Origin of the sequence: Paraburkholderia bengalensis (assembly GCF_037126505.1) — a bacterium.
Classification (GTDB): domain Bacteria; phylum Pseudomonadota; class Gammaproteobacteria; order Burkholderiales; family Burkholderiaceae; genus Paraburkholderia; species Paraburkholderia bengalensis.
Genome location: NZ_JACFYJ010000004.1, coordinates 1 through 115,343 on the forward strand (window position 1 = coordinate 1; position 115,343 = coordinate 115,343).

Annotated in this window: 97 protein-coding genes, 6 pseudogenes and 1 riboswitch (1 of these 104 running past the window's edge); of the genes and pseudogenes, 44 read left to right on the forward strand and 59 right to left on the reverse strand. The window is 62.1% G+C overall.

Annotation, left to right across the window (positions count from 1 at the left end):
• Positions 1 to 401, reverse strand: a pseudogene (locus H3V53_RS03670) (hypothetical protein); the annotation flags it as partial.
• Positions 402 to 1,661: 1,260 nt separating this feature from the next.
• On the opposite strand from H3V53_RS03670, the gene H3V53_RS03675 reads away from it, so the two are divergent.
• Positions 1,662 to 2,108, forward strand: a complete 447-nt coding sequence (locus tag H3V53_RS03675; protein WP_336596769.1) for a cupin domain-containing protein — start codon at positions 1,662 to 1,664, stop codon at positions 2,106 to 2,108.
• Between the two features lie 130 nt (positions 2,109 to 2,238).
• Here H3V53_RS03675 and H3V53_RS03680 read toward each other — a convergent pair whose 3' ends face one another.
• Together H3V53_RS03680 and H3V53_RS03685 are read right to left on the reverse strand one after the other, a co-directional pair.
• Positions 2,239 to 3,393 carry a sensor histidine kinase gene (locus H3V53_RS03680; RefSeq protein WP_336596770.1) on the reverse strand — a complete coding sequence of 385 codons (1,155 nt, stop codon included), beginning with the start codon at positions 3,391 to 3,393 and terminating at the stop codon, positions 2,239 to 2,241.
• A 237-nt stretch (positions 3,394 to 3,630) separates the two neighbouring features.
• A complete protein-coding gene (locus tag H3V53_RS03685) occupies positions 3,631 to 4,014 on the reverse strand; it encodes a potassium channel family protein (RefSeq protein ID WP_336596771.1) in 384 nt (127 codons plus the stop codon).
• Positions 4,015 to 4,431: 417 nt separating this feature from the next.
• On the opposite strand from H3V53_RS03685, the gene H3V53_RS03690 reads away from it, so the two are divergent.
• Positions 4,432 to 5,784, forward strand: a complete 1,353-nt coding sequence (locus tag H3V53_RS03690) for an epoxide hydrolase family protein (protein ID WP_336596772.1) — start codon at positions 4,432 to 4,434, stop codon at positions 5,782 to 5,784.
• A 212-nt stretch (positions 5,785 to 5,996) separates the two neighbouring features.
• Positions 5,997 to 6,245 carry a hypothetical protein gene (locus H3V53_RS03695; RefSeq protein WP_336596773.1) on the forward strand — a complete coding sequence of 83 codons (249 nt, stop codon included), beginning with the start codon at positions 5,997 to 5,999 and terminating at the stop codon, positions 6,243 to 6,245.
• Positions 6,246 to 6,343: 98 nt separating this feature from the next.
• On the opposite strand, the gene H3V53_RS03700 is transcribed toward H3V53_RS03695, so the two are convergent.
• The 4 genes from H3V53_RS03700 to H3V53_RS03715 all read right to left on the reverse strand — a co-directional run bounded on the left by H3V53_RS03700 (position 6,344) and on the right by H3V53_RS03715 (position 9,527).
• Positions 6,344 to 7,090, reverse strand: coding sequence for an SDR family NAD(P)-dependent oxidoreductase (locus H3V53_RS03700; protein ID WP_336596774.1), 747 nt, complete (start codon positions 7,088 to 7,090; stop codon positions 6,344 to 6,346).
• Between the two features lie 4 nt (positions 7,091 to 7,094).
• Complete coding sequence (locus H3V53_RS03705) at positions 7,095 to 7,457, reverse strand: cupin domain-containing protein (protein ID WP_336596775.1); 363 nt, start codon at positions 7,455 to 7,457, stop codon at positions 7,095 to 7,097.
• 191 nt (positions 7,458 to 7,648) lie between these two features.
• Positions 7,649 to 8,755 (reverse strand): sugar-transfer associated ATP-grasp domain-containing protein, encoded by a 1,107-nt coding sequence (locus H3V53_RS03710; RefSeq protein ID WP_336596776.1) that lies wholly within the window; start codon positions 8,753 to 8,755, stop codon positions 7,649 to 7,651.
• A 469-nt stretch (positions 8,756 to 9,224) separates the two neighbouring features.
• Positions 9,225 to 9,527: a hypothetical protein gene (locus tag H3V53_RS03715; RefSeq protein ID WP_336596777.1), complete on the reverse strand. Its 303-nt coding sequence runs from the start codon at positions 9,525 to 9,527 to the stop codon at positions 9,225 to 9,227.
• Positions 9,528 to 9,927: 400 nt separating this feature from the next.
• Between H3V53_RS03715 and H3V53_RS03720 the strand changes: the two genes are divergently transcribed.
• Positions 9,928 to 10,296 carry a hypothetical protein gene (locus H3V53_RS03720; RefSeq protein ID WP_336596778.1) on the forward strand — a complete coding sequence of 123 codons (369 nt, stop codon included), beginning with the start codon at positions 9,928 to 9,930 and terminating at the stop codon, positions 10,294 to 10,296.
• 112 nt (positions 10,297 to 10,408) lie between these two features.
• Here H3V53_RS03720 and H3V53_RS03725 read toward each other — a convergent pair whose 3' ends face one another.
• Positions 10,409 to 10,942: a tautomerase family protein gene (locus H3V53_RS03725; protein ID WP_336596779.1), complete on the reverse strand. Its 534-nt coding sequence runs from the start codon at positions 10,940 to 10,942 to the stop codon at positions 10,409 to 10,411.
• Positions 10,943 to 11,051: 109 nt separating this feature from the next.
• On the opposite strand from H3V53_RS03725, the gene H3V53_RS03730 reads away from it, so the two are divergent.
• Positions 11,052 to 12,068, forward strand: coding sequence for a GlxA family transcriptional regulator (locus H3V53_RS03730; RefSeq protein ID WP_336596780.1), 1,017 nt, complete (start codon positions 11,052 to 11,054; stop codon positions 12,066 to 12,068).
• Positions 12,069 to 12,091: 23 nt separating this feature from the next.
• Here H3V53_RS03730 and H3V53_RS03735 read toward each other — a convergent pair whose 3' ends face one another.
• Entirely contained in the window at positions 12,092 to 13,144 is a 1,053-nt protein-coding gene (locus H3V53_RS03735) for an AraC family transcriptional regulator (RefSeq protein WP_336596781.1), read from the reverse strand.
• Positions 13,145 to 13,340: 196 nt separating this feature from the next.
• Here H3V53_RS03735 and H3V53_RS03740 point away from each other — a divergent pair, with 196 nt between their 5' ends.
• From H3V53_RS03740 to H3V53_RS03750, 3 genes and pseudogenes are all read left to right on the forward strand, one after another.
• Positions 13,341 to 14,174, forward strand: coding sequence for a class I SAM-dependent methyltransferase (locus tag H3V53_RS03740; RefSeq protein WP_336596782.1), 834 nt, complete (start codon positions 13,341 to 13,343; stop codon positions 14,172 to 14,174).
• A gap of 210 nt (positions 14,175 to 14,384) precedes the next feature.
• Positions 14,385 to 14,522, forward strand: a complete 138-nt coding sequence (locus H3V53_RS03745) for a DUF3563 family protein (protein ID WP_336596783.1) — start codon at positions 14,385 to 14,387, stop codon at positions 14,520 to 14,522.
• A gap of 40 nt (positions 14,523 to 14,562) precedes the next feature.
• Positions 14,563 to 15,391, forward strand: a pseudogene (locus H3V53_RS03750) (alpha/beta fold hydrolase).
• A gap of 108 nt (positions 15,392 to 15,499) precedes the next feature.
• Here H3V53_RS03750 and H3V53_RS03755 read toward each other — a convergent pair.
• Both H3V53_RS03755 and H3V53_RS03760 read right to left on the reverse strand, forming a co-directional pair.
• The gene (locus H3V53_RS03755) at positions 15,500 to 15,790 is read right to left on the reverse strand and encodes a hypothetical protein (protein WP_336596784.1); all 291 of its coding nucleotides are present in this window, start codon (positions 15,788 to 15,790) and stop codon (positions 15,500 to 15,502) included.
• 181 nt (positions 15,791 to 15,971) lie between these two features.
• Positions 15,972 to 17,684, reverse strand: coding sequence for a SulP family inorganic anion transporter (locus H3V53_RS03760; protein ID WP_336596785.1), 1,713 nt, complete (start codon positions 17,682 to 17,684; stop codon positions 15,972 to 15,974).
• Between the two features lie 497 nt (positions 17,685 to 18,181).
• Here H3V53_RS03760 and H3V53_RS03765 point away from each other — a divergent pair, with 497 nt between their 5' ends.
• A complete protein-coding gene (locus H3V53_RS03765; protein ID WP_336596931.1) occupies positions 18,182 to 19,612 on the forward strand; it encodes a DUF3300 domain-containing protein in 1,431 nt (476 codons plus the stop codon).
• A 104-nt stretch (positions 19,613 to 19,716) separates the two neighbouring features.
• On the opposite strand, the gene H3V53_RS03770 is transcribed toward H3V53_RS03765, so the two are convergent.
• From H3V53_RS03770 to H3V53_RS03780, 3 genes are all read right to left on the reverse strand, one after another.
• Positions 19,717 to 20,103 (reverse strand): hypothetical protein, encoded by a 387-nt coding sequence (locus H3V53_RS03770; protein ID WP_336596786.1) that lies wholly within the window; start codon positions 20,101 to 20,103, stop codon positions 19,717 to 19,719.
• Positions 20,104 to 20,181: 78 nt separating this feature from the next.
• Positions 20,182 to 20,439 (reverse strand): hypothetical protein, encoded by a 258-nt coding sequence (locus H3V53_RS03775; RefSeq protein ID WP_336596932.1) that lies wholly within the window; start codon positions 20,437 to 20,439, stop codon positions 20,182 to 20,184.
• A gap of 117 nt (positions 20,440 to 20,556) precedes the next feature.
• Positions 20,557 to 21,141 (reverse strand): BPSL1445 family SYLF domain-containing lipoprotein, encoded by a 585-nt coding sequence (locus tag H3V53_RS03780; protein ID WP_336596787.1) that lies wholly within the window; start codon positions 21,139 to 21,141, stop codon positions 20,557 to 20,559.
• Positions 21,142 to 21,390: 249 nt separating this feature from the next.
• Between H3V53_RS03780 and H3V53_RS03785 the strand changes: the two genes are divergently transcribed.
• Positions 21,391 to 21,654, forward strand: coding sequence for a hypothetical protein (locus H3V53_RS03785; RefSeq protein WP_336596788.1), 264 nt, complete (start codon positions 21,391 to 21,393; stop codon positions 21,652 to 21,654).
• 71 nt (positions 21,655 to 21,725) lie between these two features.
• Here the strand turns inward: H3V53_RS03785 and H3V53_RS03790 are convergent, their stop codons facing one another.
• From H3V53_RS03790 to H3V53_RS03845, 12 genes are all read right to left on the reverse strand, one after another.
• The gene (locus tag H3V53_RS03790) at positions 21,726 to 23,726 is read right to left on the reverse strand and encodes a glycogen debranching protein (protein WP_419539413.1); all 2,001 of its coding nucleotides are present in this window, start codon (positions 23,724 to 23,726) and stop codon (positions 21,726 to 21,728) included.
• Between the two features lie 76 nt (positions 23,727 to 23,802).
• Entirely contained in the window at positions 23,803 to 26,244 is a 2,442-nt protein-coding gene (locus tag H3V53_RS03795) for a glycogen/starch/alpha-glucan phosphorylase (RefSeq protein ID WP_336596934.1), read from the reverse strand.
• 99 nt (positions 26,245 to 26,343) lie between these two features.
• Positions 26,344 to 26,502 (reverse strand): hypothetical protein, encoded by a 159-nt coding sequence (locus H3V53_RS03800; RefSeq protein WP_336596789.1) that lies wholly within the window; start codon positions 26,500 to 26,502, stop codon positions 26,344 to 26,346.
• Between the two features lie 206 nt (positions 26,503 to 26,708).
• Positions 26,709 to 28,535 (reverse strand): allophanate hydrolase, encoded by a 1,827-nt coding sequence (gene atzF / locus H3V53_RS03805; protein ID WP_336596790.1) that lies wholly within the window; start codon positions 28,533 to 28,535, stop codon positions 26,709 to 26,711.
• Positions 28,536 to 28,574: 39 nt separating this feature from the next.
• On the reverse strand, positions 28,575 to 32,186 hold the full coding sequence (uca, locus tag H3V53_RS03810; protein WP_336596791.1) for an urea carboxylase: 3,612 nt from the start codon (positions 32,184 to 32,186) through the stop codon (positions 28,575 to 28,577).
• A gap of 93 nt (positions 32,187 to 32,279) precedes the next feature.
• The gene (locus H3V53_RS03815) at positions 32,280 to 32,405 is read right to left on the reverse strand and encodes a hypothetical protein (protein WP_336596792.1); all 126 of its coding nucleotides are present in this window, start codon (positions 32,403 to 32,405) and stop codon (positions 32,280 to 32,282) included.
• Positions 32,396 to 33,040 (reverse strand): urea amidolyase associated protein UAAP2, encoded by a 645-nt coding sequence (locus H3V53_RS03820; RefSeq protein ID WP_336596793.1) that lies wholly within the window; start codon positions 33,038 to 33,040, stop codon positions 32,396 to 32,398. Before H3V53_RS03820 ends, H3V53_RS03815 begins: the two co-directional genes overlap by 10 nt.
• A gap of 16 nt (positions 33,041 to 33,056) precedes the next feature.
• Positions 33,057 to 33,764, reverse strand: coding sequence for an urea amidolyase associated protein UAAP1 (locus tag H3V53_RS03825; protein WP_336596794.1), 708 nt, complete (start codon positions 33,762 to 33,764; stop codon positions 33,057 to 33,059).
• 36 nt (positions 33,765 to 33,800) lie between these two features.
• Complete coding sequence (locus tag H3V53_RS03830) at positions 33,801 to 34,574, reverse strand: ABC transporter ATP-binding protein (RefSeq protein WP_336596795.1); 774 nt, start codon at positions 34,572 to 34,574, stop codon at positions 33,801 to 33,803.
• Positions 34,571 to 35,386 carry an ABC transporter permease gene (locus tag H3V53_RS03835; RefSeq protein WP_336596796.1) on the reverse strand — a complete coding sequence of 272 codons (816 nt, stop codon included), beginning with the start codon at positions 35,384 to 35,386 and terminating at the stop codon, positions 34,571 to 34,573. The genes H3V53_RS03830 and H3V53_RS03835 overlap by 4 nt, the downstream gene beginning before the upstream one ends.
• 30 nt (positions 35,387 to 35,416) lie before the next feature.
• Complete coding sequence (locus tag H3V53_RS03840; RefSeq protein WP_054920283.1) at positions 35,417 to 36,484, reverse strand: putative urea ABC transporter substrate-binding protein; 1,068 nt, start codon at positions 36,482 to 36,484, stop codon at positions 35,417 to 35,419.
• A gap of 57 nt (positions 36,485 to 36,541) precedes the next feature.
• Positions 36,542 to 36,661, reverse strand: a riboswitch (guanidine-I (ykkC/yxkD leader).
• Between the two features lie 290 nt (positions 36,662 to 36,951).
• Entirely contained in the window at positions 36,952 to 37,785 is an 834-nt protein-coding gene (locus tag H3V53_RS03845) for an oxidoreductase (protein WP_336596797.1), read from the reverse strand.
• A gap of 95 nt (positions 37,786 to 37,880) precedes the next feature.
• Here H3V53_RS03845 and H3V53_RS03850 point away from each other — a divergent pair, with 95 nt between their 5' ends.
• Entirely contained in the window at positions 37,881 to 38,849 is a 969-nt protein-coding gene (locus tag H3V53_RS03850) for an AraC family transcriptional regulator (protein WP_336596798.1), read from the forward strand.
• Positions 38,850 to 38,868: 19 nt separating this feature from the next.
• Here H3V53_RS03850 and H3V53_RS03855 read toward each other — a convergent pair whose 3' ends face one another.
• The gene (locus H3V53_RS03855) at positions 38,869 to 40,044 is read right to left on the reverse strand and encodes an alpha/beta fold hydrolase (protein WP_336596799.1); all 1,176 of its coding nucleotides are present in this window, start codon (positions 40,042 to 40,044) and stop codon (positions 38,869 to 38,871) included.
• Between the two features lie 119 nt (positions 40,045 to 40,163).
• Between H3V53_RS03855 and H3V53_RS03860 the strand changes: the two genes are divergently transcribed.
• Both H3V53_RS03860 and H3V53_RS03865 read left to right on the forward strand, forming a co-directional pair.
• Positions 40,164 to 40,628, forward strand: a complete 465-nt coding sequence (locus tag H3V53_RS03860; RefSeq protein WP_336596800.1) for a YsnF/AvaK domain-containing protein — start codon at positions 40,164 to 40,166, stop codon at positions 40,626 to 40,628.
• Between the two features lie 88 nt (positions 40,629 to 40,716).
• Complete coding sequence (locus H3V53_RS03865) at positions 40,717 to 41,598, forward strand: YsnF/AvaK domain-containing protein (RefSeq protein WP_336596801.1); 882 nt, start codon at positions 40,717 to 40,719, stop codon at positions 41,596 to 41,598.
• Here H3V53_RS03865 and H3V53_RS03870 read toward each other — a convergent pair.
• From H3V53_RS03870 to H3V53_RS03895, 6 genes are all read right to left on the reverse strand, one after another.
• Positions 41,595 to 41,936: a hypothetical protein gene (locus tag H3V53_RS03870; RefSeq protein WP_336596802.1), complete on the reverse strand. Its 342-nt coding sequence runs from the start codon at positions 41,934 to 41,936 to the stop codon at positions 41,595 to 41,597. The genes H3V53_RS03865 and H3V53_RS03870 overlap by 4 nt on opposite strands.
• Positions 41,937 to 42,058: 122 nt before the next feature.
• Positions 42,059 to 42,550 (reverse strand): NUDIX hydrolase, encoded by a 492-nt coding sequence (locus tag H3V53_RS03875; RefSeq protein ID WP_336596803.1) that lies wholly within the window; start codon positions 42,548 to 42,550, stop codon positions 42,059 to 42,061.
• A 102-nt stretch (positions 42,551 to 42,652) separates the two neighbouring features.
• Positions 42,653 to 44,269 (reverse strand): methyl-accepting chemotaxis protein, encoded by a 1,617-nt coding sequence (locus tag H3V53_RS03880; protein WP_336596804.1) that lies wholly within the window; start codon positions 44,267 to 44,269, stop codon positions 42,653 to 42,655.
• Between the two features lie 23 nt (positions 44,270 to 44,292).
• A complete protein-coding gene (locus H3V53_RS03885; RefSeq protein ID WP_336596805.1) occupies positions 44,293 to 45,642 on the reverse strand; it encodes an MFS transporter in 1,350 nt (449 codons plus the stop codon).
• Positions 45,643 to 45,787: 145 nt separating this feature from the next.
• Complete coding sequence (locus H3V53_RS03890; RefSeq protein WP_336596806.1) at positions 45,788 to 47,170, reverse strand: MFS transporter; 1,383 nt, start codon at positions 47,168 to 47,170, stop codon at positions 45,788 to 45,790.
• A gap of 248 nt (positions 47,171 to 47,418) precedes the next feature.
• Positions 47,419 to 48,510, reverse strand: coding sequence for a porin (locus tag H3V53_RS03895; protein WP_336596807.1), 1,092 nt, complete (start codon positions 48,508 to 48,510; stop codon positions 47,419 to 47,421).
• 12 nt (positions 48,511 to 48,522) lie between these two features.
• On the opposite strand from H3V53_RS03895, the gene H3V53_RS03900 reads away from it, so the two are divergent.
• The 13 genes from H3V53_RS03900 (at position 48,523) to H3V53_RS03960 (ending at position 61,193) form a co-directional block, all read left to right on the forward strand.
• The gene (locus H3V53_RS03900) at positions 48,523 to 48,774 is read left to right on the forward strand and encodes a hypothetical protein (protein WP_336596808.1); all 252 of its coding nucleotides are present in this window, start codon (positions 48,523 to 48,525) and stop codon (positions 48,772 to 48,774) included.
• Between the two features lie 46 nt (positions 48,775 to 48,820).
• Entirely contained in the window at positions 48,821 to 49,399 is a 579-nt protein-coding gene (locus tag H3V53_RS03905; RefSeq protein ID WP_336596809.1) for a UbiX family flavin prenyltransferase, read from the forward strand.
• A 226-nt stretch (positions 49,400 to 49,625) separates the two neighbouring features.
• The gene (locus tag H3V53_RS03910; protein WP_336596810.1) at positions 49,626 to 50,813 is read left to right on the forward strand and encodes an FAD-dependent monooxygenase; all 1,188 of its coding nucleotides are present in this window, start codon (positions 49,626 to 49,628) and stop codon (positions 50,811 to 50,813) included.
• A gap of 43 nt (positions 50,814 to 50,856) precedes the next feature.
• Complete coding sequence (locus H3V53_RS03915) at positions 50,857 to 51,393, forward strand: VOC family protein (RefSeq protein ID WP_336596811.1); 537 nt, start codon at positions 50,857 to 50,859, stop codon at positions 51,391 to 51,393.
• Positions 51,390 to 52,730, forward strand: coding sequence for a fumarylacetoacetase (gene fahA / locus H3V53_RS03920; protein WP_336596812.1), 1,341 nt, complete (start codon positions 51,390 to 51,392; stop codon positions 52,728 to 52,730). Before H3V53_RS03915 ends, fahA begins: the two co-directional genes overlap by 4 nt.
• A gap of 3 nt (positions 52,731 to 52,733) precedes the next feature.
• Positions 52,734 to 53,519 (forward strand): alpha/beta fold hydrolase, encoded by a 786-nt coding sequence (locus H3V53_RS03925; protein ID WP_336596813.1) that lies wholly within the window; start codon positions 52,734 to 52,736, stop codon positions 53,517 to 53,519.
• Between the two features lie 49 nt (positions 53,520 to 53,568).
• Positions 53,569 to 54,372, forward strand: a complete 804-nt coding sequence (locus tag H3V53_RS03930) for an FAD binding domain-containing protein (protein ID WP_336596814.1) — start codon at positions 53,569 to 53,571, stop codon at positions 54,370 to 54,372.
• A 27-nt stretch (positions 54,373 to 54,399) separates the two neighbouring features.
• The gene (locus tag H3V53_RS03935) at positions 54,400 to 54,861 is read left to right on the forward strand and encodes an SRPBCC domain-containing protein (protein ID WP_054920251.1); all 462 of its coding nucleotides are present in this window, start codon (positions 54,400 to 54,402) and stop codon (positions 54,859 to 54,861) included.
• 33 nt (positions 54,862 to 54,894) lie between these two features.
• Positions 54,895 to 55,404: a (2Fe-2S)-binding protein gene (locus H3V53_RS03940; protein WP_336596815.1), complete on the forward strand. Its 510-nt coding sequence runs from the start codon at positions 54,895 to 54,897 to the stop codon at positions 55,402 to 55,404.
• The gene (locus H3V53_RS03945) at positions 55,401 to 57,752 is read left to right on the forward strand and encodes a xanthine dehydrogenase family protein molybdopterin-binding subunit (RefSeq protein WP_336596816.1); all 2,352 of its coding nucleotides are present in this window, start codon (positions 55,401 to 55,403) and stop codon (positions 57,750 to 57,752) included. The genes H3V53_RS03940 and H3V53_RS03945 overlap by 4 nt, the downstream gene beginning before the upstream one ends.
• The gene (locus H3V53_RS03950; RefSeq protein WP_336596817.1) at positions 57,742 to 58,467 is read left to right on the forward strand and encodes an enoyl-CoA hydratase/isomerase family protein; all 726 of its coding nucleotides are present in this window, start codon (positions 57,742 to 57,744) and stop codon (positions 58,465 to 58,467) included. Before H3V53_RS03945 ends, H3V53_RS03950 begins: the two co-directional genes overlap by 11 nt.
• 41 nt (positions 58,468 to 58,508) lie before the next feature.
• Entirely contained in the window at positions 58,509 to 60,074 is a 1,566-nt protein-coding gene (locus tag H3V53_RS03955; RefSeq protein WP_336596818.1) for a UbiD family decarboxylase, read from the forward strand.
• A 186-nt stretch (positions 60,075 to 60,260) separates the two neighbouring features.
• Positions 60,261 to 61,193 carry a LysR family transcriptional regulator gene (locus tag H3V53_RS03960; RefSeq protein WP_336596819.1) on the forward strand — a complete coding sequence of 311 codons (933 nt, stop codon included), beginning with the start codon at positions 60,261 to 60,263 and terminating at the stop codon, positions 61,191 to 61,193.
• Positions 61,194 to 61,199: 6 nt separating this feature from the next.
• On the opposite strand, the gene H3V53_RS03965 is transcribed toward H3V53_RS03960, so the two are convergent.
• Both H3V53_RS03965 and H3V53_RS03970 read right to left on the reverse strand, forming a co-directional pair.
• Complete coding sequence (locus H3V53_RS03965) at positions 61,200 to 62,231, reverse strand: XdhC family protein (RefSeq protein WP_336596935.1); 1,032 nt, start codon at positions 62,229 to 62,231, stop codon at positions 61,200 to 61,202.
• Between the two features lie 152 nt (positions 62,232 to 62,383).
• Entirely contained in the window at positions 62,384 to 68,350 is a 5,967-nt protein-coding gene (locus tag H3V53_RS03970) for an ATP-binding sensor histidine kinase (protein WP_336596820.1), read from the reverse strand.
• 238 nt (positions 68,351 to 68,588) lie between these two features.
• Between H3V53_RS03970 and H3V53_RS03975 the strand changes: the two genes are divergently transcribed.
• From H3V53_RS03975 to H3V53_RS03995, 5 genes are all read left to right on the forward strand, one after another.
• Complete coding sequence (locus tag H3V53_RS03975) at positions 68,589 to 69,935, forward strand: PQQ-dependent sugar dehydrogenase (RefSeq protein WP_336596821.1); 1,347 nt, start codon at positions 68,589 to 68,591, stop codon at positions 69,933 to 69,935.
• A gap of 549 nt (positions 69,936 to 70,484) precedes the next feature.
• Positions 70,485 to 70,727 carry a hypothetical protein gene (locus H3V53_RS03980; RefSeq protein WP_336596822.1) on the forward strand — a complete coding sequence of 81 codons (243 nt, stop codon included), beginning with the start codon at positions 70,485 to 70,487 and terminating at the stop codon, positions 70,725 to 70,727.
• Positions 70,728 to 70,754: 27 nt separating this feature from the next.
• Entirely contained in the window at positions 70,755 to 70,994 is a 240-nt protein-coding gene (locus tag H3V53_RS03985) for a DUF6566 family protein (protein WP_054920233.1), read from the forward strand.
• 174 nt (positions 70,995 to 71,168) lie between these two features.
• The gene (locus tag H3V53_RS03990) at positions 71,169 to 72,404 is read left to right on the forward strand and encodes an NAD(P)/FAD-dependent oxidoreductase (protein ID WP_336596823.1); all 1,236 of its coding nucleotides are present in this window, start codon (positions 71,169 to 71,171) and stop codon (positions 72,402 to 72,404) included.
• Between the two features lie 57 nt (positions 72,405 to 72,461).
• Positions 72,462 to 72,734, forward strand: coding sequence for a UBP-type zinc finger domain-containing protein (locus H3V53_RS03995; protein ID WP_336596824.1), 273 nt, complete (start codon positions 72,462 to 72,464; stop codon positions 72,732 to 72,734).
• A 51-nt stretch (positions 72,735 to 72,785) separates the two neighbouring features.
• Here the strand turns inward: H3V53_RS03995 and H3V53_RS04000 are convergent, their stop codons facing one another.
• From H3V53_RS04000 to H3V53_RS04010, 3 genes are all read right to left on the reverse strand, one after another.
• A complete protein-coding gene (locus H3V53_RS04000; RefSeq protein WP_336596825.1) occupies positions 72,786 to 75,620 on the reverse strand; it encodes an ATP-dependent Clp protease ATP-binding subunit in 2,835 nt (944 codons plus the stop codon).
• Between the two features lie 357 nt (positions 75,621 to 75,977).
• Complete coding sequence (locus tag H3V53_RS04005) at positions 75,978 to 76,607, reverse strand: Hsp20/alpha crystallin family protein (protein ID WP_336596826.1); 630 nt, start codon at positions 76,605 to 76,607, stop codon at positions 75,978 to 75,980.
• Between the two features lie 159 nt (positions 76,608 to 76,766).
• Positions 76,767 to 77,342 (reverse strand): HdeD family acid-resistance protein, encoded by a 576-nt coding sequence (locus tag H3V53_RS04010; protein ID WP_336596827.1) that lies wholly within the window; start codon positions 77,340 to 77,342, stop codon positions 76,767 to 76,769.
• A gap of 410 nt (positions 77,343 to 77,752) precedes the next feature.
• Here H3V53_RS04010 and H3V53_RS04015 point away from each other — a divergent pair, with 410 nt between their 5' ends.
• Positions 77,753 to 78,583: an AraC family transcriptional regulator gene (locus H3V53_RS04015; RefSeq protein ID WP_336596828.1), complete on the forward strand. Its 831-nt coding sequence runs from the start codon at positions 77,753 to 77,755 to the stop codon at positions 78,581 to 78,583.
• A 388-nt stretch (positions 78,584 to 78,971) separates the two neighbouring features.
• Complete coding sequence (locus tag H3V53_RS04020) at positions 78,972 to 79,496, forward strand: DUF1269 domain-containing protein (RefSeq protein WP_054920221.1); 525 nt, start codon at positions 78,972 to 78,974, stop codon at positions 79,494 to 79,496.
• Between the two features lie 124 nt (positions 79,497 to 79,620).
• Here the strand turns inward: H3V53_RS04020 and H3V53_RS04025 are convergent, their stop codons facing one another.
• The 6 genes and pseudogenes from H3V53_RS04025 to H3V53_RS04050 form a co-directional block, all read right to left on the reverse strand.
• Complete coding sequence (locus H3V53_RS04025; RefSeq protein WP_336596829.1) at positions 79,621 to 80,046, reverse strand: EAL domain-containing protein; 426 nt, start codon at positions 80,044 to 80,046, stop codon at positions 79,621 to 79,623.
• Positions 80,047 to 80,200: 154 nt separating this feature from the next.
• A pseudogene (locus H3V53_RS04030) lies at positions 80,201 to 80,554 on the reverse strand (cache domain-containing protein); the annotation flags it as partial.
• Positions 80,555 to 81,216: 662 nt separating this feature from the next.
• The gene (locus tag H3V53_RS04035; RefSeq protein ID WP_336596830.1) at positions 81,217 to 81,672 is read right to left on the reverse strand and encodes a RidA family protein; all 456 of its coding nucleotides are present in this window, start codon (positions 81,670 to 81,672) and stop codon (positions 81,217 to 81,219) included.
• Between the two features lie 79 nt (positions 81,673 to 81,751).
• On the reverse strand, positions 81,752 to 82,330 hold the full coding sequence (locus H3V53_RS04040) for a carboxymuconolactone decarboxylase family protein (protein ID WP_336596831.1): 579 nt from the start codon (positions 82,328 to 82,330) through the stop codon (positions 81,752 to 81,754).
• Positions 82,331 to 82,591: 261 nt separating this feature from the next.
• A complete protein-coding gene (locus H3V53_RS04045) occupies positions 82,592 to 83,563 on the reverse strand; it encodes an AraC family transcriptional regulator (RefSeq protein WP_336596832.1) in 972 nt (323 codons plus the stop codon).
• 75 nt (positions 83,564 to 83,638) lie between these two features.
• Positions 83,639 to 83,718: pseudogene (locus H3V53_RS04050) on the reverse strand (LysR family transcriptional regulator); the annotation flags it as partial.
• Positions 83,719 to 84,555: 837 nt separating this feature from the next.
• Here H3V53_RS04050 and H3V53_RS43555 point away from each other — a divergent pair.
• Positions 84,556 to 84,738: pseudogene (locus H3V53_RS43555) on the forward strand (ATP-binding protein); the annotation flags it as partial.
• Positions 84,739 to 84,909: 171 nt separating this feature from the next.
• Here H3V53_RS43555 and H3V53_RS04060 read toward each other — a convergent pair.
• The 4 genes from H3V53_RS04060 to H3V53_RS04075 form a co-directional block, all read right to left on the reverse strand.
• Positions 84,910 to 86,877, reverse strand: coding sequence for an alkyl/aryl-sulfatase (locus tag H3V53_RS04060; protein WP_336596834.1), 1,968 nt, complete (start codon positions 86,875 to 86,877; stop codon positions 84,910 to 84,912).
• A gap of 274 nt (positions 86,878 to 87,151) precedes the next feature.
• Complete coding sequence (locus tag H3V53_RS04065) at positions 87,152 to 88,696, reverse strand: GGDEF domain-containing protein (protein WP_336596835.1); 1,545 nt, start codon at positions 88,694 to 88,696, stop codon at positions 87,152 to 87,154.
• A gap of 534 nt (positions 88,697 to 89,230) precedes the next feature.
• The gene (locus tag H3V53_RS04070; protein WP_336596836.1) at positions 89,231 to 89,461 is read right to left on the reverse strand and encodes a DUF2798 domain-containing protein; all 231 of its coding nucleotides are present in this window, start codon (positions 89,459 to 89,461) and stop codon (positions 89,231 to 89,233) included.
• A gap of 152 nt (positions 89,462 to 89,613) precedes the next feature.
• The gene (locus tag H3V53_RS04075; protein WP_336596837.1) at positions 89,614 to 90,345 is read right to left on the reverse strand and encodes a cysteine hydrolase family protein; all 732 of its coding nucleotides are present in this window, start codon (positions 90,343 to 90,345) and stop codon (positions 89,614 to 89,616) included.
• A 508-nt stretch (positions 90,346 to 90,853) separates the two neighbouring features.
• Here H3V53_RS04075 and H3V53_RS04080 point away from each other — a divergent pair.
• Together H3V53_RS04080 and H3V53_RS04085 are read left to right on the forward strand one after the other, a co-directional pair.
• The gene (locus tag H3V53_RS04080) at positions 90,854 to 91,411 is read left to right on the forward strand and encodes a hypothetical protein (RefSeq protein ID WP_336596838.1); all 558 of its coding nucleotides are present in this window, start codon (positions 90,854 to 90,856) and stop codon (positions 91,409 to 91,411) included.
• 249 nt (positions 91,412 to 91,660) lie between these two features.
• The gene (locus H3V53_RS04085; protein WP_336596839.1) at positions 91,661 to 91,975 is read left to right on the forward strand and encodes a DUF4148 domain-containing protein; all 315 of its coding nucleotides are present in this window, start codon (positions 91,661 to 91,663) and stop codon (positions 91,973 to 91,975) included.
• Between the two features lie 67 nt (positions 91,976 to 92,042).
• Here H3V53_RS04085 and H3V53_RS04090 read toward each other — a convergent pair whose 3' ends face one another.
• On the reverse strand, positions 92,043 to 92,246 hold the full coding sequence (locus H3V53_RS04090; RefSeq protein ID WP_336596840.1) for a cold-shock protein: 204 nt from the start codon (positions 92,244 to 92,246) through the stop codon (positions 92,043 to 92,045).
• A gap of 1,085 nt (positions 92,247 to 93,331) precedes the next feature.
• On the opposite strand from H3V53_RS04090, the gene H3V53_RS04095 reads away from it, so the two are divergent.
• From H3V53_RS04095 to H3V53_RS04110, 4 genes are all read left to right on the forward strand, one after another.
• On the forward strand, positions 93,332 to 94,630 hold the full coding sequence (locus H3V53_RS04095) for an ATP citrate lyase citrate-binding domain-containing protein (RefSeq protein ID WP_054920208.1): 1,299 nt from the start codon (positions 93,332 to 93,334) through the stop codon (positions 94,628 to 94,630).
• A 10-nt stretch (positions 94,631 to 94,640) separates the two neighbouring features.
• Positions 94,641 to 97,340, forward strand: coding sequence for a CoA-binding protein (locus tag H3V53_RS04100; RefSeq protein WP_336596841.1), 2,700 nt, complete (start codon positions 94,641 to 94,643; stop codon positions 97,338 to 97,340).
• A 196-nt stretch (positions 97,341 to 97,536) separates the two neighbouring features.
• The gene (gene tcuC / locus H3V53_RS04105) at positions 97,537 to 98,835 is read left to right on the forward strand and encodes an MFS transporter (RefSeq protein ID WP_336596842.1); all 1,299 of its coding nucleotides are present in this window, start codon (positions 97,537 to 97,539) and stop codon (positions 98,833 to 98,835) included.
• 55 nt (positions 98,836 to 98,890) lie between these two features.
• The gene (locus tag H3V53_RS04110; RefSeq protein WP_054920204.1) at positions 98,891 to 99,673 is read left to right on the forward strand and encodes a substrate-binding domain-containing protein; all 783 of its coding nucleotides are present in this window, start codon (positions 98,891 to 98,893) and stop codon (positions 99,671 to 99,673) included.
• Between the two features lie 24 nt (positions 99,674 to 99,697).
• On the opposite strand, the gene dctA is transcribed toward H3V53_RS04110, so the two are convergent.
• Together dctA and H3V53_RS43560 are read right to left on the reverse strand one after the other, a co-directional pair.
• Entirely contained in the window at positions 99,698 to 100,999 is a 1,302-nt protein-coding gene (gene dctA, locus H3V53_RS04115) for a C4-dicarboxylate transporter DctA (RefSeq protein WP_336596843.1), read from the reverse strand.
• Positions 100,996 to 101,964, reverse strand: a pseudogene (locus H3V53_RS43560) (LysR family transcriptional regulator). Before H3V53_RS43560 ends, dctA begins: the two are co-directional and overlap by 4 nt.
• 254 nt (positions 101,965 to 102,218) lie before the next feature.
• Between H3V53_RS43560 and H3V53_RS04130 the strand changes: the two are divergent.
• From H3V53_RS04130 to H3V53_RS04145, 4 genes are all read left to right on the forward strand, one after another.
• Positions 102,219 to 103,034, forward strand: coding sequence for a DsbA family oxidoreductase (locus H3V53_RS04130; RefSeq protein ID WP_336596845.1), 816 nt, complete (start codon positions 102,219 to 102,221; stop codon positions 103,032 to 103,034).
• Positions 103,028 to 103,591: a helix-turn-helix domain-containing protein gene (locus tag H3V53_RS04135; RefSeq protein WP_336596846.1), complete on the forward strand. Its 564-nt coding sequence runs from the start codon at positions 103,028 to 103,030 to the stop codon at positions 103,589 to 103,591. The genes H3V53_RS04130 and H3V53_RS04135 overlap by 7 nt, the downstream gene beginning before the upstream one ends.
• 413 nt (positions 103,592 to 104,004) lie before the next feature.
• Complete coding sequence (locus tag H3V53_RS04140) at positions 104,005 to 104,532, forward strand: hypothetical protein (RefSeq protein ID WP_336596847.1); 528 nt, start codon at positions 104,005 to 104,007, stop codon at positions 104,530 to 104,532.
• A gap of 251 nt (positions 104,533 to 104,783) precedes the next feature.
• Positions 104,784 to 105,563: an alpha/beta fold hydrolase gene (locus H3V53_RS04145; RefSeq protein WP_336596936.1), complete on the forward strand. Its 780-nt coding sequence runs from the start codon at positions 104,784 to 104,786 to the stop codon at positions 105,561 to 105,563.
• Positions 105,564 to 105,908: 345 nt separating this feature from the next.
• Here the strand turns inward: H3V53_RS04145 and H3V53_RS04150 are convergent, their stop codons facing one another.
• The 8 genes from H3V53_RS04150 to H3V53_RS04185 all read right to left on the reverse strand — a co-directional run.
• Positions 105,909 to 107,141, reverse strand: a complete 1,233-nt coding sequence (locus H3V53_RS04150; protein WP_336596848.1) for an ABC transporter substrate-binding protein — start codon at positions 107,139 to 107,141, stop codon at positions 105,909 to 105,911.
• A gap of 189 nt (positions 107,142 to 107,330) precedes the next feature.
• A complete protein-coding gene (locus H3V53_RS04155; RefSeq protein WP_336596849.1) occupies positions 107,331 to 108,317 on the reverse strand; it encodes an NAD(P)H-dependent flavin oxidoreductase in 987 nt (328 codons plus the stop codon).
• A 35-nt stretch (positions 108,318 to 108,352) separates the two neighbouring features.
• The gene (locus H3V53_RS04160; protein ID WP_054930679.1) at positions 108,353 to 109,561 is read right to left on the reverse strand and encodes a CaiB/BaiF CoA transferase family protein; all 1,209 of its coding nucleotides are present in this window, start codon (positions 109,559 to 109,561) and stop codon (positions 108,353 to 108,355) included.
• 40 nt (positions 109,562 to 109,601) lie between these two features.
• Entirely contained in the window at positions 109,602 to 110,414 is an 813-nt protein-coding gene (locus tag H3V53_RS04165) for an oxepin-CoA hydrolase, alternative type (protein ID WP_336596850.1), read from the reverse strand.
• 4 nt (positions 110,415 to 110,418) lie between these two features.
• Entirely contained in the window at positions 110,419 to 111,549 is a 1,131-nt protein-coding gene (locus H3V53_RS04170) for an acyl-CoA dehydrogenase family protein (RefSeq protein WP_336596851.1), read from the reverse strand.
• 10 nt (positions 111,550 to 111,559) lie between these two features.
• The gene (locus tag H3V53_RS04175; RefSeq protein WP_336596852.1) at positions 111,560 to 112,768 is read right to left on the reverse strand and encodes an acyl-CoA dehydrogenase family protein; all 1,209 of its coding nucleotides are present in this window, start codon (positions 112,766 to 112,768) and stop codon (positions 111,560 to 111,562) included.
• Between the two features lie 13 nt (positions 112,769 to 112,781).
• Positions 112,782 to 113,963: an acetyl-CoA C-acyltransferase gene (locus H3V53_RS04180; RefSeq protein WP_336596853.1), complete on the reverse strand. Its 1,182-nt coding sequence runs from the start codon at positions 113,961 to 113,963 to the stop codon at positions 112,782 to 112,784.
• A 46-nt stretch (positions 113,964 to 114,009) separates the two neighbouring features.
• Positions 114,010 to 115,343, reverse strand: partial view of a 3-hydroxyacyl-CoA dehydrogenase NAD-binding domain-containing protein gene (locus H3V53_RS04185; protein ID WP_336596854.1) — the 3' portion only. Its footprint extends 787 nt past the window's final position; only the last 1,334 of its 2,121 coding nucleotides appear in the window; its start codon lies beyond the right edge, outside the window; it ends in the stop codon at positions 114,010 to 114,012.

Sequence of the window (115,343 nt, forward strand, 5' to 3'; positions counted from 1 at the left end):
GGCGCGGGTGCCGGCGTCGGCGTGGGAGCCGGGCTCGGAGCAGGCGCGGGAGCCGGTGCCGGAGCAGGCGCCGGCGCCGGGGTAGCCGCTACGGCGCGTACCCAGCACGCCTTGTCATAACCGTACGCGGGGTCCGACTGCGCGACCGCGCCGACATAGCAGCCGACGCCATTGGTAAACGTGGCCGGTGCGCTGAGCATCACCGACGGCGCCGTCGGCGGCACGGCGCCGAACACGACGGAGGCCGTTCCAAGGAACGAGCAGTTGCTGTTTTCCGTGCCGCACAGCGTGTATTGCTGGCCTGCCACGGTGATCGTCTTTGACTGCGCATGCGCGTGCTGCGCACCGAACGAAGCCAACACAGTTGCCGATGCAACCCCCAGTAATTTGAAATATCTCATCTCTGTCCGTATGTTTTCGCTGAAAGCGGTTGTCCCCGAGGGTCCAGCAAGATCGATCGGAGTCGTCCCGCTTTGGCGTTATCGAATTGAAGGAGAAGTGCGCGGCAGAACGCACCGAATGCGCCCTGCTCCTGAGCCGCTGCGTCGGCTGCATCGCCATGCATTCGCATGAGGACGCAGCGCGTCCCAACCCGCAGACCGGCGCCAGTTACCGCATTTATTACGTATTCCTTACTGTTTAGCTGATTCGGATGCAAACGACGAAAGCGTCTCGTGACGAGCGAACGCTCGCCTTACGCACACCTGATGCATGAACTTCGGCGGACAGGTCGACACCTGCCATCGATCCGTCTCATGCGCAATGAACCTTCGCTGAAACGGGGTGATGACAACCCGGACGACCCGATTGGTGACGCGAGTGTGATAACGGTGATGGCATCGCGCGCAAAGGTCCATTAGGACGACTTACTGTAAGCCGTGATCAAGGACGTCTGCTTTGACGACACGATGCTGTCGACGAACCGACACGGCCCGACGACGTTCAACGCCATCCTGCTATCGAACAACCGGAATCCGCGCGCCGGTTCCTGCAATGCAGAGCCCGCGCGCGAATTGACAGCTAAACCGCCAGACGGGACTCATGCGCACCCTTTCCCGGGCGGAATCCTGTCTGGCTACACGCAAATGCCCGCTTCGGTAGTTGTTACGCACAGATAACAGAACTTCTGCTGCTGCGGTATTAATTACGGAAGTTTTTTAGGGCAGACGAATTATAAACGTTTCATCCGTGTAACGTTATTGGCGTGAATGCAGAAAAGGATTGATCGCGATAATGCGGGGTGAAATCGGCCCCATGTTTTCCAAATTGGCCGGTAATGGGGGCGATCTGCCTCGAAGGCCGGGATAAAAGGCATATCCATGATTGTTCTGGATATTTTTTCGGCTGTCGACGTTACTTTTATAATATTAATACGAATAATTTCGACCGATCCCTTTATATTGCCATAATTGCGCGACGAAGATAAGGGTTAACTCTGTACGGCGCAAGAATTGCCTTTTCGAATCGCTTTACACGCTACGGCTTCGCAAATCCATTTCGATTTCCGAAGCACGCCGTTATCGTGAAAATAGTTCGGAATGCAAACGGGATCGAACTGGCGCTGATATGCCGCGCGCGACGGCTGCCAACACGGCACGGGTGTATTCTGCGTCTCATTCCCGCTATTTCGCCGAGGTCGGCGCTCATTGTCTGGAGAAGCGATGAACACTAGCGCACGCAAGCCTGACACCTGCCAGCTCGTGCAAGCTGGCTCGCAGTTCGAGGGAAAGCAAGGACTCACCTACGCTGTCGGTATCTCAGCGGAAAGTGTGGGAGCGAAGCATATGCACCTTCAGCTTGCGACCATTCCGCCCGGAGCCCGCGCCAAGGCGCACCTGCATGCGGAACATGAGACCGCCATCTATCAGCTGAGCGGCGTGTCCGGCTGCTGGTATGGCGAACGCATGGAGCACCATGTGGTGGTTCGGGCAGGCGACTTTTTCTACATCCCCGCAGGGGTGCCGCACATTCCGTACAACACGAGCGCGAGCGAGGCCTGCGTCGCCGTGATCGCAAGAACGGACCCCAACGAACAGGAAAGCGTGACGATGCGGCCGGATCTCGATGCCTTGCCTGACTGGTCGAGCGTGATGCCGACATCGCTGTGATGCCAGACTTGCTCATGAGCGCCCGACACGTCAGTGACGTGGTGTCGAAGCGCGCGTGCGCCGTCGAGATCAACAGACCAAGCCCCTGCTTGCGCGCTGAGCATGTCTCGCGGTGCACAACACGGCCTGGCTAGCGATTCGGGGCACCAGCGGGACTCGCTGGACTCGCCGGAAAGCGCGGCATCCGCACGGTGAAGACCGTCGCCTCATCCGTCGATTCGACCTGGATGATGCCGTGATGTGCCTGCGCAATGCACCGGCAGATGTAGAGACCCAGGCCCATGCCGGGCGCCGTTCCGCGGCGCACAGGCAGCACGCTGGCGCGCGTCAACGGATCGAACAGTGTCGGCAGCGCGCGGGCGGGGATCGGCGCGCCCGAGTTCGATACGGCGAGCACCACGTCTTCGCCTTCCCGGGTAGCGCGCACAGCTATATCGCCCGCTCCGTGCTGGACCGCGTTCGCGAGCAGATTCACGAGCATCTGGCCGACGCGCGCGCCGTCCCAAGCGCCCGTGAGTTCGCCCGTCAGGCCCACGTCGATGTGCACGTCGGGGTAAGTGGCGCGCACTTCGTCGGCTGCGTCTTCGGCGATGCGCCTCATGTCCTGCGGCGTGAAATCGACAGGCAGCGTGTCGCCCAGCCGGGTGCGCGTGAAAATGAACAGATCGTCGATCATGCGCTTCATGCGAACCGCCCCGCGCTGCGCGTTCGCAGCCGCTTTCACGCTCGTCGCCGACAGCGCGCCGTCGCGCAGCAGCACATCCGCCGAATTGATGATCGCCCCGAGAGGAGAACGCAGGTCGTGCGCCAGCACGCCCGCAAACAGATCCCTGATGCGTTCGGTCCGTTGCGCGTATTGCCGCACGGATTCGGCGAGCATCTGATCGATCGCCTCGTTGAAGCGGATCATCTCCTGAAATGCCGTGACGTTGTCCCGCGCTGTCTGCAGCCATGTGCGCAGAACGCTGGCGCGTAGCGCGCGATATTCCGCCACTACCTCGTTGATGCCATAGCCTTGAGAAAGACGATCGTCTGCATGCTGATGAGCGACGACATTGAAATCACTTTGACGATTGGGCCGGTTGCCTCGAGACTTGGCCTTTTGCTGTGCAGCCGTCTGAGGCTCCCGCATGTCGGCTGCGATCCGGGTCAGGATGTCGCGGCCTGCATTGCGCAACTGGTTTTCATCGAGCTTGATGTCGGCCAGGTCGATGGTGCGCGCGTAATCGACCCATTCGTTGACCAGTTGCGCCAGGTTGGCTTCGATAAAGTCCGATAAAGTCATGCGTTCCCTCGGTATCCGCCGATGCTATAACCGCATGCAAGTTTTTCGCCATCTGCCCGGTCGCCGCCCGCCGCTACACTGAGGACGCGGAAACCGATCATATCCGTCGCAGCCGAAAGATCGGCGCTGCAAACGCCCGATCATAGGGCCACGGCCCCTTACGTGGCCCCATGCACGCCAATGGACGCTGCAGATTGCCAACCGGTTTTGTAGGTTTTACCGCCGTGCACACATGCCTTAACGCGACACCAGCCCGGATCGACGCGCAGCCGCCTGGATTCCATACACCGCTGAAGCCGTCATGACACCCGTTCCCAACAGGCCGATCAATCCGAGGAATACAGCGACGAGGTGCCCAAGCGTCGTCGTCGCAACCATGTCGCCGTAGCCGATCGTCAATGCCGTAATCGCACAAAAATAAAGCGTGTCGCCCATTGTTGACGGTCCCCGGGTGACGAGGTTCACGGTGCCGCCCCAGTAATACATGACTGTCGCCAGGATCAGGAAAAGCAGCAACAAAATTACCACAATGCCGCGCAGATGCCAGAGAACCTTGGCGGTCTCGGCGACCGCAATGCGCGGTGAGATACGGAGTTGAGCGTCCTGATCGCCGTTATTCATGTTTCAGCCTCGCAAAGGTTTTCATCGTGTTCTGAAAAAGCCAGTCGCCGTTTAGACGCGACAGCACTTGATGATAGACGTCGCGTTGCACCATTTGCCTGTCCGGCACTGGCATTCTTTGCTTCCGATCATCCGCTTGTATCGCCATGTATCCGCGTGGTCGGGCAATACAAACGCATACATTCGCGCCGCTTGACGACACGTGCCGGATACACGCGCGCCTTCTAATACGTCCAACGGGGAAACAGCGCAACATGGTTTCCTCAAGCAACTTGACGTGCAGAACGAGGTTGGGCATCGCAGTTGGCAGAACGCATGACGGCGATCACACGGCATTTCACTCAGTCGATCGTGAAACTGCATGCCGCCGACTTCGCACGCAAGGCAACACATTGATCCGCACCGGAGACCGATTCAATGTCAAACGACACGCCCCAATCCCAATCGCGCCGGCACTTTGTCGGTGTCGCTGCCGCGGCTCTCGCCGCAGGTTCCCTGAGCCGCCTCGCGTTCGCGGACACAGCGCCCGCCGCCGGCAAGATCACGGAGCCGGCGAACGGCGACAAGACGGCCATCCGTCCGTTCCGCGTGCACGTTCCCGAAGCGCAACTCGTCGATATGCGGCGACGCATCAAGGCCACGCGTTGGCCCGACCGCGAGACGGTACCCGATGAATCGCAGGGCATTCAACTCGCGACCATCCAGGGACTCGCGCAATACTGGGCGACGGGCTACGACTGGCGCAAATGCGAAGCGCGGCTCAATTCGTATCCGCAGTTCATCACCGAGATCGACGGACTCGATATCCACTTCATCCATGTGCGCTCGAAGCACGACAACGCGATGCCGTTGATCGTGACGCACGGCTGGCCCGGCTCGGTGATCGAACAGTTCAAGATCATCGATCCGCTCGTCAATCCGACTGCGCATGGCGCACCTGCTTCGGATGCATTTCACCTTGTGATTCCGTCGCTGCCAGGCTACGGCTTTTCGGCCCGGCCGACCACGACGGGCTGGGGACCCGAACGCACGGCGCGCGCGTGGGTCACGTTGATGAAGCGCCTCGGCTATGAGCGCTTTGCTTCGCAAGGCGGCGATCTCGGCGGGATTGTCACGAACATCATGGCCAAGCAGGCGCCGCCCGAACTGATCGGCATTCATGTGAACTTCCCGGCCTCCGTGCCGGCGGACATTCTGAAGTCGCTGGCGGCAGGCGATCCGATGCCTGCCGGCCTGTCGGACGAAGAGAAGCACGCGTACGAGCAATTGAGCGCGAACTTCAAGAAGAAGCGCGGCTACGCGGTCGAAATGGGTACGCGGCCGCAAACGCTGTATGGACTCGCCGATTCGCCCGTCGCGTTAGCGTCCTGGCTGCTCGATCACGGCGACGGTTACGGCCAACCCGCTGCGGCGCTGAGCGCAGCGGTGCTCGGCCATCCCGTCAACGGACATTCGGCGGGCGCGCTGACGCGCGACGATGTGCTCGACGACATCACGCTCTACTGGGTGACCAACACGGGTATTTCGGCGGCGCGTTTCTACTGGGAATCGCACGCGAATTTCTTTCTTGCCGCCGACGTCAACGTGCCTGCCGCTGTCAGCGCGTTTCCGGGCGAGAACTATCAGGCGCCGAAGAGCTGGACCGAAAAGGCCTATCACAATCTGATCTACTTCAACAAACCGGAGACAGGCGGCCACTTCGCGGCATGGGAAGAACCGATGATTTTCGCCAATGAAGTGCGCAACGGACTGCGATCCTTGCGCACGTAAAGCGCGAAGCGCTCCGACGCGAAGGTGTCGGAGCGCTTGCCGCGACGGCCGCAACGCGCCCCAGGAGAGACGCCACTGCTTCGTCAGATTGCCAGTTGCGCTTCAGAATGCGGACTACGCGTGAGGCCCGCACCTGCATCAAAACGTATATTGAGTTGACGATCGAAATTCGAACGATTAAGTTTTTGCTTTGAATAATTCGAATATCCGAAATGGCCTCAGCTCATTACGAAGAAAAGCGGCCCGTTTTCGTCACGCTTGCCGGCATGACGTACGAGGGCTCATATCGGGTGATCGAAGGCACGGTCATCGTCTACGCAGCCGAGGATATCCGTTGCGCCCAGTACGGAATGGATCGTCCGGATACGGTCGCGCGTTGGGTATTGCTCGATATGTGCCGCAAAGCCGAAGCAAAGAAGAATAAAAGCGCGCGCGCAAGCGGCGAGATTCGCCCGGTCTGATTGCAGCCTTTCGGCCTTATGAACCTTCGCAAATGCAAACCTGGAACCCGGGTGCCGTTCTCAAATGTTGAGAAACAATCGCCAGTCATTGGCGAGCTTCAAAATGGGCTAATACCCGACATGCCTCCGTCGACAGCGAGATCGGCGCCCGTCATGTAACGCGATGAATCGGTTGCGAGAAAGAGGATAGCCGAAGCGATCTCGGCCGGGCTGGCGGGCCGTTTCATCGGTATGACTTTCGCCCACTCCAGCAATTGCGCTTCCGACATGTCCAACGTTTCGAAGATCGGCGTATTCGCGACCCCCGGCGAAATGCTGTTCACCCGGATACCGAACTCGACAAGTTCAGCGGCAAAGCTCTTTGCCAGCGAAACGACAGCCGCTTTCGACGCACAATATGCAGAGAAATTCTTGGTGCCCTGATTGGCAGCAAGCGATGCAACCAGCACGATCGACGCTGGCCGGCACAAAAACGGCAGCGCTTCGCGTACCGTCGAGTACACACCGCCGACATTGACCGCCATCACCTCGGAGAATTGTTCCAGCGATGTTTCGCGCACTGGCGTTTGCCGGGAAATGCCGGCGTTCGCGACGACCACGTTGACGTCGCAATGGAAGTGGTCGACTGCCGTCTTGTAGAGGCGTTGCATGTCATCCGGACGGGCGGCGTCCGCAACGATCGGCAGCGCGTTCTCGCCGAGCTTCTGCGCAGCACGTTGCAGCTTTTCCGCATGACGTCCACTGATTACCACGCGAGCGCCTTCAGCCACGAATCGTTCTGCGGTGGCAAACCCGATGCCGCTGCTGCCCCCCGTCACCACTGTCAGTTGATGTTCGAGCAGCATGGCTTCATCCCCGTACGTTGACGACTAAAGCGCGGCCTGATCGAATTGCGCGCGTCGAATGTCCCGATCCCTGCAGATCGCCCGCGACGAACACCGATCCCTCCGCAAAACGCTGGGCAAGCTCTCCGCCTCGCACGGCAATTTCAAGCTCCCCTTCGAGAACGACGACGTATTGCTTTGACGGCGGGTTATGCCGATCAAGGAAATAGCCCGCATCGAACTCATGCACGAGCATGCTCTCGCACGGCTGCGGCGGCGATAGTGACAAGGTCTTGCCATTGAACAACACCTCACTCACGTCGAACGCGCGAATGGTCCTGAACGCCGAATGTCCGTCGGGATCGGCGTATATTTCGGTGCATTCCATGAATCCCTCCAGCTGCTTTCCATCGGCGGATGGCGCGCCGCTGTCATTGCGCAGACGAATCTCTACGAACGCGGCGCCCGTGCATCACCTACTTTAGACGACAAAGGGATGGACGCAACATGGGCGCAGCTTGACAACGCTGAGTGCGCTAAAAGCGAATTGGCGGGCGAGACCATTCACACGGAATGCAACTATCGCGGATTGCCAGCGACGCGCGCAAGCGACAGCGGCATCGCAACATGCTCCCGCGACAGAAGATGCTGCCAGCCGAGATCCGAAAAACACGGTCCTTGCGTGGCTTCCGCGAACTTGATGTCATTATGTCCGGCATTCCATTCCAGCACGTTGACGCTTTCGTCGGCATCGATCGCAAGATCCCAGCCGACACAACAGGCAAACGGTACCTGGCGATGAAGTTGCTTCACTTTCATCACGCATGCTGCAAACGCGGGTACTTTTATTCCGTCAAACGGAAGATTCGAGTCCGGATGTCCTTGCACGTCTATCCAGTCGTTCAGATAGCCGTGCTGCGCCAGCTCGCCCGTCGAGACCTCGACGGGAACGCAGACTTCTCGCGCCGGCGTGATGTGCGTGTCGCCCACTCTGCCGAGCCGCAGAAAGCAGGATCGCAACGAGATCTCACCCGAGCGCTCGACGACCGTCGTAAGACGCACTGTCGCGACGGCACCGGGCGCAAAACCCTCGAATACTTCGTGCTGCCTGACGAATCTCTGGAAGACACCGTTGCCGAGTTTTCGAACGGTTGCATGCTCGAACGAGTCGCGATCCAGAAACAGGATGCCTTTGCCTTGCGAGGAATGATCGGGCTTATATACGACGCGATCCGTCTCGCTGAAAAGGATGTCGCGCACTTCGTCATCGGGGATGGCCGCGTTACCGGATGAGAACAATGCACCGTTGGCCAGATACGCGAGGTCTGGTAGCGCAGGGTCGCGAAACAGTTGTGCCGATATCGACTTGAGCTTTGACAACTCGCCATACCAGCCTTTGGTTCGCGGCACCACGACAGCACCGTAGTAATTGTCGGGAATCCAGCCTTCCTTGAATCTGCCGTTGAATGCCGCATAGACACGCAGCCACGGTGCGTAGGCAACGCTGCCGAACACGTCGCGCGCGTACGTGTCTGCCTGTCTTATCAAGGCCGGGTCGGTCTTGCCGCGCCGTTTCTCGATACTTTCAAGCGCGGCGCTCGCCTGAATGGCGTGGTGCCGATGAAACCGGATACGTGCCAGCTTCCTGGCCGTTGTAATGGCAAAGCGTTTAAACCGGACTCGCATCTTGCATGATCCCGCTCAGCGGATTATGGCGAAAGCGAATGCTTTCGCCCGCACGACAGCACGGCGCCGTCATGCTCGTGCGAGCTTAGCAGGGAAGACATGACACAACTGTATCGTGACGTAACGCTTCATCGTTTCGCGTGCAAATACTTTCCGTTCGCTTTCGAAACGAGGTCTGCGGCATGACGTTATCAGCAAAAATTGCCGCGCAGTTCTACGCTTGTTCCCGTTCCACGCGCTGTGACGACATTGCGTCTACGTCACGCTCAAACGGAAAATCCTTCCCATTGCATGGGAAAACGGACTCATCGAGACGCACGCAAAACACCTTGTTAACGGCGCGAACAGCGATTTCTGAAGCTGAGGGAAATACCAAGGATGTCCGTCGGACGAGTCAATCAGTTAGCCACACCGAGCATGCGCAAGCGCGCGTCTACTTCGAATGATGTCGCTCGATGCGGCGTAACTTTCAGTGCACTGTGTGGACGATGCCGATGGACTCTTCGTCGGCATCGTCGTCGGCTGAGGCTTGATCGAGGATTGCACAGCGGAAGTCCAACTTGACCCGAAGGATGGCCGACTCGATGCGCGCATCCCCGCGGTGACCGCTCAGGCGAGCATTGATCGCCTCCTCGACGGCGAGAATTGCCCGCTCGATGCTCTCGGGATCGTCGCTATCGAAGCCGATCTCCACCTCGATGCTCTCCAGCAGGTTCAACGCTGTTGCAATGTCCTCGGAAGCGACGAATAGCGTCTTGGCGTTTTCTCTCATCTATCCTCCCCGTTGGTTTGTCTGCGTGTTCAGACACATGCGCGTTGCACGACTATCGTTGCACATCCCGAGCAAACCTGCCAGGCGACAAAGGCACGTTGGGTCCGAAACAACGGAAAAGCCGCTTAGGCAGTAAAGCGGATAGAATCGATAGTTCCAGCCTGGTCCGCGAGCGTTGCGTCAGAAAGAAATTTTCTGTCGAGGAAGCTTTTAATCGACACAGCAAATAGCTGCTGTCGTGCTTTCATTCTCCTTCACGCCCCCTTCATTTTCGTTCACGCTGCTTCCCGAACGCTTATCGGAAGATCAAACGCCATGTTCGAAACCGAACTCTTCGCCGGCTGGGGCGATATAACCTTCAACTCGCCTATGCGCAACACCGCCTATCTCGACAAGGCCGTTGATGCACGAATGCTGTACTTCGCAAAAAACGTTTCGCGATGTCGGAGTTCATGAAGTTGCGCATAGAGCCCGTCGTCATGAAAAACGAGATCGAGTATTTCTTGAAATCCATTTGCTCGACCGGCTCACGGTGAGCTTCGTGCGCGCCAGTCTATCCGCAGATGGCAGCCGTATGCTGTTGCGCAATGTGTTTTTTGCGCGATGGCAAGACGGTCGCCCGCGTGACGTCAGCAGGCGGTTGGCTCGACCTGGAAAAGCGCAAGCTCACCTGCGCGCCGCCGCGCTGCTCGATGCAATGAATGCATTGGAGAAGACACAGGGTTTCGTCGGATTGCCGAGCAGCGTAAGTCAGGTTCAATCGAATTGAGGCACCTTCGATCGATTGAACCGATCGATAACCCACGCGCTTTGGCGCATCGCACGATGCCTTCGCACGCGGACCGTATCGCAAGCGGCCCGCCTGGCATCGTGCTGCGCGATTACGACCGCGTCGTTCGCGCCTGCGTGGCGTCGAGCGCCGCAGCGAGCGTAAGACGCGCCTTTTCACGGCGCCGCCGCGCAAGCCGCGCTTCGCCCGCCGCGAACTCGGATTCGCCTGCCAGCAGCGCGTGAATCTCCGGCAGCGTGTAAATGGCCCCGCGACTTCCCCAGGTTCCGTCCGGAATCTCCGTCGGGAATACCCAGACGCGCGGCGCTACCTCTTCGAACGAGCGACTCTCGGCGCGAGCCACGGCTTCCGTCACGGCCTTGACGAGTGCTCTACGCGATTCGTCGGTGTATTGCCCCTCAGGCGCCGACGGAATGATCCGGTAGCGGATCGCCTCCGAACGCTCTCCACCCACGAACACGGCCGCCGGACGGTGTAGATGAAGCACGGTGACGCGCCGCGCCACCGGACTGGACGGGTCATATCCTTCCGCCTTGATGAGGATGTCGGTCAATTCCTTGACCAGATGTGCTTCCGCTTCGGGCGTCAAGGCATTTTCCGGCCACAGCGCGTCGATCATTGGCATGGTGTCGCTCCTTCCTAAGTTGTCTCGATTGGCCGATCATCAGCCTTTACGGAAGAATCCGGAAGTGGCAGTATTGCCATCATGCGAGGCATTTCAGACACACACGCAAATGATCACGATCCGCATCTGGGTCTACGACGGAATTCTGGCATCCGGCGTCGCGGGCCCCATCGACGTCCTCAACGCGGCCAATCAGCTGAGTGCGCGGGAAGCCGCACGTCGTCGCCAGCCTGTTCCGAGGTTCGCGTGGCGCGTGGAATCACTGGACGGCGAACCCGTGAAGGCTGCATCGGGCCAGAGCATTTCCGTGGACGGCAAGATCGATCCACGTAAGCGCGCGGACGCCATTCTCGTCACGGCCCCTTTCTTCTCCAACATGGACGAATTCGTCGGCCAAAAGAAGCTGGTGAACGCGCTGGCCGCCGCGCTACGGCGCCAACACCAGGCGGGCGCCGTGCTGGCCGCGTACTGCACCGGCAACTATCTGCTTGCCGAGGCGGGCTTGCTGGACGGCCGGGTCGCCACGACACACTGGGCCACTGCGTCGGACTTCGCGCGGCGCTATCCGCGCGTCGAGCTTCGGGCATCGGAGATCCTGACCGCGCAAGACCATATCGTCTCGGGCGGCTCTGTGACGTCGTACCTCAACCTTGCCGTGCGGCTAGTCGAAATGTTCGCGGGCGAGAAGCTTGCCGCGATGACAGCGAAGTCGCTATTGATCGACATGAACCGCACGTCCCAGGCATCTTACGCAAAGCTTCTCGACCAACAGGGACATGCCGATCCTCTTGTCGCACGCGCTCAGCAGCGCATGGAGGCCACGCTAGAGCAGGGGTTTCGGCTGAGCGATCTCGCCGCCTGGCTCGCTGTCAGCGAGCGGACGCTCAACCGGCGTTTCAAGCTCGCCGTCGGTCTCGCGCCATTGACCTATCTGCAGAACCTGCGCATCGAAGTCGCCAAACAGTTGCTGGAATCAAGGCCTATTGCGCTCGAGACGGTCAGCCAACGCGTGGGCTATGGCGATCTCAGTACGTTCCGACAACTGTTCAAGCGCAAGACCGGTCTGTCGCCGAGCGACTATCAAAGGAAATTCGCGCGCGCGTCGGGACCGGACATTCGCGGGTAGGTGCAGCGTGGCTGCAAAGCGGCTCAACTCGTCAAGGAAGACTCTTCAGCAGACACGCCCGATGTTCGAGCATACGCATCGCCGATCGAGGCACGGTTGACCGCCACGCTCTTGCTGCGTCGCCAACTGGCTGGCGGCATTCCGAATTCGCGTTTGAAGGCGCGATTGAATGCGGCCTCGGATTCATATCCGACCTGCTCTGCGACAACCGCGAGCGTCTGATTGCCCTCGCGCAACGCCTGAGCCGCGATCTGCAGGCGCCAGCGAGCGAGGTACTGCATAGGCGGCTGGCCGAGCAGTTCCGTGAAACGCTGCGCAAGCGCCGAACGCGAGAGGCCCACCTTGCGCGCGAGTTCGTCGACGGTCCAGCCGTATGCGGGTTGCGCATGCAGCATGGCGAGTGCGCGGCCGACAAAGCGATCGCCCACGCCTGCGAGCCAACCCTTGCGGTCGGCCGGCAGCGTTTCAATGCAACGCTGCACCGCCTTCACGAACAACAACTCCGAAAGCCGCGCCAGCACAGTCGCACTGCCCACGCGCCACTCGGCCGCTTCGAGCGCCGCCAGTTTCAATGATGATTCGAGCCACGCAGATTGCGGATCGTTGCGCATGTCGATCTTGAAGATTCGAGGCAACGCGGAAAGGACGGGGTTGGTCAACGAATCGTCGCTGGCGAGAAAGCCGCAAATGAGCCGTGTGTGTTCGCCACCGCCGCCGTAATTCAGCATCATCACTTCGCCCGGTGAAGTATTCAGATACTTCGACACCAGTTCGTCGGAAGGCGCAGGTTGGAGATCGAGCGAACTGCCCATCAGATGCGCTTCGCCTTGCGGCACCACGAGAAGCTCGCCGGCGTCGACACGGATCGCAGACGTCGGGTCGTCGACGAGTGCTGCCCAGCAGCTTCCCTCTGTGATGAGGTGATAGGACACGACGCGTTCGGTGCGCGGCAAAAAGGCGCCGCACAGATCGGGCGTGACGTGTCCCACGACGCACCACGGCGCAGTTAAGTCGGCGTTTAGATATACCGCCCCGCCGAGACGCACGACGCGAAGAACATCTGAAAAAGCATCCATGAAAGTGCCCATCAGTTTCGGCGTCCTGCGCAAAACATCTGGACGCCTGGTCATTCATCGTTACGACTTGCTTGCAGATACTAGCACTCACGCAATTCGGCAACAAAGAGACGCTTATACGCACACACGCCTGTACGCCTATACGTCGCTTGCATGTCCATAGGCATCGCTGCCTCGATCCCTCAGGAGTTTTCATATGTCCGCTGTTGATTCCGCTCCCGCACCCGTCGCCGACTTCGCCGCCATCAAGGTGCGCCAACAGGCGGCCTGGTCGACGGGCAACTACGCCGTCGTCGGCACGACACTGCAAATCGTCGGCGAGAACCTCTGTGAAGCGCTCGATGTGCGCGCGGGCAGCCGCGTGCTGGACGTTGCCGCAGGCAATGGCAATGCGACGCTGGCCGCGGCACGCCGCTGGTGCGATGTCACGTCGACAGACTACGTCGCCGCACTGCTCGATTCAGGCCGTGCGCGCGCGCAAGCCGAAGGACTGTCGGTGCAATTCGAGCAAGCCGATGCGGAAGCGTTGCCCTACGCGGATGCCTCATTCGACATCGTGATGTCCACCTTTGGCGTGATGTTCACGCCTGACCAGACGAAGGCGGCGGCTGAACTCGCGCGCGTTTGCAAGCCGGGCGGGCGGATCGGTCTCGCCAACTGGACGCCGGAGAGTTTCATCGGGCAGTTGTTCAAGACGATCGGCAAGTACATCGCGCCACCAGCGGGCGTGAAGTCGCCTGCGCTGTGGGGCACGAATGCGCGCCTCGAAGAACTGTTCGACGGCAGCGCCAGGCAGATCACCGCGACCACGCGCGATTTCACATTCCGCTATCGCTCACCGGCACATTTCGTCGAGGTGTTCCGCGCGTTTTATGGGCCGATGAACAAGGCATTTGGGGCGCTCGAAGGTGAACGGCAGATGGCATTCCATACGGATCTGATGGCATTGATCGAGAGTCGCAACCGGTCAAACGACGCAACACTGGTTCTCCCGAGCGAGTATCTCGAAGTCGTGGTGGAACGTTGGTGAAAGCATTTGGGCGCAGCGCGTGTGTTTGCGAAAGCCCAACTTTCATCACGCGCTCTGTTGGTCTCACAACGGCGATTCGCGGTCCAAAAGGCCGCGCAAACCGCCGTGAGGTCCACACGGCAAGCCTCGCCGCGACATGGCACGGACTCTGCGCGTACACGCTGCTCATGCCGAAACGCGATGGAACACATGACCCGCCCGGAGGACACCATGCTCGCCTACCTCTTCCTGTTGCTGAGAAAAGCGCTGGAGCGCGCCGAAAACAGTCGACGCGATGCGTATCTCGCGTCCGCAGTCGACATGGGCGAACTCGAACGCCGCATGCATTCGCTCGAGATCGACGCGTAACGCAGTCTGGCCCAGCATCCGTTCACACTATGCGAACCCCATGAACGACATGAACAGCACAGCTTTAAAGCAGGTCTTGTCACCTGCGACGCCCGTGATCGCATTGCATTGCTCAGGCTCGGGCGCAGCGCAATGGCGAAAGCTCGGCGAGGCGCTTGACGCACGTCACGCGCTCGTCGCACCCGAGCACTACGGCTGCGACAGCGCGGGGCCGTGGAGCGGCGAGCGCGCGTTCTCGCTGGCCGACGAAGCCGCGAGGACCATCGGCATCATCGACGCGTCGCACGGCAAAGTGCATCTCGTAGGCCACTCGTATGGCGGCGGCGTGGCACTGCGTGTGGCACTCGAGCGGCCCGACCGTCTCGCCAGCCTGACGCTCTACGAGCCCTCGGCGTTTCATCTGCTCAAGACGATGGGCGCGTACGGAGCGAACGCGCTCGCGGAAATCGTCGCGATTTCGAAGCGCACCGCCGATGGCGTGAACTGCGGCGACTATCGCGGCGCAGCCGCTTCGTTCGTCGACTACTGGGGCGGCCGGGGGGGCATGGGAAGCACTGCGGCCATCGGTGCAGGCCGCGCTCACGCGCTGGGCGCCGAAGGCACCACTCGACTTCCGCGCACTGCTCGACGAACGCACGCCCGCCAGCGCATATGCAACGCTTCGCATCCCGACACTCGTCATGCGCGGCCAGCATGCGCCCGTCCCAACGCGCGCGATCGCCGAGCGCCTGCCGATGCTACTGCCCGCGGCGCGCCTTGCCGTGGTAGCGGGCGCGGGACACATGGGGCCCGTCACGCACGCCGATGCCGTCAATGCCGCGATTGTGCGGCACATCGCCGACTCGGACGCGATGATCTGCGCCATCTGACCGTCAGCTGCGGATGCATGCACAGCCAGGGCATTGCACTGCAATATCGTCGCAGTTGACTGAAACAACCGCGACGACTCCAAGAAGCCAAGCCATGCGGCTTGGCGGTTATTTGACAGGCGACGCGGTACTGGGCGTCGCCAGCGTATTGTTGACACCGAAAGCGGTGGTTGCCGGCGTCGGGCTGCCGTTCGCGCCCTTCTGCGCATTCGAATTGGGCGACCCGGCACTCATGCCGCTGTCCGAGTTGCTCGCGGCAGGCGTGCCGTAACCGCTCGCCGCATTCACGACCGGCGACCGCGTGCTCGGCGTGGCCAGCGTGTTATTGGCCTGTGCAAAAGCGCCGCCTGACAACGCGAGCGCGGCGGCGGCCGCGACTAATGTGCTGCTTGCCTTCATGACCTGCTCCCTCCTCGATTGGACTCGAATTGCGGCGCAGACGGTCCATTGCGATGCATCAACGCAAACCGTCGCGCGAACTTGTCTCCGTGGCGGCAGTGGCACGCCACGCGTCGAGTGTAGAAAGGTCGTCGCGGATAATTAAGCGCATCGTACGCAAGGGTGAATTTCGCTTTTTGAATTAGCTTGTTGATGAATTGCGTCCGCAGCGCGTCTGCCATGCGGCAAGCGCCTCTTCCAGGTTCAGGAACATGCGCCCACTTGCAAGCGCTTTTCCAAGCGGTGCGTTTTCGACGACGGCAGCGACTTGCGGATTGAGACCGACGAGCCACACGTCGACGCCGCTTTCGCGATATTTCTTCTCGGCGTCGGTCAACATCTTCAGGGCCGTGTACTCCAGATCGAAGACAGCTCGCATATCGAGCGCCACCACGTCGGGGTGCGCCTGCTCGATGACCGGCGCAATCTTGTTGCCGACGTTGGAAGCATTCAGAAAAAAGATCCGTCCCTCCGGCCGCAGAAGCAGCAGCCCGGGAAACGCTTCATCGTCGGGATGCTCACGCGATACCGGCCGAAACACGTTCGTACCGCGCATACGGCGCAACACGTGGACAGGCGGGTCGGACGTCTGGTACGCAAGTGCGACGAGCGAAGCGACGATCGCAATGAGAATGCCGTTCAGCGTGCCGACCAGCACGACGCCCACGAGCGCAACCAGCGCCCAGATGAACTCCATGCGCCTGACTTCGAGAATCGCGCGGAAATCGGCTGGCTTGAAAAGGCCAATTGAATAGACGATGACCACTGCCGCAAGCGTTGCATGCGGCATGAGTCCGATCAGCGGCGCGAGCAGAACCATCGTGGCAAGCGAGACGCCCGCCGTCACCAGTTCCGCCAGTTGCGTACGCGCGCCCGCCAGCCGGTTGACGGCCGTTTGCGTGGTCCCGCCGCCCGCCGGCATCGAACCGAACAACGCACCGGCTGCATTGCCCAGGCCGGTTGCCAGCAATTCACGGTTGGCCAGTGGACGAGGCTCCCCGCTTCGAGCGAACGCGCGCCCCGAGGCGATCGTTTCGGTGAAGCTCATCAATGCGATGCCCGCTGCTGCCGGCCAGAGCGTCTCGGCCAGCGCAAAGTCCGGCATCGTCAGCGACGCCAGGCCCGTCGGAATGTGACCGACAATCTCCAGGCCGCGCGCCTGCAGGCCCAGCAGAGCAACGGCGCCGATCCCGCATGCGATCGCGATCAGCGGAGCCGGCGACTTCGGGTAGTAGTGCTCCAGCGCAACCAGCAGCGCAATCGTGGCGAGGCCCACGGCGAGAGCTGTCATCGAAGCATGCGGCAGCCCCACGATCAGAGCCCACACGTTGTGAAAAAAAGACCCTTTCGCCACATGAATGCCGACGAGCTTGGGCAGCTGATCCAGCACGATAACGATCGCGATGCCGCCTTTGAAGCCTGTCAGTACCGGGTCTGAAATGAAGTTCGCGACGAAGCCCAGTCGCAAGAGAGCCGCGAGCACCAGGATAGCGCCCACCAGAAGCGACAGCGTTGCCGTCGCAGACATCAGTGCAGTCGTGCCGCCCCCATGAACAACCTCGTTGGCGGCGGCAGCCGTCAAAATCGCCAGCGTTGCGCTGGTGCTGACACTGAGCGGCCGCGAAGTACCGAAGCATGCGTAAATCACCATCGGCACAAAGGCGGTGTAAAGCCCGACTTGCACGGGAAGTCCCGCAACCGTGGCGTAAGCCATCGCCTTCGGCAATACGACGGCAGCGGCCGTCACACCGGCGATAACATCCGGCTTGATCCACGCCTTCTGATAGTCGTGAGCCCACTCGAGCACCGGAATGCGAAACCCTGAACGCCGGTGCACAGGTGAATCGGTTGACATGATCGCGTACCCTCCGCGGAACAGCTCAGTTCACGAATCACTCATTGCCGTTGCTGCTACAGTTCAGTCCAAACCTGTTCTAAGGGAAAGCCTCTTGAGCGCTCCCAGTATAAAGTTCAAGAGAAGCCTTTTTGTTCTTCGTTCGCGCTTGTGCGGAAATCGGTTTCCGACACAGTCGCGCGATTATTCAATCTTTCGACGCATCAGTCTCAACGGTCAAATTTGTATCGACACGACGACGAGTACTAGTCTGATATAGATGACCTTCGTTCGCGTCCGGCAAAGTAACAGAGAACCTGACCAGGGTTCAGCAATCGCCGCGGTCGTCCTATCGCAACCGGGGAATGACAATGTCGAACTGGATCGCACGACTCTTGAGCACTTGCTTCGTCGTCCTGTTGGCCGCCTGTCCGGCGAAGGAACAGGATCAGCAGTCCCAGACCAAGGCTGCTTCCGCTTCTGCACCTGCTTCCGCTCCTGCCGCAGCGTCCGTCGAGATGGCGGCATCGGCCCCCATCCCGGCGTCGGAACCCCTGCCTGCGGCGAGCCAGATGCCGCCGCAGGAGATCGAGGCGCTGGTCGCCCCAATTGCGCTCTACCCCGATTCGCTACTGTCGCAGGTCCTGATGGCGTCGACGTATCCGCTCGAAATCGTGCATGCCGCGCGCTGGGTCAAGGAGCACCGGAACCTGAAAGGCGAGGCGGCCGTGAAAGCGGTGCAGGACCAGTCGTGGGACGTCAGCGTCAAGTCGTTGGTCGCCTTTCCGCAGGTGCTCGAACCCATGAACGACAAGCTCGACTGGACCCAGCGGCTTGGCGATGCGTTCCTCGCCAATCAGAAGGATGTGCTTGACGCCATCCAGCGACTGCGCGTGCGAGCGCAACAAGCAGGCAACCTGACGTCGAACGCGCAGCAGAAGGTGATCGTCGAAGCGCCTTCGACGCAAGGCGCCCCGCCGCCCCAGGGAAGCGCAGCGGCCCCGGCGCCGCAAACCATCGTGCGTATCGAGCCGACCAATCCGCAGGTCGTCTATGTACCCTCCTACAATCCCACCGTGGTGTACGGCGGCTGGAGCGCGCCCGCCTATCCGCCGACCTATTGGCCGCCCTATCCGGCCTACTATCCCGGTGCCGCGCTCGCGACCGGGTTCGCATGGGGACTCGGGATCGCAGCCGCAGGCGCGATCTTCGGCAATTGCAACTGGAATAGTCACGACGTCAACATCAACGTCAACAAGGCTACGAATATCGACCGGAATTTCGACCGTACCAAGGTCGAGGGCGGCAGATGGCAACACGATGCGGGACATCGTCAGGGCGTCGCGTATCGTGACAACGCAACGCGCGAGAAATACGCCCGAGGCGCGCAAGGCGCCGACGCCCGGCGCGACTACCGCGGACGTGCGGGCACGCCAGCCGATCGCGCGAACGTGGCCAATCGGCCGCAAGCAGGCAACCAGCCAGCCGCTAACCGCACCGGACGCGCCAACAACGTGGCTGCCGCCGACCGCGCAGGCCGGCCGAATAGCGCGGGTGCGGGCAATCGGGGAGGCGCGAATCGTGAGGGTGCGGCGGGCAATCGCGCGCAGACGGCCAACAGTAGCGCAGCCAACGGCAATCGCGCCACCACGGGGCGGCGCAATGCGGAATCGGGCAATCGCGCGCAGATGTCCAATCAGGCCGCGGCGGCAGGCAACCGCGCGCAATCGCCCAATCGTGCCGGTGCAGCAGGCGCGCAAACAAGCTATCGCAGCAACGGCTACCAGGGCGGTGGACGCGACACGGCATTTCAGGGCGTCGGTGCAGGCAGCGCTACCCAGCGCGACTACAATCGCGGTCGGTCGAGCGTCCAGTCCTCGAACTTCAACCGTGCATCAGGTGCAGCCCGGGGTGGCGGAGGCGGCGGAGCACGCGGCGGCCGGCGCTAAAGCGAATCAGCGCGAATGAGCATGCGATGAAAATCGCAAAGTACTCGCCGCCCGAACGAACGCCAACAGGACCTCGCCATCATGATCGTTCGAGGCGACATCCGCTACTTTGCGGCTTTGGTCATCTCGCAGTCGCCGGCGGGAACGCCGCTGCCGCCTTTATTCTTCAGCGTTAGCGCCAAGCGGCTTCCTCTGTTGGCCGTGATGATCTGCCCGTAGCTGACCGTGGGGATGAACTGGATATCCGGTGCGACTGCCACGGGCGGATTCCTCGCGCCGTCGACAGTCAGATCGAGTTCGACGGTGATCGAGTCAATCGCGACACCCGCGTCTTGCCCGCGCGCCGCCTGTTCTTTCTTGAAGCTGCACAGGCTCTGCATGACCTGTTCCAATGCAGTGGGTATGTCGAGAGGTTTGCCTGGCGGTATCGGTGGCGTGTTGCAGCCAGTGAGAGACACCGCACAGACAATCAGCGCGAGACGGGCACGCATCGGATTCCCCTGTTTCATGCTGCAAACGGTACATTGATTTATCACAACGCTGCCAGGACGGCATTCCTGACGCTGCGCTCAATACTTGATGTCGCGGGCCGCCTGTCGCCCGTGCTGCTTCGTCTGCCGCTTGTCCTGACGACATTGCGAATTGCTTTTTTGATCCGCAGCGCGACAGTCCTGCTTGGTGTGTCGTGAACCCTGGCGGGTATCCTGCCGGACGTCGCGTCCGGCGCGGCGTTGCTGGGCCTGCTCCGTCGCCCATGAACCATCGGAAGTACTGGCTAGAAGGATCGCTAGAACAAAGGCCGTCAAGAGGCATCGACGCTCCGCCATGACATCATCTCCCATCGAAAAGAGCCGTCGTACGAAGGGAACCCGATCCTGACGGACCGGGGTTTGATATGGCCATCGATTCGCCAGGACCCGCAAGCAAACGCGATTGCTTCGCGATCAGATTTTCAGTCGCGAAACCTTGGTCCCTGAAAGCGACACGTCGCCCATCAGCCCAGCGTTGGTCATCACGATCGCTTCGACGGGTGCAGTGGCCGTTGTCGTGTCGATCTCTCCATTCGCTCCGACCTTTAGCAACGCGACTGATCCCTCGCCTCCGACCGACCAGCCTTTGGAATTGCGAAATTTGCTTAGCGCGTCATGCGTCATGAACAGGAAGATGACCGCTTTCGATTGTGCCCCTGCCTGCAGGCCAAACGATCCCGCGACCGTGCTGTAGTAGCCAACCGATTTCCCGCCGACATGCAATGCGCCTTCGCCGTACTCGCCTCCCGCAATGAAACCAACCTTGATGACCGAGGGAAACACGAGAACGCCATTCGCCTTGGAAACCAGTTCTCTTGATCCTTTGACCGTCTCATACAGCTTCGACAGCGTTCCGTTGACCTTGGCATCGATCTCATGACGTTTCGCCGTATTGGACTCGCTTGCGACGGCATCGCGTATCGCAGGCGAGCCGACGAGCGAAGTGCCCGTGACGGCAAGCGTCGCGCCGACGGCGCCTAAAAAGTTTCTTCTACGCATAATTACCTCCGTCGTTGGTCGCCGTCGCATCGTAACGCTGACCCTGCTGCTGATCGGCGTCGCGTCCCTGTCGCTGAAGATTTCACCTGATTCGAGCCTATACGGATCAAAAACGATGTTGTATTGGACTTTGGTCCAATGCGTGTTCGCGAATAGCGCACTGAAATGGATGCTTCAGGATGTCGAATGGCGTTTTGGTTTAACCTGACATGCGCCGTGTTCGCGTTTTGCTGCGTTGGGAGTGAGTCAATGGATAAAATGTACTCGTACAAAGACTTTGAGGTCACGGTGAAGATCGAGTCGGTGCGGGCTCTGTCGAGCGAATTCACCTATGGCCCCCCAGTCGGATATATCGCGGTGGTAAGCATTTGCACACCCGACCCGCGAAGACCCATAGGCGTACCGATCCGGCTCGTCAATGAAGGAAACCGCCTCTTCGATACCGAGAACGACGCGATCACAGCGGGATCGAACGCGGCACAGCGCGTGATAGACGACCGACTATCCCCTTGAATCCGCGACCGGGCGAGTGATGCCGAAAAGCCGTCGCTGGCTCTCTCGCTGCGCCTTTCGACTTTGTACGCTCAGCCCTCCAGCACGACGACGCTGCGCGCCTGTACCTGACAATGGTCCGTCTCCACGGTCCCCTCGTCTGGCGGCGCCACGATATCGTCTGGACTATTGCGCGCGGTATCGACGATACGGTGCCATTGCCGGCCGCCAGGCGCAGGCAACGCGACGCGATGCACCGCGTCGTCCATGTTCAGAATCACATGAAGCGGCGCCTCGTCTTGCACTTCGCCGCCGAGCGTGAACGCAAGCAAGCGTGCGCCCGGATCGTGCCACTGCGGCGCGTACAGTCGCTCGCCATGCCACGAGACGTCCGCCATCGATTGGCCGTGGGCAGGCTGTCCTGTCAGGAAGCGCCGCCGACGCAGGCTGGGGTGGCGCTTGCGCAGTGCGATCAGTTCGCGCACGAAGCGCAGCATGGTCGAAGCGTGCGCGGCGCAATCCCAATCGAACCATGAAAGCGCGTTGTCCTGGCAATAGCAGTTGTTGTTGCCGCCCTGGCTGCGAAGTACTTCGTCGCCAGCCAGCAACATCGGCACGCCCTGACTCAGAAACAGAATGGCCATCAGGTTGCGGGCCTGCTGGCCACGCAACCGGACAATATCGGCATTGTCCGCAGCGCCTTCCGCCCCGCAATTCCACGACAGATTGTCATTGCTGCCATCACGGTTCTCCTCGCCATTCGCCTCGTTATGCTTGCCGTTGTAGCTCACCAGGTCGTGCAGCGTGAATCCGTCGTGACAGGTGACGAAATTGATGCTGTTGGCCGGCAACCTGCCATCGTCGCCGTAAAGATCGGCGCTGCCGGCGATGCAGGTGGCAACCTCGCCGATCATCCCGGGATCGCCGCGCACGAAGCGTCGAATCGCATCACGGTAACGCCCGTTCCACTCCGCCCACGCCATACCCGGAAATGCGCCGACATGATAGAGACCGCCCGCATCCCACGCTTCCGCAATCAGAGGAACCCGCGAAAGGATGCGCGACGACTCGATCGCCCACGGCAATGGCGGATCGACCATCAATGCGCCATGTCGGTCACGGGCAAACACGCTGGCCAGATCGAACCTGAAACCGTCGACGCCCAGTTCTTCGACCCAGTATTCGAGGCAATGAACGATATAGGCGGTGACGAGCGGATGGTTGCAGCTCACCGTATTTCCACAGCCCGTGTAGTCCAGGTAGCGGTATTCGTCGTGCGGATCATGCTGATAGAAGATGTCGTTGACCAGTCCCTTGAAATTGATCACGGGCCCCGCCTCGCCAGCTTCCGCGGTGTGATTGAAGACCACGTCGATCAACACCTTGATGCCTGCTGCGTGCAGCGCATCCGTCAGCGCGCGAAACTCGTCGGGCGCGCGAGCAGGGTCGACACAATACCGCGGATGCGGACTGTAGAAGCTATGCGTGCTGTAACCCCAATAGTTCGACAGACCGCGTGCTGCCACCGCGGGCGGCACATCCTGCTCGTCGAATGCCATGACGGGCAGTAGTTCGACATGCGTGATGCCCAGTTCTCGCAGATAGGGAATCTTCTCGATCAGTCCGGAGAACGTGCCCGGGTGTTGCACACCGCTAGACGGGTGTCGCGTCAGGCCACCGACATGAAGCTCATAGATGACGGCACCATCGAGGCTGTGCGCGCCCTGCGGCTCGCATACACTCATACGGTCGACGACGATCGCGCGCGGCACGCGCTGCTGCATGTCGCTCGGCGCTTCGATCGCGATGCGCCGGTCCCACAGCACATCGCTGACAGCGCGGGCAAACGGATCGAGAAGTTCGCGACGGTCGTTGCATGCGTGACGGGGGCATCGCATGTCGCCGGATCGATTCACCCGCCATGTGTAGCAGACGCGCGCGGGAAGCCCTTCGACGAACACGTGCCAGTAGAAGAACGTTCGATTGTACTCAGGCGTGAGCGTAATGGTTTGAAACGGCGTCGCGCTATCAGGCTTTGCATAAAGAAGCAGTTCGACGCTTGATGCGTCGCGGCAAAAAACGCAGAAGTTCACGCCGCCGTCGACAACGGTCGCGCCGGGCGGAAAACGTGAACCGGCGCCGACGCGGTAGCGCGGAACCGTCCCGTCGTCAGCCTTGATCGAGGGCAATTCGCACGGGCGAGATTTTCCAGATTCGCTCACAGTATTCGCCAATCGCGCGATCCGACGAGAACTTCCCCGAGCGCGCCGTATTCAGGATCGACATCCGCGTCCAGCGCGCAGGATCTTGCCACGCGGCACTCACGCGCTGCTGGCAAGCCACGTAGTCCGCGTAATCGGCGAGCACGAGGAACGGATCGACGCCGAGCAGGTTATCGATGAGCGGACGGAACACCTGCCGGTCACCGCGCGAAAAATATCCGTCCGCGATCAGATTGAGCGTCTCGCGCAATTCGGCGTTGCCCTCGACAATCTGCGCGGGCCGATAGCCTTCACGCTTCACACGTTCCACCTGTTCGGCCGTCAGACCGAAGAGAAAGAAGTTATCGCTCCCTGCTTCGTCGCGGATTTCGATATTCGCCCCGTCCAACGTTCCGATCGTGACTGCACCGTTCATCATGAACTTCATGTTGCCCGTGCCCGACGCTTCCTTGCCTGCCGTCGAAATCTGCTCGGACAGATCAGCGGCGGGATAAATGAAATGCGCATTCTTCACGTTGAAGTCGGGATAGAACACGACTTTAAGTCGGCCCTCCATCGCCGCGTCGTTGTTGACGACCTCCGCGATGCCCGTGATCAGCCGGATCATCAGCTTCGCCATCGCGTAGCCCGGCGCCGCTTTCCCACCAAATACAAAGCAGCGCGGAACGACATCTTGTTCGATGTTGCGGCGCAACCGCTGGTAAAGCGTAATGATGTACAGCGCGTTGAGATGCTGCCGCTTGTACTCGTGAATGCGCTTGACCTGAATATCGAATAGCGCGTTCGGGTCCACGGAAATATTCGTGACGTTAGCGATCCGCTCCGCGAGAACCTTCTTGTTCGACAATTTCACGTCGCGCCACTTCTGCTGGAACGCCGGGTCGTCCGCATGGGCTTGCAGCGCGCTCAGCCGTGTGAGATCGGTCATCCATCCTTGTCCAACCGTGCCGTCGAGCAGACGCGCGAGCCCTGGATTGCTCAGCAGCATGAAACGGCGCGGCGTGACGCCGTTGGTCACGTTCTGAAAGCGCTCCGGCCACAACTCGGCGAAGTCGCGCAGCACGGTTTGCCGCAGCAACGTCGAATGCAGTTCGGCGACGCCGTTGACGGCATGACTGCCGACCGTCGACAGATGGGCCATGCGGACTCTTTTGGCACCGCTCTCATCGATCAACGACATGCGCGCGACGCGCGCCTCGTCGCCTGGATATTTGCGCCGCACCATGTCGAGAAAGCGGCGGTTGATTTCGTAGATGATCTCCAGGGGACGCGGCAGCAACTGGCTGAAAAGCGGCAGCCCCCAGGTTTCGAGCGCCTCGGGCAAGAGCGTGTGGTTGGTATAGGACAGCGTGCGACAGGTGATCTCCCATGCGTCGTCCCACGGAACGCGCCGCACGTCCACCAGCAGACGCATCAGCTCGGCAACCGCGATGGAAGGATGGGTGTCGTTCAGTTGCACCGTGAACATATCGGCGAAACGCGCGACCGGCTCGCCCTTCAGATCGAGCAGGCGCATCATGTCCTGCAACGAGCAGGACACGAAGAAGTACTGCTGCGCGAGGCGCAGCCGCTTGCCGGCCTCGGGTTCGTCGTTGGGATACAGCACCTTCGACAGCGTTTCCGAAATCACTTTTTCCTGCACGGCCTGGTAGTAATCGCCGGCGTTGAAATCCTGCAGGTCGAATGACTCGACGGCTTCGCTCTTCCACAAACGAAGCGTGTTGCAGGTATTGACGTGAAAGCCCAGCATCGGCGTATCGCAGGCGACGCCCTTGACCATGCGCGCCGGCACCCAGCGCACAGAGTAATGGCCTTGTTCATCGTTACCGCTTTCGGTATGGCCGCCAAATGCCACGTAATACGCGACGTTCGGGCGCACGATTTCCCACGGATTGCCTTTCTGCAACCATTTGTCCGTCACCTCGACCTGGCAGCCGTCGCGAATCTCCTGGTCGAAGATGCCGAATTCATAGCGGATGCCATAGCCGACGGACGGAATCTGGAGCGTCGCGAGCGAATCCAGATAACACGCCGCCAGCCGCCCGAGCCCGCCGTTTCCCAGACCCGGCTCTTCTTCCAGCGCCAGCAGGCTGTCGAGATCCTGGCCCAGTGAGCGCATGGCCGCGCGCGCGTTGTCCTCGATGCCGAGATTGACGAGGTTGTTGCCGAGCTGCGGTCCGATCAGAAATTCAGCGGAGAGGTAGCACGCCACGCGCAATTCCTGCGCGGCGTAGGTCTCGAAGGTCGCGGCCCAGCGCGCCAGCATGCGGTCACGCACGCTGTAGGCGAGCGCCATGTACCAGTCGTGCGGCGTCGCGATAGCGGGCGGGCGAGCCTGCAGGCAAACGAGGTTATCGAGCACGCCGCGGCGTAGCGCGTCCACGCTCATGCCGATACGCGCGGAGTCCGTGGCCGATGTTTCCGGTGCAATCGCTAAGGTAGCCACAATGCTCTCCCTCTGTGCGTCGGCTTTCAGGCGTGATTCAGGTCACACCCAGCCAGCCATCGCCGCGCGAGCGGCGCCGTGTGTGCGCGCCTGTTCCAGATTGCTGATGATGGCGTTCTTCATGTCGAGGGGCGTGTCGATGCTGCCCTTCGATTGCCCGCGTTTGTAAAGCCAGAATACGTTACCGGGACTGTATTTCAAGTGCGACCCGATCGCACGTGACGGGCGAATGGCGGGTGGTTTGCGCGCGGCGTCGGCGCTGCGAATAGCGCAACAACGGGAGATGTCGTTGCGATTTTGTATGAACGGGAGGATTGATACGACTGTAGCGTCTTCTTAACGATATCGACGAATGCTCCAGGTCACGAAGGCGCCGCCACGGATGGCGGCGCCCGCCCGTGCCGCGCTCACGCAGTGGTCGCTTTCATGCGCTCGTGCTCGAGATGTTGGAGCCAGGCACGCCATCCGCCGTACCCGGTGATGTCCGTTGCGCCTTTCAGGCCATACGCTTCGCACACGAAGCCGGTCTCCCAGCGTCCGTCCGCGAGTTCAACCTTCCCGAGTGCGAGCGGCGCGTCGATGCCCGCGAGAAACGAACCCAGTTCGGCGCTCGGCAATTCCCACACTTCGACGGCAATCGCTGCGCCATTCGCCGCATCGCGCATCATGCCAGGGCGCTGCGTGGGCCCTGCCGCCAGCGCATACAGGCGATAGCGCGGCGCGCTCGTCGTTGCTTCGACGAGCCGGGCACCGCGCGCCCTCAGTTGGCCGTTCAACGCCAGCCCGTCGAGATGCGCGCCGCACACGACCAGCTTCATCCCGTCGTGGCGGGCTTTTCGAGCGCGCGCGCTGCCATCGTCATGTGCGCCGCCGATCAACGGCACAGCGAGCTTGCGATGCAACGCATCGGCCACGCTCAGCAGATACTGGTCGGTAAAAGCGCGGCCGAACAGCGTCACGCCCCACGGCAGACCGTTGCGCATGAATCCGGCGGGTGTCGCGACGGCGGCGTAGTCGAGCAGGTTCATGAAGTTCGTGTAATGCCCGAGCAGCGAGTTCGCGCCGATGGGGTCGCGCTCCAGTTCGGCGAGCGTGACGGGGCGCGGAATGGAAGGCGTGAGCACGCAATCCAGTTGCGCGAGCGCGGCATCGCAACGTTGCTTCAGCGCCTGAAGCCGATACTGCGAGCGAAATGCATCGACGGCCGTCGCGCCGGGCGCCTTGGCCAGCACGTCGCGGATCACGGGCAGCACGGCGTCGGGTTGCGATTCCACCAATGCGCCCGCCACGCTGTAGCGCTCCGCGACCCACGGTCCATCGTAGAGCAGCCGCGCCGCTTCCACGAACGGCGCGAAATCGATTTCCACCGCCTCGCCGCCGATCGCTTCGAGCGCCGCGCGCGCCTGCGCAAATAACGCGGGGCTTTCGTCGCAGCCGGCAAATTCGAGTTGTGCCGGCACGCCAAAGCGAAAGCGCTGCACTGCACCGAATGCCGACGCATCGTTCCACTGCGGATTGGCACGACTGTAGGCGTCCGCGGGATCATGGCGCGCCGTGAGCGCGAGCAGTTCGCTCGCCTCGCTCGCGGTCGCGGTGAAATACGTCACGCAATCGAGCGTGCGGCACGCAGGCACCACGCCCGCCGTCGACAGCAGTCCCTTCGTCCCCTTCGTTCCGACGAGATTGTTCAGCGCGGCGGGCACGCGGCCCGATCCCGCCGTGTCGGTGCCGAGCGCGAAACTCGCGACACCGAGCGCGACGGCCAGCGACGAGCCCGCGCTCGATCCGCCCGAAGGATAGTCGGGATGCACGCTGTTGCGGCATTTGCCGTACGGCGAACGCGTGCCGTTCAGGCCCGTGGCGAACTGGTCGAGATTGGTCTTGCCGATGGGCACGGCGCCAAGCGCGATCAGTTGTGCTGCGAGTGTCGCGGATTCGCGCGGCGTGTAGGCGAATGCCGGGCAGGCGGCTGTCGTCGGCACGCCGGCCAGATCGATGTTGTCCTTCAATGCGAACGGCACGCCGTAGAGCGGCAGCGAATCGATGTCGGCCGAATCCAGCGCCGCGAGATAGGGCTCGATCTCAGCGTCGGACAGCAGATGAATGAAAAGCCGGTACTCCGGGTTCAGCGTCGCAGCGCGTTCGCGCAACGCGGCAATCAGCGCGCGCGGCGTGGTGCGGCCCGCGCGATACGCGGCGCGCAGCGCGGGAAGGCGCAGATCGAATGAATCCATTGTCGAGGGTTCCTTGAATGCGTTGAATGGCGGTGCGGTTCAGGCGTGCTGTTCGATCACGACGACGCGTTGCCCCGCGCGCACAGGCGAGCCCGGCGCCACGTGAATCTCGCCGACTGTGCCCGCACATGGCGCGATCACCGATATCTCCATCTTCATCGATTCGATCACGAGCAGCACGTCGCCCGCTTCGACGGTCGCGCCCGTCTCGACGCGCACTTGCCACAAGTTGCCCGCGATTTCGCTATCGACGGCAATCTGGCCGTCCGTGAGCGGCGCGATCTCGGCATCGGCGGGAGCGGGCGGTTCGAACGCGTCTTCGTTGCTGCCCGCTTCGTGCCAGCGCTGCCGTTCGGCCTGAAACGCGCGTTGCTGACGCGCGCGGAACTGCGCGATATCGTCCGCGTCGCGTTCGAGAAACGCCTGATAGTCGGCCAGCGACAGTTCCGTCTCTTCGATCCGCAGCGGATAGCGCCCGAGCGGAAACGACTCGCGGATGCGCAGCAATTCGTCGGCGGATACTTCGTAGAAGCGGATCTGGTCGAAAAAGCGCAACAGGTACGGACGCCCCGCGAAATCCGCGACGTCGCGATAGCGATTCCACATTTGCAGCGTGCGGCCGACGAACTGATAACCGCCCGGCCCTTCCATGCCGTACACGCACAGATACGCGCCGCCAATGCCGACCGAGTTCTCCGCCGTCCACGTGCGAGCCGGGTTGTACTTCGTCGTCACGAGACGATGACGCGGATCGAGCGGCGTCGCGACGGGCGCGCCCAGGTACACGTCGCCGAGGCCCATCACGAGATAGCTCGCATCGAACACGATGCGCTTTACGGCATCGATCGATTCGAGGTCGTTGATGCGGCGGATGAACTCGAGATTGCTCGGACACCACGGCGCATCCTTGCGCACGGTGGTCATGTACTTGTCGATCGCCAGCTGGCACGCCGGGTCATCCCACGACAACGGCAGATGCACGATGCGCGACGGCGCGCGCAGATCCTGTTGCAGCAGCACGCGCTGCCATGTCGACGCGACATGTTCGAGCAGCGCGTCAAGCGGCAGTTGCTCCGGCTGATAGTGCACTTGCAGCGAGCGGATGCCGGGCGTGAGATCGATCACGCCGGGCAATTGCAGCGCTTCGAGCGATTGCATCAGCGCGTGGCCGCGAAAGCGCAGCACGAGATCGAGTTCGGGCGGTCCGATTTCGAGCAGCAGATGCGTATCGCCGGAAAGGCGCGCAACGAGCCGCTCATCGCCTTCGCCGACGTTCAGCACGACAGGCGATGACAGCGTCGCGCCATCGTCAGCGAGAGGCCGCTGCGCCTGTTCGTCGAGCGTTGCCACTTCTTTGCCGCGTGCGAGGGCCGCCGCACGCGCGGTCGCGATATCGACGGGAACGAAGCGCACCTTGTCGCCCGCCTTCAACTGGCCGATCTGCCACAGGTCGGCTTCGATGATCGTGACAGGGCACACGAAGCCGCCGAGGCTCGGTCCATCGGGGCCGAGAATCACGGGCATATCGCCCGTGAAATCGATTGCGCCCACTGCGTAGGGGTTGTCGTGAATGTTCGACGGATGCAACCCTGCTTCGCCGCCATCGGCGCGGGTCCATTCTGGCTTCGGACCGATCAGGCGCACGCCTGTGCGGCTCGAATTGAAGTGGATCTCCCAGTCTGTCGCCAGAAACTGTTCGATATAGCGCGCGCTGAAGTACTCGGGCGCGCCATGCGGACCGTAGATCACGCGCAGTACGCGCACGTCATCCAGGCGATGCACGAGCGCTGCGGGCAACGTCGCGCCCGCTTCGCGGTCCGCGAGCGGATGCAGATGCAGCACGTCGCCTGCTCGCAGCGCGCGTCCGCCGTGACCGCCGAACTGGCCGAGCGTGAACGTGCTGCGGCTGCCGAGATACTGCGCGACATCGAGACCGCCGCGCACGCACAAGTAGGCGCGCGCGCCCGCGCCACGTATCGTGCCGAGCGCGAGCGTCGCGCCTGCCGCGACGTAGAGCGTCGTGTTCATCGGCTGCGGCACGTCGTCGAGCAAGACAGGCAGCGTGGCGCCCGTGACGATCACGACAGCGTCGGTGTTGAAGCGCAGCGTCGGTCCGCTCATCGTGATTTCGAGCGCGGCCGCTTGCGCATCGTTGCCGAGCAGCCGGTTGCCCAGGCGCAACGCGCGGTCGTCCATCGGACCGGAAGGCGGCACGCCCACGGCCCAATAGCCCGGACGTCCCGGGTAGTCCTGCACGGTGGTCTGCGTGCCGCCGCCCAGCACTTCGAATGTGGACGCGCGGTAGCGCAGATGTTCGAGACAGCGCGTCCACGGCTGCCCGCTTGCGAACGGCGCGTCGGCCAGTATCTGGCGCAGATAGTCGCGGTTGGTCTCGACGCCGTAGATGCGTGAGGCTTCGAGCGCGGCGTCGAGCGCGTGGCGCGCTGCATCGCGAGTCGGCTGCCACGCGATCAGCTTGGCGAGCATGGGATCGAACCAGGGCGGCACTTCGCAACCCGCTTCGATCCATGTGTCGATGCGCAGAGCGCGGCCATCGGCGCGAGGAAACGACACGTCCGTGAGCAGGCCCGGACAGGGCTTGAAATCGCGGCCGGGATCTTCCGCGTAGAGACGCGCCTGGATCGCGTGGCCTTGCGGCTTCAGATCGCGCGACAGCACGTCGAGCGGCGCGAGCGTGCCCGCAGCGAGCTCAATCATCCAGCGCACCAGATCGACGCCCCACACCTGTTCGGTGACACCGTGCTCGACCTGGAGGCGCGTGTTCACTTCGAGAAAATAGAAGCGCGCGGCGTCGCTGTCGTAGACGAATTCGACCGTGCCCGCCGAGCGGTACGCGACGGCTTGCGCCAGCCGGATGGCGGCATCGCATAGCGCGGCTTCGACGCCTTCAGGCAGATTGGGCGCAGGCGTCTCTTCGAGCACCTTCTGGTTGCGCCGCTGCACCGAGCAATCGCGCACGCCGAGCGCGATCGCCCCGCCCTTGCCGTCGCCGAATACCTGCACTTCGAGATGCCGCGCTTTTTCGATGTACTTTTCGAGGAACACGCCCGCATCGGAGAAGTTGTTCTGGCCGAGCCGCTTGACGTTGTCGAACTGCGCGGCCAGTTCGTCGGCGGCACGGCACACGCGCATGCCGATGCCGCCGCCGCCCGCCGTGCTCTTGAGCATGACCGGGTAGCCGATGCGCCCGGCCGCTTCGAGCGCGGCATCGAGATCGTCCAGCAGGCCCGTGCCTTCGAGCATCGGCACGCCCTGTTCGGCGGCGATCGCACGGGCCGTGTGCTTCAGGCCGAACGCGCGCAATTGCGCGGGCGTCGGGCCGATGAACGCGATGCCTGCCGCTTCGCAGGCTTCGGCGAAGGCCGCGTTTTCCGACAGAAAGCCATAGCCGGGATGGATCGCCTGCACGCCTTCTACGCGCGCGATGTCGAGCAGCTTGCCGATGTCGAGATAGGTGACGCTCGCCGCGCCGTCGCCGAGGCTGCGCGCCGTGTCCGCGAGACTGACATGGCGGCTCGCGCGATCCGCCTCGCTATAGACGGCCACGCCTTCGACGTGCAGGTCGCGCAGCGTGCGCAGAATGCGGCAGGCAATCGCGCCGCGATTCGCAATGAGGACTTTATCGAACATGAGTGGATGTTCAATGCGTGGGCGGGTCGTCCCGCCACGTGGGCATGCATGCCGAGGTCGTCCACGGCAGGTCGCGTCGGTTGCTCGCGATGTTCAGTGTTTCGTGTGCTGTTCCGCGGGTTTCGCCGGCAGCCTGGTCTGCGGCTTGTTCGGCACCAGGCGCTCCGCGCGCACTTTCATCATCGTGTAGAACCATAGCCGCAGCGTGCTCAGTTCCATATCGTCATCTCCGCCGGAGTGGGGTTGTACGCGTTGCACGGATTGTTCAGTTGCGGGCAGTTCGAGATCAGCACGATCACATCCATTTCCGCGCGCAATTCGACGTATTTGCCCGGCGCGGAGATGCCGTCTTCGAAGGTCAGGCCGCCCTCGGACGTCACGGGGACGTTCATGAAGAAGTTGATGTTGGCGGCGATGTCATGCTTCGACAGGCGGCCGTCGTGCGCGCAGGCGCGCAGGAAATTGTCGCGGCAGCTGTGCATGTAGCGCTTTTCGAGCGCATAGCGCACGGTGTTGCTTTCCTGCGCGCAGGCGCCGCCGAGCGTGTCGTGACGTCCGCACGTATCGGCGACGATGGTCAGCATCGGATTGCCGAGGTTCGAATAGAGCACGGTGCCCGTCGTCAGATAGAGGCTCTGCTGGCGGCGCAGCGTGCGTTGCGCGTCGTAGCGCTCGCGTGGATTCGCAAGGCTGTAGAAGAGCGTATCGATGGCCTGATTGCCCTCGACGTCACGGATACGCAGCGTCTGCCCCGCCTTCAGTTCCTTGAGCCACGGTTCGCCTGCGGGCAACGTTTCACGGAAGATGGCATCGGCGGGGTCTCGCGTGCTGGCTGTGAGAGTGGTTGTCGTCATGGCGCGCATCGCTCGCTCAGAGAAAGAATCGTTCGGTATTGATGAAGCCGCGCGCGTTCTCGTCGCACGACGTGCGGCAGATTTCGGCCACTTGCGGATCGGCGGCGCGCAGCGCGAGCTTCACGGGTTTTGGCGCGTATTCCGGGTTCGGGTCGAGCGGATGCTGGATCGCCGTCAGCACGACGAGCGTGTTCATCGGTGCGTATAACTCGATGTAATCGCCTGCCTTCGAATTGCCCTCGACCAGTTTCATCGCGCCCGTATCGGTCACATCGACGCGGCTGAACAGATTCAGCGTCATCAGCAGATCGGCGATGCCGAGCCCCCATTTGCCGAGTTCGACGAGCAGGTTGTCGGTACCGTTGCGATAGAACGCGTTGCGCAATTCCTGATAGCGGCCCTGGCCGTATTTCTCGCGCACTTCGGCGGCGTCGGACACACCTGCGAGACTGTCGTGCCACCCGCACGTATCCGCGACGATCGCGGCGAGCACGCGGCCCATGTCGGAATAGAGGCAATGGCCTGTCGTCAGCTTTGCGGTGTGCTGGCACTTCAGCGTGTCGGGCAGATTGAGCCGTTCGCTTTTCTCGGCGGCGTTGAAGAGCAGCATGCTGACGTTCGCGCCGCCGCGCACGTCGGTGACGCGCAGCAACTGGCCGCGCTTGACGATCAACGACGCGTGGCCGCCACCGGGCACGGTTTCGTCGAGCAGTGTTTCGTTCATGTCGTGTCCTTGATTCGTTTGCATCGGTTGCACGGTTCACGCGGGCACGGCAAGCAGCGGCGGAATCGCCGTGACCGCCTGCGGCTCGCGCACGCCGTTGCGTTCGAGCGGAATGTCGTAGGTGATGCGCGCGCCGTAAGCCTGCGGCGCTTGCGGATCGATGCGCACCTTGTCGAACACCAGCACGCGGCTGCCGAGCGTGAAGCCTTCTTTCAGGTCGTGCGTGACCATGAAGACGGTGAGCCGCGCCTCGCGCCACAGCGCGGTCAGCAGATCGTGCATGTCGCGGCGGATGCCGGGGTCGAGCGCGCCGAAGGGTTCGTCGAGCAGCAGCACGCGCGGCTTCATCACGAGCGCCTGCGCGAGCGCGAGCCGCTGCTGCATGCCGCCCGACAACCGATGCGGGTACTTGTCGAGCGAATCGGCCAGGCCGACACGCGCGAGCATCGCCACGGCTTCATCGCGCGCGCGGCGGCGGCGCGCGCCGAACAGCCGCCCCGTGATGGGTGCGTGCGGCAGTTCGAGTCCAAGCATCACGTTGCGCAGCACGGTGAGATGCGGAAATACCGAATAACGCTGAAACACCACGCCGCGATGCGGGTCCGGCTCCGCCGGCAGCGGTTCGCCGTCAAGCAGGATCTGGCCGCGTGTCGGACGTTCCTGGCCGAGCAGCAGCCGCAGAAACGTCGACTTGCCGCAGCCCGACGCGCCGACCATCGAACAGAACTCGCCTTCCGCAATGCGCAGATTGAGCCGCTCCAGCACGACCTGATCGCCGTACTGCTTCCACAGGTTGCGGATTTCGATCATGCGCGGCCTCCGTTGTACCAGGGGAACGCCCATTGCGTAAGACGGCGCAGCGCTTCGTCGATGAACCACGCGAGCAGCGTGATCCACGCGACGTAAGGCAGGATCACATCCATCGCGAGATAACGGCGCACGAGAAAGATGCGATAGCCGAGGCCGTCGGTCGAAGCAATCGCTTCCGCCGCGATCAGGAACAGCCACGCCGAAGTCAGCGCGAGACGCAATGCGATCAGAAGACGCGGCAGCAGTTGCGGCACGATCACCCGCAAGATGAGTGTCCAGCTCGACGCACCGAGCGTTTGCGCCTTGATCCACAGCTCCTCCGGAATCTCGCGCGTGCGCTGCTGCAGATCGCGGATCATCATCGGCGTGATGCCGATCACGATCAGCACGACCTTCGACAACTCGTCCAGGCCGAACACGATGAAGAGAATCGGCAATACGGCAAGCGGGGGAATCATCGATATCACCGTGATGAACGGCGACAGCGTGGCGCGCGCGAGCGGAATGCTGCCCGTCGCGATGCCGAACACGAGCGCGATTGCAGCGCTGGCAACCAGCCCGATGCCGAGCCGCTTCATGCTCGACACCGTGTCGTCCCACATCATGTATTCGCCCGTGCGCTTGTCCTGCGTCAACGCGTATTCGCGCAGCGCGTCCGTCATCTGCGTGGCGCCCGGCAGCAGCTTGTCGTCGGGGTTCGCTTGCAGCCGCAGCGACGAGCCCGTGAAATACACCGCGACCAGCACGATGAAGGGCAGCAGCAACAGCATCAGACTGCCGGTGCGGCCGGGATGTCGGTTGATGAGCCGCATGGGCCTCTCCTGCTCAGATTGACGCGGCGTTCACAGCTTGCCTTGTGCGGCAAGGCGCACATAGGTCGGATCGAAACGCAGCTTCAGGTTGCTCTTGCTGCCGACGACCACGTTGTTGTCGAACGCCATGCCGACCGCGCCCGCATTCGGCGCGCCCTTGCCGAGCAGGCCGTGATCGAACGAGAACTGCGCGACGCGCGTCATGATCTTCGGCATGTTCGGGCTGGTCGCGAAGTCGAGCGCCTGTTGCGGCGTGTAGAAGAGCGCGGTGGTCGACAGTTGCGCCTTGTAGCCGGCGAGGTCCGTGCCCGAGGCCTTGGCCATCGACGTGAGCGCGGCCTGGCTGTCGGGCGACGTGCCGTGCATCGTCTGCATGATTTCGAACCATGCGCCCGTGAGCGCCTTGCCGAGCGCGGGGTTGTCCTGAAGCGTCTTCGTGTTGACAACCATCATGTCCATGATCTCGCCGGGAATCTTGCTCGAGTCGAACACTTCGCTGACGTTGGGCTTTGCCTTCAGGTCGGCGAGCATCGGGTTCCACGTGACGGCGTTGTGGACGGCGGGCGTGGCGAACGCGCCGGAAATGTCGGCGTCGGACGTGTTGACGGTCTTGATGTCGCGCTCGCTCATGCCCGCGGATTCGAGCGCGCGAGCCAGCAGATAATGCGAGACGGAGAGTTCGACGAGATTGACGGACTGGCCCTTGAGATCGGCGACCTTCTTGCCCGCGCCCTTGATGAGCACGCCGTCGTTGCCATTCGAATAGTCGCTGACGATCAGCGCCGTGCTATCCACGCCTCCCGTTGCGGGAATGGTGAGCGCGTCCATGTTGGTCATCGCGCAGCCATCGAACTTGCCGGCCGTGTACTGGTTGATCGATTCGATGTAGTCGTTCAGTTGCACGACATCGACATTGATGCCGTACTTCTTCGCCCATTTGGACATGATGCCCTGGGTCTTCGCGTAGCCCCACGGCATCCAGCCAGCGTAGATGGTCCAGCAGACCTTGAAGTCCTTTTTGGCTTGAGCGAATGAGGGTGTGGAAATGCACAGGGAGAGAGCGACGGCGGCAGCGGCGAAAAGACGGAGCTTGCGCATGAGGTTGACCTCGCAGGGACGGTTATCGACGGCAGGAGCGGCGCGACGCATCGCGTTCTCTCCCGGGCTTTTGTCCCGCCGTGTAACCTCGTTGAGGTCGACAACTCTCGGACCAGCGTCGCGTGTCGAATGCTGTTGCGGCATCGAGACGGGACCGGAACCCTAGTCGTCCATTTCCAGATTGTGACTGCTAAACCGGATGCTGCACCGGCTCCTGCGCGTCATTAAGCGATAAGCGTGCCATCGCCGTCGATACGGACATTCGCGGTGTTACTGCGCGAGCCATGCACAAGCTTGATGCGCAGTCTCGATACGCATGGGCGCTCAGGCACTAATCGGGTGCCTGCTGACTGACCCGCGCGGCGTTTCGCCGAGCGGACGACTGTTTCCACTGAGATCGACCAGGCCCGGCGCCGGCAACGTGACTGATCACGACGCGGGTATCGAACCGCTGAATGAGAGCTTGATCAACCGTCCGTCGAGACCGTGACTGTCTCCCATGCCCGGATCTCGTCTTCGAGCGCCGACAACTTGCCTCGCACCAGGCCGAGTGCATCGCTGCCGAGTAAAAGATGAACGGGCGGGTTGTCTGCAGCGATCGCCGCGAGCATCGCGCGTGCTGCCTTGCGAGGGTCCCCCAGTTGCTTGCCGCTTTTCTGCTCGCGAGCTTGACGCACGGGGTCGAAGACATCGTCGTAATCCGGGATCGACCGGGGCGTTCGCGTCATTGAGCGGCCCGCCCAGTCGGTCCGGAAAGAGCCGGGCGCCACGGCTGTCACAGCGATACCAAGGTGCTTGACCTCTTGGGAAAGGGCTTCGGAAATGCCTTCAAGCGCGAACTTGCTTCCGCAGTAATACGCGATGCCGGGCATCGTGATGAATCCGCCCATCGACGTGATATTCAGAATGTGCCCGCGTCGGCGTGTCCGCATAAAGGGCAATACCGCCTTCATCATCGCGACTGCACCAAAGACATTCACATCGAACTGTCGACGCATCTCCGACAGAGGCGACTCTTCCATGACGCCCTCGTGCCCATAGCCGGCATTGTTGACCAGCACATCGATGGGCCCCACGCTCGCCTCGATTTCCGAGACGACGCCGTCGATGGCGTCGAAATCCGTCACGTCAAGAATCCGTCCGAACGCGCTTCGCGCGGAGAGGGACTCGAAATCGCGCTTGGCCTGCGAACTTCTCACCGTGCCGACAACCGTGTGGCCGCTCGCGAGCGCCTCTTGCGCGAGCGCTCGGCCAAACCCGCTGCTGACGCCCGTGATCAGGATAGTTTTGCTGAGTTGCATGGAAGCACGCTCCGTCATGTTGACCAAAAACTGCATGCTAATCTTGCAGACTTGACTAAAGAAGGCCGATTCCGCTAATTTTCTTGCACAAAACTATGAACGCAAAACCTGCCCCCAGGCGGCGGCCCGAACGTTCCCGCGAAAACCAGGACCGCATCGTGGCCCTCTTGCGCGAGTTGGCGCCCGACGAGGGCTACAGTTTGACGCCGCTGCCGAGCGTGCGCATTCTGCGTTCGAACCGGGCGTTGTCGCGCACGCCGGTCCTATATGACCCCGGCATTGTGATTGTGTGTCAGGGCCGCAAGCGTGGCTACTTCGGCGATCAGCTCTATCTCTACGACGAACGTCACTATCTCGCTGTGTCCGTGCCTGTGCCATTCACGATGGAAACCGATGCGACGCCGCAACGCCCACTGCTTGCGCTGTACCTGCACCTCGATTTCAGCATGGCCGCCGAACTCGCGGCGCAGATCGATCGCGAAGGCGTCACGCAACGGGTACAGGCCCCGCAGAGCATGATGTCGACGGCGATGGACGACGCCATGCAGTCGTCTGTGTTGCGCTTCCTCGAAGCGATGCATCGGCCGCTTGAAGCCGCCGTACTGGGCCGCGGCCTGCTGCGCGAACTGTACTTCCGTGTGCTGACGGGAGCACAGGGCCGCTCGATGAGGGAGGCGCTTGCGATGCGCGGGCAGTTCGGCGGGATCGCCCGATCGCTGCGCCTCATCCACGCCGGCTACGCGCAGTGTCTCGACGTCGCGCAGCTTGCTGGGGAGGCGGGCATGAGCGTTCCGAGCTTCCACAGCCACTTCAAGGCGATCACGCAGGTATCGCCCATGCAGTACGTCAAATCGACGCGTCTGCATCAGGCCCGTCTGCTGATGGTGCGCCAGGGCCTGAGCGCCGACGCCGCGAGCCACGCCGTGGGCTACACCAGTCCCTCGCAGTTCAGCCGGGAGTTCAAGCGCCTCTTCGGTGCGACGCCAGCAGCAGAGGCCCGACGCATGCGCGAAAACTTCGCCGTGCCAGCGTTTGCCGATGCGACGTATGTCTCGTCGCACTGAACCTCACCCCATCCGTTCATCAAGGTTTCAGGCAATCGCGGTCAACACGCACCGCTTCGCCAACCGACGGGGATGCTGGCGTACTCCTGTCGCGCGTCATCACGCGTATCGCCTCGTCCAAAACGCGGGGGAACGAATAGTGGACCATGTGACCCGCACCGGGCACGACAAGCAGCGCGGCATGAGGTAACTCCTGGTGTAACCGTACCGAGTGAGCGACTGGATCGACGATCTTGTCCCGCTCGCCGGCAATGATGCATACGGGTACCTCGAGCGTGGCATAGCGTCCGCGAAAATCGGCGACGGCGGGCACCATGAAAACAGCGTCTTCTGCCTCGGCGCGCATCTGCCGGGGACGAAGCAATATGTCGCGCGGCATCAGGTCGAAGAATTGATTTGGCGTTGGCATCGGTGAAAACATCGCTTTTGCGGTGCGTCCCAGCAGCAGGCGCCCCGCCAACGGCGACGCCGTATAACGCAGCACATCGCCAAGAACGGGAATCGCGGCTGGCGCAGTGAGCGCGACGTCCACACGCGCCGCCGTCGGGAAGTAGTAACCGGAAACCAGCACGAGCCCGCGTACGTAGCCCGGATCATCGATCGCCATAGCCAATGCGACGAGCGCGCCCCAAGAGTGCCCCAGTACAACCGGCTGCGCGATTCCCATCTTGCGAAGCGCGCGCTGCATCAGCGCGGCCTGCGCCTGGGGAGTCCACAGGCGTCTTCGCGGACGTTCACTGTAGCCGAAGCCGGGCCGGTCGAAGGCGATGACCCGGTGATTGACGGCCAGGCGTTCAATCAGCCCGCTCGCGTAGAAATCCTGCAACTGGACGGTATTTCCGTGCAACAGGACGACAGGCGCTCCGTCCCCCTCATCGACGTAGTGGAGTCGCACGCCGTCTACCTCAATGAATTGGCCGAAGGGTGGATTGTCCTGTTCCGCTTTCTTCGCGCGATGCTGCACCCACAGCGCAGAACTCGCGGCGGCAACCGCTGCGGCAATAAGCATCGGGGTAGTGCCCCCGGGACGAGCGGCGGATCGAAATGAACGGGCCATGAGCGTCTTCCATGGTAGACAGGCTGGGCGAATCGAGTCGGGCTGGCCGCGCGAGTTGCGGATGGTTTGATGACGCTCACGCTGCATGCCGACGGCAAAAAAGCTCGAACAATGATGCTCAGACACTGCCGCAACCATCGTGCCTCGATGCAAGCCCCGGCCTGGAGCGCTTCATGCTGATGCGATCTTGCCCGCCAGTATCTTGTCCGCCAACCAGGACGCGAGCGGGAGAGGCCCGTTCGACCAAGGAGACGCCGATGGACCCGGATCGCAAGCCAACAGAAACATCGCCGGGCGCGCCTGCCCCGGCAACGTCCGAAGCGCCCGAAGCACGCGTCGTCGCCATAGAGGAACGTCTCGATGTCGACACGCACACAGAGCAAACAGGCGCTGTGCGCGTACGCAAGCTCGTCAGCGAAGAGCCACACCGTGTGCCCGTGCGGCTTCACAGCCAGAGCGTCGAAGTACGGCGGGTGCCCCTCAATCAACCTGTCGAGCAGCAGTCGGAACCGCGACGGGAAGGCGATACCCTCATCATTCCCGTTTATGAGTACGTGCCCGTCGTGACGATGAAGCTCATGCTCAAGGAAGAAGTGCACGTAACGACACGGTCGATTGAAACCGAGAGCGTGCACGACGTGCAACTGAAGTCGGAGAAGATCGTCGTGGAACGACGCGATGGCGCCGACGGGCCGTGGCACCCCGACGCTGAAAGTCAATAGTGTCTTGCCAGGTACACCCATTGCGCATACGTCATCCCGATTCCGAATACGGCCAGCGGGGGCCGTCAAACACGTGGGAGAGGCTGCAATGAATCAGACGATCATCGGTGTATTCGACACGCTAGCGCAGGCAGAGAACGCAGCGGGCCGCCTTGAAGCCGAAGGCATACCGCGCGCGGACATCAGCCTTCATCGTTCCGACGACAGCGACACGACCTATGGCGCGGCAGGTGAGCCGACCGTCAGCGATAGCGCGGACACACGCAGCGCCTCGACGAGCAGCACCCGCCACACGCACGAAGGCGCGATGGCGCGCATCGAGCACTTTTTCAAGCGGCTGTTTGGCGACGACGATCGGCCCGAGGAGGTCGGCCATTACCAGGAGGCCGTGAGGCGCGGCGGCGTACTGCTGTCGGTCGACGTCGTGGACGATACTTCCGTGGAACGCGTGAGAGTCGTGTTGTCGAGCGCCGGCGCGATCGACATCGACTCGCGCGTCGCTCAATGGAAGACATCTGGCTACGCGGGGTATGACAGCACGGCGCCCGCCTACACGGCCGATCAGGTCCAGGCCGAGCGAAAGGCTTTCCCCGTGGTCGAGGAGACGCTGGAAGTTGGCAAGCGCGAAGTATCGACGGGGGGCGTGCGGGTGTATTCGCGCGTCAGGGAAACACCCGTCAGCGAAACAGTCAACCTGCGGGAAGAGAACGCAACGGTTGAACGTCGCGCCGTCGATCGCCCGGCAACGGCTGCCGACCTGACCGAGAGTTCAGTCGAAATCCGCGAAACCGCGCAGCAGCCTGTAGTGGCGAAGACCGCGCGCGTCGTCGAGGAGGTGGTGGTCGGCAAGGAAGCCACGACGCGTGAAGAAACGATCAATGACACCGTGCGGGGAACGGATGTAGAAGTCGAACGCGTTGAAGGAACGCCAACACCAGGTACGCCCAATCCGGCCAAGAAGGGCATCTAACGTTGTTTGGGGCGCTTCGGATCGGCGGCCGGCAAGAGACGGCCGCCCACGCGCGAACTGTCGATCTGAAGCGCCGCATATTTTTCTTTCGGGGGCACGATGAGGAATCCTTGGGCACGAAAAAATCCGTTCTTGAGTATGTGGCTTTCCGGGGCCAACGCCGTGGCTGGCGCCGCGCGCTCGCGCGGCAGTGCAGAGCTCAAGCGACAGACGGCGACGGCGGTGCGGCGTGCACAAACAGACGTTGCGGACGCCTGGATAGCCAGCCTTGCGCCGAAGCAAAAATCGCCGAAATCGACGAAGCGCAGAAAACGAAGGTGAATGGCCGACCTCGGCACCGCAGCGCGGCGTGGCGTGGCGTGGCGTGGCGTGGCGTGGCGTGGCGTGCGCAATACCGCAATACCGCAATACCGCAATACCGCAATACGATTGGCAGTTTCTTCGACTGGTCGAGAGCCAACTACTCGCGGCGGACATTTCTGCCAAGAAACGCTGCGACTGCGCCTGTCAGCGCGATGCCGTGCAATTCCTCCGGCGATGCCAGATGCGTGGCGATGATCTCACGATTATCAAGTCGCAGCTCGGGCATGCGATCGAGGTGCAGTTCAAAGAAATGCACCCGGTCCCTTCGCCCGTCCCATTCGCCGTATACGCTGCCTGCCGGGATCAACGGGTACGACGAGAAGCCAATCTCTTCTTCCATTTCTCGCTGCGCCGCTGCATCAGGCGTCTCGCCTGGCCGGATACTCCCGCCGGGAAAACTCCACTCGGCCCGATACGATGACTTCACCAGCAACAGCGCCCGCCCGACATGGATTGCTACGAGCGCGCCCTCATGGCGGGGTCGTCGAAGATGCCACCAGGCCCGAGCGAGCGGAAATCCGACGCGAAGGACGATGCGCCAGACAAAATCGACAAGCAGAGCCGGTCGCGCTCGCTCAACACCTGACATGTGTGCTCTCCTTTGATGGTCAGAGGGATCTTCGCGTTCGCCGCGTTCTTGCGGCGGCCGAACGTCAAATCCCGCACAAAGGATGGCAGTTTAAACTGAACATCAGACATCGCTGCTCAACCGGAACACCGCGATTTGCCGGCTGAGGTCGCGCGACTGCTCGTCGAGCAACTGGGCGGCCGCGCTCGCCTGCTCGACGAGCGCCGCGTTCTGCTGCGTGATCGAGTCCATCATCCCGAGCGCCGCATCTACCTGCTCGATCCCCGTGCGTTGTTCTTCGGCGTCGGCAGCGAGGCCGCTCATCATTTCCCTGAAACGCCCGGCTGCATCGAGCACGACGCGGATCGACTGCTCGGCGCCCGCGACGAGCGTCGAGCCGTCCGCCGCCGCGCCCACGGAATCCGCCACCAGCACGCCGATTTCCCTCGCAGCCGTCGATGCATGCTGCGCAAGCGAGCGCACTTCGGACGCGACGACGGCGAAACCCCGTCCGTGTACGCCCGCGCGCGCCGCTTCCACCGCGGCGTTCAACGCGAGTATGTTGGTCTGAAACGCAATGCCCTCGATGATCCCCGTGATATCCGCGATCTTGCGCGAGCTCGCCTGGATGCGCGCCATCGTGCTGCTCACCTGATCGACGGCGACATTGCCTTCGTTCGCCGCGCTCGCCACTTCGTCGGCGATCGCGTAGGCGTCGTGCGCGCGCGCCGCGTTCTGCCGCACGGTGTCGGTCAGTCCGCTCATGCTGGCCGCCGTCTGTTCGAGCGAAGCCGCCTGCTCTTCCGTACGCGACGACAGATCGAGCGTGCCGGCCGCGATCTCGCCGACCGCCGTGCCGATCGATTCGCAGCTATCGCGCACGGCCGTCACGGTGTGCGAAAGCCGGACCTGCATCTGCCGCAGTCCGTCGAGCAACTGTCCCATTTCATCGGCGCGATGACGTGGAATCGCGCGGCTGAGATCGCCCGCGGCGATTGCGTCGAAGTGCGTCAGCGCGTCGCCGAGCGGCGCCATGATCGCGCGGCGCAGCGAGCGCCAGCTGAACGCCGCCGCCGCCATGCCGAACACGATCATCGCCGACGACACCGCGACGAACAGCCTGAAATAGCGCTCCGCGTCGTCGTAGCTGCGCTTGGCGTTCGCGTAGAGCGCGCGCTTGAGCACGTCATTGGCGGCGCTCATGTCGTTGAACAGCCCGCTCAGCTGCAACGTGCCGATGCGTTCGGCGCTCGCGCGGTCACCCGCTTTCAGCGCATCGAGAAATGCGCCCATCGCGCGGCGCAGCGCGTCGCGGCGCTGGCCGGCGGCTTCGATCAACGCGGCCTCGCCCGCTTCGTGCACGCCGGCGACGAAGCTGCGCCACTCCTCGTCAGACTGCGCGAAGAAGCCGTCGGCATGGCGAATCTGTTGCGCGGCGCGCGCCGCGTCCGCCTGGGCCATTGCGCCGCCGAGCACGAGCCGCGTGCGCGCGATCAGCAATTCTGCATTGCCGATGTGCACGGCCGCTGTCAGCTTGTTCTCGTAGGTATCGCGATTGGCGCGATTCGCGCGCCACGCGCCCGTCAAGCCGAGCACGCCGATGGCCGTCATCAGCAGGGCCAGCAGCGCCATCGTCAACACGATGCGCTGCTGCAGCGACATCGTCTTGCGCCGTGTTTCAGGTGCTGTGGCAAAAGAGGACGCGAGCGCGGCGGCATCGGCGGTCAGAGTGGAGAGCATCGTATGAACCCTTGACTGAGCGATCACGCGATCGACTGGCTTGCGGCGCGTCGCCGGTTCCAACCCAGCCATACCGACAGCAAGGCGATGAACACGAAAACGCCCGACACGTTCAGGAATAGCTGCGCAACAGGCAAATGCATCGCCAGCAGCACGCCGCCGAGGACGGAACCGACGACCGACCCGAGCTTGCCGACACCGATGGCGGACCCCACACCCGCCGAGCGCAGCATCGTCGGATAGAGCATGCCCGCCACGGCATAGAGCGCGAACTGGCAGCCGATCACGCACACGCCGCTCATGAACGACGCGCCGTATAGCCAGATCGCGGGCATCGGCATGCCGAGCGAGACGCACACAGGAAGGCCCAGCATCGCAAGCAGCAGGATCACCGCGACCCCGTAGCGGTCCACGCAGCGGCTCAACGCAAGCGCGCCGACGGTGCCGCCCACCGGGAACATCATCGCGGCTTTCGCCGCCTGCGCGGCTGGCAGTGTGCTCATGCTGAAAAGAATCGGCAGCCAGTTCTGCAGAAAATGCAGCGCGAGCGAGTTCAGCACGAACAGCATCCACAGCAGCGGCGTCACACGGGCGAGGCCATTGCTGAACAAAGCAAGCGGCGTTGCGCGCACTCGCTTTTCATCGTCGACGACGTAGCGCACGTCCGCGCCACCTTGGTCGATACGACGATCGAGCCGGCCCACGATGCGTGAGATGTGCCGCACAGCGCGGCCATTGAGTATCAGAAAGCGCACCGATTCCGGCAACAGCCAGACAGACGCGACGGCGACCGCTACGGCCGCTACGCCGCCGACTTCGAACAGCACGGGCCAGCCGTAACGCGGCAGCAGCCACGATGCAATCGCGCCACCGCCGCCCGCGCCGATCGAAAAGCCCGAGAACATCAGCGTGATCCACGTCGCGCGGCGCGCCTTTGGCGCGTATTCGGACACGAGCGCAACCGTATTCGGCACGACGCCACCCATGCCGATGCCCGCGAAAAAGCGAAGCACGGTCAACTGATCCAGCGAGGTCGCGTCGCTGCATGCATACGTCAGGATGCCGAACCACAGCGAGCCGAAAATGATCGTCATTCGCCGTCCGATGCGGTCCCCGATAAAGCCGAGCAGCAACGAACCGACGAGCACGCCGAACAGGCCGACGCCGAACACATGGCCGAAACCCGCGGCACTCACGTGCCATGCGCGAATCAACGCCGGCGCCGCATACGCCGCGGCAACCTGATCGTAGCCGTCGATCAGTACGATGAGGAAACACCAGGCGATCAGCCACAACGAGAAGCCGCGCAGTGTTTGCCGTTCGATGAGCGCGGTCACGTCGATGGTGCGAGTGGTCTGCGAGACGGTATTCATCGTTGTTTTGTCCAGAGAGATCGCATCAGGCCAGGAAGACGAGCAGGGACGGCCGGACGCCCGCCCGCCGCAGCGAGCTCGAGATCAGGCATCGACACGTCTGAAAAACGAGCGCGTTGCGAGTTGCGCGCGGCGATCAGGACGATCAGGAATCGCCCAACGCTGAGCGCATCTTGATGGCGGTGTTCTCCTTGCTGTGCTCATCGCCGAATCGCGCCCTGTACAGCACGGCCAGCACCGTCGAAAAGACGGTCGCGACGAGAAACAGGCCCGATGCCGCGTAGAACATCTGCGCGAACGGCAGATGCATCGACAGCAGAATGCCGCCGATCACGGGCCCCGACACCGAGCCGATCTTGCCGACCGAGATCGCACTGCCCACGCCCGCCGAGCGGAACGACGTCGGATAGATCATGCCCGCGACCGCGTACAGCCCGTACTGCGCGCCGACGACGCAGAAGCCCGTCGCGAACACCGCGAACATCAGCCACGCTTCGGACATGCCGTGCCCCAGCAGCGCAACGACGGGACAGCCGATCGCCGGCAGCGAGATGATGGCCAGCACGCCATGACGATCGACGAAGCGGCACAGGATCAGCCCGCCGAGCACGCCGCCCACCGAGAACATCGTCGTGATGATGCCCGCGCTTTGCGGATTGATGCCGACGCCTTCCATCAGGATCGGCAACCAGTTCTGCAGGAAATACAGCGCCATCGAATTGACGATGAACACGATCCACAACAGCGGCGTGATGGCGCGCAGGCCATCCGAGAAAATCAGCTTCAGCACGAAGCGCTTCTTGTCCTGGACTTCGCCGGGCACGAATTGCGCGTCGGCGGGCAACGCGATGTCGGGACGCAGACGTGCGACCAGCTTGCGCACGGTTTCGATGCTGCGCTCGCGCACGACCAGCAGCTTCGCCGATTCCGGCAGCATGACGATCAGCAGCAGCGCAACCGCGAGCGAGCCGACGCCGCCCACCACGAACATCACGGGCCAGCCGTAGCGATGAATCAACGCGGACGACACCAGACCGCCCGAGCCCGCGCCGATCGAGAAACCGGAGAACATCAGCGTGACCCATGTGGCGCGCAAACGCTTGGGCGCGTACTCGGCCACCAGCGCAACCGAATTGGGCACCACGCCGCCCATGCCCAGCCCCGCGATGAATCGCAGCAGCATCAGTTCCGGCAACGACGTCGCCCACACGGACACCAGCGTCAGCAGCCCGAAAAACAGACTGCCCGACACGATGGCGCGCTTGCGGCCAAAGCGGTCGCCGAAATAGCCGAAGAGGAACGAACCGATCAGTGTGCCGAACAGCCCCGCGCCGAACACAGGACCGAAACCGCCGCGCGCGACGTGCCACTCCTTGATGATCGCGGGCGCCGCAAACGAAACGGCCGTCTGGTCGTAGCCGTCCATCAGCATGATCAGGAAACACCAGAACAGCAGGCCAACGGCGAAACGTCCTGTCTTTTGCTCTTCGATGAGAGTCGATATGTTGAATGTGCGGTCTGCTTGCATGTGCGTCCCAATGTGCCTGATCGGCCGGCAACGCGTGTGCTTCGCGCCGCCGCCCCGTGCTGCGTTCCTTTGGCGCCGCCGCCGGGAGCCTCAATATACGGCCCGCCGGCAGGCGACAGAATCAAAAAATCTCGATGATCAGATCGAAAAAAGTGAAGAAAGCCCTACCCCGTTGGCTCTTTCCGCTCTCTGCGCTCGTTCACCCGCTCCACAGCCGTCTTCACGCCATATCGCCTCCGCCGCACGCATCAGAACATGTGATTGATACCGATGCGTCCCACCGTCTGCGCGCTCGAACTCGACGGCTGATAGCCGAACTGCTCGGCCTTCGCGCCCGTGCCCGACGCGCGCTGCAAGCCGACGCCTCCGTAAATCTGCGTGCTCTTCGACAGGTAATGGGTCAGAAACAGGTTGTACTGGTTGTACGTCAACCCTTCGAACATCGAACGGTTGTACGAGACGCCCAGCACGTAGAAGCGCTTGCCGCCGCTCAGATCGATGTTCACGCCGACCTGGTAGTTGCGCTCCGTCACCGAACCCTGCGGATCTTCGAGCTTCACGTCGGTAAATGTTGCGTGCGGGATGAAATCGCCAACCGAGACCGAGCCGCCGACGGCAATCGTGCTGTACCGTTCGGCATTGAACTGCACGCCCTGTTTCAGTGTCTGCCCCAGCACCGACGTCACACCGAAAATGCCGAACAGGTCCGCCGTGCGGTTGTGCGACATCGTGTACGCGGCGCCCAGTTTCACGGTGCCGTTCTGGTAACGCGCACCAATGCTGTACTGACGCCCGTCGCTGAAGTTGGTCTGATTGCCGAAGCTGTTCATCACGCCCGCCTGGAAGCCGCGGTAGTCGATCGTCTCGTACTTCACCGAGTTGTCGAGCGCGCGGGTGTTCGCGAGTCCGTCCAGGTTGCCGACCGTATAGAACGACGAAATGCCGGGCACCGAGTTGTTCAGTCCGCCCACGTATTCGTATACGTAGTCGGGAATGTGGCCGAGGCTCAGCGAGCCGAACCGGTCGTTCGAAATGCCCACGTACGCATCGCGATTGAAGAAGCTCGTCGGATTGATCTGCGCGCCCGTGTTCGTCAGGAAGCCCGATTCGAGCCGTGCGAACACCGTGTTGCCGCCGCCGATATCCTCCTTGATCAAAAAGCCGAAGCGGTCCGGGGTGCGCTTGCCCGCCGATTCCTGATACAGATGCGCGCCGCGCGAGTTCGAAACGAAATCGACGCCGACGTCGACGCTCCCGTACAGCGTCACCGATGACTGCGCGAACGCGGGGCAACTCAGCGCGACCGCACAGCCGCCTAACAGCAGACTCGTCGTTTTCAACCAGTGTCTCCAATGTCTTTATTGTCGCCAGCCGGCTGCTTGCCGGCTGATCCCCATCTGACGCGTGCGGCGATTCCGTGCCCGGATGCCCGTGGTCTGCCAAATGTTGCCGAGAGTGTATCCAACGTATTTACGGCTTTGAATCGCGAATTATTTATCAACCAATCGAACAAAACGAACAAAGCTTTTAATGGCTCGGTAGAAACACCAGGAGCGGGGATTAAATCTCCTTTTACGCTTCTTTTAGCAGAAACCCGGTGCTAACATCCGCCGCGTCACGCGAATCACGATTGGCATTCGGGAGAATCTTATGGATATGAGAGGCATGCCGCCGCGGCGCATGGTGGTGGGCATCAGCGGCGCGTCCGGCGTCATTTACGGCGTGCGGCTGCTGCAACTGCTGCGCAAGCTCGACATCGAAACGCACCTCGTGATGAGCCGCTCCGCGCAGGTCACGCTCGCGCACGAGTCCGACTACAACGTCGCCGACATCCGCGCGATGGCGAGCGTCTGCCATTCGAACACCGATATCGGCGCGTCCATTTCTAGCGGCTCGTTCCCGGTGATGGGCATGATCGTCGCGCCCTGCTCCATCAAGACCTTGTCGGAAATCGCGACGGGCATGACGTCGGGCCTGCTGTCGCGCGCCGCCGACGTCGCGCTGAAGGAGCGCCGCCGGCTCGTGCTGATGGTGCGAGAAACGCCGCTGCATCTCGGCCACCTGCGCAGCATGACGGCCGTGACGGAAGCGGGCGCGATCGTCTATCCGCCCGTGCCCGCCTTCTACGCGAACCCCGAATCGCTCGCCGACATGGTCGACCACACGCTTGGACGCGTGCTCGACCTGTTCGGACTCGACACCGCGACAGTGCAGCGCTGGGGCATGTGAGCGCGCAACGATCCGCTTTTTCCCGCCGATAAAGGGTTTATCCCAGGCATCTGCGAATTATCAAATTTCATTGATGATCCATTCGGATTAATTTGCTTCTTTCCCGCGATTCGCTGATTTAAAGTGATTTCCGATTTCACCGGGTTAATCACTCACAAATATTATCGATGGATTGATAAGCAACGTCGATAAAACGCGCCCATTACGAAAGAGGTCGGATCGTCGAATGAAGATAGTTATTGCAGGCGCCGGTATCGGCGGATTGACGGCCGCGGCCGCGCTATTGAAAAAAGGCTTCGATGTCACGGTGTTCGAACAGGCGCAGGCGCTCAAGGAAATCGGCGCGGGCGTCCAGCTGAGTCCGAATGCGACACGCGTGCTGTTCCGGCTGGGCGTCGGCGATGCGCTCGAAGGTCTTGCATGCGAACCGCTCGGCAAGCGCGTGCGGCTCTGGAACACCGGCCAGACCTGGCGCCTCTTCGACCTGGGCGCGCAATCCCGCGAGACCTACGGCTTCCCCTATTTCACGCTGCATCGCGCGGACCTGCATGAAAAACTCGCCGACGTCGTGCGCGCGCTCAAGCCCGACGCGATCCGGCTCAATCACAAGGTCGAAAGCTTTTCGCAGCGCAACGGCAAGGTCGTCGTGCAGGCAGTCGGCGGCGAAACCTGCGAAGGCGATCTGCTGATCGGCGCGGACGGTGTGCATTCGCGCGTGCGCCGCGCGCTGTTCGGTCCCGACGAGCCGGTATTTTCCGGCGTAATGGCGTGGCGCGGCGTGATCGACGCGTCGAGGCTGCCCGAACATCTGCGCGAGTCGTACGGCGCGAACTGGGTCGGCCCGGGCGCTCACGTGATCCACTATCCGCTGCGCGGCAACAAGCTGGTCAACTTTGTCGGCGCGATCGAAAAGTCCGGCTGGCAGGTCGAATCGTGGTCCGAACGCGGCACGCTCGAAGAATGCCTCGCCGATTTCGAAGGCTGGCACGAAGACGTGCGCACGCTGATCTCGGCCATCGACATTCCGTACAAGTGGGCGTTGATGGTGCGCGAGCCGATGTCACGCTGGAGCCACGGCCACGCCACGCTGCTCGGCGACGCCTGTCATCCGACGCTGCCGTTTCTTGCGCAAGGCGCGGGCATGGCGATCGAAGACGGCTATCTGCTCGCTCGCTGCCTCGAACGGTACGCCGACGACATCCCCCTCGCGCTGCAACGCTACGAAGCACTGCGACTCGACCGCACGGCGCGCGTCGTACGCGGCTCCGCAGCGAATGCGACGCGCTTTCACAATCCGCAGCTCGCGCATGCGGAAGGCGCATCCGCCTATGTGGATCGCGAATGGAGCGAGGAGCGCGTGAAAGAGCGCTACAACTGGCTGTTCGAATACGACGTCGATAGCGTCGAAGTCTGATACGGCACCACAGCCCGTACGAACCGCATTACAAGGAGACACCGTGTCCCACTCCAGCCCGGCGCCCGTGCTCGGCCTGCACCATTTCGCGTGGCGCTGCCGCGACGCCGAACAAACGCGCCACTTCTACGAAGACATTCTCGGCCTGCCGCTCGTCCATGTGATCCGCCTCGACCGCGTGCCGAGCACGGGCGAATACTGCCCGTATGTGCACGTGTTCTTCGAAATGGCCGACGGATCGAACATCGCGTTCTTCGATCTCGGCGATGCGACGGCTGCGTTGCCTTCGCCGAATACGCCGTCGTGGGTCAATCACATCGCGCTGCGGCTCGAAACGCTCGAACAGCTCGAAGCGATGAAAGCGCGCCTGATCGAACATGGCATCGACGTGCTCGGCGTCACCGATCATCATTTCGTGCGCTCCATCTATTTCTTCGATCCAAACGGGCTGCGCGTTGAACTGACCGTCCCGGTTGCGCCCGTCGAAGAGCTGGCAGGATATAGAATGCGAGCTCGGCCGGCGCTCGACGCCTGGACCGCTGAAAAAGATAAAGCAGTATCGGAGACACGCCCCGCATGAGTGCACTGAATATCACGCACGATCCCGCGCGGCGAAGCTGGATCGAATCGGCGAATGCCCGCGACACGGATTTCCCCATACAGAACCTGCCGTTCGGCGCCTTTGCGCGCGGCGGCGAAACCCGCACGGGCGTGGCGATCGGCGACCGCGTCGTCGATCTGCGCGCGCTGCACGATCTGTCCCTGCTCGACGGCGATGCGGCGTTCGCCTGCGCATCGGCCTGTGACAGCACGCTCAACGCGCTGATGGCGCTCGATGCGCGCCATGTGAGCGCGCTGCGCGCCGCGCTGTCCGATCTGTTGAAACACGATGCGCCTGCGCGTTCGCGTCTCGCCTCGTCGATCGATGCCGTGCTGCCGCGCGTGGCCGACGTCGAATTGACGCTGCCTTGCACGATCGGCGACTACACGGACTTTCTGACCTCGCTGCATCACACCGAGCGCCACGGTCGCTACAAAGGTCTCGCCGATCCGCTGCCTGCTGCCTTCAAGTCGCTTCCGATTGCCTATCACGGCCGCGCCTCTTCGCTGCGCGCGAGCGGCGGCGACGTGCGGCGTCCACATGGCCAGTATCGCGATGCAAACGGCAACGTGTGTTTCGGCCCCGCGCCGATGCTCGATTTCGAACTGGAACTCGCGGCTGTTATCGGTCGAGGCAACGCACTGACGCGCCCCATCGCGATCGACGACGCGCGCAATCACGTGTTCGGCTATTGCCTGCTCAACGACTGGTCGGCCAAAAGCATTCAGTGGTTCGAACAGGTGCTGGGTCCGTTCCTCGGCAAAAGCTTCCATTCCAGCGTATCGCCGTGGCTCGTCACGGAAGAAGCGCTCGCGCCGTTTCGCAAGGCTGCGCCTTCGCGCGCAGCGGGCGATCCCGCAATCCTGCCGCATCTTCGCGGCACGCACGATCAGCAACACGGCGGTCTCAGCCTGGACCTGTACGCGCATCTTTCGACAGCGGCGATGCGCAGCGATCGTATGCCCGCGATGCAGATCACGCACACGCAACTGGACAACCTGTACTGGACGTTTGCCCAGATGATCGCGCATCACACGAGCAACGGCTGCAATCTGCGCACGGGCGACCTGCTCGGCAGCGGCACGATTTCCGGCCCCAGCGACGCATCGCGCGCTTGCCTCACGGAACTCACCGAAGCGGGCAAGAAGCCGCTCGCGCTGCCGAACGGCGAATCGCGCGTCGCCCTCGAAGACGGCGACGAGATTGTGTTGAGCGCGCGCGCCAGCGCACCGGGCGCCGTATCGATCGGCTTCGGCGAGTGCCGCGGCCGCATCGCTGCCGCGCTGCCGTATCCAGCCGCCGCCGGGGAGCATTGAATCATGACGACGCTCAACGGCTTCCGGCAGTTCGGACACGGTCCGCACAAGGTGATCGCGCTGAACGGCTGGTTCGGCAGTTCCGCCGACTGGACCGCGCTCACACCCGCGCTCGATGCCGAACGCTTCTCCTACGCGTTCTTCGACTATCGCGGCTACGGGCTTTCGCGTGACGCAGACGGCGCGTTCACGTTCGACGAAGTCGCGCGCGACGTGCTCGCGCTCGCCGATCATCTCGACTGGCCGCGCTTCAGCCTGATCGGCCATTCGATGGGCGGCATGGCGATGCAGCGCGTGCTGCTCGCCGCGCCCGAACGGATCGTCAACATGGCGGGCGTGTCCGCTGTCCCCGCGTGCGGCTCGCGCATGGATGAAACGCGCCTTGCGATGTTTTCCGCCTGCATCGACGACGTCGCGAAGCGCGCGGGCATCATTCACTTTTCGACGGGCAGCCGGCTCGCGTCGCCGTGGAGCACGCATCTCGCGCAACTGTCGATGCGCGACTCGCGGCGCGAAGCGTTCGCGGGTTATCTGCCGCAGTGGGCCACGGGCGATTTCGCCGCGCAGGTGGAAGGCAATCCCGTGCCCGTCAAGCTCTTCGTGGGCGAGCACGATCCGACCATCACGACCGAGCTGATGACGCGCACATGGCTTGCGTGGTATCCGAACGCCACGCTGGAAACGCTGCGCAACGCAGGGCATTACGCGATGCTCGAAGTACCCGTCGCGCTCGCCACTGCGCTGCAGAACTGGCTCACGGAGCCGCAAAAGGCCATGACGGGCCTGTAACGACAGATACCAGGCATGCACGGCGGCACCGCATGCTGCAGGAGACGACATGTACGACACGACTTATCTGCGCGCCGCGTCGCTGGCGCAAGCCGTCGACTGGCTGCGCGAGCACGAAGAAGCGCGGCCGCTGTCGGGCGGCATGACGCTGATCCCGACGCTCAAGCAACGCCTCGCGGCACCGTCGCATCTCATCGACCTCACGCGCATCGACGAACTGCGCGGCATCGAAGTGCGCGGCGACACGCTGCATATCGGCGCGCTGATGAAGCACGCGGAAGTCGCCGCCTCCGCCGTCGTACGCGAAGCCATTCCCGCGCTCGCGCATCTGGCCAGCGTGATCGCCGATCCGCAGGTGCGCAACCGCGGCACGATGGGCGGATCGGTGGCGAACAACGACCCGGCAGCGGACTATCCGTCCGCCGTGCTCGCACTGAATGCGCACGTCATCACCTCGTCGCAACGGCGCATTCCCGCCGACGACTATTTCATCGACACATTCGAAACGGCGCTCGAAGCCGACGAGCTCGTCACCGCGATCGAATTCGCCATTCCACGCCGCGCCGCCTATGCGAAGTACCGGCACCCGGCGTCGGGCTACGCGGTGACGGGCGTGTTCATCGCGCAGTACGACGATGCCGTGCGTGTCGCCGTGACGGGCGCGGGCGCGTCGGTGTTCCGCTGGTTCGATGCCGAGACCGCGTTGCAACAGGACTTGTCGGAGGCCGCGCTCGCATCGCTGTGGATCGACCGCGACATGCTGCCCGACGACGCCAACGCGTCCGCATCGTATCGCGCGCATCTGATCGAAACCTATACCCGCCGCGCACTGCAGGCGCTGCTCGCGTCGTAACGACGCCGCTCAATTCAGGAGAACAGGATGGAATTCACCGGATCGCAAACCATCGCGGCATCGCGCGAACAGGTATGGCAAGGACTCAACGACCCGGCCGTGCTTCAGGAATGCATTCCCGGCTGCGAAGCATTCACGGCGGAAAGCGAAGACGAGTACAAGGCTGTCGTGGTCGCCTCCGTCGGCCCCGTCAAGGCGCGCTTCAAGGGCACGCTCGAACTGTCCGAACGCGACGCGCCGAATGGCTACCGGATTCTCGGCCAGGGCGAGGGCGGCATTGCGGGCTTCGGCAAGATGACGGCAACCGTCACGCTCGCCGATGCCGAAGACGGCACCGTGCTCACCTACGTGGCCGAAGCGCAGGTTGGCGGCAAGCTCGCGCAGATCGGCTCGCGCCTCGTCACGTCGGTGGCGAACAAGCTCGCCGCCGAGTTCTTCAAGCGCTTCAACGCGACGCTGACGGCAGCGAACGAACCCGCCGCCGAATGAGCGCGCGGCACGAACGGGAAAGACAGGTGAATCATGGTTGAAGTCCAGCTTCAGGTGAACGGCACGGACGTCTCGCACGCTGTGCCCGACAACACGCTGCTCGTCGAATTTCTGCGCGAGCATGTGCGGCTGACGGGCACGCATGTCGGCTGCGATACGAGCCAGTGCGGCGCGTGCACCGTGCATCTCGACGGCAATGCCGTCAAGTCCTGCACGGTGCTCGCGGCCCAGGCGAGCGGCGGACAGGTCGTGACCGTCGAAGGTCTGAGCGCGCAATGCGGCGGCAAGCTGCATCCCGTGCAAAACGCGTTCGTGCAGTGCCACGGTCTGCAGTGCGGCTTTTGCACGCCCGGCATGATCATGGCCAGCGCGTTCTATCTGCGCGAGGAACCGGCGCTCGATGTGGCAAGCATCAGTCACGCGCTGGAAGGCAATATCTGCCGATGTACGGGCTACGTGAACATCATCGAAGCGGTGCGCCACGCAGCACGCGAGATGTACCCCGATGCGCCTTTCGCGAAGACGGAGGAACACGCGTCATGATCGGCAAACCGATACCTCGCGTCGAAGACCAGCGTTTCGTGACGGGCAATGGCCAATACACCGACGACATTCGCGTCGATGGCCAGGTGCATGCCGCCTTTCTGCGTTCGCCTCACGCGCATGCCGCCTTGCGCTCGATCGACGTCACTGCCGCGCAGGCAGCGCCCGGCGTGATCGCCGTGCTGATCGGCCAGGACTATCTCGACGATGGCTTTCAAGGCGTCGATCATGTGCCGAATCCCGTCGACGCCGTCGACGCGACGAAGAAGGCCTTTCTGACGTCGCTGACGGGTTCGATCTTCAACCAGTTTCATATCCCGCTGCCCGTCGACCGCGTGCGTTATGTCGGCGAGGCGATCGCGATGGTGATCGCCGAAACGCCGTTGCAGGCGCGCAATGCGTCGGAGCTGATCGAAGTCGATTACGACGTGCTCGACGCCGTCATCAACGGCGCGGACGCCATGCAGCCCGACGCGCCGCAGCTGTGGGACGGCGCGCCCGGCAATCTGTGCTTCCAGACGCAGATCGGCGACCGCGAAGCCGCGCGCCAGATTCTCGCGCAAGCCGATCGCGTCGTGCGCCGTGAGTTTCATCACAGCCGGCTCGTCAATTGCCAGATGGAGCCGCGCAGCGCGATCGGCATGCATGACGCGGCCAACGACGTCTACACGCTGATCTCCGGCAGCCAGGGCGCGGTGCGTCAGCAACTGGTGCTTGCTGCCGCGCTGAAGGTGCCGCCCGCGCGGATGCGCGTCGTGTGTCCCGATACGGGCGGCGGCTTCGGGCCGCGCTCGTTCGTCTACGTCGAGCAGCTGGCCGTGGTGTGGGCCGCGCGCCGTATCGGACGCCCCGTCAAATGGACGAGCGACCGCAGCGAAGCGTTCCTGTCCGACTATCAGGGCCGCGACGCGATCATCCGCTGCGCAATCGGCTTTTCGAAAGACGGCCGCATTCTCGCCATCGACAACGAATGGATCGGCAACGTCGGCGCGCATACGGTGTCGTACGTGCCGATGTCGAACGGCACGCGCATCATGACGACCGTCTACGATGTGCCCGTGGCCGCCGTACACGTGAGCGCGGTGTTGACCAACACGGTGCCGACCGCGCCGTATCGCGGCGCGGGCCGTCCCGAAGCGACGCATGTGATCGAGCGCATGCTCGATCTCGCCGCTGCCGAACTCGGCATCGAGCGCGCGGAGATTCGCCGGCGCAATCTGGTGTCGCACGACAAGCTGCCCTATCGCAGCCCGATGGGCCTCACGTACGACAGCGGCGAATTCGAGCGCAACATGGCGCGCGCGTTGACGCTTGCAAAATGGGACAGCTTCGAGGAACGCCGCGCGCAATCGCGTGCGAATGGACGGCTGCGCGGCATCGGGCTGGCGAACTACATCGAGTCGCCCGTTGGCGCGCCGCGCGAGCGCATCGAGCTGACGGTGCACGCGGACGGCAGCGTCGATATCGTGTCGGGCACGCAGTCGACGGGCCAGGGCCACGAAACCACGTTCGCGCAGGTCATCGCGCATCATCTCGGCGTACCCATGGAAGCCGTGACGCTGCGCACGGGCGACACGGCATTCGTGAGCGTCGGCGGGGGCAGCCATTCGGACCGCACGATGCGCCTGGGCGGCATGCTGCTCGTCGATACCGCGCAGCAGATCATCGCCACGGGCAAACAGGTGGCCGCCGCGCTATTCGGCGTGGCCGTGTCCGAGGTCGAATTCGCGGATGCCTCTTTCACAGCCTCCGCCGCGGGCAAGCGCATCAGTCTCGCGGAAGTCGCGCGCCAGGTGTCGCAGGATGGCGTGCCCGGGGACCCGTCGATGAAAAAGCTCTACGCCCACGCCGAAGTCAACACGCGCGTTCCCGCCCATCCGACGGGCGCCGCCGTCTGCGAGCTCGAAGTGGACCCCGACACAGGCATGGTGGAACTCGTCAACTACACGTCCGTCGACGACGTGGGGCAACCGATCAATCCGCTGATCGTCGAGGGGCAGGTGCACGGCGGCCTCGCGCAAGGCATCGGCCAGGCGCTGTCCGAAGGCTTCTACGTGGATCGCGAGACGGGACAGGTGCTGACGGGTTCGTACATGGATTACGGCATGCCGCGCGCCGGCGTGATCCCGCCGCTCAATGTGGAACTGACGGAAGACCCGACGCATGGCAATCCGCTGCGCGTGAAAGGCGGCGGCGAAAGCGGCATTACGCCTGCCACCGCGACGATTTTCAACGCGCTGGCCGATGCGCTGCGCGAGTACGGCCACGATGAACTCGCGATGCCTGCCACGCCGAAAGTAGTCTGGGAATACATCCATCGCGCTCAAGGAGGCGCACATGTCAACTGAATCCGTCGCTATCCGCCGCAAGGGCGCGCTGCTCGACATCGTGCTCGACCGGCCTGAGAACGGCAATCTGATCGACCAGCCGATGAGCGACGCCATCATCGCCGCCGTCACCGCAATCGACGACGATACGAAGCTCGTGCGTATCGGCAGCAGCAGCAAGGACTTCTGCAAAGGCCGCCAGTCGCCGATGCCGCCTCAAGGCGCCAAGCCTTCGGCGGAAACGTTGCGGCGCGTGGTCGCCGCGCCGCCGCTCGCGCTCTACGATGCATTGAAGGCAGTGCGCGTGCCCGTGCTTTCCGTGGTGCGGGGCGAAGCGATCGGGGTCGGCTGCGCGCTGGCAGGCGTGTGCGACGTCGCGCTCGCCGCCGACAACGCGATCTTCCAGATCCCCGAAATGGAGCGCGACATTCCGCCCACGCTCGTCATGTCCGCGCTGATTGGACGCGTGCCTGTGAAAACGGTTGCGCACATGGTGTTGAGCCGTGCGCGTCTGTCGGCGCAGGAAGCGCTCGTGGCGGGTCTCGTGAGCCGCGTCGTGCCGATTGCGTCGCTCGACGACGAAACCGACGCGCTCACCGACACGCTGCTCGGCTGCAGCGCCGTCACGCTGCGCGCCGTCAAGCAGTTCCTGCATCTCGCGCCCGACATGTCCCCGGCGGGTTCGAGCGGCTTTGCCGCGCATCTCGCGGCCACCGCGCTGTCAGCACGCTTTTGAGCGTGCGCACCGCGCAACGCCCTGCACATTAGGACACGACATTGAGACCCAAGACAGCCATTTCTTCGACCGCGCAAGGCGCGGAACTGCCTGACCTCGAACGCTTCCGTCTGAGGCGCTTTCTCGCGTCGCTCGACGACACGGAACTTGAACGCCGCGACGAACCCGTCGATCTCGCCGATGTCGCCCGCATCATGGAAGGCAACCCGCGTGCGGTGTGGTTCCAGCAGCCGGCGGGCGGCACGGTGTCGCTCGCGGGCAGCGTCGCGGCAAGCCGCATCCGCCTCGCCAAAGCCTTCGACACGACGCCCGCGCATCTGCTCGAAGTCGTGCGCGACCGTCTGCGCAGCAAAGGCAAGCTCGTCGAAGTGCGCCGCGAAGAAGCGCCCGTGCAACAGGTCGTGCTGACGGGCGACGAGTGCGACTTCACCGCCCTGCCCGTGCATCTGCAGCACGATCTGGACGGCGCGCCGTATATTTCCGCGTCGATCGACTTCGCGGTCGACCCCGACACCGGCTGGACCAACGTCGGCATTCGCCGTCTGATGCTGCGCGGCCGGCGCACGGCGGGCGTCGATCTTGTCGCGCCGTCCGATCTGCGCGCCATCGCCATTGCTCACGCGAGGCGCGGCGAGCGGCTGCCGATCGCGTTCGCTGTCGGCACGCATCCCATCGATCACGTCGGCGCAACGATGCGCATTCCCGCGGATGAACTGGAGCTCGTCGCCGCGTTGCGCGGTGCGCCGATGGGCGTCGTCAAATGCGTGACGAACGATCTGCTCGTGCCCGCCGACGCGGAGTTCATTCTCGAAGGCTATCTGGACGAACGCGGGCACGCGGAACCGGAAGGACCGTATGGCGAATTTCTCGGCTACTACGGCGGCATCAAGACGAACCCGGTGTTTCATCTGACGGCCATCACGCATCGCAAGGATGCCGTATTCCAGACCTGCACGATCGGCGGCCGCACGATGGCGCGCACCGATACGGCGCAACTCGCCGCGCTGCGCACGGAAGTGACCGTCTGGCGCGCGCTCGAAACGGCCGTGCGCGAGATCAAGGGCGTATATGCGAGCCCCGCAACGGGCGGCATGTTCAACGTGCGCGTCGCGATGCAACAGCGCGTGCCCGGCGAGGCGCGCAATGCGATCGCCGCTGTGTTCGCGTCGCTCGCGAACGTCAAGCATGTGTTCGTCGTCGATCCCGACATCGACATCTTCTCCGACGAGCAGATGGACTGGGCGCTCGCGACGCGCTTCCAGGCCGACCGCGATCTCGTGATGCACAGCGGCATGCGCGCGATGCCGCTCGATCCCTCGCTCGGCGGCTCGACGGTGACGGCAAAGGTCGGCTTCGATCTCACGCTGCCGCTGCTGCGTCCCGGCGAGGAGCGCGATCTCGAACACCGCGTGCCGATGCCGCCGGCGCTCACGGGCGCGCGCTTCGACTCGCTCGAAGCCGCTCTCGCAGATGGCCCGAAGCGCTTTACCGAGCTGATGTCCGCAACGGGTACGCGCGATGGCCGCGAAATCGTGCGCTGGCTCGAAGATACGGGCACCACGCGCACGATCGTCCGCGACGACGAAGGCCGGTACGCATTCGCGTAACCCGCGCCGCACCCGCCCGCGCTTTCGCTTGAAACACGCGCTGTGGCAACGTTTGCGCGGCAAGATCTGCCGCCACGTCACGGCGGCAGCGTGTCCGCGATCAGGTCTAGTCCCGGTCGCGGACACGCCGGCACGGCGATAGAATCCGGGCAGCCCTACCGTGCCCTGCCTCAAGGATCGCCGTCGATGAACCTGTCCCTCAAACAACTCAAAGTCTTTCTGGGCGTCGCAAACGCGTCGAGCTTCACGAAGACCGCGCAGAGCATGCATTTGAGCCAGGCTGCGCTGAGCGCGATCATTCGCGAACTCGAAACGCAGCTCAATTGCCGCCTGTTCGAGCGCACCACACGCACCGTCGCGCTCACGGAAGCGGGCCGCCTGTTCTATCCGACGGCGATGAAGATCGTCGAGACGCTCGAAAAATCGGTGGTCGAGCTAAACGAGCTGGGCCGGCAAAAACAGGCCTCGCTGCTGCTCGGCTGCACGCCGATGATCGCCGCGAGCCTGATGCCGCAAGTGCTCGCGCGTTTTGCGCAGACCAACCCCGATGCGCAGATCGAACTCGTCGACCGTCCGCCGGGCGAACTGCTGAAGATGGTCGAGGAAGGCGATCTCGATGCGGCGTTCGGAATCTTCTTTTCGCAGCTTTCCGGCATCGATCGCGTGCCGATCTTTCCGACGCGGCTCGTCGTGGTTTCGTCGACGATGGAAAGCGCGCATGGCATCGGCAAGGTGCCGCGCGACGGCGTGCAATGGCGCGCGCTCGAAGGGCTTCCCCTCATCACGCTGCCGAAGGACAACCCGTTGCAGCGTCTGATCGAGGCATCGCTGTCGAAAGAAGAAGTGACGACGGGCCGGCGGACGGTGATCGGGCACTTGCAGACGGCGATTGCAATGGCTCACGAAGGACTCGGCGTCGCGATCATGCCGTCGTTCTGCGAGCATATTTGCCGCCACTACCAGGTACGTATCGACGTGATCCGCCCGGAAGTGGAGTTTTCTTTTTACCGGATCACGCGCAGCGGGCGCGACACGCTCGCGGCGCTCGATCAGTTCACGGAGATGTTCGCCGCCGCCGCGCAGCTGAGTCCGTTCGATACGGCGGCTAACGCGAAGTGATCCGCGTCAGGCGAAGCATGCGAGTTCCCGATCGACGATAGACGGCGCCATGCCCCGCGAGCTTTTTGCCGCTGCGACCTGCAACGAAGGCGGCATCATGACACCGTTCTTCACGGCCGTGACTTCGGCGAGTATCGACACAGCGATCTCAGGCGGCGTTCTGCTGCCGATATACATCCCAACGGGTCCATGCAGCCGCGCGAGCTCCGTCTCGCTGAGATCGAACTCTTTCAGCCTTTCGCGCCGCGCTGCGTTATTGCGCCGCGAGCCTACTGCACCGACATAGAACGCGGGCGTTTTCAACGCTTCCATCAACGCGAGGTCATCGAGCTTCGGATCATGCGTGAGCGCGATCACCGCGCAGCGCTCATCGAGCTTCATATCGAGCACGGTATCGTCAGGCATCGTACGCACGATTGTCGTGCCGGGCACATTCCATTCATCCGTGTACTCGTCGCGCGGATCGCACACTGTCACCTGGTAATCGAGCCCCACCGCGATATTGCACAGATAGCGCGACAGTTGCCCTGCGCCAATCACCAGCATCCGGTAACGCGGGCCGTGGATCGTCAACAGACGCCTGCCGTCGAACTCGACGCCATCGGTGGCTTGCGCGGGACTCAACCGCGCGATACCCGTTTCCATATCGAGTGCGCGCGCAACGAGCCATCCGTCTTCAAGGGCGCCGCACAATTGAGCGATGCCACTCGTCTGCGTCAACGGCTCCAGCACGAGCTGGATGGACCCGCCGCACGGCAGCCCGAAGCGATGCGCCTCTTCGGCGCTGATGCCATAGCTAACGACTTCGGGCTTCGTCTGCTCGATTCCACGTTGACGCACGCGGTCGATCAGATCGTCTTCGATGCAGCCGCCCGATACCGAGCCGACCACCGCGCCATCGTCGCGCACCGCGAGCATCGCGCCTTCGGGACGCGGCGACGAGCCCCACGTCTTCACCACCGTCACGAGCAGCGCGCGATGTCCCTGTTCGAGCCAGCGCGCGCTGGACTTCAGCACTTCGAGATTGACACTGTCCACTATCGACACCTTATCGCCGCGAATCTTTGACATGCAGTGTATGCGGCGTATCCGGCGACGTGAATCGGCAAATCTGGATCATGTCATCGGAAATGCTGAAGAATCGGCGCGCCCCCCAGACATCGCCGCCCGACGCTTGCATCGTTGCGCATTCACCGCATCGCCGCCGCCGACGGCAACGTGAAATAGAAGCGCGCGCCGCCGTGCCGCGACGCATTATCGGCGGTGATCCAGCCGTCGTGCGCATCGATGATCGAGCGGCAGATCGGCAGGCCCATGCCCATGCCGCTTTCCTTCGTCGTGTAAAAGCTCTGGAACAGACGCGGCAGGTCTTCGGGCGCGATGCCCGGCCCGCTGTCTTCCGTCGCGCAATGGACACGTTTCGCATCGGGCGTTTCCGTGCGTATCGTGATGATGCGCTCGGTGCTGCCCGCCTGCTCCATCGCCTGTATCGCATTGACGAGCAGATTCACGATGACCTGCTGCAACTGCACCCGGTCGCCGAACACCACGGGCGCGACAGGCGCGCGTTGACGCATCACCGTGACGCCGCGCGACTGCACTTCGGGTCGCAGGAACACGAGCGCCTCATCGATCAATTCATCGAGTTGCGCGACGGCACGCTTCGGTCCGCGTCGCAATGCCATCGCGCGAATCCGCTCGACGATTTCCACCGCGCGCCGCGAATCCGCTGCAATACGTTCATTGATCAGACGCGCCTCGTGCACGTCGGGCAGCGCGCGATCGAGCCAGCGGTTGCCGACCGCGCTGTTCATTTCGATCGCGGACAGCGGCTGTTTGAGTTCGTGAGCCAGCGACGCCGCGAGTTCGCCGAGCATCGAGATGCGCGCCGCGTGAGCGAAATCCGCCTGCAGACGCTGCAGCATGTCTTCGGCGCGCACGCGTTCGGTCAGATCGACGAGGCTGATCAGCGCGATGCCCATGTCCTCGCTCGAACTCGGACGCGCGACCGTGAACAGCACGTCGATGATCCGTCCGTCGAGCGTGGGCAGCTTCGTCGACTCCTGAAACGTGGTTTCGCCGTTATAGCGGCTTTCGAGCGCGCGCCGGAACGTGCCGGGACTTTCGCGCCACACCCACGGCACAGGGCCGAGCAACGCGCGCCGGTCTTTCGCGCCGAACATTTGCGCCGCGTGGTGATTGACCTCTTCGACGATCAGCAGCTTCATCGCATCGTCGAGCCAGCCTGGGTGAGCGTCGATGTACTCCGACAGGTTTTCGACGCCCTGCCGGCGCAGATCCGTCAGCAGATCGATCAGCGGCTGCGCCTCCGTTTGCCACAGTCCGACGGGCACGTCGAAGAACACGCTGCGATACCGCTGCTCGCTGCGTTCGAGCGCCGCGTGCGCCTCCTTGCGCAACGTGATGTCCTTGACGGCGCCCAGCACGCGCAACTGATCGTGCTCGTCGGCAACGACATGCGCGATGATCTGCACATGACGCACGGAACCGTCCGGCATCAGCAGCCGGTGTTCGATATCGAACGCCTGACGGTCGCGTGTCGCACGATCGAAGGTGAGCCGCACGAACATCGCGTCGTTCGGATGGACGCGGCCGAACAGCATATCGATGGTCGGCGTGCTGTCGGCTTCATGGCCGAAGATGCGAAAGCTCTCTTTCGAGCAGAAGAAACGCCCGACTGACACATGCCAGTCGAAGCTGCCCGTATTGCTCAGTCGCTGCGCGTCGGCGAGCAGCGCTTCCGCGTTGCGCAAGTCCGCATACAGGCGCGCGGTTTCGAGCGACATCGCGGCCTGCGAGGCGAGCAGCCGCAGCACGGCCGTTCGCTCAGGCGTGAACACATCGGAGGCGAGATTGTTCTCCAGATACAGCACGCCGATCAGCTTGGTCTGCTTGACGAGCGGCAAGCAGAGAATCGAATGACACCCGTGACGGACCACATATTCGTCTTTCGAAAAGGGGCTTTGCGTCGCGGCATCGTCGAGCAGCAGCAGGTCGCGCGTGCGAACCACATAGCGCAGCACCGACTCCGGCAATTGCCCGGCCGTCGTGCGCGCTCTCGGCAGCCGCACATCGACCGCCGTGTGCGCCGTCGATGCCTCGGCTTCGATCAGCAGATCGTCGCCGCGCGCGAGCATCAGCAAACCCCGGTTCGCGCCCGCGTGTTCGAGCGCGAGCACCATCAGCGTGTGCACCAGCTCCTTCAGATCGACGCCGCTGAAGATAGACTGCGACACCTTGACGACGGTCGCAAGATCGAGATGCTCGACCGAGGTCGCCACCGTGCCGTCCTGATTCGTCGGCTGATGCGCGGATCGTCGTGCGAAGCGCGGGTAGAGACGTTCCAGTTGACGCAGCTTGCCTTCGGCGCCCCAGCGTTCATAACACGCGCGTGCCATCATCAACCCGTTCTCAGCCAGCGACGCGAGCCCGCGCGACGCGTGAAAACGCGCGGCAAGTTCGTGCGCCATCGCCTGATTCTGGATGAACCCATGCTCGCGCGCCGAGCGTATCGCTTCTTCGTAGTGCCGCATGGCTTCTGCGTCGCGGCCTTCGATGCGCGCGAGTTCCGCGCGCACGAGTGCGAGGCGGTTGCCGTAGTTTTCGGGGCCATGCGTGGCCCACATCTCGAACTTCGGCAGCTTCGCATCGAGTATGGCGCGGAACGCCTGCTGCTGTTGCGCGGACGCGTCCGGATAGAGCGCGGTCAACGTGAGCACATGGAAGAAGTGAAACGTCGGTTCGATGGACAGCGCCATCACGGAACTGATGACGGCCTCGGCTTGCGCCGCTGCATGCAGCGCGTCCGCATAGCGGCAGTCGATGTAGGCGAGCATCAGCTTGATGATCCGGTAGACGCCGATCCCGCAGCCCCAGTTCGACCGGATGATGGCCTCGCAACACGCGGCTTCGTCGAATGTCTCGTCGTTCAGCTGCAGCGTCTGCGCCGTCTTGCCTTGCAGGCTTGCCACGAATTGCCGTTCGATACGGATCGTCTCGTGAACGGCGTCGTTGTGGCTCTCCTGCATGAGCGTCGCGTAACGCGCCGAATGCGTCTGCACGTCTTCGAGCGTTTCGCCTTTCTCGATCATTTGCCACACCGCGTTGAACGCGAGGTTGCCCGCGAACACCAGGTCGCCGACTTCCATGCATGCCGTTGTCGCGCGTTCGAAAACGGGCAGATTCGCCGATATGTGGCATCGCCAGAAATTGACATGACTGCAATACAGATGCAGCAGCTTGCCATACAGACGCCGGTTGCCGAACTTGTCGTTCAGCCGCAGCGACATTTCGGAAAACTGCACGGCAGCGGGAATGTCGGCGACGCGCGAGACGAGGAACAACGCGAAATTGCCGTACGCGAAACTCGAGTAATCCGTATTGCCGTACAGCAGCGAAAGATTGACAGCCGTCAGCGTGAACAGCGGATAAAACACGGGACGCGCCGCGAACGCACAAGGCATCGCTTCGACCAGCAGGTTGATGATCGCGCGATTCGCCGGGTCGTCGGCGACAGGCGCGTCGACCAGCGCGTGTATGGGGCGCCCGGCCTGATTGACGGGAATCTCCCTCAACGCGTTGGCGACAGCCATCTGAACGCCCTGATCGTTATCGGGAAACACGATGCCGAAGTCGCGCAACGCGGCGAGCGCAACCCCAAAGCTCTCGTCGTATTTCCCCGCGAGCTGGTACAACTCCATGCGCAAACTGAACACCCTGGAGCGGTCGAGATTGGAGCGCGCCTTGTCGAGAATCATGTCGGCCAGCATATCGGCCTTCGCGAAATCGCCGACCAGATACTCGCACTCCGAAAACGCAAGATACAGCTCCAGCGTGCTTTCATATGATTGTGTCCACGCGTCGGCGGGCAGCAGCGCGACTGCCTGCTCGAGATAGCTGCGCGCCGAAGCGTAGGCCGTTGAATTCATTGCGCGCTTGCCCGCGATGAGATTCAGCGCCACGGTCTGCGCGCGCTCCGCCGCGCTCGTGATCAATGCGGCGCCGCGATTGAGATGATTGACGATGTCGAAGATCATCTCTTCGCGTGCCTCGGGCGCCATTCGCGAGGCGAGCGCGCGCCCGATCCGCAGATGCGCGGCCGCGCGTTCGCCGCGCGGTATCAATGCATACGCGGCTTCCTGCACGCGGTCGTGCGCGAACACATAGGTGTGCCCCACGCGAAACACCAGCCCGGCACGCACGGCTTCCCACAGGCTTGCGTTCGTCGTTTCTTCCGTGCCGTCCTGCACCCACGTCAGCGCCGTGACATCGGCGACGTTGCCCAGACACGCGAGCTGCCCCAACGCCTCGCGCGTCGGCACCGGCAGCCGGCCCAGCTTTGCCGCCATCAGATCGGCGACGTTGTCCGTGAAGCCCTTCGCGCGAATACGAGGCAGGTCCCAACGCCACGCCGCGCTGCCGTGATCGAAGCGGAGCAGTTCTTCATCGTGCAAAGTGGTCAGAAACTGGATCGTGAAAAATGGATTGCCGCCCGTCTTCTCGTGCACGAGCTGCGCGAGCGGCGAAGCAGTTGCGCTGTCGCAGTGAAGCGAATCGGCCACGAGTTGCGTCACGCTTTCGGGCAACAGCGGCGCGAGCGTGAATTGCTGCACTTTGCCTTGTGCGTCGCGAATCGATTCGAGCGTGTGCGTGAGCGGATGCGATGCGCCGACCTCGTTGTCACGGTAAGCGCCCACCAGCAGCACGTGCCGCACGTCGGGATGCGTGACGAGATGTTCGAGCAGTTCGAGCGTGGCCGTGTCGAGCCATTGCAGATCATCGATGAAGAGCGCGAGCGGATGCTCGGGCCGCGCGAACACGCCGAGAAAGCGGCGGAACACGAAATGGAACAGGTTCTGCGCATCTTTCGGCGGCAGGTTGGGCACAGGCGGCTGTTCGCCGATGATGAGCGCAAGCTCGGGAATCAGATTGACGATGATCTGACCATTCGGTGCGAGCGCTTCGACGAGCGCGCGGCGCCACGGCTCGACTTCGTCGTCGCTCTTGCTCAGCAGGTCGCGCACGAGCCACTGGAATGCCTGCGCGAACGTGACATACGGAATGTCGCGCTTGTACTGGTCGAACTTGCCTGCCGCAAAGAGCCCGCGCGGCGGCACCAGCACCTTGTGCAACTCGTTGACGACCGACGATTTGCCGATGCCCGCGTAGCCCGCGATCAGCACGAGTTCCGTCGTGCCGCCCGCCACGATGCGGTCGAACGCGGCAACCAGGCTTTCGATCTGCGCCTCGCGCCCATACAGCTTTTCGGGGATGAGCAGCCGGTCGGATACATCGTGTGCGCCCAGCTCGAACGGCTCGATACGCCGATGCACGGTCCACGCCGCCAGACACGAGCGCAGATCGGCTTCGACGCCCGCCGCCGTCTGATAGCGCTCCTCCGCCGTCTTCGCCATCAGCTTGAGGATCAGGCGTTCGACGGGCTCAGGCACAGCGCGGACGCGCTCGCGGGGCGGCGGCGGCATGCGCGCGATATGACAGTGAATCCATTCCATCGGGTCCGAGGCCATGAACGGTAGCGTCCCAGTGAGCATTTCGTAGAGCGTGACGCCCAGTGAATAGAGGTCGCTGCGCGTGTCGATCGAGCGGTTCATCCGGCCCGTCTGCTCGGGCGCCATGTAAGCGAAGGTGCCCGCGACGACTTCAGGCGGCGTCGGCGGCTGATGCTCGAGCGGAAGAAGCGACGCGATACCGAAGCCGGTGAGCCGCACCTGGTCGTTGCCATCGACGAGCACGTTCGCCGGTTTGATGTCCTTGTGCACGAGACCGCTTTGATGTACGTGCCGAACCGCGCTTGCAAGACCGACCGCAATGCGCAGAAAACGTCCCAGTTCGAGCGGGCGGCCCAGCTTGCGATGCAGCGGCGTGCCGCCGGCATCGGCGAGAATCAGCGTGGCTGACTCGTTGCGCAGATCGAGTGCGAGCGGGCGCGCGGCCCACGCGGGATCGAGCGTCGATGCAAGCGCGTGCTCGTGTTCGAGGCGAGCGACGAGGCGGGACGAGGCTCGCGTGGCGATCAGCGCCAGCACCGAGGCAGCGTCGCCCCGCCGTCGCGCACGATACAGCGACGAATCGGCATCTTCGCGTAGTGACTGCAGCTCATACCCGCTGAGATCCACGTTGACTCCCCTGTCCCGATCTCTGGACACGATTTTGCTCGATTTCAGATTTCGGGGCCATGGGAGGAACCGTCCGGCCGGTCAGCAGTACTCGGTAAATATGCGTGTGTTTTGCATGTTGTCGGATGGGGATTCGGGCGCCCGCATCTCTTGCACCGCTTGAAGCCGACCGCGCCACGGGCCGGGTTCTTGCTATCTCCCATGCATCGGCAATCAACGCTCATCGCTCGGCACTCACATGCGCCTGCTAAACCGTCTGGCCGTCTTAATGGTTTTGCCGCTGGCCGCCTGCGCGATCGGACCATCAGGTTCGAGCGATGCGGGCTTCGGCACGTCGCCCGCCTTGCCGGCTCCGGAATCGTCGTTGATTCCGATGGTCAACATCGCGCCCGTTCAGCGCCGCCCCGACGGTTTTATGCCCACCGCTCCGGCCGGCTTTGCCGTTACCGAGTTTGCCGGTGGCCTCGCGCACCCGCGCTGGCTTTATACGCTGCCCAATGGCGATGTACTGGCAGCGGAAAGCGACGCGCCAAGCGAACACGATGAAGGCAGTGGTCTGTTCGGCTGGGTCAGAAAACAGGTCATGAAGCGCGCAGGCGCCGGTGTGCCGAGCCCCGATCGCATCGTGCTGTTGCGCGACGCGGACGGCAGCGGCGTCGCGAGGATGCAGACGGTGTTTCTGCGCCACCTGCACTCGCCGTTCGGAATGGCGCTCATTGGCAATCAACTCTATGTTGCCGATACGGACGCTCTGCTGCGTTTCGACTATGTGACAGGCGCAACCGAGATTACAAGCCCAGGCGTCAAGGTTGCCGATTTGCCTGCCGGGCCGATCAATCATCACTGGACCAAGAATATCGTCGCCGATCGCTCCGGCAAGCATCTGTACATCACGGTGGGATCGAACAGCAACGCCGCGGAAAATGGAATCGACGCCGAAGAAGGCCGAGCGCGAATCCTCGAGTTCGACGTGGACAATGGACGCTTGCGGACCTACGCGACAGGTCTGCGCAACCCCAATGGCCTCTCGTGGCAACCGGATAGCGGCGCATTGTGGACAGCAGTCAACGAACGCGACGATCTCGGTAACAACCTCGTTCCCGACTACATGACAGCAGTAAAAGACGGGGCGTTCTACGGCTTTCCATACAGCTATTACGGCCAGCACATCGACACCCGCGTCAAACCGCAACGCCCGGATAGGGTCGCAAAGGCCATTGCGCCTGACTATGCGCTCGGCAATCATACGGCTTCGCTAGGTCTGGTGTTTTACGATCGCACGCTGTTCCCGCCTCGTTATCGCGGAGGCGCATTTATCGGCCAGCATGGATCATGGAACCGGAAACCCCGTACCGGCTACAAAGTGGTGTTCGTGCCATTTGCGAATGGAAAACCCGCTGGCGTACCGGAGGATTTCCTGAGCGGCTTTCTGACGGCAGACGGCCACGCCGTCGGTCGACCTGTTGGCGTGGCGCTGGACGCGCACGGGGCCTTGCTCGTGGCTGACGACGTCGGTAACGCGGTATGGCGAGTCGCGCCGCGCAACAACGTCGAATCGGCCGATATCGCGCCGGCAGGCAAATGACGCATGCCTGGACGCTTTGCCCGGAAACTCGGGCGGACGCGAGATGACGGTGCCGATAGAGGCGCTTGAACGAACATCGCATTGTTCACGAGCACGTCGACGACTCCGAATTCCGATGCGCCGCTTCGACAGCGCTCTCCAACTCAGCGGCATTAGTCACGTCAAACGATATCCGTAGCAGGCGATCATCGGCATCGCTACCCGGGGCCGCCAGACTCTGTAGCGATGCAACAGGGTATCGCTGAGGCCGTGATCGCCCTTCGACGCACAGATTGCGGATGGATTACTTCGACTTCCTTGCGTCACGATGATGCAACGATATGAGCGGTTCTTTCGAATTGCTCTCATGTTGCTAATCCTGCTTTACGCATGAATTCCCGGACAAGACCGCACGCGATTTCCCACGATGCAGTCCACATCACGGAGCGCTAATCCGTACATCCCCGGATTAGCGACTAGACTTAAAGCATCGTCGGTGCATGCTCACGCAGGATGCAGGTATGCGCTATTCAGTCACGATTGGGACGTACGATCGAGGGAGGCAAACCGATGCCGAAGACTGTTCGAACCGCTGAGCAGATTCGCGACGAACTGCAGAATCGCGTAGCAAGAATCGCCGCTGATGTGCCGGGCGCTTTGCGGGTACGCATCCCGCTACCGGAGCGGCACCCGCCCGACGCATCCGGGCGCAACTGGAACTTGGTGCCGCTCAACGATCTCGGCGCGGATTGCGCACATCATGTTCACAAGGTGATCGAAGACATGCGCACCGAGTTCGTGCTGCCAGATTGACGCGTCGATACGAAACGGGAGCCACTCATGGGCACGCACGTGTTTGAGCATCGAGGCTACGAGATCGCGGTACAGCCGGAGCAGAATGCATATGGCGCGTGGCAGGCGAAGGTGAGTGTGCGCCGTGCCGATAGCCCCGTCGTCGAATTCCGTCCGGAGACGGTTCAGCCGGAATGGCTTACGCAGGACGAGGCAGTCCGCGACGGCATCGAATGGGGCACGCGTTTTGTCGATCACAAGCTGGAAGAGTCACACAACCCGATGTGATGCAACCCATCAGCGAAAACCAGCAAAAACCGGCAGTTTCTCGAAAGACGCCAAATTCCAATTCACTTACGGTGCAGGAATACGTGCCGCCATTATTTTGGAGCGGCCGCCCGCGCGTGAAGCGCGAGACAAACAAACAAGGTCGTGACGTCCTCAAAGGTGGATAGCATATTCATGGTCAGGATCTATGGACGCATGCGCAGCGCACATGGCTACGCGATACGCGACTTCCTGCATCGCTCCGACATACCATTCGAATGGATCGAACTGGGCAGCGATAAGGAAGCGGAGGAATTGGCGCACGTGCAGCATCTTTCCGACTCGCGCCTGCCCGTGTGCGTTTTCCACGACGGAACGCGGCTCGAATGTCCGACCATCCGGCAAATCACCGAGAAGCTCGGCTGGTTTTCGAGTCCATCCCGTGAAGCTTACGATCTCGCGATCTACGGCGCAGGACCGGCGGGATTGAGCGCCGCGGTGTACGGTGCATCGGAAGGACTGCATACCGTCCTGGTGGAGCGCTGGGCATTGGGCGGCCAGGCAGGCAGCAGTTCGAAGATCGAGAACTATCTCGGCTTCCCACAAGGCGTGAGCGGCGCGCAGCTCGCTGAACGGGCACACGAACAGGCCGTCAAGTTCGGCGCCGAAATCCTGTTGGCGCGCGCCGGCGTGCACGCGGAGTTCCCGCCGGGCCAGGGCATCGTGTATCTGGAAGACGGCACGCGTATTACAGCGCGTACGTGTATCTGCGCGACGGGCGTGGCATATCGCACGCTAGGCCTGGCAGGTGAAGAGCGCTTTCTCGGCGCTGGCCTTTATTACGGCGCTGGCGCCAGTGAGGCTGCGCTGATCCATGGCGAAGACGTATATGTCGTGGGCGGCGGCAATTCAGCGGGACAGGCCGCCATGCACTTTTCGCAGTCTGCCAACCGCGTCTATATGCTCGTGCGCGACGCATCGCTCAAGAACACGTTGTCACACTACCTGGTGGATCGCATCACATCGGCGTCGAACATTGAAGTGTGCACGTGCACCGAAGTGACTGCGCTCGCTGGCGGCGACGCGTTGCAGGAGATCACGCTGACCGATGTCCGAACCGCCCAAGCCCGCACGGTGAGAACGAATTGGCTATTCGTCTGCATTGGCGGCGTGCCGCAGACGCAATGGGCGCAGGAGGTCGGCATCGTTCGCGATGAAGCCGGCTACCTCGTAACCGGTCCCGACCTGCAGGAATATCGGGCGAACCTGAATTGGCCTCTCGAACGCGCGCCGCTTCATCTGGAAACGAGTATGCCCGGCGTATTCGCGGCGGGCGACGTCCGTCATGCATCGATCAAGCGCGTGGCGTCGGCAGTCGGCGAGGGGGCAATGGCCGTGGCACTGGTGCATCGCTACCTGAATAGCAGTTGAGCACGAGCGCAACCTTGATCCCGCGCGTCTGCGCATACCTGTCCGAGGAGCACGATCATGACCTCCGGTTGCACGCATCTGGGCGAAGCCCGCATTCTCCACACGTCCATCGACTATTGCGAGGAGTGCGTGAAGCTCAACCAGCCGTGGGTACATTTGCGGCTTTGCCTGTCTTGCGGACACGTCGGCTGCTGCGATTCGTCGCCCAACCGGCATGCAAGCAGGCATTTTCACGCGACCGGTCATCCGCTCGTACGTTCAATCGAACCCGGCGAAACGTGGATCTGGTGCTATCGCGACGAGGTCGTGGCAGGCGAACTCGAATCGTGAGGACGACGCCCCCGCACGGGCGGGCGGCGTCGCATTCTCAATCACGCCAGGTCATGCATGTGCCGGTGCTGCCTGCTCTGACGCGTCGCTGCGCGCTTCTGCGGGCGAGGCGCCTTTCTGCACACGCACAGAGCGTGAACCCGAGTCGTACGTCAGAGTGACCTTGTCGCCATCGCGCACGTCGCCTCGCAGCAGCGCGTCGGCGAGTTGCGATTCCACTTCAAGACGGATCTTGCGTTTGAGCATCCGCGCGCCGAACTCGGGGTCATAGCCGATTTGCGCAAGATGATCGCGCAACGCGTCGTCGAACGACAGATCGATGTTTTGGGCGAGCGCCGTACGCCGTACGCGAGCAAGTTGCAGGTCGACGATACGGCGAATCTGCTCTTTGCCGAGCGCATGGAATACGACGACCTCATCGACGCGGTTCAAGAACTCGGGCCTGAAATGATGCCGCAGCATTTCCATCAACCGGTCGCGCAGTTCAGGGTAGTCGAGTTGCTTCGAGTCGGCCTTCATGTTGTCCTGGATCAGTTGCGAGCCGATATTGCTGGTCGCGATGATGATCGTGTTGGTGAAATCCACCAGACGTCCCTTGCCGTCGGTGAGCCGCCCTTCGTCGAACAGTTGCAGCAGGAGGTTGTGCACCTCCGAGTTCGCCTTTTCGATTTCATCGAGCAACACAACGCAATATGGCCTGCGCCGCACGCGCTCGGTGAGTTGCCCGCCTTCCTCGTAGCCGACGTATCCGGGCGGCGCGCCAACCAGCCGCGCCACCGTGTGACGCTCGGAATATTCGCTCATGTCGATGCGCACCAGCGCGTTCTCGTCGCCGAACACCGATGCGGCTAGCGCCTTCGCGAGTTCGGTTTTACCCACGCCCGTAGGCCCAAGGAAGAGGAAGCTTGCAGTCGGCTTGCCGCCCTCTGTCAAACCGGCGCGCGAAAGCCGCACCGCCTTGGCCACCGCTGAGACGGCTTCATCCTGCCCGACTACGCGTTCCTTCAGATGATCTTCCAGTCGCAACAGCTTCTCACGGTCCTCGGCCGTGAGTTCCGATACCGGTACGCCCGTGAGCGACGAAACGATCTGCGCAATGTCTTCCGCCGTCACTTCCTGCGAACTGGTGCCGCGCTCCTTCTTCCATGTTTCGGTGGCTTCATGCAGGCGCTTCTGTTCCGCGAGGAGCTGTTCTTCCAGCTCCTTCGCCTTATCGAATTGCTTTGCAACGCTGGCCGCGGCCTGTTCCTGCTTGATGCGGCGGATGCTCGCCTCGATATCGTGCAATGGCTGCGGACGCGAATTCGACGAAATGCGCACGCGGGCGGCGGCCTGATCGAGCAAGTCGATTGCCTTGTCCGGCAGAAAGCGTGCGGCGATGTAGCGGTCCGAGAGCCTTGCCGCTGCAGCAATCGCCTCTTCGGTAATTTTCACCTTGTGATGTGCTTCGAGCCGGTCACGCAGACCACGCAGGATCTCGATCGTTTCCTCGACGCTGGGCTCTGGCACCATCACGGGCTGAAAGCGCCGTTCCAAGGCCGAGTCCTTTTCTATGTACTTCTGGTATTCGTTCAATGTGGTCGCGCCCACGAGGTGCAACTCACCGCGAGCGAGCGCTGGCTTGAAAACATTGCCGATATCGAGGCCGCCTTCGCCGCCGCCCTGACCGGCTCCGACAATCGTATGCAGTTCGTCGATAAATACAACCAGACGGTCCTGGTTCTCGATGATCTCATCCAGTACCTGCTTGACGCGCTCCTCGAACTCGCCGCGATACTTCGCGCCAGCCACGACGCTATTGATATTCAGTTCGACCACACGCTTGCCGCGCAGCACTTCCGGCACCTGGTCCTGAGCAATGCGTTGCGCCAGACCTTCTACGATCGCGGTCTTACCCACACCGGGTTCGCCGATCAGCACCGGATTGTTCTTGCGCCGCCGCGCGAGCACTTCAATGGTAGTTTCGATTTCCTTGTCACGGCCGATCACGGGATCGAGCTTGCCTTGACGCGCAAGCGCGCTGAGATCGCGCGCGTACTTGTCGAGCGTGGGCGTGGTGGAGCGGTCTTCCATCTTGCCGTCTTCGGCACCCTTGCCGACCACCTTGACTGCTTTTTGCCGCATCGATTGTGGCGACAGCCCGAGCTTGCGCAGCAATTCACCTGCAAAGCCGTCTTCTTCCTCGACGAGTCCAATCAGAATGTGCTCTGGTCCGACATAGCTGTGACCCAGTTCCAGCGACGACCTCAACGCATTTTCCAGCGCACTCTTGGCGCGCGGCGACACGCCGATCTGCTCGTTGTCGCCCGGCTCCTTGCGGGTGCCGCGCGGCGCGGTCTGGTCGATGGTCTTCTTGATCTCTTCGGGATCAAGCTTGAATTCGCGCAGGATCTCCTGCACCACATTGTTATCGGCAAGCGCCAGCAACAGGTGTTCTGTATCGACTTCGTTCTTGCCATATTCGACCGCGGCTTGCGCTGCGGCTTGCAGGCGATCCAGACCGCTCTGGCTCAGGTACGTCTGCAGGTCCACCGCTTCACGCGCCCGGCGATGCCGGCGTGTGCGGCCGCCTTGTTGTGCGCCCGCTGACTCGCGCATTTGCCCGCTGCCGGCGGCGGTACCCTGATCCGCGCCGCCGGATTGTCCGCTCGAGGGTCCGATGAACCGGGTACCGCGGCCGCTTTCTCTCTGCGGCCACATGTCGTCGAACAGACTGTCGAACAGTCCGCCATGAAAGAGGGACTCGAGCGGCGAAAGGTGGCGCTGATTGCGCGCCATGAACTCCATGTAGTGCTCATCGCACAGCATCAGCTGGCGGCGTTGACCGTTTTCGGTGATCGTGATCTGCGAGGTTGCGGGTCTTCCACAAACGCTACACTCGGCCATGATGATCTCCTTTTCGTCCGTGCGGACATCGCTTCCCGCGCGGGCGGTGGTTGGTGGGTGGGTGGAAAATATCTGTTTCGCTGCTAATTCCGCCTGGTTTGCGTGCTGGGTTCGCGCTGCATTCGAAACGATTCACGCGAATCCCATCGTCCTTTGTCGCGTTGGCCGGCACATCGATTCATCGCGCAGTGCCAACCGCAGCAGGTAGTGCAGCGTGCTCGCTCCGATTGATATGCTCGGGATGCTCGAGTGCTCGATATGAGGCTCCAGCCGTTGCCGTCCGGGTTCTTCGAATGTAAGTCCGGGCGCGGCCGTCAGCGCCCGCAAACTGACCAGTTCCATCGCTGACGCATGGTGTCACTTGATCTCGATGCGCCGCTTCGCTGCCGGTTCTCCGGCCGCTTTGGGGACGCGCAGCGTCAGCACGCCGTTTTCAAATCGGGCCTCTGCCCGGTCGAGATCGACGCCCGCGGGCAGCGGGACCGCGCGCTGAAAATGTCCGAACGACCGCTCGACCCGATAGCATCCCTGCTCTTCGCTAGACGATTCGAAGCGCTTGTCGCCGCTCACGATCAGCATGTCGTCTACGACTTCGAGTTCGACGTCGTCGCGCGTCATGCCCGGCAATTCAGCGACGATACGCAGTGCGTCGCCTTCATCGGTGACGTCGATTCGCGGTTGAAACTCGCTCGCGCTGAAGTCGCCGAACCAGCTTCCGAGCGGTCCGCGCCCTCCGAACGGATCGCGGATCAATTCGGCGAAAAGATGAATCGGATCGGGCAGCGGCCAGTTGGGAGTCGCGAGCGATGCCGACGCGGCACCCGCGTTCATCGGCGTCACGTTACCCGTTTGCGTGCCAGTCTGTTGCGCGTCCTGCCGGGTGCTTTGCTGACCGGTGCGCGGCGCACCCGCGTGGTCGGATGCGCCTTTTTGCACGTGTGAACGTAAAAACCGGAACGGATTCCATTTGTCGAGATCCAGAGCCATACGATTCTCCTTACGTGAGGTTCGCCAGTGCCACGGTTCGAGGCTGGACCACGGGCGATGACGGGAGGTCCATTCGGTCTCCTGATGCCAACGCGCGGCCCGCGCGGCATCGCTCGCAGGTTTGACGGTCTGACACACGAATGCCCGTGACCGATGCGTTCACGGATGCAACGGTGCGTGTGGCTCGCCGGTCAGACCGTCGTGGTGCCAGGCACGCGCAGTGATGCCAAGTACGAGCAGCAACGCGCCCGTAAACAACGCATACACGCCGATCAGCCAGACGAGCGCCAGTGCGCCGGCGCCCGGAAAGACCAACACGAAGATGCCGAAAAGCACCGACAACACGCCTGTCACCACCAGCATCCACGCATTGCGCACGCGCCGGTGCAGCCGCGTTGCTGCGATCAGATCGAATACGCCGGTGACAATCGCGTTTGCGCCGATTACGGCGACCAGCACGAGCGCGGTAATGCCCGGCACCAACGCGGCTATTACGCCGGCGGCGACACTGCAGATGCCGAGCAGCAAGGGCACCCACCAGCCGCCATGTGTCGCGCGGTAGCGGACGGCGGCGACAATGGCGACAAGGCCGCTGGCGATTGCGTAAGCGCTAAAGAAGGTGATGAGCAGGAGAAGAGTAAGACCGGGCCAGAATAACGCCAGTGTGCCGAACAGCAGCGCTACGGTGCCGCGCAGAATGAGCATCCACCAAGCGCGCCCAAGTAGTTCATCCATGAGGACTCCGTCTATACGTCAGGCGATGATGAAGTTCAGTCTAGGCCTCACGCATCGGCGATTCTTTCGCGTTTCTGCCGTGTGTTGCGCGATTCTGCGTTCATTCGTGAGGAGGCTGATTCGCCCCAAGGCGTCCCAACATGAACTTCTTCACCGAGTGCAGTCACGTCGTTTGCTGCATGCTCTCCGGTGTGAGAGCGCCAGCACGTCGAATGCATTCTGAAAGGACGTGCAGGTTTGAATGCGCCAAAGCCGATAGGGCGTGGTTCGCGTTGCGCATCGAAATCGCTCAGCAGCGACCCACAAATGATGTGGGGCCGCTCCTGCCCATATGACGAATCCGTCTTAAGCAGCTTTGGTTTTGGGCCTAAGCTTTCGCTGAGGACGAGGCAGCAACCAGAGCCCTGCTCATGACCAATCAGGCTACAAGATCGACCTCGGCTCACGGATTGCGCTGCCAACCGATGAATGTCGCTATTACCGACGGGCGACTGACTTTGATGCCGGGATTTCGGCTTGTTGTACCGACAGGTTCCACCGTCGTGCATGCCACAGGCTGCGACGACCTCGGAATGAGTCGCTCCATCAAGATAGGCGCACCATTTACCGCAGTTATTCCGGCCAGGGCAACGTTGGGCACGATCGGTGACAGCGATCCCAACGGATGGGTTATCACACTTGCATCAGGCGTCCTCGGGCAAGTCTCGCAAGAGGCATATTGCGACGTGCCGAAATGGTCTGCGTCCTGGGACCCGTTCCTGCGCGAGGCCGTGGATACATTGGGTGCTTTGCATAACGCGGATCTCGTCGACGCTGCCTGCGCCGACGCTTTTGCCGATGTCATCTCGGTGCACATCGCCCTGCGCTACGGGCGCGGTGCTGGCGCGGCAGAGCCGGACACACCACTTACGCGTCAAATGCTGACGCGCATTCACGTCTTCGTTCACGAGCACATCGCCGAAACCATTCTGGTCGAGCAACTCGCAGTGCTGGTGCACATGAGTGCTTCGAATTTCGCGCGCGTTTTCAAAGCAACGACAGGTAGCTCGCCCCATCTGTACGTGACACTCGAACGAGTAAAGTTTGCCAGGACGTTGCTGTGCGAGCAGACGTTTCCCCTGGTTGAGGTGAGCGCGCGCGCGGGGTTCCAGACGCAGCAGCATTTCACCGACGTGTTTCATCGATATACCGGTGTGACGCCTCGCGCATTCCGGCTTGCCCATCGAAACGGCGGTAGCTAGTCATTTTGGGGGAGAGTGGGAGTGAAGCCGCGAACCGTCCTTCCCGAATGTCACGCGACCGACCAGGTCGCGTACCGACGCGCATTGTAAAGGCGCAATCAGTCAATTGCCTCATCCGGTGCACGCCGGGTGGCAAAACGGCACCCCTATTCTTCTTCGACACATCCTCGACAAGCAAGGCGCCACTTCGAAGGGCAGAGATCCGACACGTCCTGCAGGAAAGAGGAAGAAGTGCAAGCCGCAAGAACCTAGTGTTGATGTCATCGTGGTCGCGTCAGTGGCCCGGTCAGATTTTCAACGACCGGTTTGTACGCGGCGCTGAACATGAATCCGATCATGTTCCCGCGGAAGAGCCGCGGCTTATTTCCCTGAGAAAAGGAGCAAATCGATGAGCGATCTAGTCGTTGTAAGCTTCAAAGGCGAAGAGACTGCCGACCAGGTGTTGACCAAACTCCAGCAGATGCAAAAGGAACATCTGATTGACCTCGAGGATGCCTGCATCGTGGTCCGTAGCGCGAACGGCAAGATACACCTCAAGCAAGCCGTCGATCTCGTCAAGATCGGCGCGGTCAGTGGCGCGGCCTGGGGTGGTGCATTCGGTGCGCTGGTTGGACTGATGTTGCTCAATCCCCTCGTCGGACTGGCGACAGGCATGGCCATTGGTGCTGGCACGGGCGCATTGTCGGGCGCGCTATCGGACTATGGAATCGATGACGATTTCATGCGTTCGACGGGCCAGAGCATTGAGCCGGGTTCGTCGGCGCTCTTCATCCTCGTGCGCCGCGTGAATTTCGACAAGGTCCTGCCAGAACTGAAGCCTTTCGGCGGAAAGGTATTGAAGACGTCTCTCACGAACGATCAGGAGGAACGCCTGAGGAAGGCGCTGGAGAGCCTGAATCCCTCGCCAGCCTAAAGATCAGTGACGTCGAGCTGAATGTCGCGATGCGACGATTTTCGATCTGCGTGATGGACGTGACGATCTCCGCTTCTAATACACAACGGCACGAATCGCGTCATTGGTCCGATCCAGTCGCTTGCTATCGCCGACGACGCGTCGTGTCCCTTGCAGCCAAGTGCATCTTTGCGTGAGGTTGGATGCCGGCAGCGGGTACTGGCCTGCCGATGAAGTATCCTTGCGCGGCATCGCACCCAAGCTTCCTGACGAAGGCGAGCTGCGCCTCATTCTCCACGCCTTCCGCAATCGTTTTCATACCAAGTGCGCGAGCGAGCGCCACCATCGCTTCAATCATCGCGCGAGCCTGCCGACGGCTTTCATCCACGGTGAGCTGCTGCACAAACGATTTATCAATCTTGATGCGGTCGACGGGCAACTTTGTCAGGTACGAGAGGCTCGAATAGCCGGTGCTGAAATCGTCGAGCGAGACGGTCGCACCGAGCTTTCGGACGGCACCGCCGCCTTCGCGACGCGTTGCTGGCAATCTGGTCCGCAATTTCGGCGGCATAGGCAGGTTCGCCGCCAAGCAGACGCAGAATGCCTCGATTGATCAATACGACAACAAGCGATAACGCCCCGGCCATTGCCAGCAGAATGCCGAGGCTTCGATACAGCGTCGAGTGGAATTGCGCGTCAATGTCGTCGACATAGACGCCCGTCGTCAACACCCAGCCCCACGGCTGATATCCGATGTTGTATGAGATCTTCGGAGAAGGTTCGGTCGCACCCGGCCTCGGAAACGAGTACGAGGTAAAACCTTTGCCGTCGCGCTGGACGACCGCGACCGCGTCCTTAGCGATATGGACACCGTTCGGGTCCCTGATTTCGCCGATATCCTTGCCGTTGAGTACGGGATTGATCGGCACCATCAGCATCTTCCTCGAGTCGAGAATCGCAAAATAGCCGCCTTCACCGTACCGCACACTACTGATGCCAGCCATTGCCTGCCTGCGAGCGTCGGCCTCTGACAATGAGCCAGCGGCGACCTGATCGCCATAAATCTTGACGACATTCAACGCGATCTCCGAAGCGTGAATCAGGTCGGTCTTACGCTCCTGAAGGCGAACATCCCTCGTCTGAAAAGCATCGTAGATCGAGATTCCGGCAAGACATAGAAGAACTCAAAATTAGAGGCAGCCACAGCTTATGAGCGAAGGTAAGTCGCATGTTTCGTATAACTCTTGTTGGCGGAATCGTTGGTCGCATCAGTACATCGTTTACGGCCGATGCAGGTCGATCTGAATTTAACAATCGAGCCGAATATTTCTTGAGCGGAAACGATGGCGCCGAGCAGGAAGCGACTCGTAGCGAAGAGTGGCTAAGACGTGTGAGAGGACGTGACGCATGCAACACGGGTCGCGGTCCGCCGGACGTGAATCCGCAATGAAGTGGAGAAGCGGCGGCCAGTTGTAAAGCCGCCGCACAAACGCGCGGTAGGTGAATATGCCGCCGCACTGGGCATCTTGTTCGCGTCACTCGTTGCGATGTCGATGAGGCGTTGCTGATCGCGCGCGAACTTTGATGACGTGTCTGCAGCAAGGGATGTAGACACTATTGCCACGCTGTCGAGGTACTTGGCTTTTGGCTCAGGCACCGGCGGTACGGGCAGGATGATCTCCGACGACAACGGTCAATATCATTTGACGCATGATCAGATTCCGGCGGAGAAATAGATGGGTCACCTCTTCAACTCAAAAATGCTGTCAATCTCAACCGGAATGCCCATCGGCAACGAATGCACGCCCAGTGCGCTTCGAGCCGGCAGATTGTCCTGCCCAAACAGCGTCAGCAAGAGGTCACTGGCGCCATTGGCCACTTGCGGATGCTGGGTGAACGACGGTTCTGCACGCACGTAGACTGTTAGCCGGCTGCATCTTTCGACGTTATCGAGTCCACATGCCTGATCGACACAGGCCAAGATCATGAGCATCGTTAGGCGCGCCGCGTCTTGCGCTTTTTCCAGTGAAATATCGCGCCCCACCATTCCGACGATTGGCTTGCCATCTTCGAAGGGGCCGAGCCCGGATACGTACAGTTGATTTCCCGAAACGGAAACCGTTCGATAGGAACCAAGCGGGTTGATGGGCGGCGGCAACGTCAGGCCCGCTTTCGCGAGCCGGTCAAATACGTTCATGTTCGGGATTAACGTTAGGTGAATAGAAATAGATTGGCCTGGACTTAGCGCAACGCAATGAGTTCAAGCATCCAATGCATCACGTATCGAGAAGTGTGCGAGTCCCGTTCTTATGCTGACGGGTACGCACCACGGGAAAGTCAATTGCGGTGTTTGCAACGACGTTGGCGTAGTTCGTCAAGACGTTAAGTGCGACGTGTGCGACGATCTCGACGATCTGCGCATCGGTGTAGCCAGCTTCCTTGATGACGCTCAAATCTTCGTCGGAGACGCGGCCACGCTCGTTTGCGACCTTCGCGGCAAACTGCACGGCGGGCGCGACCTTTGGATCATTCGAGCCGCCATTTCGATTGGCAGACATTTCCGCTTCGTCGAGCTTCGCCACGTTCTTTCCCAAATAGCTGTGCGCCGACATGCAATAGTCGCAGCTGTTGATTTCGGCGACGGCGAGAGCAATACGCTCGCCGGTTTGTGCTGGAAGCGCGCCTTTTGCCAAGGCTCCCGCCAGACCGAGGTAGCCCTCGAGCGCCGCAGGGCTGTTGGCCATCAGACGAAACAGATTCGGCGTAACACCCAGTTTCCTGTTGATCGCTTCCAGCAAGGCCTGGGACGCAGCGGGCGCATCTGCGATCATGGCGGGTATGTGAAGACGGGACATATTGGTTCTGCCTTTGAAAAACAGGAGAAGTTATCGACACTGCTAGTGCATCGAGGCATGCACGGCCTTCGTGCCCACTAGCAACGGCGACGCTGCGTAAGCACGTGTATTTCAGATACGGAGGACCTTCGCTATCCACTCTAAAGAACGTATGCGGGACTGGCCATATCTGGACGTCCGATTTGCATGACCTATCGTACGATCGACACACCCGGACAAGCGAAGCACGTCGACCCGCTTCGGGTCTGACGCGATGCACTATCAAGGGAATTCCGAACTTCGCGCAACAAAAGGCCCTGTCTGTGCGATTCGATGGGCGTCACGCGGTGGATAGCCGAACTCCTCCTTGAAAGCGCGACTGAAGGCAGCCTCCGAACCATAGCCGGCACGCTGGGCCACTTCCGTCACCTTCAATGTTCCTGCGCGTAGCAAGTCTGCTGCGAGCGTCAATCTCCACCGTGTCAGATAACGCAACGGCGGAAGACCCACCACCGCCGTAAAGCGATCCGAAAACGTCGATCGCGACATCATCGCCGTCTCGGCGAGCGACGAAACTGTCCATGCACGGTCAGGTTCCCGATGCATTGCGTTCAACGCGCGGCCGACGCGTTCGTCACTCAGTCCGGACAACCAGCCGACCCGATCGCCTTGCCGGTTGACCCACATCCGCAAGGTGCGAATAACGAGCAAATCGATAAGCCGCGAGATCATCAGCGATGAGCCCGGAGAGGCGCTACGCGATTCCACGTCGAGAAAATGCGAGATGGAGGCCAGCCAGGCGGGTTCGCTGACTTTATCGCATGTCAGATGAATCAGCCCCGGAAGCCCGGTGAGCAAAGAGCGTAACGGCGCCCCATCGAAAAAGAACGACCCTGCGAGAAAGGATGCTGCCGTGGCGTCGTCAGCCGCCCATTTGAACGTCTGCGCACCTTTGCCGGGCGTGAAGTCCGCCGCCGCCTCAAAGCGTTGATGTGTTTTCCTGCTCGGCTCAGTTCGAATCGTATGTCCATCCGCATGGGGCAAAAGAACGAAGTCGCCCGAGCGCAGCATCACGGAGGGGCCATTGCGTTGAGACACGGATAGTTCGCCTGTGCGCAAATGCAAAAACGTCGCCGGCCCTGGCGGAAAAATCACCTCGGTGGAATTGCCCAGCTCGCCGTGAAAAACGTGATCCCCGCGAAGGCGAATCAGCTTGAGTACATGGGACAGGACATCCGCGTGCTCGGACGGCATGAGTTACTCCTTGAGAGCCCCATATGATGCGGCATGTGCCCCCAGCACAAGCTTGAGAGCCTATTCACAAGAGCTGCCTCTGAGCAGATCGTGCTTCGCGCCGAGGCTGTCACAAGCCACTGGCGCTCACTGGCGACCCCCTGTTGTGTCTTGTCGCATGCGCTAACGCTTGTATAAATGGAACCTGTTTGCTAACCTTTCCATTGACGGATACGCAACGCCCGGCATTGTGAATCGCCAACCGTACAGAGTCCTCTCGTGATCGACATCAGGATGCCGCGGACCCCGCTTGAGACGCCGACTCTGTCAGTTCGCTTTCCTCCTTCTCCTTTCCACGTGCGTTCGAGCCGGCGATCGATGGCGCGTCGTCATTCTGCCTGGCGCCGACCCGACCCAGCCCGCCGTTGCGCTTCAAATTCGTTCGCTTCGCAGCACATTGACGGCAGCTGCGCCAGACGGCGTTGAGTTTTACACCGATTCCCTCGACGAACTGCGGTTCGACGACGCGAACCTGATGCCGGAATTCCGCGCGCTACTGCGGAGAAAATACGAGCACAAACGTGTCGACATGGTCATTGGCATCGCCGACTTTGCGCTTGAGTTCACGAAGCGTTATCACGAAGCGATCTGGCCTGGCGCTCCCGTTCTAATGACGAGTATCGACGAGAGCCGGGCCGAGCGGACTCCCCAGATTTCGCATTTCTTCCGTGGCATTTCGATGTCGACAACACGATCGGACTATCTGAAGCGTTGCAGCCACACGCCACGCGGCTCGTGGTCGTCGCAGGGAACAGTACCTTCGACCAATTCACCGCCAGGCTCGCCACTCGACCTCAATTCCACGGTGGAAGAGACCTTGGCACTGCTGGCCACGGAAGCCAGGCGTCGCCGTGTAGGCATCGAGGCGGATCTCAACCCAGGTTGCCCGATGATTGTCGGTGATGCAATTCAGCTTCAGCAGGTGATTCTCAATCTGTGCGTGAACGCTCTGGATGCCATGGAGGACATCGACCCTTCGAAGCGTCTGCTCGCCATCGCGACAAGCCCCGTCGGGTGGCCACGGCATCCCCGACGTTGTGAAATCAAGACTCTTCGACTCCTTTTACACGACCAAGCCCCACGGTATGGGCCTCGGCCTCTCGATCGTACGGACAATCATCGAAACGCATGCGGGGAGAATTACTGTCCACGCCCGCTCTGGCGGGGGCAGTCGTTTCACTGTGTGGCTTCCCTCAGCGCATGCGTCAGGTCGTTCTCAGGCATCGCGTTCGGTACTATCGAACGCGGTGCCGGGGCACATATCAAATCTCGGGAGCGCGAACGCAGCGAGATCTGTAACGCAGGAATCAGGGTTCAGCGATAGTGAACCAGAAGTCGAACTTATCGAAATTCCCGAGCATGTCCTTGAACTTTGCGGAGTCACCGTCGATCTTCACATCTCCACTGTCCGTCAGATTGCCGAGCTTCAGCTTTCCGAGTGCAATGTCGTCAAGTGTCGACCGGTTTAAGGTGACGGTGCCATCAGGCTTGTCGAGTTGCCTGTTCTTCCGATAGTTCATGACGCCGTTTTTCACCGTCAATACGTACTGCTCCTTTGTGTCTGGGAATTTCAGATTGTACGCATACGACTTGTCGCCAGCCCGTGGCCCATTGAGGTGGATCGCAAGGAAGTCCAGGAACATGTCCGTCGTCATCCCGCGAATGATGTCGGGCGAACTCGTGTTGGGCGTCGCCGCTTTCCGCACGCCACTACGCAGCTCCTGCGCACCGGATAGATAAAAGTTGCGAGCTGGCCCCGATTCCGCCTGATAGCCCATCTGCTCGAGCGCGTCCGCTTCGATATTGCGCGCGTCCTGGTTCTTCGGATCGGCGAAGACCACCTTGTTCGCGACGGTCGCGGCCCAACGATAATCACCCTGGCGGTACGCGGCGCGCGCCGTGTCGATCATTTTTCTGGCGCCGACCATCTCGACGTACTTCTTTGCTTCTTCTGTCGGCGGCAACGGATTGAAGTCCGCCGGGTTACCGTCCCAGAATCCTAGATAGAGCTGATAGGTGGCCCGGACGTTGTGCTTGAGATCGCCATAGTAGCCACGGTTATAGAACTCTTTGGCGAGGCTGTCGGGCAGTTTGAACTCCTCGGCGATCTCATTCATCGTGAGGCCCTGATTGGCCATGCGCAGTACCTGATCGTTGATGTACTTATAAAGGTCGCGCTGCTTCTCCAGATGCTCGACGACACGTTGATTGCCCCACTGTGGCCAATGGTGGCTGCCGAATGACACGACCGCATCGTTGCCCCACAGATCGATTGTTTCACTAAGCGTGCTCGCCCACTTTTGCGCGCTGCGCACCTTCGCGCCGCGCAGCGTGAGGATATTGTGCAAAGTGTGATTAGCGTCTTCGGCAAGATCGATCGCCTTGAACTGCGGGAAATAAAACAGCATCTCAGCAGGCGCTTCAGTACCGGGCGCCATCTGGAACACGATATCGATGCCGTCAATCGTCGCCTTTTCGCCTGTCTTTTCGATCAGCTTCGAAGGTGCAAAGAGCGTGATCGTGCCCGCGGCCGTGGTGAGCCCTAGCCCCCCGCCCACCGTGCCTTCCGGGTTCTTTGGCAGCAGGTTGCCGTACATGTACGACGCCCGGCGGCTCATCACATTGCCGGCGAAGACGTTTTCGCTGACCGCCTCTTCCATGAAGCCCGCCGGTGCGAGCACAGCTACCTTTCCTGCCCGCACATCCTGCTCACTGACCACCGCGCGAATGCCGGCGAAATGATCGACGTGTGAGTGCGTAAAAATGACACCTGTCACTGGGAGCCGTTCGACCTTGTCGTTGATCAGATCGAGCGCAGCCTTGGCGGTTTCCGTCGAAGTTAGCGGGTCGATGACCACCCACCCAGTCTTCCCCCGGATAAACGTCATGTTCGCCAGGTCAATGTTACGAACCTGGTAGATGCCGTCGACCACTTTGAACAACCCGCGAACGGAAAGCAGTTGCGATTGTCGCCAAAGGCTCGGATTAACGGTGCTGGGCGCCGGACCCTTTTGCTGGAGAAAGTCGTACTGCGAGAGATCGATGACAGTATTGCCAGTACTCCCTTTGATGACGGAACTGGGAAGGTCCGCGATGAAGCCTCGGCGCACGTCCTCAAAATCTTGCGTATTCGAGAATGGCAGGTAGTCAGCAACCGCCTGGTTGGCCATGCGCGTTGCATCGGACGCGGGATTTGGCCCCGCGCTCGCAAGGCTGACGGCTGCATCGATGGCGATCATGGCAAGCGCAACTATCCAGCGATGTTTAATTAACATGCTTCACCCTTGATGACGAGGTCGACACCAGCCATCTTTCACGTGATCACCATCGGGCACCATAGGGACAATCGGCAATCTGTCTGCCCTTCGGGGCAACTGCCCGGTGTGTCCGTCGTTATGCCGACGCATTCGGCGCTGTAACGTCAGCGCCCCTTCTGGGATGCCGCCCCGTATAGGCCGTCACCATTGCCCCGAGGGGCAACAGGCGAGTCGAGTACCTTGATATCGCCACTATCTGCACGACGCGAAAGCCGCAGGTCCCGCCGGCTTCCTAACCCGAGCGCTGCGCACGGTCGGCTCGTGGCACATCTGTGGTCGCCGCCGATCTGACGCAATTACGCCCTGCACGTTTGGCTTCGTAGAGCGCAAGGTCCGCCGCCCTCGTCAGTTCTTCCAAAGTGGCACCGTGGCCGGGTCGGCCTGTCGCACAGCCGATGCTCACCGTGAAGGGATGGAGGTCAGCCTGTCCGCTTTCGTGCTGCCCATGCCACGATCTTTCCAGCGTCTCCCGTATGCCTTCGGCGATGAGCGAAGCCTCCGCTGCGGGCGTATCAGGCAATACCACCACGAACTCCTCGCCGCCGTACCGGGCGGCGCAATCGCCACGACGGCGAACGCGTTGCGTGATGCATTTCGCGAAATGCTTTAAAGCCTTGTCGCCTTCTGCATGCCCGTGCTTATCGTTGTATTGCTTGAAATGATCGGCATCGAGGAACAGCACCGACAGGCAACTTTCGTTTCGATGCAACCTCTCCCATTCGTTTCGCAGCACCTCGTCGAGCGCGCGGCGGTTCTGCAGACCGGTGAGCGGATCGGTTTGCGTGAGTTCGGTCAACCTGTCTTCGGCAAGAGCCCGGTCGCGAAGCGCAAACGCAAGAAGCCAGACCACGGCGCAAAAGGCGAAGCTGATAGTCGAGGCAGAAATGCCTACGATCCACGACAGCGTTCTCCACGATGCAAGCACGTCGTCGAGCGCGGGTGCCACGACGGCGATCAACGGCGTGCCTGGCACGCGGTGAAACGTGTAGAGTCTTAGCACGCCATCGGCCGACGAGCGCGCTGCATAGAAGCCGGACTCCTGATTCACCATGCGGGAAAAGGTGGGCGACCTGCTGAAGTTTGGCGCGATGGCGGGTGGCAGATACGGGTTCCTTGCGACAAGCGTGCCATCGGTCCGTACGATTGCCGTGACGCCGTGCGAGCCGACATCTAGCCCGTCGAGAAGGTGCGCGAAGTATTCCAGGTCGATCGCGACAAGCGCCACGCCTTTGAAAGATCCGTCCGCGTTGTTGATTCGCCGGCTCAGCGCGATGGCTTCCACACCGTCGCGCGACCGGGCACGATATGCCTTCGAAACATACAGGCCGACGCCCGGCGACTGACGATGCACAACAAAATAATCGCGGTCACTGAAGTCCCAGTGATGGGTGCTTGAACAGCAGCCGTCCTGTAACTGCCCGCGCTCGTCGGTCACGCCCATGCTGGTCACGTAACGCCAGGCGGCAGTGCGGTTGAACAGGAGTTCGTGCCGCATGTCTGGCGTCATGCGCTGGACGGCGGGCTTGTCAAGCGCCGCTATAAGAGTCTGCAACGATTGATCGGACGAGCCTACGGTGCTCGCAATGTTGCTCGCAAGGACAGCAGCAACGTTTCTCGACGTCTCGTGAGCGTGCCGGATCGCCGTGTCGCGTGTGGCGAGGAGTGTGAGCAGGCTCACGGCCAGAACGCCTGTCGCCAGGAGCGTGCCGAGCGCGCCCACGATGAAAGGACGGCGACCCGCGATAATGGCCGCGCGCCTGACATGGTTAGGAAACACAGTAAACGTCTTGTAAGAGGCTGATGATGAGAGCAGCGGGTTGTTAACGGCTACGTCACGCGGGAGGTGCCTTCACCGGTTATCGGCAGACAAGGCCAGGAAATTCAGCCTTTTGGATCGTTTTTCCGCGGCGGCAGACGCTCTCGGATGGCGGGCGCTCGATTGTAGGCCCGGCACGGCCTCATCGGAGATCTTTAATGACAATGCTTCGTCGGCCGTCAGCCGCTTATCTGGCCGTGAACATTCCGGAAGGCGTATCCACGCACGCCGTCGGTCAATGGAATGTCACGTTGTACGGCATCGTCTGATTCCCATGGCCTGACTACGCTCGAAATTATCGAAGACTACGCGGATGGCTACGTCTATCAGACACTGGAAGAGAATGGTTTTCCGCAGACTTTGAGCGACGGCGAATAAATCGGTTGCGACTCGCCACTCCAGGGTCACCTGCCGATAAGCTCGTCAAAGCGGCAAGCCAATCCGTCCATTCCAAAGATCACCGCGTGTGATGTGCGAGAACTGCCCGAGAGCAGTCTACGGCCGGCTCGTCATTCGTTCGGCCAGACGTCGTATCAATGGCGCGGCAACGACGACCACAGGCAACATCGTCAGCCAGGCGACGCCCCACGATCTGAACCAGTGCTGCAGAAAGGCACCATCCTTGATGAATGGAAAACTTGCTATCGCGGCTGCAATCGAACAGGTTATGCCCGACTGGATAACGCCATAGAGATAATGCCCGTAACGGTGCGGTATTCTGCCCATTCGTCAGACTCTCAGGTGGTTTCACAAGCTCGACGGGCGAAATAACAGCCCGGAATTCGCTTCCTGACCGCGGGTCCGCAGTGCAGTTGCGAGAACCCTGTCATTCGTGACGGTGGGCAGACGGTTCTCACCATCGGCCAACCACCTGAACATCACAACGTTCGTAATGCGTCGGCGCTGCCGAGCAATCGGTTGATTGTGTCCTCTACGGTCCAGAGCGCGTTCGCGATAAAGCGGAAATTGACTAATGCCGCGTGATAACCATCGCCTTCGGGCAACTTCGGACCGGCGACCGCGTCGCGCACCACCGCAATTTCAAAGCCCTGCTCGAGCAGATCGCGCAAATGCGATTCGACGCACAGATTCGCCGCCATCCCCGCGAGAATCACCTGATCCACGCGCTGTTTGCGCAGTTGCAGGGTCAGGTCGTTGGCCTGGGGACCATACAGTTTGTGCGTCGAACAGATGATCGTCTTGCCATCTTCGATGTAAGGCTTGAATTCGGGCAGGAAGTCAGCACCCGAACCGCGAAAATTCTCAACTGTCAGCGCGCCCGGACGGTCGAACATGCCGACCGCGTGCTGGAACATCTCCGCCGGTCCCTGCACCTGCCACGTGTGATCATGCGGGAAGTAGTAGTGGGGCGAAATCGCCACGGCAATGCCCGCTTGCTTCGCTGCCGCAAAGAGACGGACGAGATTAGGCACCAGTTTCTGCTCCGTCACGCTTTCCCCGACGACCGCCCAACTACGTCCTTCGGGACTCATAAAGTCGATCTGCGGATCGATCACGACAAGCGCCGTGCGTGACAGATCGAGCGTCATATCGGAACGGGGCAAAGCGGGCTCGGCGGGATCTGCGTATTGGGGAAGTTGGTTGCACATGTGAACGGCCTCGCAAGTCGGTTTGAGGAAAGGGAGCAGTCTCAGGGGATCAAGTACTCGTCGATCGCTCCACTATTCAGGCATACGAAAGGTACTGAGAGCCAAATGCCTTAAGCAGCATGCGATGCCATGGTAGAGAGGCGCCGCAGATTGCGGTAGACGCGAAAGCAGGCGCGCGATGTTGTCCCATTCGCACCAATCAAACCTTCGTCCACTCCATGCCAGACCGTTTCTGGTCGCTGTGACAGGTAAACACTTAAATTCCCCGCGGTCTGTCCCCTGGAGGGGCAAGGCTCTTAATTCACCTGGCTCACGCCGACCGCGAACGTCGACATGCCGTAAGACGCTGGGCACAGTGGTTGAACACGTGTCTCAGGCACGCGGGCTTTTCTTGGGTACAGGACATGCTCGATCTATTTCCGCAGCGCCTTGCGCAAGCGAAACAATCGGCCCGCGCGCCGCATGCCGCCTCACGCATTCCGTCACTTAACTCGCCAAGGTTATCGAAATGAAGACTCAGTCGCAGGAATCATCGCAGGTCCAGAATCTCGTAAGCGCGATCGGCTGGTTCAGCATTGCGCTGGGCGTTGTCGAGGTCCTTGCGCCGCGCGCGACCGCGAGGACCACGGGCATCGAGCAGAGGGCTGTGCTGCTCCGCTCCTACGGCGCGTGCGAACTGGCGTGTGGCGTCGGCGTGCTGTGCGCGCGAAAACCGGGCAAATTTCTGCTGGCACGGTTGTGCGGCGACCTGCTGGATCTGGCTACCGTGACCGTTGCGAGAAGGCGAGCCGGTCGCGCGATGGGGGCTGCGCTCGGCATTGCAGCGATTACGGCCGTCGACGCCTATGCGGCGCGCGCGTGCAGTCGCGCCGGGTTTCAACGTCGCGATGCGGTTTCCGCCGCTACTCACGATTACAGTACTCGCACCGGTTTTCCGGGGACGCCTTCCGCAATGAGAGGTGCGGCGCTAAGCGACTTCGAGACGCCCCGCGATATCAAAGGTCCGCGCGAGCTGCTGCCCTTCACTCGTCAAAATGATGGCGCACCAACACGCAGCAGCGTTTAGGGTAAGAGGTCACGCACGAGTTCATCGGATGCCAACAATCCAGATCCGAAAACATTCATCGACCCGAGCGCGCATCGAAGCGCCGAAAGCGAGCGGTACCCACAGAGAAGCAGTGAAAGCGCTGGCCGCGCCTCACGATGGTTCGACAGTCGCACCGCTGTATCGAGTGGGAAAAGCCCACCGGCAATGTCGAATTCGAAGGCGCGATATCAGCCGTCGCGTTGAATCATCGATGCGCGGAGATGCGATATGAACGGGTTCCCCGCAAGCCGCTGTGCGTTGACCGCGTTGGCGTTGGCGCTGGCTGGATGTGTCGTCGGCGGCGTCGTGCCGCAGGGTGGCACGCATCTCAGTCCGACGGAGTGCCGCGACCTCGCCGCGCTCAGGAGCCAGTCGCCGCCGACCATGGCCGAACATCACAGCGAACTGGCCGCGCTGAGAAAAGCAGGATACGACCCGTCGCCCTGGTACGACGACCCGTACTACCCGGATGACCTGCAGGCAGCACAGCGCCTGGTCGATTACTGGTTCGAGACCGAGTGCCCCGCACTCCTGCCTCACTGAGCACGGTCGCTCGTCCTTCACGGCCGCCCTTCGCGAAAAAAACCGGCGACCACGAGCCACGATGGGTTTACATCGGCTCGATGTTCGCGGCCTGCTTACCCTTCGGACCTTGCTTTACATCGAACTTCACACGCTGGTTTTCTTGCAAAGACTTGAACCCATTCACCCGGACTTCCGAGAAATGAGCGAACAGATCATCTCCTGCGTCGTCCGGTGTAATGAAGCCGAATCCCTTTGCGTCGTTGAACCACTTCACAGTACCTTCTGCCATTTTCCTGGTCCTTCAGTTCCGTTGAAATTCTCACGGGACGGGGATAGCCCATCGCCATTTCCCGTTTGTCCAGTGCAAAGCCAGTGCAAGTCCAGACTGAGCGAACCGGCGATCCGTTTGAGCGCATCGGGCGGCGGTGCGGTAATTCCCCGGCGCCAAAACTCGACGTGAATTTCAGGGGAGTTAGTCCACTTCGAGACGCGAGCCGAACTTACGCCGGCGCGCCGGAGCGCGGTCTCGAGTCGGGCAGAAAGCGAACGTCTGGCGCGACTGTCCTCGCGGCATCGTTCGAGGTGCTGGATGGCTTTCCAATTCATGATGTACCGATTTATTCAAAAGCTATTTTGAGCCGTTGCATCCAGGGCGACCGGTCTTCCAAAATATTGATCGAGTAGTGAGCAGCTCACCCAGAATGTGCACTGGTGATCATGGCGGCTCGAGCATCGTTATGCGCGCGCACCGTTTCTGCGAGAGAGCGCGGTTGCGTTTCAGGACGCACACTACCGCAACTTTCTCCGTATAACAATTGCGATATGTGCTTCACGGCGCAAATATGTAATAGCTTCTTTGCGCGCTAGAAACTCACGAAAAAAAATACCCGTTCCTTTCCCGCGTTTTCGATGCATCTGCAACTATCTTGCGAAAATCGTTGAGGGTCGGATGCGACTAAAACGTCGTATGGCCGTACTCCTCGTAGTGCATGGGAATGCCGGATAGCGGCTGCCTCTCGTGCGCCATTGATAACGTTTCAACATCAATGCTTCGAAAAATTGCACTTATCGTTTAGGGCGTCTTGGGCAAATATCAATTCTCAAGACGTTCATGACACGCATCGACTGAGAACGCATCGGAGACAGGCGCGAAGCGCAGACTAGCGCTTCGCCGCATCTAAGTGCAGGCCTCGATCGAGGTCGCCGCCTACCGTCGCCGACGCGCATCTCGACTGATCCATTTCTGTGAATCCTGCCGCCGCTTTCGAGCGCGTCCGTGGCAGCGGAGCAACTCGCGCCCGCGGCAGCGAGCCGAACGAATACCTGGTACCTGCTTCATTCGTCATTTCTTTTTAAATTCAGGAGACACTTCACATGCAGATCACCGGAATGTTGCACGGCGCACGCCTGCTGCAATTCGTCGGCTTTCCGTCCAGCGAGGTGCTGGGCCCCGGCGCCAGCGAGGAAGAGATCAAGTCGCTCATCGACCGACACGGTCAAATATTCATCAAACCGGTGTTCAAGGGCGGCGTGGGCAAGAAAGGCAAAGCCGGCCTGCTCGGCCGCGCGACTGATCTTAAGACGGCGCTCGCGGAAAAAGAACGGCTGTACTTTGCCGAGCACGTTGTCGGTCACGTGAGGGCCAAAGCGAACGGCGTCACCTTCGAAGCGGGTGTACCCGCCAAGCACGAAGTCTACTTTTCGATCACCGATTCCACGCGTTTTCGCGCCCCCACCATGACGCTGTCGCACATGGGCGGAATGGACATCGAGGAGGTCGATCCAAAGCACGTCGCGATGGTGCCGTTCGACGCGCTGACGGGACTAAAGGCGTTCGTCGTCGCGAATGCGCTGAGCGAGATCGGCGCGCCGCGCGAAATCATCTCGCCGCTCGTGCAGCAATTACCGAAGCTCTGGGAACTCTTCCATGACTTCGGCATGACGACGCTCGAACTCAACCCGATCCGCATGCGCGAAGACAAAAAGGGGCGTCTCACGCCCGTGGCATGCGACTTCAAGTGCGGATTCGATCGCGACGACCCGCGTTTCTCGCGGCTCGGTCTCCCGCCCCATCTCTTCGCCGCTGACTACTCGGATTTCGAGCAGGAGATCAATCAGCTTCGCACGCACCAGGGACAAAGCGATGTGTACGTGATCAACGATAAGGGAACCATCCTCGCGCCCACCTTCGGCGGCGGTGCGAACTCGCTTGTCACGGAAATGCTGGGCGACGCGGCCATCATCTCGTCGGACTTCGGCGGCAATCCGCCGTACGAGAAGATGAAGGAAGTGGCACGCATCTGCTTCCGGCACTGGCTCAAGCAGTCCAACGTACTTTTCATCATCGGCGGCAAGTCCAACAACACCGACATCTACGAAACCTTGCGCGCGATGGCCGATGCGCTGCGCGAGCACTTCAGCGAGCACGGTCCCACACCGCTCTATGTCGTGCTCGGACGCGGCGGTCCCAACCTGGTGCGCGGCATGTCCGCACTGCGCGACACCTGCGATTCGCTTGGCCTGCCTTACCGCCTCTTCGGTTTCGACTCCGACATCAGCGAAGTCATCCAGTATGCACGCAAGGCCGATGCATGGATGCAGGCGGGCGGACGCTCGCAGGTCGCGGCGCGCATCGGCGCACGCGACGCTCAATCGCAAACGGCAACGGCCTGAGGAGATCGACATGCACAAGCAAGGCAACAGCCACTTCAAATACTTCGTCGGGATTCAGTCGCTGGCGGACATCGCTACCCGTGAAGATCGCGTCTGCGTGCTCAATATCCTTGGTGGCGAGTCGTCCGATGTGACGCCCGTGAGTCACGCCTTCTCGGGCGCGAATGTGGTGTTCGGCACGGCGCCCGGCAAAGGCGGCCAGGTGCTCGCAACGCCCGCGGGCGACATCCCGGTCTTCAACAATGTGCGAGAGGGTCTCGAAGCCGGCCATCGGTTCAACTGCGGCGTCGTGTATCTGCCGCCTTCCGCCGCGCGCGACGGCGTGGCCGAGCTGATCCGCGTGAATCCGGATCTGCGCAAGATCTTCATCATTACGGAGAAGATTGCCGTGCACGACGCACGGGAGATCCGCGCGATGGGACAGCAGGCGGGCATCGACATCTTCGGCGCAAACGGGCTGGGCGTCGCGGACTCATGGCAGCGCGTGCGGATCGGCGGCGCGCTCGGCGGTGACGATCCGGGCGCCACACTGCGGCAAGGATCGATCGCGATCTTCTCGAACTCCGGCGGCTTCAGCACCACGATCGCGCAGTACCTGCGCATGAGTGGCTGGGGCACATCGACCGTCATTTCCAGCGGGAAGGATGTCTACATCCACTATGCCGCGCCAGAATTCGCGTTTGCCCTTGCCAACGACGCGCGCAGCAAGGCCGCCGTGCTGTACTGCGAGCCCGGCGGATACTACGAGGCCGACGCGCACTTCAACAAGCCCGTGGTCGCGTGCGTAGTGGGCCGCTGGAAAAGCCGTCTCACGCGCGCAGTCGGACATGCGGGCGCGATGGCGGGCGGCGCCGACGATGCGCTCGCGAAGGAACGCTGGTTCAAGGAGAAGTTCGGCGTCGAACGGCTCTTCACGCCCGACGATCCGTGCTGCTCGGCGAAGGGCGCGGTGGTGACGAACATCGCCCATATCCCTGCCGCGCTCACGGCCGTGATGCGCGCGAACGCAACGATGCCCGACTTCGAGCCCGAAGGCAGCCTCGCGCTCAAACCGTGGTTCGGCTCGGATCAGGGGCTCGATCTGCCCGACGATCTCGCGCTTCCAGTCGTGAGAGCGGTCGCCCCGTATGACGAACAGGTCGCGCGGGTGAATGACCAGATCGGGGCGATCCCGCCTCGGCAGCCGTTGAAAGACGCCTCGGGCGCCTCGCAGATGGATGCAAAGACGCAGGTCAGCAGTCTGCACGGCGTATCGATGCTCGAAGCGGCGACGCATTCCTTCGAAGCGAACGTGTGCCTCGCACTGTTGCACGAGTTCGGCGGCGCAAACGACGAAAAGCTGATCGACGTCGCGGTCGGCGCGGCAGTGAACCTGTACGGCACGCCTGAACTGGCGGCGGCGCAAGCGGCGCGAGAAGCGGGTAACGCACCCAACGCGGTGCTCGCCGCCGCAGCGGCGATCGTCGGACCGAACCGCCAGCGGGCGGCGCGCGACGCAGCCCGGCTGATGATCGACCGGTTCGGCGCTGCGAAACTCGCGAACGCGTTCGATCGCGATTTCGACGTCGACGCGATCGACACCGAAGGCAGCGCGGCACTTTTTTCCGATGAACCCGACGCGAAGGCGCAAGCGATGCTCGCCGGGCTCGCCGCGCGCGGCGTGAGTTCGGCATTCGTGCGGTGGATTGCCAACGGCCCGGGGTATCCGCGTGCGGACGCCGTGCTCGCGGCGATCACGACGACGCTCGCCTGGGGCCCGCTCATGCGCAAGCGCATCTCGCGTCTGACGGCGGAGAACCTGCCATGGTGGACCAAGCTCTTCGGCACGCTGATCGGCGCCTCGGCGGATGCGTCGCGCCATCGTCCCGACAGCTTCTGCGATCTTTCCACGGAAGCATTGCTCGGCGAACGCTCATTGACGGAAACCGCGTTCGCGGCGCTGCTCGGCCTGAAGCCATCCAATGACGACCTGTTCGCATTCAGCACGCTAACGGGATTGCTGCTCACGAACGGACCCGGCGCGATCTCAGCGCAGGGCGCGAAGGGCGCGGTGTCCGCTGACGGCCCCGAATCGCCCGAACGCGTGCAATTGAACAAGGCGCTGACGGGCTTTCTCACGCACACCGGCTATACGCACGGCGGCAACGGCTATGAAGGCATCGCGTTTCTCAACGAGGCGTTTCGCGACAGCGGTCTCGACGATCCTGCCAACGCACAACACGGCGTTGACCTCGAGGCGCTCGCGCGGCGTTCCGTCGAGCACTACGCACAGTACAAGGCCCGTCAGAAGCATGCGGGCAGCCTCGACATCGCCAAGCTGCCTGGCGTGAATCACCCGGTGTTCAAGGACAAGCCCGTCAATCACGATCCGCGCGAGGTGTTCATCGCCGGGCTTTATGAGAGGCGAGGCGAGTACAACGCGTTTCATGCGTACTATCGCGCGCTGGTACAGGCATTGTTCGAGGCGGGCGTCTCGCGCACCGTCTACTGCGTCAATGTCGATGCCGTGATCGCCGCGCTGCTTCTGAAGATGCTGTGGCAGCCGCTTAGACGCGGCGACATCAGCGAGGGGGATCTCGAAACCGCGGCGTTCACGATCTTTCTGTACCCGCGCATGCTCGGCTGCGCCGCGGAGATCGACGATCACCTCAACCGTGGTCGCAATATGGACACGCGCACACCCGCTTCACAGTGTCGCTTCGTGGCCTGATGGCTGCCATCTGAAGCACCGCCGGGCGCGGATTAAACCCGACGCACGGCGGACCCGGAGGCAACGTGGATTGATAACTGTAGAACATCAATCGTTCAGGAAATTGCACTTATCGTTTCGGCGGCCACGAGCCAATATATTGCGAAATGACAAAGAGCAGATGGCCGCATATTTCAGCATTTCAGGAGACATATCGATGCACCCCTCATCCTCCACCCTATCGCCGGGGCATTCAAAGGCTGCAGCGGTCTTCCGGGTAACGGCCGGAAACTTTCTGGAGCAGTTCGACTTTTTTCTGTTCGGCTTCTACGCCACACAAATCGCCAACGTCTTTTTTCCGGCCGGAAGCGAATTCGCGTCGTTGATGATGACGTTCGCGGTTTTCGGCGCGGGTTTTCTCATGCGTCCGCTGGGCGCCATCGTGCTCGGTGCGTACATCGACGACGTCGGCCGCCGCAAGGGTCTCATCGTCACGCTTTCCATCATGGCAAGCGGCACCATCCTGATTGCGTTCGTCCCGGGCTACACGACCATCGGCCTTCTGGCGCCCGTGCTGGTGCTCGTCGGCCGGCTGCTGCAGGGCTTTTCGGCAGGCGCGGAACTGGGCGGCGTGTCGGTGTATCTCGCCGAAATGGCTACACCCGGCCGCAAAGGCTTCTTTACGAGCTGGCAGTCCGCGAGCCAGCAGGTGGCGATTGTCGTGGCCGCGGCGCTTGGCTTCGCGCTCAACCAGTCGCTGAACACCGCAGCCATTGCGGCGTGGGGATGGCGGGTTCCGTTCTTCGTCGGCTGCATGATCGTGCCGTTCATCTTCATGCTGCGTCGCAATCTCGAGGAAACGCAGGAATTCAAGGCACGCCAGCATCGCCCGACCATGAACGAAGTGTTTCGCACGCTGGTCCAGAACTGGCCCGTCGTGATCGCAGGCATGATGCTGGTCGCGATGACCACCGCGAGCTTCTATCTCATCACGGTGTACGCGCCGACTTTCGGCAAGACGGTCCTGCATTTGAGCACGGCGGATAGTTTGCTCGTGACCCTGTGTGTCGCCGTGTCGAACTTCATCTGGCTCCCGGTCGGCGGAGCACTGTCCGACAAGATCGGCCGCCGGCCGCTTCTCGTCGGCATGACGTTACTTGCCATCGGGACCGCCTACCCGGCGCTATCGCTGCTCGCGCACGCACCGAGCTTCGTCAACATGCTGCTCGCGCTTCTGTGGCTCTCGTTCATGTACGGCATCTATAACGGCGCGATGGTCGTCGCGCTCACGGAAGTGATGCCCGTTGAGGTACGCGTTGCGGGCTTCTCGCTCGCCTATAGCCTCGCGACGGCGGTGTTCGGGGGATTCACGCCAGCGATTTCGACGGCGCTCATTCACATGACGGGCGACAAGGCTGCACCTGGCTACTGGATGAGCTTCGCCGCAGTGTGCGCGCTTCTCGCGACCTTCGCACTGTATCGCAGGCGCGCGGCAACGCTGACGCCGGCGCACTAAGGCGCATGTCGTTGCACAGTGCTTCTATTCCCTGCTATCCGACACGACTCCAATCATGAAAAATCTGCTTCTGAAACTGTGCGCGACGGCGCTCGTGGCAATCTCGGCCGCCGCGGCCAACGCGCAGTCCACCGACCTGCACGTCATGAGCTCCGGCGGTTTTACCGCGGCGTATAAGGTGCTCGGCCCCAAGTTCGCGTCCGAGACGGGCAACACGCTCGACACCGCGCTGGGTCCGTCGATGGGCAAATCGCCCGAAGCGATTCCCAACCGGCTCGCGCGCGGCGAACCCGCGGACGCTGTCATCATGGTTGGCTATGCACTTGACGAGCTGATCAAGGAAGGCAAGGTGATCCCCGGATCACGGGTAGAGCTGGCCGATTCGCGAATCGGCATGGTCGTGCGCGAAGGCGCTGCGAAACCCGATATCAGTTCGGCGGACGGACTCCGGCAGACGCTGCTGCATGCCAAGTCGATCGCGTACTCGGACAGCGCGAGCGGCGTCTACATCGAGCGTGAGCTGTTCCGCAAACTCGGCATCGAGGATCAGGTCAAGTCGAAAGCAAAGATGATCCCGCGCATCCCGGTAGCCTCCGTGGTGGCCAACGGCGACTACGAAATCGGCTTTCAGCAGGTGAGCGAACTGCTGCCCGTCAAGGGCGCGACCTTCGTCGGAAAGATTCCTGAGTCGTTGCAATCGGTGACGCGCTTCGCCGCGGGCATTCCCGTGAGCGCGCAGCATCCGAAGGAAGCGAAAGCGCTACTCGACTATCTCGCGTCGCCTGGCGTGCAGGCTGAAGTCAAGTCGACAGGGCTCGATAGCGTTTCCGTTCACTGAAAACAGCCTCGCGCAGCCTTCATGTCACCTTCCCGGGGCATTCTGCGCGGGCTCTTCCGCGCCGTCCGGCGCGGCTGCCCCGAGCACCCGCGCGAGACGCGTCCGATCGCAGGCACCTTCCCACATCGAAACGAAGATCACGGCGCAGGCGTTGCTGATGACGCTCGTCAGGGCGCGTGCCTCGGACATGAAGCGGTCGATGCCCACCAGCAGCGCCACCCCGGCGACGGGCAGATCGGGAATGACCGTCAGCGTCGCGACGAGCGCGACGAGCCCGCTGCCCGATACGCCCGCCGCGCCCTTCGACGTCAGCAGCATGACTGCGAGCATCGTAGCGATCTGCAGCGCGGAAAGCGGCACGTCGCAAGCCTGCGCGATGAACAGGGAGGCGAGCGTCAGATAGATCGCCGTCCCGTCGAGATTGAACGAATAGCCCGCGGGCAACACGAGCCCCACTACGCCCTTGTCGCAGCCGAGCGCCTCCAGCTTTGCGATCAGGCGCGGCAGGACCGGCTCCGTCGATGACGTCGCCAGAACGATAAGCAGCTCCTCGCGCATGTAGCGCAAGAGCCGCCAAAGCGCGAAACCGTGCAGACGCGCAAGCGGAGCGAGAATGAGCGCGATGAACAGCGCGCATGCCACGTAGAAGGACACCATCAACATGCCGAGCGAGCCGACCGAGCGGATGCCGAAGCGGCCCACCGTGAAAGCCATTGCGCCGAATGCGCCGAGGGGAGCAAGCCGCATGATCATCGCGAGGATGCGGAACAGCGTCTGAGCGATGCCGTCGATGAGCGAGAGTACGGGCCTGCCCGCTTTCGGATAGGCATTCAGCGCAAAACCAAACAGCAGCGAGAGCAGCAGCACTGGCAGCACCTCGCCCTTGTCGAAGGCGCCAAGCATCGTCTCGGGGATGAGGCTCATCGCGAACGCGACGACGCCGCGCGGATGCGGGTCCTTCACATATTGCGCGAGGATACTCACGTCGAGATGGGCGGCGTCGATGTGCATACCCCCACCGGGTCGCAACACGAAGGCCGTGACGAGTCCGAGCGCGAGCGCGACGGCTGTCAGAAGATAAAACAGCGCCAGCGCCTGAAAAATCGTCCGGCCGATCGCCTTTCCGCTCGCAAGCGACGTGATTCCCGAGACGATCGTGCAGAAGACGATCGGCGTAATCATCATCCTCACGAGACGGATGAACCCGTCGCTCAAGGGCTTGAGCAGCGGTCCGGCTTGTGGCAAGAAGTGACCGAGCGCCATACCGAGCACCATGGCCAGCACAACCTGCACGTAGAGCAAGCGAAGCGGTCTTGCCAACTTCACGATACGGTCTTCCTGCCTGGCCGCTTTTCCAGCGACGCATCATCGTCCGATGTGTCACTGCTTGCGGCGCCGCCGTGCTTCATCTCGACAATCGTTTTGTGGAATTCCTGAGCGGCCGGTGTCAGCGGGCGCCGCGACGCCTCACGATTCCCACGCGCCGCTTAACCACTGGTTCGACCAGCGGCACGCTCGTGAGGATGGGATGATTGCGTCCCGGCATGGCCATCGACGGGACAGCGGCGACTCCAAGCCCTGCTTCAACCAGACCGAGCATGGTCGTGACGTGGCGCGTTTCGCAAACGCTCGGCACGCGCGGCCCGACATTCGAGAGCGCCTGATCGAGCAGCAGTCGGTTTCCGGAGGTCTTGTCGACGGACACGTAGTCGTGCTCGTAAAGTTCGTTCCATGTCACGCGCTTTTTTTTGCGCGAGCGGATGATCGCGGCGACATGCGGCAACGAAGCGGTCCTGCAAAAGCAGCTTGAACTCGACCTCGGCATCCTGGCTACCCATGAAGCTAACGCCGAAATCTGCTTCACCGCTGAGAACTGCGCCAAGCACCTCGTTTGCGCTCGAGTCAAGCAGCTTGACTCTGATGCGCGGAAATCGGCGGTGATAGCCTGCAATGACGTTTGGCAGGAAGTAGTGCGCGACGGAGGGTGTGCAGGCGATAGTCACATGCCCCAGGCGGCTCGACGAGACATCGCGAATGCCTAGCAACGCGACGTCGAGATCGTCGAGAAGCTGTTCAGCGCTTGGCGCAAACACCCTGCCGACAGTCGTGAGGGTCACGCTGCGCGTGGTGCGTTCGAATAAGCGCACGCCTAGCGCTTCCTCAAGCTTGTCGATCCGTCGGCTCAGTGCAGGCTGGGAAATGCTGACAGCTTCGGCGGCCTTGCGGAAGCTTCCCAGTTCTACCACTGCTCGAAACGCCTGGAGGTCGTTCAAGTCGAAGTTAATGCCCACGCCGGTCTCCGTTATATTGATACCGACATTTTGCCCCAATTGCATTCGGTCGCGACGCGGCCGTGTCCGATCTGACCATCGCCATCCGCGATTTATGGAAGGCAATAGGCTTTTCAGCGTGGCGCAACTCGAAAAGACGGGGATAGGAGCTCTGTCGCCCACATTGCCGCGAGCAGCGGTGCGCGCATGCGATAGCGCACCATGTGAAGGCGCACGTTTACCGAGCAAGAAGCGGGCTGCGTGGACGAGTTCTGTTGAATCAAGAGCATTTTCGTACCGAAGCGCAGACGCGCGCTATGCGGCAGGAACCGGAGTGTATGATTGTTTCGGGCAACCGCAAGGTCCGAGTAGGCTTCCGCGCTCGCGGGATATCAAGGTGCTTTCGCATGGTTCCGATGCCGACCGTTCGCATGGATTGTTGGGCTGACTATGTCTGCCCTTTCTGTTATCTGCAGATGGATACCCTCGACCGATTCGTCGAGGAGTCCCGCGTGCCGTTAGCGGTCGAATGGCACGCCTTCGAACTGCGGCCCGACCCCATTGCGCTCATCGAGCCGGACGGCGAGTACATCACCAGCATCTGGCTCAAGGCAGTCTACCCGCTTGCCGCTGAACGCAATCTGAAGATGAAGCTACCGCCTTCTGCACCGCGTAGCCGCCTGGCCTTCGAGACCGCGTTTTTCAGCCGCACTGCCGGACGCTTCGACAGTGTGCATCGCGCTCTGTTCAAGGCGTATTTTGAGCATGGAAGAGATATCGGCAACAAAGACGTTTTGCTGGACATAGCAAACGAATGCGGCGTCGATCAGACGGCGCTGGCTGCATCCCTGGCCGAGCAGCGCTTCAAGACGGCTATTGAAGACGATGAAGCAGCGGCCGGTCGACTCGGCGTGACTGGACTTCCTTTCGTCATGTTGACAATCGCAAGTGATACGGCACGACCGCAGCCTCCCGTGGTCGTGCGCGGTGTCGCGCCAATAGAGCACATGACCGCCGCGCTGGACCGGCTACTCGCCGGCGGCCCCGAAGCCGACCTTCGAACATCGTTGAAGAAGCGGGCTACATGGTGATCGAGCGATCCAACCCAGGCGGCCCCCATCCTTCGTTCGTCACCATACAGGTGCACGCGGTCAATGGTGTGGACCCGACACAGGAAAGAAGTTCGTCCGCGCCGTTCTTTGAACTCGCTACGCGCACGATCCAAACATATGTGCTCGACAGCTACGGCTTCACTCACGCGACGGGAACGCTACGCCGGGTCCGTGGTGGCCTCTCTCCGACTCATCTGCAACTTGCCAAGGCCATGTTATCGGTTCGCGATCATGACAAGGTTACACTCGCGGCGCTAAGCCAGGCGTGCGGATTGTCGTCTAGTCATTTTGCGCGCGAATTCAAGCAATCAACAGGTTTGCCGCCACATCGATGGGCACTCAAAAACAAGATCGCCCAAGCTCAGGACATGCTTCTCTATAGCGGCCTGACCCTGCAGGCCATTGCTCTGGCCTGCGGTTTTGTAAACCAGTCCCATCTGGGACGATGGTTCAAGCGAATGACCGGCACGAGTCCGAAGGCCTGGCAACGTTTGCACCTCAGAGGCGATGGCAGGCGTGATGCGCCCGGCCCGTGATTTACCGGCGCGATTCCCCGGACGTTCATTAGCACACGCCGATTTCTGGATCGTTACCCCTTCGTCAAATGATGCGCGAGAGTGACGACTTCTGTCATCTCGTCGAAATAATCCCTGGTTAAGAGTTTCAAGATTCGCAAGCGTCGCCGCGCTCAAGCGCAATCTTGCGGTGCCTGCACATTGCATCATTCCTGTACCAAAACCGGCAGAAACAGATATTTTTGATCGGGCAGCAACCGCTACGATACTCATCGGCCGTTCCCGACTCCAGGTTATATGGTTGCTGGTTGCCGCCGGCTTTTGTCGAGAACCATCGATTGACGCTCACACTAGGCGCATCCAACATCGCGACGGGGCCGGCACAGGATTGCCCGCACCGAAGCACACCATCTATCGTTCAACGGGATCTCATCGTGCGCAAAACGCTTCTGGCTCTTGCCGGCACACTGGCTGTTGTTACAACGTCCTTCGCGGCCACTTCTGCCAACTACCGTGAGCCGTTGGACGCGGCAACTTTGGATACGATTCGAGCCAGATTCAGCCATCTCATGCAATTGGCCAATCGCCACGACTTCAAGGCGCTGCATGACATGTTCTGGCAGTCTCCTTCGGCCCTTCTCGTCGCTAAAAGCGCGACCGCTTCGGAAGGAAACTGGGCCGGCTTCTGGGGCAATGATGCGATTGACCAGAAGCTGCACGACATCGGCGCGTCCGGCCCGGTTGTGCTCCAGCCTGACTATTCGAAGTTCAAGGTGGTGGGCTTGACGAACGACGTGGCGCAATCCTACGCGCCGGTGACCATCACGGTCTCCTATGCGGGTCAGGATGGCACGCCAAAGCCGTTTCTGGTATTGATCAACTGGATAAGAGTCGACAAGGACTGGAAGGTCGCTTCGGAGATCATCCTGCCCGTGCCGCCTGCTCCCGCTGCCGGGAGCTAGAGCCCGCGATCTTCAGCCTTCGAAACATGTTCCACGCCGCCATCCGTCTATCGCGACTGGATATGGCCGATCCATCGGCTGCTGCGCCAGTCAACCCGGACGGATTAGCGTCCGCCATCAAAGCGGCGAAGGCCGGAGCAACACGGCCAGATATCGACTTCAAAGGTTGCTGGAACGACGCGCTGTCCATCCTGCTCGAAAGCACGGCGGCGCCTATCATTTCAGTACGACAACCAGGATGGAAGACGGACATGACGATGAATAGACGTAGATTCTCCACTGCTCTCGTTGCCGGTGCCGCCGCTTCGCTTATCTCTACCCGTGTGACGGCGGCGACCGCCACATCGGTCAAAGCAGGCAATATCGTTCTCGTGCACGGGCTATTCGCTGACGGCTCATGCTGGTCGGAAGTGATCCCGCGATTGCAGGCGGCGGGTCTCAATGTCACTTCCGTCCAGAATCCTTTAACTACATTGCCTGACGCGGTTGCCTCAGCACAGCGAGTACTCGATCGGCAGGATGGTCCGACGGTGCTGGTCGGACATTCGTTCTCGGGAATGATCGTGACGGAAGCCGGGACGCATCCCAATGTTTCGGCTCTCGTCTACGTGGCAGCACGTGCACCGGATGCAGGCGAAGACTACACGGCGTTGGCCAAGACCTATCCGACACCACCGGCCTCCGCTGGAATTGTCTTCGACGGCGACGAGGGACGTCTGACCGAAGAAGCGTTCCTGCGCGATTTCGCGGGCGACCTTCCCGAAGCGAAGGCCAAAGTCCTTTATGCTGTTCAACAACCTTTCCACAAGGCCCTCCTCACCGGCAAAACCACGAAGGCGGCGTGGCGATCGAAGCCAAGCTTCTATGCAGTCTCGACGGAAGACCGGACGATCAATCCCGACCTCGAACGCTTCATGGCCAAGCGAATGGGCGCCAAAACGATCGAAGTGAAAGCGAGCCATCTCTCGCTGATCTCTCATCCCGACGAGATTGCACAACTTGTCCTCGCGGCGGCGGGACAACGTGACTAACGGCGTTGTCGCTGTCAGGCGCCGCAGGTATCCGCTTCGATAACGAACAGGCCGCCTGCGTCCGATGCAAGCCCTGAGCGACGGCTGGCGTCTGTCATCACCTATATCGGTCGATGATGTCGAACAGCCGACGACAGGATGTAGCGACGTGCAGACGATCGGCATGAGATTACTGAACTGATGACGATGAAGCGCCCCCCCCGACATCACGCTCGCGAATGACAAAAGTTCGCGCGACTCGTGCCTGATCGGCCGGAGTCCCGACACGCGAGTGCCGGGACGGTCGACATCAGCCGCATCGGCTCCTCGCGGAGCGAACTCCTTTACAGGTCGCGGCGGGTAACATCATTTCCTGACAAGCGGACATGCACTTTCGGCCAACGGCCTGAATGCCTTCTCGCCCGGTATCACCGCCTTGACGGTGTAGTAATCCCATGGGTACTTCGACTCGGAAGGCTTTTTGGCCTCCACGAGATACATGTCGTGCACCATCAGGCCATCCTCGCGAATTCTTCCGTTCCTGGCGAAGAAGTCGTTGATCGGCAGTTCTCGCATTTTCTTCATGACCGCGCCGGTTTCGTCGGTTCCGGCGGCCTTTACCGCCCTCAGGTAATGCAAGGTGGACGAGTAGTCCCCCGCGTCGGTCTGCTCCGGCATACGATTTGCCGATTCAAAAAACCGTTTGCTCCACTTGCGCGTTTCGACATCCCGATCCCAGTAAAACGCGGTGGAGAATTCGAGACCCTGCGCGGCTTGCAACCCGATCGCATGCACGTCGGCAAGAAAGACCAGCAAACCCGTCATCTGGGGGCCACCCGTACGCGTCAGCCCAAATTGCTGGGCCGCTTTCATCGCATTGACAAAATCGCCGCCCGCATTGGCCAAGCCGATCACCTTGGCACGGGAGGACTGTGCCTGCATCAAGTAAGAGGAGAAATCGGATGTATGCAGCGGGGCCCATGCAGTCCCGAGCACGCTACCGCCCTCGGACTTGATCGCATTCGACGCATCGCCGACCAATGCCTTACCGAACGCGTAATCGGCCGCGACGAAGTACCAGGTCTTACCGCCCTGCCGCATCATCTCGCGTGCGGTCGTACGGCCTAGCGCGTACGTGTCATACACGTATTGAACGGAAATGGGCGTGCACTTCGAATTGGTGATCTCTGAACTCGCGGGGCCTGTCGCGATGGCAATCCTGTTTCGTTGACGCGCCAGGTCGATAACGGCAAAGGCGACACTCGAGTTCGTCAGATCAGTCACCATGTCAACGTTGTCACGATCGAACCATTCGCGCGCTTTGCTTGCTGCGATATCGGCTTTGCTCTGATGGTCGGCATAGACGACTTCGACCTTGATGTCAGGGTTCTCTTTCATGAAGTCGTCCGCCGCCATTTTGACGGCTTGCACGGCGCCGCGTCCCCCTAGCGTCGAATAGATACTCGACATGTCGGTCAGGACCCCGATCTTGACCACACCATCCGACAACTTTGCCGGCGCAGCAGTTGCCGGTGCGCTCAAAAGCGCCGCTGATGCCGTACATGTCGCCAGCAGTACTGCTTTCCCTTTTTTCCACATCGTCTCTCTCCTGTCATTATGTGTCTCGATAACCGCGGGGCGTTGCGCCGTGGCGCCGCACCTTGATGTCACGCTTTCTAATTGCAGGCATCCGCTCACGACGCTCAAGCGTGGCCGGTACACAACCGTTGCGCCGCTCGACGCTCAGCATCGATCTGGCGCCGGCGGGGTGCGCCCGTTACGATGGTATCAGTGGCTCGCCAGCCGCCCCATCGCCTCGCGCATGTCGTGCTCGAACCGCAGCACGATATCAGCAAGCGGTTCTATTCTGTCGATGAAGGCAAGCGATTGTCCCGCAGAGAGCAGTCCCTTCGACCAGTCGCCCGTCACGTAAGCGTCGCGGCCGATCTTGCCCGCGACCATCGGCATCAGGTCGGCAATGGTAATGTCCGGGTTCTGCGCCTCGAGCGCCTTCACCGCGGCCGTCGTCTCGTTGCGCAGCGTCCGCACGGTATTACGCACCGACTGCATGCATAGATCCGTATCGGTCGGTCCGGCTTCCACCAGCCGGCGCTTGTAGTCGTCGTGTGCCCAGATTTCCTCGGCCACGGCGAAGCGCGTGCCGACCACCACGCCCGAAGCGCCCATCGCGAGCGCTGCCGCAAGCTGCGAGCCGCGACCGATGCCGCCGCCGATCAGATAGGGAATGTCGAGCTGGCTCTCGGCCCATGCGGCGTTCACGAACGAGCCCACCATGTCGAGTCCGGGATGACCGCCGCACTCCGCGCCGACGATCGCGACGGCATCGACGCCCACGGCAGCCGCCTTGACCGCGAACCGAACCGCAGGCACCTTGTGGAGCACTTTCACACCAGCTTCTTTGAGCAGCGGCATGAATTCCTCGGGATTGCGTCCCGAAGTTTCGACGCATGCCACGCCCTCTTCGACGATCAGCTCGAACACTTCGCGCGTTTTCTCGCCCGGCACGAGCTTCGGCAGCATCGACACGTTGACGCCGAACGGGCCGCCCTCGCACAGTTCGCGGCAGCGGCGGATCTCGGCGCGCAGCGCCTGCGGCTCCGGAAAGCTCGCCGCCGTGATGAAGCCGATGATCCCCGCACGCGAGGCGGCCGCGACATAGTCGGCATCGGCGAGCCACATCAGGCCACCCGCGACGATGGGCAGCCGCGTGCCGAACAGTTCAGTCACGGCGTTGGAAAAAGCAGTCTGGCTCATTGAATAGTCCTTGTGCAATAACACGCGATCCAGCGTCATACGACGCCCTCTGCCTTGAGTTGCGAAAGCCGTTCGGCGGACAGCCCGAGCAGCGACTGGAGCACTTCGCTCGTGCCTTCGCCGAGTCGCGGCGGGGCGCTGCGCACCGGAAGCCGCGCGCCGTCGAAGCGATACGGTGGCGCAAGCAGGTGCGTGCTGCCCGCCTCGGGATGCTGGAAGGTCGTCAACAATCCGCCTTGCGACGCGCGCGTCGAGGTGAGCGCCTGATGCAGGCCGAGCACTTCGCCGCACGGAATCCCAGCGCGCGTCAGACGTTCGAGAAGCAGCGCGCGCGGTCTGCTGGCAATCTCGCGCTTGAGTTCGGGCACGAGCGTTTCGCGATTCGCCGCCCGGACGAGGTTCGTGCGATAGCGGTCGTCGTCGAACAGATCTGCCCGTTCGATCACATCGCGGCAAAAGCGCTCGTACTGGCCGTTGTTGCCGACCGCGATGACGAGCGGGCCGTCCAGCGCATCGAACACGCCGTACGGCACGATAGAAGGATGCGAATTGCCGTAGCGCGGCGGGTCTTCGCCCATCAGCATCGACTCCAGCCCGTAGTACGACGTGATCATCAGGCCGCAATCGAACAGCGCCATTTCGACATGACGCCCCTTGCCCGTCCTTTGACGCTCGAACAGCGCGGCGAGCACGGCCTGCGCCGAGTACATCCCCGTGAACAGATCGACCGCCGCCACGCCGAACTTCAGCGGCGGCTGATCGGCGTTGCCGTTGAGCGCCATCAGCCCCGCTTCGCCCTGCAGCACCACGTCGTAGCCGGGACGCGCCGCCTCGGGCCCGCGCCGGTCGTAGCCGGAGATCGAACAGTAGATCAGGTCCTCGCGCCCTTCCTTGAGCTGCTCGTAACCGAGACCGAGCTTCTCCGCGCCGCCGAACTTGAAGTTCTGGATCACGACGTCGCACTGCCGCGCGAGGTCTCTCGCGATCTGCTGACCTTCTTCCGTTTGCAGATCGAGACACACCGAACGCTTGTTGCGGTTCACGCTATTGAAATAGGCCGTTTCGGTCGTGCCGACGCGTATGCCCCAGTCGCGCGTGTCGTCGCCGCGCTTCGGATGCTCGACCTTGATGACTTCCGCACCAAGGTCGCCGAGCACCATCGCGCACCACGGTCCCGCCAGCACGCGGGATAAATCGAGAATGCGAACGCCGGCAAGCGGCAGTGAAGAGTTCAGGTTCGACATGACAGATCCGCAATGACAGAGGAGAACACGCGCGCCGCGTCTAGTGAGAACTGACTTGGGACGCGCGGCGCAACGCGGAGAAATCAGCGGCGCGTTTGTCGAAGAAGGCGTTGATGCCTTCGGCGGATTCATCGTCACCGAGCGATTGCGCCATGTAGTCGGCTTCGAGGTCGAGTTGCGCGTCGACCGTGTTTCCGCCTGCCTGGCGGCACAGACTCTTGATGCGTGCGATCGCGCGCTCGGGCCCCGTCGCGAGCGATTGCGCGAGCGCCAAGGCTTCCGACAGCGCGCTGCCCGGCTCGGCAAGCCGGTTCGCGACGCCTAGCACATGCATGCGTTCGCCCGTGACAGGCCGCCCCGTCAGACACAACTCGGTCATCAGCTGACGCGAGAGGACACCGGACAGGAATGCCGTCGCGCCGCCATCGGGCGACAAGCCGACCTTCACGTAGGCCACGGAGAACGACGCGTTGCGGGCGGTCACCAGCATGTCGCACGCGAGCGCAATCGACAGCCCTGCGCCCGCCGCCGCGCCTTCGACTGCCGCGATCACGGGCTTGCCGCAGTCGCGCAGCGAGCGAATCATGTCGTGCAGATTCTCGATGCCCGCGCGCCGCTCGAGCGGCGTCGCCACGCGCCGTTGCGCGAGCCGTTTCAGGTCGCCGCCCGCGCAGAACGCGCCGCCTACGCCCGTCAGCACGATCGCGCCGACTTCCCGATCGTTTTGCGCCGCTTCGATGGCTGCCGGAAGCGCCGTGTAGACCTCGGCCGTGAGCGCATTGCGCGCAGCCGGATTGTTGAAAGACAGCACCTGCGCCGCGCCTTCGCGGCGCGAAAGAATGGGTTCGTTCACAGTCTTAGCTCCTGCCCAGAGTGATATAGCGTTCGAGATGGTGATCTTCGTCGCCGAGTTGATGGTCGATCATCACGAGGCGCTTCGCGTAATGCGCGAGCGGCAATTCCCACGTCATGCCGATGCCGCCGTGCAGCTGGATACACTCCTGCGCGACTTGCGCGCCCACGCGCCCGATCGTGTGCTTCGCCGCCGACAGCGCGCGTTCGCGTTCGATGCGGCCCGCGCCGAATGCGGCAGCCGCGTTGATGACAGCCGAGCGCGCCTGCTCGATCTCCAGCAGCAGATCGGCCATCCGATGCTGCAATGCCTGGAAGCTGCCGATCGCCACACCGAACTGCTTGCGCGTGCGCAGGTGCTCGAGCGTGTGCTCCTTCGCCACTTCCATCGCGCCCAGCGCCTCCGCGCACAACGCGAGCACGCCCGCGCCGATGCAGTGTTCGAGCGTGGCGAATCCCGCGTCGCGGTCGCCGAGCAATGCAGTGTCGGGAAGACACACGTCGTTCAGGCAGATTTCCGCGGCGCGCCCGCCGTCGATCTTCCCGTAGCCCCGCAGCGCGACACCCGCCGTTTCGCGTGGAACGACGAACAGCGAGATGCCTTCTTCGGCATCGGCTGCGCCGCTCGTGCGCGCCGGGACGATGAAGAAGTCGGCTTCGGCGCCCTGCTGCACGACGGCCTTCTTGCCCGTCAGCACCCAGCCATTCGAGCTGCGCGCGGCGCGCGTCGACACGTTCGCGAGTTCGTAGTGCGAGCCGGGCTCGTCGTGGGCCAGCGCGGCGACGGCGTGGCCTTCGATCAGGCTTGCGATGAGGGCGCGCTGCGCGCCGCTGCCCGACTGCGCCAGCGCGCGCCCCGCCATCAGCGCGCCAAGAAAAGGCTCGACCACGAGGCCGCGCCCGAGGCTCTCGAACACGACGGCGATGTCGAAGCCCTGTCCGCCGAAGCCGCCATCGGCCTCGTCGAAAAGCACGCCGACGACGCCCAGTTCCGCGAAGCGCACCCACATCTCGCGGCTGAAGCCAGAGTCGCTGCGCGCCAGCGCATCGCGTGTCGCGAAGCCGTACTGCTCGCTCACAAAGCGGTTCAGCGTATCCGCCAGCATGCGGCGGTCTTCGGTATGCTGGAAATTCATCGCGATCCTCTTACAGTCCCAGGATCATCTTCGAGATGATGTTCTTCTGGATTTCGTTGGAGCCGCCGAAGATCGACAGCTTGCGGTTGTTGAAGTACAGCGCGGCCGCGCTTGCAGCTTCATCGGGGCCGACGCTTGCGTCGTCGTAGCCCTCGTGCAGCGCTTCCTCGATGAACGGTTGCGCATACGGACCCATCGCGCGACGCATCAGCGACGACAGCTCCTGACGAATCTCGGTGCCGCGAATCTTCAGCATCGAGCTTTCCGCGCCCGGCACGCCGCCGCCCGCAACCGCGGCGATCACGCGCAGATTGGTCGTCTTCATGTTCTCGAGGTCGATTTCGACGCGAGCGAGGCGCGCCGCAAAGAGGGGATCGTCGGCGAGCGGGCGGCCGTTGCGCGTCACCTTCTGTGCCGCGCGGCGCAGGCGCGCCAGCGCGGCGACCGAGAAGCCGACACCCGCGATATTGGTGCGCTCGTAGGTCAGCAGATATTTGGCGACCGTCCAGCCCTTGTTCTCTTCGCCGACGAGATTGGCGAGGGGCACGCGCACGTCGGTGAAGAACACTTCGTTGATCTCGTGATCGCCTTCGAGCGTGATGATCGGACGCACTTCGACGCCCGGCGAATTCATGTCGACGAGCAGGAAGCTGATGCCCTCCTGCTTGCGCACGTCCGTTGCCGTGCGCACGAGACAGAAGATCATGTTCGCGTGCTGGCCGAGCGTGGTCCACGTCTTCTGGCCATTGACGATGTAGTGCTCGCCTTCGTCATCGATACCGCGCACGGCGCTCGTCTTCACCGACGCGAGATCGGAACCCGAGCCCGGCTCCGAATAGCCCTGGCACCACCAGTCGGAGCCATCGAGAATGCGAGGCAGCCAGTGGCGCTTCTGCGCTTCGCTGCCGTATTTGATGAGCACGGGGCCGAGCATGTTCACGCCGAACGGCACGATGCGCGGGGCGCCCGCCAGCGCGCACTCGTTCTCGAAGATGAACTTCTGCACGGCGTTCCAGCCGGGGCCGCCGTATTGCTCGGGCCAGTGGTTCGCGAGCCAGCCCTGTTCGTTCAGGATGGCATGCCACTGCGCCATGTCGGCGCGCGTGAGATGCAAGCCGTTGCGGACCTTGTCCGAAAGCCTCGACGGCAGCTTATCCTTCAGAAAGCGCACGACGCGCTCGCGAAAGGCCTCCTCTTCGGGGGTGAAGTTCAGATCCATGATCTTGTTTCTCTCAGTAGATTTCGAAGAGGCCAGCGGCGCCCATGCCGCCGGCAATGCACATCGTGACGACCGCGTACTTGACGCCGCGCCGCCGGCCCTCGATCAGGACATGCCCCGCGAGACGCGCGCCCGTCATGCCGAACGGATGGCCGATCGAGATCGCGCCGCCGTCGACGTTGAGCCGCTCGGCGGGAATTTCGAGGCGCTGCTGGCAGTACAGCGCCTGCGATGCGAAGGCTTCGTTGAGTTCCCACAGGCCGATGTCGTCGACCGTGAGGCCGTGGCGCGCAAGCAGCTTCGGCACGGCGAGCACCGGGCCGATGCCCATTTCGTCTGGCTCGCAGCCGGCGACGGCAAAGCCGCGAAACGCGCCCAGGGGAGCGAGATTGGCCCGCTCGGCGGCTTTCGCATCCATCAACACGCACGCCGACGCACCGTCGGAAAGCTGCGACGAGTTGCCTGCCGTGACAGACTGGTCGGCCCCCTTGACGGGCGCGAGCTTCGCGAGCGCCTCGAACGTGGTGCCGGGCCGGTTGCAGGTGTCGGCCGATACCGTGACCTCGCGCTGACTGACGGTGCCCGTCTCCTTGTCGGTGACGGCCATCGTGGTCGTGACGGGCACGATCTCGTCGGCGTAGCGGCCGGCGAGCTGCGCTTCGGCCGTGCGCCGCTGGCTTTCCGCCGAGAAACGATCCTGCGCTTCGCGGCTGATGCCGTAGCGCTTCGCAACGATGTCGCCCGTATCGATCATCGCCATATACAGCTCGGGCTTGTGCTCGACGATCCATGGGTCGAGCCCGGTCTCGCCGTCTTCGCGCGTGCGGATGCCGGAGATGCTTTCGACCCCGCCCGCGATCATGGCGGGCGCGCCGTCGACGACAATGCGCCCCGCCGCCAGCGCGATGGCCTGCAGGCCGGACGCGCAGAAACGGTTGATCGTGGTGCCCGCGATCGACAGCGGCAAGCCCGCGCGAATCACCGTCTGACGCGCGACGTTACGGCCCATGGTGCCTTCGGGATAACCACAGCCGAGAATGGCATCCTCGATCAGTTCCGGGTCGACGCCCGCGCGTTCGACGGCAGCGCGCACCGCGAACGACGCGAGCGTGGGACCCGGCGTGATGTTGAATTCGCCGCGATGCGACTTGGTCAGCGGCGTGCGCGCGGTGGAAACAATGACAGCTTCTCGCATGGTTCGAATCCTGAAACCGGAATGGATGTGGAGCGGCCTGACGGGATCAGGCCGAATGATTGAGGCTCGCGAGCGTGGCGCCGCGCTCGACGAGTTCGACGATCAGCGGCGACGGCTTCCAGAACACGGGGGCTTCTTTCGCGAACGCGCGGATGTCGGCGAGCACATTCACAAGACCGACGCTGTCGGCGTACTTCATCGGGCCGCCGCGATGGCGCGGAAAGCCGTAGCCGTAGAGGAACGTCACGTCCACATCGAGCGGGCGCAGCGCAATGCCCTGATGCACGACGTTCGCGCCTTCGTTGATCATGGCGGCCATGTAGCGGCGCATGATTTCTTCGTCGGAGAACGCCCGGGGCGTGATGTTCGCGCGCTCGCGCTCGGCATCGATGAGCGCCTCGACTTCGTGATCGGGCGTGCCGGTGCGCGCGCCGTCGGGATACAGGTAGTAGCCGCGCCCCGTCTTCTGGCCGAACCAGCCGCGCTCGCAGATGCGGTCGGCGATCTGCACGTAGCGCGCGTTCGGATCGCGCGTCGCGGCCCGGCGCTTGCGCGTGGCCCAGCCGATATCGCCGCCCGCGAGGTCCGACACCTGGAACGGCCCCATCGGAAAGCCGAACTCGCGAACCGCGCGGTCGATCTGATACGGCGATGCGCCATCTTCCATCATGTGATCGGCCGCCGCGCGATAGATCGCCAGCACGCGGTTGCCAATGAAGCCGTCGCACACGCCCGCCCGCACGGGCACCTTGCGCAGCCTCTTGGCCAGCGCGAACGCGGTGGCGACCACGTCCGCGCTGACCTGCGCAGGCACCACGACTTCGAGCAGCTTCATGATGTTCGCGGGGGAAAAGAAGTGCAGGCCGATCACATCGCCGGGACGCGAGACGCTGGCCGCGATCGCGTCGATGTCGAGATACGACGTGTTGGTGGCGAGCACGGCGCCTCGCTTGCACACGCGGTCGAGTTCGGCGAATACGGCCTGCTTGACGGTCATGTCCTCGAAGACGGCTTCGATCACGAGATCGGCTGAAGCGAGCGCATCGTACGACGTGCTGCCGTTCCAGCGCGTCAGTACGGCCGCTTTCGCCTCGGATGTCATGCGCCCTTTCGCTATCAGCCCGTCATAGACCTTTTCGATGTGGGCGCGGCCGCGTGCAAGCGATGCGTCGTCGCGTTCGATCATCGTCACGGGCAGACCCGCATCGAGCAGTGCAACGGCAATGCCCGCGCCCATCGTGCCGCCGCCGATCACGCCGACGCTCGTCACGGCACGCGCTTTCGCATGACGCGTCTCGGGCGCCTTGAGCACCTCGCGTTCGGCGAAGAACGCGTGAATCAAGCCGGCCCGCTGCGGGCTGTCCAGACACTGCAGAAACA

What these genes read in the sequence shown, in the direction of transcription:
- H3V53_RS03675 (WP_336596769.1), top strand. Translation starts at nt 1,662, where the DNA reads ATGAACACTAGCGCACGCAAGCCTGACACCTGCCAGCTCGTGCAAGCT.
- H3V53_RS03680 (WP_336596770.1), bottom strand. Translation starts at nt 3,393, where the DNA reads ATGACTTTATCGGACTTTATCGAAGCCAACCTGGCGCAACTGGTCAAC.
- H3V53_RS03685 (WP_336596771.1), bottom strand. Translation starts at nt 4,014, where the DNA reads ATGAATAACGGCGATCAGGACGCTCAACTCCGTATCTCACCGCGCATT.
- H3V53_RS03690 (WP_336596772.1), top strand. Translation starts at nt 4,432, where the DNA reads ATGTCAAACGACACGCCCCAATCCCAATCGCGCCGGCACTTTGTCGGT.
- H3V53_RS03695 (WP_336596773.1), top strand. Translation starts at nt 5,997, where the DNA reads ATGGCCTCAGCTCATTACGAAGAAAAGCGGCCCGTTTTCGTCACGCTT.
- H3V53_RS03700 (WP_336596774.1), bottom strand. Translation starts at nt 7,090, where the DNA reads ATGCTGCTCGAACATCAACTGACAGTGGTGACGGGGGGCAGCAGCGGC.
- H3V53_RS03705 (WP_336596775.1), bottom strand. Translation starts at nt 7,457, where the DNA reads ATGGAATGCACCGAAATATACGCCGATCCCGACGGACATTCGGCGTTC.
- H3V53_RS03710 (WP_336596776.1), bottom strand. Translation starts at nt 8,755, where the DNA reads ATGCGAGTCCGGTTTAAACGCTTTGCCATTACAACGGCCAGGAAGCTG.
- H3V53_RS03715 (WP_336596777.1), bottom strand. Translation starts at nt 9,527, where the DNA reads ATGAGAGAAAACGCCAAGACGCTATTCGTCGCTTCCGAGGACATTGCA.
- H3V53_RS03725 (WP_336596779.1), bottom strand. Translation starts at nt 10,942, where the DNA reads ATGCCAATGATCGACGCGCTGTGGCCGGAAAATGCCTTGACGCCCGAA.
- H3V53_RS03730 (WP_336596780.1), top strand. Translation starts at nt 11,052, where the DNA reads ATGATCACGATCCGCATCTGGGTCTACGACGGAATTCTGGCATCCGGC.
- H3V53_RS03735 (WP_336596781.1), bottom strand. Translation starts at nt 13,144, where the DNA reads ATGGATGCTTTTTCAGATGTTCTTCGCGTCGTGCGTCTCGGCGGGGCG.
- H3V53_RS03740 (WP_336596782.1), top strand. Translation starts at nt 13,341, where the DNA reads ATGTCCGCTGTTGATTCCGCTCCCGCACCCGTCGCCGACTTCGCCGCC.
- H3V53_RS03745 (WP_336596783.1), top strand. Translation starts at nt 14,385, where the DNA reads ATGCTCGCCTACCTCTTCCTGTTGCTGAGAAAAGCGCTGGAGCGCGCC.
- H3V53_RS03755 (WP_336596784.1), bottom strand. Translation starts at nt 15,790, where the DNA reads ATGAAGGCAAGCAGCACATTAGTCGCGGCCGCCGCCGCGCTCGCGTTG.
- H3V53_RS03760 (WP_336596785.1), bottom strand. Translation starts at nt 17,684, where the DNA reads ATGTCAACCGATTCACCTGTGCACCGGCGTTCAGGGTTTCGCATTCCG.
- H3V53_RS03765 (WP_336596931.1), top strand. Translation starts at nt 18,182, where the DNA reads ATGGCGGCATCGGCCCCCATCCCGGCGTCGGAACCCCTGCCTGCGGCG.
- H3V53_RS03770 (WP_336596786.1), bottom strand. Translation starts at nt 20,103, where the DNA reads ATGCGTGCCCGTCTCGCGCTGATTGTCTGTGCGGTGTCTCTCACTGGC.
- H3V53_RS03775 (WP_336596932.1), bottom strand. Translation starts at nt 20,439, where the DNA reads ATGGCGGAGCGTCGATGCCTCTTGACGGCCTTTGTTCTAGCGATCCTT.
- H3V53_RS03780 (WP_336596787.1), bottom strand. Translation starts at nt 21,141, where the DNA reads ATGCGTAGAAGAAACTTTTTAGGCGCCGTCGGCGCGACGCTTGCCGTC.
- H3V53_RS03785 (WP_336596788.1), top strand. Translation starts at nt 21,391, where the DNA reads ATGGATAAAATGTACTCGTACAAAGACTTTGAGGTCACGGTGAAGATC.
- H3V53_RS03795 (WP_336596934.1), bottom strand. Translation starts at nt 26,244, where the DNA reads ATGAGCGTGGACGCGCTACGCCGCGGCGTGCTCGATAACCTCGTTTGC.
- atzF (WP_336596790.1), bottom strand. Translation starts at nt 28,535, where the DNA reads ATGGATTCATTCGATCTGCGCCTTCCCGCGCTGCGCGCCGCGTATCGC.
- uca (WP_336596791.1), bottom strand. Translation starts at nt 32,186, where the DNA reads ATGTTCGATAAAGTCCTCATTGCGAATCGCGGCGCGATTGCCTGCCGC.
- H3V53_RS03815 (WP_336596792.1), bottom strand. Translation starts at nt 32,405, where the DNA reads ATGGAACTGAGCACGCTGCGGCTATGGTTCTACACGATGATGAAAGTG.
- H3V53_RS03820 (WP_336596793.1), bottom strand. Translation starts at nt 33,040, where the DNA reads ATGACGACAACCACTCTCACAGCCAGCACGCGAGACCCCGCCGATGCC.
- H3V53_RS03825 (WP_336596794.1), bottom strand. Translation starts at nt 33,764, where the DNA reads ATGAACGAAACACTGCTCGACGAAACCGTGCCCGGTGGCGGCCACGCG.
- H3V53_RS03830 (WP_336596795.1), bottom strand. Translation starts at nt 34,574, where the DNA reads ATGATCGAAATCCGCAACCTGTGGAAGCAGTACGGCGATCAGGTCGTG.
- H3V53_RS03835 (WP_336596796.1), bottom strand. Translation starts at nt 35,386, where the DNA reads ATGCGGCTCATCAACCGACATCCCGGCCGCACCGGCAGTCTGATGCTG.
- H3V53_RS03840 (WP_054920283.1), bottom strand. Translation starts at nt 36,484, where the DNA reads ATGCGCAAGCTCCGTCTTTTCGCCGCTGCCGCCGTCGCTCTCTCCCTG.
- H3V53_RS03845 (WP_336596797.1), bottom strand. Translation starts at nt 37,785, where the DNA reads ATGCAACTCAGCAAAACTATCCTGATCACGGGCGTCAGCAGCGGGTTT.
- H3V53_RS03850 (WP_336596798.1), top strand. Translation starts at nt 37,881, where the DNA reads ATGAACGCAAAACCTGCCCCCAGGCGGCGGCCCGAACGTTCCCGCGAA.
- H3V53_RS03855 (WP_336596799.1), bottom strand. Translation starts at nt 40,044, where the DNA reads ATGGTTGCGGCAGTGTCTGAGCATCATTGTTCGAGCTTTTTTGCCGTC.
- H3V53_RS03860 (WP_336596800.1), top strand. Translation starts at nt 40,164, where the DNA reads ATGGACCCGGATCGCAAGCCAACAGAAACATCGCCGGGCGCGCCTGCC.
- H3V53_RS03865 (WP_336596801.1), top strand. Translation starts at nt 40,717, where the DNA reads ATGAATCAGACGATCATCGGTGTATTCGACACGCTAGCGCAGGCAGAG.
- H3V53_RS03875 (WP_336596803.1), bottom strand. Translation starts at nt 42,550, where the DNA reads ATGTCAGGTGTTGAGCGAGCGCGACCGGCTCTGCTTGTCGATTTTGTC.
- H3V53_RS03880 (WP_336596804.1), bottom strand. Translation starts at nt 44,269, where the DNA reads ATGCTCTCCACTCTGACCGCCGATGCCGCCGCGCTCGCGTCCTCTTTT.
- H3V53_RS03885 (WP_336596805.1), bottom strand. Translation starts at nt 45,642, where the DNA reads ATGAATACCGTCTCGCAGACCACTCGCACCATCGACGTGACCGCGCTC.
- H3V53_RS03890 (WP_336596806.1), bottom strand. Translation starts at nt 47,170, where the DNA reads ATGCAAGCAGACCGCACATTCAACATATCGACTCTCATCGAAGAGCAA.
- H3V53_RS03900 (WP_336596808.1), top strand. Translation starts at nt 48,523, where the DNA reads ATGTCTTTATTGTCGCCAGCCGGCTGCTTGCCGGCTGATCCCCATCTG.
- H3V53_RS03905 (WP_336596809.1), top strand. Translation starts at nt 48,821, where the DNA reads ATGGATATGAGAGGCATGCCGCCGCGGCGCATGGTGGTGGGCATCAGC.
- H3V53_RS03910 (WP_336596810.1), top strand. Translation starts at nt 49,626, where the DNA reads ATGAAGATAGTTATTGCAGGCGCCGGTATCGGCGGATTGACGGCCGCG.
- fahA (WP_336596812.1), top strand. Translation starts at nt 51,390, where the DNA reads ATGAGTGCACTGAATATCACGCACGATCCCGCGCGGCGAAGCTGGATC.
- H3V53_RS03925 (WP_336596813.1), top strand. Translation starts at nt 52,734, where the DNA reads ATGACGACGCTCAACGGCTTCCGGCAGTTCGGACACGGTCCGCACAAG.
- H3V53_RS03930 (WP_336596814.1), top strand. Translation starts at nt 53,569, where the DNA reads ATGTACGACACGACTTATCTGCGCGCCGCGTCGCTGGCGCAAGCCGTC.
- H3V53_RS03935 (WP_054920251.1), top strand. Translation starts at nt 54,400, where the DNA reads ATGGAATTCACCGGATCGCAAACCATCGCGGCATCGCGCGAACAGGTA.
- H3V53_RS03940 (WP_336596815.1), top strand. Translation starts at nt 54,895, where the DNA reads ATGGTTGAAGTCCAGCTTCAGGTGAACGGCACGGACGTCTCGCACGCT.
- H3V53_RS03945 (WP_336596816.1), top strand. Translation starts at nt 55,401, where the DNA reads ATGATCGGCAAACCGATACCTCGCGTCGAAGACCAGCGTTTCGTGACG.
- H3V53_RS03950 (WP_336596817.1), top strand. Translation starts at nt 57,742, where the DNA reads ATGTCAACTGAATCCGTCGCTATCCGCCGCAAGGGCGCGCTGCTCGAC.
- H3V53_RS03960 (WP_336596819.1), top strand. Translation starts at nt 60,261, where the DNA reads ATGAACCTGTCCCTCAAACAACTCAAAGTCTTTCTGGGCGTCGCAAAC.
- H3V53_RS03975 (WP_336596821.1), top strand. Translation starts at nt 68,589, where the DNA reads ATGCGCCTGCTAAACCGTCTGGCCGTCTTAATGGTTTTGCCGCTGGCC.
- H3V53_RS03980 (WP_336596822.1), top strand. Translation starts at nt 70,485, where the DNA reads ATGCCGAAGACTGTTCGAACCGCTGAGCAGATTCGCGACGAACTGCAG.
- H3V53_RS03985 (WP_054920233.1), top strand. Translation starts at nt 70,755, where the DNA reads ATGGGCACGCACGTGTTTGAGCATCGAGGCTACGAGATCGCGGTACAG.
- H3V53_RS03990 (WP_336596823.1), top strand. Translation starts at nt 71,169, where the DNA reads ATGGTCAGGATCTATGGACGCATGCGCAGCGCACATGGCTACGCGATA.
- H3V53_RS03995 (WP_336596824.1), top strand. Translation starts at nt 72,462, where the DNA reads ATGACCTCCGGTTGCACGCATCTGGGCGAAGCCCGCATTCTCCACACG.
- H3V53_RS04000 (WP_336596825.1), bottom strand. Translation starts at nt 75,620, where the DNA reads ATGGCCGAGTGTAGCGTTTGTGGAAGACCCGCAACCTCGCAGATCACG.
- H3V53_RS04005 (WP_336596826.1), bottom strand. Translation starts at nt 76,607, where the DNA reads ATGGCTCTGGATCTCGACAAATGGAATCCGTTCCGGTTTTTACGTTCA.
- H3V53_RS04010 (WP_336596827.1), bottom strand. Translation starts at nt 77,342, where the DNA reads ATGGATGAACTACTTGGGCGCGCTTGGTGGATGCTCATTCTGCGCGGC.
- H3V53_RS04015 (WP_336596828.1), top strand. Translation starts at nt 77,753, where the DNA reads ATGACCAATCAGGCTACAAGATCGACCTCGGCTCACGGATTGCGCTGC.
- H3V53_RS04020 (WP_054920221.1), top strand. Translation starts at nt 78,972, where the DNA reads ATGAGCGATCTAGTCGTTGTAAGCTTCAAAGGCGAAGAGACTGCCGAC.
- H3V53_RS04025 (WP_336596829.1), bottom strand. Translation starts at nt 80,046, where the DNA reads ATGCCGCCGAAATTGCGGACCAGATTGCCAGCAACGCGTCGCGAAGGC.
- H3V53_RS04035 (WP_336596830.1), bottom strand. Translation starts at nt 81,672, where the DNA reads ATGAACGTATTTGACCGGCTCGCGAAAGCGGGCCTGACGTTGCCGCCG.
- H3V53_RS04040 (WP_336596831.1), bottom strand. Translation starts at nt 82,330, where the DNA reads ATGTCCCGTCTTCACATACCCGCCATGATCGCAGATGCGCCCGCTGCG.
- H3V53_RS04045 (WP_336596832.1), bottom strand. Translation starts at nt 83,563, where the DNA reads ATGCCGTCCGAGCACGCGGATGTCCTGTCCCATGTACTCAAGCTGATT.
- H3V53_RS04060 (WP_336596834.1), bottom strand. Translation starts at nt 86,877, where the DNA reads ATGTTAATTAAACATCGCTGGATAGTTGCGCTTGCCATGATCGCCATC.
- H3V53_RS04070 (WP_336596836.1), bottom strand. Translation starts at nt 89,461, where the DNA reads ATGGGCAGAATACCGCACCGTTACGGGCATTATCTCTATGGCGTTATC.
- H3V53_RS04075 (WP_336596837.1), bottom strand. Translation starts at nt 90,345, where the DNA reads ATGTGCAACCAACTTCCCCAATACGCAGATCCCGCCGAGCCCGCTTTG.
- H3V53_RS04080 (WP_336596838.1), top strand. Translation starts at nt 90,854, where the DNA reads ATGAAGACTCAGTCGCAGGAATCATCGCAGGTCCAGAATCTCGTAAGC.
- H3V53_RS04085 (WP_336596839.1), top strand. Translation starts at nt 91,661, where the DNA reads ATGAACGGGTTCCCCGCAAGCCGCTGTGCGTTGACCGCGTTGGCGTTG.
- H3V53_RS04090 (WP_336596840.1), bottom strand. Translation starts at nt 92,246, where the DNA reads ATGGCAGAAGGTACTGTGAAGTGGTTCAACGACGCAAAGGGATTCGGC.
- H3V53_RS04095 (WP_054920208.1), top strand. Translation starts at nt 93,332, where the DNA reads ATGCAGATCACCGGAATGTTGCACGGCGCACGCCTGCTGCAATTCGTC.
- H3V53_RS04100 (WP_336596841.1), top strand. Translation starts at nt 94,641, where the DNA reads ATGCACAAGCAAGGCAACAGCCACTTCAAATACTTCGTCGGGATTCAG.
- tcuC (WP_336596842.1), top strand. Translation starts at nt 97,537, where the DNA reads ATGCACCCCTCATCCTCCACCCTATCGCCGGGGCATTCAAAGGCTGCA.
- H3V53_RS04110 (WP_054920204.1), top strand. Translation starts at nt 98,891, where the DNA reads ATGAAAAATCTGCTTCTGAAACTGTGCGCGACGGCGCTCGTGGCAATC.
- H3V53_RS04135 (WP_336596846.1), top strand. Translation starts at nt 103,028, where the DNA reads ATGGTGATCGAGCGATCCAACCCAGGCGGCCCCCATCCTTCGTTCGTC.
- H3V53_RS04145 (WP_336596936.1), top strand. Translation starts at nt 104,784, where the DNA reads ATGACGATGAATAGACGTAGATTCTCCACTGCTCTCGTTGCCGGTGCC.
- H3V53_RS04150 (WP_336596848.1), bottom strand. Translation starts at nt 107,141, where the DNA reads ATGTGGAAAAAAGGGAAAGCAGTACTGCTGGCGACATGTACGGCATCA.
- H3V53_RS04155 (WP_336596849.1), bottom strand. Translation starts at nt 108,317, where the DNA reads ATGAGCCAGACTGCTTTTTCCAACGCCGTGACTGAACTGTTCGGCACG.
- H3V53_RS04160 (WP_054930679.1), bottom strand. Translation starts at nt 109,561, where the DNA reads ATGTCGAACCTGAACTCTTCACTGCCGCTTGCCGGCGTTCGCATTCTC.
- H3V53_RS04170 (WP_336596851.1), bottom strand. Translation starts at nt 111,549, where the DNA reads ATGAATTTCCAGCATACCGAAGACCGCCGCATGCTGGCGGATACGCTG.
- H3V53_RS04175 (WP_336596852.1), bottom strand. Translation starts at nt 112,768, where the DNA reads ATGGATCTGAACTTCACCCCCGAAGAGGAGGCCTTTCGCGAGCGCGTC.
- H3V53_RS04180 (WP_336596853.1), bottom strand. Translation starts at nt 113,963, where the DNA reads ATGCGAGAAGCTGTCATTGTTTCCACCGCGCGCACGCCGCTGACCAAG.